General features: G+C 62.5%; 55 protein-coding genes and 1 tRNA gene. 30 read left to right on the top strand and 26 right to left on the bottom strand.

Annotated features, from left to right (window positions below; genetic code table 11):
- Window positions 1–4,608: response regulator (locus tag VHD36_05250; protein ID HVU86703.1), on the top strand; the 4,608-nt coding region annotated here is incomplete at its 5' end.
- 84 nt (window positions 4,609–4,692) lie between these two features.
- Here VHD36_05250 and VHD36_05245 read toward each other — a convergent pair.
- On the bottom strand, window positions 4,693–6,075 hold the full coding sequence (locus tag VHD36_05245) for a Gfo/Idh/MocA family oxidoreductase (GenBank protein HVU86702.1): 1,383 nt from the start codon (window positions 6,073–6,075) through the stop codon (window positions 4,693–4,695).
- A gap of 299 nt (window positions 6,076–6,374) precedes the next feature.
- On the opposite strand from VHD36_05245, the gene VHD36_05240 reads away from it, so the two are divergent.
- From VHD36_05240 to VHD36_05200, 9 genes are all read left to right on the top strand, one after another.
- Window positions 6,375–7,286, top strand: a complete 912-nt coding sequence (locus tag VHD36_05240) for an efflux RND transporter periplasmic adaptor subunit (GenBank protein HVU86701.1) — start codon at window positions 6,375–6,377, stop codon at window positions 7,284–7,286.
- A gap of 158 nt (window positions 7,287–7,444) precedes the next feature.
- Window positions 7,445–7,891, top strand: coding sequence for a J domain-containing protein (locus VHD36_05235; GenBank protein HVU86700.1), 447 nt, complete (start codon window positions 7,445–7,447; stop codon window positions 7,889–7,891).
- A gap of 219 nt (window positions 7,892–8,110) precedes the next feature.
- Window positions 8,111–9,919 carry a PQQ-binding-like beta-propeller repeat protein gene (locus tag VHD36_05230; GenBank protein HVU86699.1) on the top strand — a complete coding sequence of 603 codons (1,809 nt, stop codon included), beginning with the start codon at window positions 8,111–8,113 and terminating at the stop codon, window positions 9,917–9,919.
- Window positions 9,920–10,133: 214 nt separating this feature from the next.
- Window positions 10,134–10,817: an FCD domain-containing protein gene (locus VHD36_05225; GenBank protein HVU86698.1), complete on the top strand. Its 684-nt coding sequence runs from the start codon at window positions 10,134–10,136 to the stop codon at window positions 10,815–10,817.
- On the top strand, window positions 10,814–15,076 hold the full coding sequence (locus VHD36_05220; GenBank protein HVU86697.1) for a DUF1592 domain-containing protein: 4,263 nt from the start codon (window positions 10,814–10,816) through the stop codon (window positions 15,074–15,076). Before VHD36_05225 ends, VHD36_05220 begins: the two co-directional genes overlap by 4 nt.
- Window positions 15,077–15,191: 115 nt before the next feature.
- On the top strand, window positions 15,192–16,496 hold the full coding sequence (locus tag VHD36_05215) for a DUF1552 domain-containing protein (GenBank protein HVU86696.1): 1,305 nt from the start codon (window positions 15,192–15,194) through the stop codon (window positions 16,494–16,496).
- 2 nt (window positions 16,497–16,498) lie between these two features.
- Window positions 16,499–19,435, top strand: coding sequence for a PSD1 and planctomycete cytochrome C domain-containing protein (locus tag VHD36_05210; protein HVU86695.1), 2,937 nt, complete (start codon window positions 16,499–16,501; stop codon window positions 19,433–19,435).
- A gap of 15 nt (window positions 19,436–19,450) precedes the next feature.
- Complete coding sequence (locus tag VHD36_05205) at window positions 19,451–20,896, top strand: DUF1501 domain-containing protein (GenBank protein ID HVU86694.1); 1,446 nt, start codon at window positions 19,451–19,453, stop codon at window positions 20,894–20,896.
- Between the two features lie 104 nt (window positions 20,897–21,000).
- Window positions 21,001–21,516 (top strand): transposase, encoded by a 516-nt coding sequence (locus VHD36_05200; GenBank protein ID HVU86693.1) that lies wholly within the window; start codon window positions 21,001–21,003, stop codon window positions 21,514–21,516.
- An 81-nt stretch (window positions 21,517–21,597) separates the two neighbouring features.
- On the opposite strand, the gene VHD36_05195 is transcribed toward VHD36_05200, so the two are convergent.
- Window positions 21,598–23,007: a hypothetical protein gene (locus tag VHD36_05195; GenBank protein HVU86692.1), complete on the bottom strand. Its 1,410-nt coding sequence runs from the start codon at window positions 23,005–23,007 to the stop codon at window positions 21,598–21,600.
- 197 nt (window positions 23,008–23,204) lie between these two features.
- Here VHD36_05195 and modA point away from each other — a divergent pair, with 197 nt between their 5' ends.
- The 4 genes from modA to VHD36_05175 all read left to right on the top strand — a co-directional run bounded on the left by modA (window position 23,205) and on the right by VHD36_05175 (window position 28,065).
- Window positions 23,205–24,056: a molybdate ABC transporter substrate-binding protein gene (gene modA, locus VHD36_05190; protein ID HVU86691.1), complete on the top strand. Its 852-nt coding sequence runs from the start codon at window positions 23,205–23,207 to the stop codon at window positions 24,054–24,056.
- Window positions 24,057–24,061: 5 nt separating this feature from the next.
- A complete protein-coding gene (modB, locus tag VHD36_05185; GenBank protein HVU86690.1) occupies window positions 24,062–24,724 on the top strand; it encodes a molybdate ABC transporter permease subunit in 663 nt (220 codons plus the stop codon).
- Window positions 24,721–25,809, top strand: a complete 1,089-nt coding sequence (gene modC / locus VHD36_05180) for a molybdenum ABC transporter ATP-binding protein (protein ID HVU86689.1) — start codon at window positions 24,721–24,723, stop codon at window positions 25,807–25,809. Before modB ends, modC begins: the two co-directional genes overlap by 4 nt.
- A 291-nt stretch (window positions 25,810–26,100) precedes the next feature.
- Window positions 26,101–28,065, top strand: a complete 1,965-nt coding sequence (locus VHD36_05175; GenBank protein HVU86688.1) for an ATP-binding protein — start codon at window positions 26,101–26,103, stop codon at window positions 28,063–28,065.
- 24 nt (window positions 28,066–28,089) lie between these two features.
- Here the strand turns inward: VHD36_05175 and VHD36_05170 are convergent, their stop codons facing one another.
- The 4 genes from VHD36_05170 to VHD36_05155 form a co-directional block, all read right to left on the bottom strand.
- Window positions 28,090–28,389, bottom strand: a complete 300-nt coding sequence (locus VHD36_05170) for a hypothetical protein (GenBank protein HVU86687.1) — start codon at window positions 28,387–28,389, stop codon at window positions 28,090–28,092.
- Between the two features lie 189 nt (window positions 28,390–28,578).
- Window positions 28,579–29,844, bottom strand: a complete 1,266-nt coding sequence (locus tag VHD36_05165) for a sialidase family protein (protein ID HVU86686.1) — start codon at window positions 29,842–29,844, stop codon at window positions 28,579–28,581.
- A 54-nt stretch (window positions 29,845–29,898) separates the two neighbouring features.
- Window positions 29,899–31,443 carry a YifB family Mg chelatase-like AAA ATPase gene (locus tag VHD36_05160; protein HVU86685.1) on the bottom strand — a complete coding sequence of 515 codons (1,545 nt, stop codon included), beginning with the start codon at window positions 31,441–31,443 and terminating at the stop codon, window positions 29,899–29,901.
- Window positions 31,444–31,625: 182 nt separating this feature from the next.
- Window positions 31,626–32,456, bottom strand: coding sequence for a hypothetical protein (locus VHD36_05155; protein HVU86684.1), 831 nt, complete (start codon window positions 32,454–32,456; stop codon window positions 31,626–31,628).
- A 582-nt stretch (window positions 32,457–33,038) separates the two neighbouring features.
- Here VHD36_05155 and VHD36_05150 point away from each other — a divergent pair.
- Window positions 33,039–34,457: a tetratricopeptide repeat protein gene (locus VHD36_05150; protein HVU86683.1), complete on the top strand. Its 1,419-nt coding sequence runs from the start codon at window positions 33,039–33,041 to the stop codon at window positions 34,455–34,457.
- Window positions 34,458–34,508: 51 nt separating this feature from the next.
- Here VHD36_05150 and VHD36_05145 read toward each other — a convergent pair whose 3' ends face one another.
- Both VHD36_05145 and rmuC read right to left on the bottom strand, forming a co-directional pair.
- On the bottom strand, window positions 34,509–37,529 hold the full coding sequence (locus VHD36_05145; protein ID HVU86682.1) for a right-handed parallel beta-helix repeat-containing protein: 3,021 nt from the start codon (window positions 37,527–37,529) through the stop codon (window positions 34,509–34,511).
- A 362-nt stretch (window positions 37,530–37,891) separates the two neighbouring features.
- Entirely contained in the window at window positions 37,892–39,427 is a 1,536-nt protein-coding gene (rmuC, locus tag VHD36_05140; protein ID HVU86681.1) for a DNA recombination protein RmuC, read from the bottom strand.
- A gap of 449 nt (window positions 39,428–39,876) precedes the next feature.
- Between rmuC and VHD36_05135 the strand changes: the two genes are divergently transcribed.
- Window positions 39,877–41,019, top strand: coding sequence for an Lpg1974 family pore-forming outer membrane protein (locus tag VHD36_05135; protein HVU86680.1), 1,143 nt, complete (start codon window positions 39,877–39,879; stop codon window positions 41,017–41,019).
- A 35-nt stretch (window positions 41,020–41,054) separates the two neighbouring features.
- On the opposite strand, the gene VHD36_05130 is transcribed toward VHD36_05135, so the two are convergent.
- On the bottom strand, window positions 41,055–42,143 hold the full coding sequence (locus VHD36_05130; protein ID HVU86679.1) for a membrane dipeptidase: 1,089 nt from the start codon (window positions 42,141–42,143) through the stop codon (window positions 41,055–41,057).
- Between the two features lie 128 nt (window positions 42,144–42,271).
- On the opposite strand from VHD36_05130, the gene VHD36_05125 reads away from it, so the two are divergent.
- Complete coding sequence (locus tag VHD36_05125) at window positions 42,272–43,198, top strand: dihydrodipicolinate synthase family protein (protein ID HVU86678.1); 927 nt, start codon at window positions 42,272–42,274, stop codon at window positions 43,196–43,198.
- Here VHD36_05125 and VHD36_05120 read toward each other — a convergent pair.
- From VHD36_05120 to VHD36_05110, 3 genes are all read right to left on the bottom strand, one after another.
- Window positions 43,193–43,672, bottom strand: a complete 480-nt coding sequence (locus VHD36_05120) for a glutathione peroxidase (GenBank protein HVU86677.1) — start codon at window positions 43,670–43,672, stop codon at window positions 43,193–43,195. The two genes, VHD36_05125 and VHD36_05120, sit on opposite strands and share 6 nt — an antisense overlap.
- 57 nt (window positions 43,673–43,729) lie before the next feature.
- On the bottom strand, window positions 43,730–44,332 hold the full coding sequence (locus VHD36_05115; protein HVU86676.1) for a thioredoxin family protein: 603 nt from the start codon (window positions 44,330–44,332) through the stop codon (window positions 43,730–43,732).
- 131 nt (window positions 44,333–44,463) lie between these two features.
- Window positions 44,464–45,156, bottom strand: a complete 693-nt coding sequence (locus VHD36_05110; protein ID HVU86675.1) for a hypothetical protein — start codon at window positions 45,154–45,156, stop codon at window positions 44,464–44,466.
- Between the two features lie 360 nt (window positions 45,157–45,516).
- Between VHD36_05110 and VHD36_05105 the strand changes: the two genes are divergently transcribed.
- The 4 genes from VHD36_05105 to rimI all read left to right on the top strand — a co-directional run bounded on the left by VHD36_05105 (window position 45,517) and on the right by rimI (window position 57,345).
- Window positions 45,517–46,311 (top strand): inositol monophosphatase family protein, encoded by a 795-nt coding sequence (locus VHD36_05105; protein ID HVU86674.1) that lies wholly within the window; start codon window positions 45,517–45,519, stop codon window positions 46,309–46,311.
- A gap of 201 nt (window positions 46,312–46,512) precedes the next feature.
- Window positions 46,513–49,815, top strand: a complete 3,303-nt coding sequence (locus VHD36_05100) for a hypothetical protein (GenBank protein ID HVU86673.1) — start codon at window positions 46,513–46,515, stop codon at window positions 49,813–49,815.
- Window positions 49,815–56,582 (top strand): hypothetical protein, encoded by a 6,768-nt coding sequence (locus VHD36_05095; GenBank protein HVU86672.1) that lies wholly within the window; start codon window positions 49,815–49,817, stop codon window positions 56,580–56,582. The genes VHD36_05100 and VHD36_05095 overlap by 1 nt, the downstream gene beginning before the upstream one ends.
- Window positions 56,583–56,823: 241 nt before the next feature.
- Window positions 56,824–57,345 (top strand): ribosomal protein S18-alanine N-acetyltransferase, encoded by a 522-nt coding sequence (rimI, locus tag VHD36_05090; protein ID HVU86671.1) that lies wholly within the window; start codon window positions 56,824–56,826, stop codon window positions 57,343–57,345.
- A 16-nt stretch (window positions 57,346–57,361) separates the two neighbouring features.
- Here the strand turns inward: rimI and VHD36_05085 are convergent, their stop codons facing one another.
- Entirely contained in the window at window positions 57,362–57,844 is a 483-nt protein-coding gene (locus VHD36_05085; GenBank protein ID HVU86670.1) for a YfcE family phosphodiesterase, read from the bottom strand.
- A gap of 281 nt (window positions 57,845–58,125) precedes the next feature.
- Here VHD36_05085 and VHD36_05080 point away from each other — a divergent pair, with 281 nt between their 5' ends.
- Window positions 58,126–58,911: a lysophospholipid acyltransferase family protein gene (locus VHD36_05080; protein ID HVU86669.1), complete on the top strand. Its 786-nt coding sequence runs from the start codon at window positions 58,126–58,128 to the stop codon at window positions 58,909–58,911.
- An 86-nt stretch (window positions 58,912–58,997) separates the two neighbouring features.
- Entirely contained in the window at window positions 58,998–59,621 is a 624-nt protein-coding gene (locus VHD36_05075) for a DUF1080 domain-containing protein (protein ID HVU86668.1), read from the top strand.
- 39 nt (window positions 59,622–59,660) lie between these two features.
- Here the strand turns inward: VHD36_05075 and VHD36_05070 are convergent, their stop codons facing one another.
- Window positions 59,661–60,848 carry an ATP-grasp domain-containing protein gene (locus VHD36_05070; protein ID HVU86667.1) on the bottom strand — a complete coding sequence of 396 codons (1,188 nt, stop codon included), beginning with the start codon at window positions 60,846–60,848 and terminating at the stop codon, window positions 59,661–59,663.
- A gap of 185 nt (window positions 60,849–61,033) precedes the next feature.
- Between VHD36_05070 and VHD36_05065 the strand changes: the two genes are divergently transcribed.
- Window positions 61,034–62,719 (top strand): TadG family pilus assembly protein, encoded by a 1,686-nt coding sequence (locus tag VHD36_05065; protein HVU86666.1) that lies wholly within the window; start codon window positions 61,034–61,036, stop codon window positions 62,717–62,719.
- A 195-nt stretch (window positions 62,720–62,914) separates the two neighbouring features.
- Here VHD36_05065 and VHD36_05060 read toward each other — a convergent pair whose 3' ends face one another.
- A complete protein-coding gene (locus VHD36_05060; GenBank protein ID HVU86665.1) occupies window positions 62,915–63,331 on the bottom strand; it encodes a CAP domain-containing protein in 417 nt (138 codons plus the stop codon).
- A gap of 635 nt (window positions 63,332–63,966) precedes the next feature.
- Here VHD36_05060 and VHD36_05055 point away from each other — a divergent pair.
- Both VHD36_05055 and VHD36_05050 read left to right on the top strand, forming a co-directional pair.
- Window positions 63,967–68,172: a ThuA domain-containing protein gene (locus tag VHD36_05055; protein ID HVU86664.1), complete on the top strand. Its 4,206-nt coding sequence runs from the start codon at window positions 63,967–63,969 to the stop codon at window positions 68,170–68,172.
- Window positions 68,173–68,328: 156 nt separating this feature from the next.
- Window positions 68,329–68,402: transfer RNA gene (locus VHD36_05050), tRNA-Arg, on the top strand.
- Window positions 68,403–68,590: 188 nt separating this feature from the next.
- Here the strand turns inward: VHD36_05050 and VHD36_05045 are convergent.
- The 4 genes from VHD36_05045 to VHD36_05030 form a co-directional block, all read right to left on the bottom strand.
- A complete protein-coding gene (locus VHD36_05045; GenBank protein ID HVU86663.1) occupies window positions 68,591–69,457 on the bottom strand; it encodes a dockerin type I domain-containing protein in 867 nt (288 codons plus the stop codon).
- Window positions 69,458–70,543: 1,086 nt separating this feature from the next.
- Complete coding sequence (locus VHD36_05040) at window positions 70,544–70,984, bottom strand: DoxX family protein (GenBank protein HVU86662.1); 441 nt, start codon at window positions 70,982–70,984, stop codon at window positions 70,544–70,546.
- Window positions 70,985–71,051: 67 nt separating this feature from the next.
- Complete coding sequence (locus VHD36_05035; GenBank protein HVU86661.1) at window positions 71,052–71,750, bottom strand: pirin family protein; 699 nt, start codon at window positions 71,748–71,750, stop codon at window positions 71,052–71,054.
- A gap of 150 nt (window positions 71,751–71,900) precedes the next feature.
- Window positions 71,901–72,383, bottom strand: coding sequence for a MarR family transcriptional regulator (locus tag VHD36_05030; protein HVU86660.1), 483 nt, complete (start codon window positions 72,381–72,383; stop codon window positions 71,901–71,903).
- Between the two features lie 564 nt (window positions 72,384–72,947).
- Here VHD36_05030 and VHD36_05025 point away from each other — a divergent pair.
- The gene (locus VHD36_05025; protein ID HVU86659.1) at window positions 72,948–75,446 is read left to right on the top strand and encodes a sodium-translocating pyrophosphatase; all 2,499 of its coding nucleotides are present in this window, start codon (window positions 72,948–72,950) and stop codon (window positions 75,444–75,446) included.
- 168 nt (window positions 75,447–75,614) lie between these two features.
- Here the strand turns inward: VHD36_05025 and VHD36_05020 are convergent, their stop codons facing one another.
- The 3 genes from VHD36_05020 to VHD36_05010 form a co-directional block, all read right to left on the bottom strand.
- Window positions 75,615–76,778, bottom strand: a complete 1,164-nt coding sequence (locus tag VHD36_05020; GenBank protein HVU86658.1) for a hypothetical protein — start codon at window positions 76,776–76,778, stop codon at window positions 75,615–75,617.
- 91 nt (window positions 76,779–76,869) lie between these two features.
- Window positions 76,870–77,646 (bottom strand): 3-ketoacyl-ACP reductase, encoded by a 777-nt coding sequence (locus tag VHD36_05015; GenBank protein ID HVU86657.1) that lies wholly within the window; start codon window positions 77,644–77,646, stop codon window positions 76,870–76,872.
- Window positions 77,647–77,715: 69 nt separating this feature from the next.
- Window positions 77,716–78,279 carry a hypothetical protein gene (locus VHD36_05010; protein HVU86656.1) on the bottom strand — a complete coding sequence of 188 codons (564 nt, stop codon included), beginning with the start codon at window positions 78,277–78,279 and terminating at the stop codon, window positions 77,716–77,718.
- 319 nt (window positions 78,280–78,598) lie between these two features.
- Between VHD36_05010 and xylB the strand changes: the two genes are divergently transcribed.
- Window positions 78,599–80,131, top strand: a complete 1,533-nt coding sequence (xylB, locus tag VHD36_05005; protein HVU86655.1) for a xylulokinase — start codon at window positions 78,599–78,601, stop codon at window positions 80,129–80,131.
- Window positions 80,132–80,261: 130 nt separating this feature from the next.
- The gene (locus VHD36_05000) at window positions 80,262–81,218 is read left to right on the top strand and encodes an ornithine cyclodeaminase family protein (GenBank protein HVU86654.1); all 957 of its coding nucleotides are present in this window, start codon (window positions 80,262–80,264) and stop codon (window positions 81,216–81,218) included.
- 143 nt (window positions 81,219–81,361) lie between these two features.
- Here the strand turns inward: VHD36_05000 and VHD36_04995 are convergent, their stop codons facing one another.
- From VHD36_04995 to VHD36_04980, 4 genes are all read right to left on the bottom strand, one after another.
- Window positions 81,362–83,821, bottom strand: a complete 2,460-nt coding sequence (locus VHD36_04995) for an MMPL family transporter (GenBank protein HVU86653.1) — start codon at window positions 83,819–83,821, stop codon at window positions 81,362–81,364.
- Between the two features lie 292 nt (window positions 83,822–84,113).
- Entirely contained in the window at window positions 84,114–84,923 is an 810-nt protein-coding gene (locus VHD36_04990; GenBank protein HVU86652.1) for an SLC13 family permease, read from the bottom strand.
- Window positions 84,916–85,863, bottom strand: a complete 948-nt coding sequence (locus tag VHD36_04985; GenBank protein ID HVU86651.1) for an SLC13 family permease — start codon at window positions 85,861–85,863, stop codon at window positions 84,916–84,918. Before VHD36_04985 ends, VHD36_04990 begins: the two co-directional genes overlap by 8 nt.
- A 135-nt stretch (window positions 85,864–85,998) precedes the next feature.
- Complete coding sequence (locus VHD36_04980) at window positions 85,999–87,411, bottom strand: SH3 domain-containing protein (GenBank protein HVU86650.1); 1,413 nt, start codon at window positions 87,409–87,411, stop codon at window positions 85,999–86,001.
- Between the two features lie 329 nt (window positions 87,412–87,740).
- On the opposite strand from VHD36_04980, the gene VHD36_04975 reads away from it, so the two are divergent.
- Window positions 87,741–89,701: class I tRNA ligase family protein (locus VHD36_04975; protein HVU86649.1), on the top strand; the 1,961-nt coding region annotated here is incomplete at its 3' end.

Raw genomic sequence — 89,701 nt, 5'->3', positions numbered from 1 at the left:
GTGCTAGACGACTGCCAATGGGCCGACGAGCTGACGTACCGGCTGATTCGCCGTTGGCAAACCCAGCGTAGCGACGATGCCATCGCAAGTCATGTCATGCTCGTCGTTGCCTTCCGCACCGAAGAGGTGCCTGAAAATCATCTGCTGCGCCGCGTCGAGCCTGACTTGCACATGCGGTTGTCCCCTTTCGCCGCGCCCGAGATTCGACAGTTGGTCGAATCGATGGCGGGTCCTCTGCCGGAAGAAGTCGTGCAGGCCATTACCCGCCTGGCCGATGGCAGTCCTTTCATGGCTTCGGCCGTGCTGCGCGGGCTGGTCGAATCGGGGGCGCTGGTGCGCGAGCCGGCAGGCTGGCGCGTCGAGTCGCTGGCCGTCGACGACGTGCAATCGTCGAGCGCCGCCGCATCGTTCTTGGCCCGGCGATTGCAGATGCTGCCCGAGGATACGCGCCAACTGCTGGCAACCGGGGCGGTGCTGGGCAAGGAATTCGAGCTGGATATTGCCGCCGATCTCAGCGACCTGACCGCGGCGCAATCGATTGTAGCCTTGGACATCGCGCGCCAACGACGCTTGGTTTGGGTGCGTCCGGACGGCTCACGTTGCGTGTTCGTCCACGACAAAATCCGCACCGCCCTCCTGGAGACAGAAGTCGTTCGTGATCGCCGCACGCTTCATAGCCGGGCTGCCGCGTACCTGCAGCAGCGTTACAACGATCGGTCGGCAGAGATTGCCTACCACTTCGACGAAGCTGGCGATTCCGCTGCGGCATTGCCCTACGCCCTGAAGGCCGCTGGCCAAGCGCGCGCCCAGTACGCCCTGGAAGTCGCCGAGCAGCAGTACGGCATCGCCGCGCGCGGCGCCGTGACCGCCGAGGCAAGCGTTCGCTATCGCGTGGCCGAAGAGTTGGGCAGCGTGCTGATGCTGCGCGGACGGTATGAAGAGGCTGGCTGGCAGTTGGCCGCCGCGGCGACGGTCGCCGAAGGAAGCTTTGCCAAAGCGCAAATCCGCAACAAGCTCGGTGAGTTGGCTTTCATCCGCGGCGATATGGAAGGCGCTATCGAATCGTTCGAGGCGGGCTTGCGTGAACTGGGCCGATTCGTGCCGCGACGTTTCACGGTGCTGGTCGCGCAAGTCTTGTTCGAGGGCGCGGTGCAGCTCTTGCACACCGGCCTGCCGCGCGTGCTGGTGAATCGCCTGCGGCGCCTGCCCGACGAAACCGAGCGGCTGGTGCTCACACTCCTTTCCAATCTGGCCCATGGTTGCTGGTACTGCCGTAGCCTGACGCACGTGATGTGGGCGCACTTGCGCAATATGAATCTGGCGGAGCGCTATCTGCCAACGCCGGAGCTGGCGCAGGCGTACGCCGAGCACGCTCCAGGACTGACCCTGGTTGGTTATTTGAGCCGCGCTCACAATTACGCGCAAAAGTCGCTGGAAATCCGTCGCGGTTTTGGAGACTTGTCCGGGCAGGGGCAATCGTTGCATTACGACGGGGTCGTGGCCTACGCCGATTCGCGGTTTGCCGAGTGCATCGAAAAATGCCGCGAAGCCATTCGCCTGCTGGAACGAACGGGCGATTACTGGCAATGCCACATCGCGCGCTATCAGATCGCGGCTTCACTGTACCGCCTGGGTGATCTGCGCGGGGCGCTCGAAGAAGCCCAGCTCAACTATCGCTCCGGCATCGAACTTGGCGACGAACAGGCCTCCGGCATCAACCTCGACCTGTGGGTCCGCGCTGCCGGGGCCGTGCCCGAAAACGTGCTCGAGGAAGAGCTGGAGCGGCCGCGGCACGACGTGCAAGGCAAAGCCCAGGTGCTCTTTGCTCATGCGCTGCAGGTGCTCAGCTCGGGCCACCTCGACGAAGCCGAAGATCTGCTCGAAGAAGCGATCGATGTGGCTTATACCGCCGGCGTGCGCAACGCCTATACCCTGCCCTTTCTCCCCTGGCTGGCGACGGTCTTGCGGCAGCAAGCGGTCGCGGTGCGCGATCAAACGCCCGGCCGTCGCGAGGCGCTGTTGCGCCGCGCCGAAAAGGCGGCGCGCCGCGCGGTCCGCGCCTGTTGGCTGTGCAAGAACGACTTGCCCCATGCGCTGCGCGAGTTGGGCTTGATCCAGGCCATGCGCGGGTCGATGCGCCGCGCCCTGCGCTCGCTGAACAAGAGTCTCGCCGTGGCGCACAAACAAGGGGCGCGGTTTGAATATGCCCAGTCACTCTTGGCGCGAGGCGAACTCGGCGAGGAAATGAGGATGCTCGACGCCGCCGCCGATAAGGCCGAGGCGCAGCGAATCCTGGCGGACTTGAACGGGTTTTCCACGCCGCAGGGAGACGGCGCCATCGCTCCCCCGCCGACCTTGTCGCTAGCCGACCGTTTCGATGCCGTGCTGGATTGGGGACGCCGGATTGCGTCGGCCTTGTCGCCCGATCGGATACAAGAGGAAGCCCGCGCGGCCGCGCTCCGGTTGCTGCGCGCGGAACATTGCGTGGTGCTGGAAATCGTGGGCGCTGCGGGCAACATCCATTTCGAAGCCGTGGCCGGCAGCGTCCCGGGTGCTTGCAACACGGCGCGGCTGCACGAAGCGCTGCGCGTACGAAGAGCCATCGCCTTCGTCGAGGAGCGCGGCGAGCGCAACGTCGACAGCGCCGTTGCCGGTGGCGAACGCTCGGCCCTGTGCACGCCCCTCTATGTTCGCGGAATGGCCGTTGCCTGTTTGTATGTCACGCACGAGCATGTGCGCGGCCTGTTCGGCCCCGACGAAGAACGGTTGGCCGACTATATCGCCACGATCGCCGGAGCCGCGCTGGAGAACGCCGAAGGCTTTACGCAGTTGCAAGCTCTGAATGCCAGCCTGGAACAGCGCGTCGTCGAGCGCACCGCCGCCGTCGAAGCGCGTTCGCAAGAGTTGGCCCGCTCGAATCTGGAACTGGAACGCGTGGCCAATGAGCTGCTCGAAGCGCAGAGCGAGCTGACGGTCGCCAAGCACGCGGCCGAAGCCGCCAATCAGGCCAAGAGCCGCTTCCTGGCCGCCATGAGCCACGAAATCCGCACGCCCATGAACGGCGTCATCGGCATGACCGAACTGACTCTGAATACGACGCTCAGCTCGCAACAGCGCAATAACCTGACGATCGTCAAGGACTCGGCCCGCGCCCTGTTGACATTGCTCAATGACATTCTTGATTTTTCGAAGATCGAAGCCGGCCGCCTCGACCTGGAATGCATCGCGATTTCGGTGCGCGACGTCGTCGAGGACGCGGCCCGACTGTTGGCCGTGACGGCGTCGCGGAAAGGTCTCGAGCTTACCTGCCACGTGGCCGATAATGTGCCCGAGGCCTTGCTCGGCGATCCCGGCCGCTTGCGCCAGGTGATCATGAACCTGGTGGGAAATGCCATTAAGTTCACCGAGCACGGCGATGTCTTCGTCCACGTGGAAACTACCGAACAGTCGCACGACGCCGTTACGCTGCACGTCGCCGTCCAGGACAGCGGCATCGGCATTCCGGCGGAGAAGCAGGAGTGCATCTTCGAAGCATTTCGTCAGAGCGACAGCTCGATGACGCGCCGTTTCGGCGGCACCGGACTCGGCCTGGCCATCTCGTCGCAGCTAGTGACGCTGATGGGCGGACGTATTTGGGTCGAAAGTGATGGTACCCACGGCAGCACCTTCCACTTCAATGTCACGCTACAAACGGCGGACAAGCCGCGCAGGATTCCGACTTCAGACGTAGCGGCGTGGCGGCCCACCGCCGGCATGCGAGCACTCTTGGCCACTGCCAATCCGCACGCCGCGCTCGCCTATGGCCAGATGCTTTCCGGCTTGGGCCTGGTCGTCGAGACGATCGATCCGGGGCAGCCAATGTCGGGCACAAGCTACCCGTGGCTCGACAGCGCTGACGAGGAAGGTCGCCCCGATGCAATCGTCATCGATATGGCGGCCACCACGGAGACCTCGCTTGCGTGGATTCGCTCGCTGCAAAGCCGTGCCCTGCTGCCGCTGCCGCGGATCCTATTGCTTGCGCCGGCAGGTCATGACGATTTCGCGGAAGAATGTCGGAATGTCGACGTTTGCCAGTGCCTGTCCAAGCCGGTCAAACGTCGCGAATTCGTGTCGGCCCTCCGCGCCGTGCTGGACTCCGACCACGGGCGTTCGGATGACAACCCGTCGAAAACCTTCGACGCGGGCGGCCAGACGCTGCGCGTGCTCATTGCCGACGACAGCCCCGTCAATCAGGAGGTTGCGGCTGGCTTGCTGGAGCTGTTTGGACATACCGTCACCAAAGCCAGCTCAGGCCGTGAGGCGATCGAGGCCTGGGAGCGCGAGGCATACGACGTCATTCTGATGGACGTGGAAATGCACGATATCGACGGGCTCACCGCCACGACCACCATTCGCGAGCGCGAAGCGACAACCGGCCGGCACACACCGATCATCGCGCTCACGGCACACGCGTACAAAGGCTTTGAAGAGCGCTGCCGGCAGGCCGGCATGGACGGCCATATCTCGAAGCCGTTGCAGCCCGACGAGCTGTTTCGCATCCTGGCCGCGGCCAGCACGGCGCGCGAAAGCGCTGCGCAACGCAACCGCGCCCCAACCGCAAGCGTTTAAATCCCGGAGCGCGGCGCAAGAAAAGGACCTGGCCACACGCGGCAGCCAGGTCCGCAAATTGCAATTCGGTCCCCAAGTGCGCGACTAGTACTCGCGCGTTTTGTTCAAACCGGGCTGCGGCACGGGGTACTTGCCGTCCGACCCTGCCTGCAGCGGCGCCGGCGAGTCCATCGTCAGCTTGTCGATGTCGGGCGCGAACTCGTGATCGTGCGCAAGCATCTGATCGTACGTCACGACCTGGCCGGTGTGGCAGGCCACACGTCCCATCGACGTGACCAGGCTCGCCTCGGCACCCCGGCGGCACTCGTTGTACGGCTTGTCCTCGCGAATCGCCTGCATCAAGTGATCCCACTCGAGCTGATAGGGATTCGGCTCGTCCCTCTTGCAGCGCCAGGCGAGATCGTTGCTATCCATCTTCTGGCCGCGATAAATGCGGCACCGCGCCGGCGAATGTCCGGCGGTCGAGATCACGGCCGATCCCTTCGAGCCGTGGGCGTAGCTGGCGAATTCCGGATAGCAGCCTTCGACGGTGCGCCCTTCGAGCATCAGCTTCGAGCCGTCGGCAAAAGTGTACTCGGTCGTGTAGGTGTCGAAGTTCTGATCGACGTAGTCGCCGCGGTAGTGGCGCCCGCCGAAACCCTTGGCTTCAACCGGCCAGGCGTCCTTCATCCAGCAGCATTCGTCGATGTTGTGAATCAGGAAGTCGCTGAAGGCACCGCCGCTGGCCCACAAGAACGCGTGGAATTCCTGGATCTGATACAAGAGCTCGCTGGAGAAGTCAGCCGGCTTTCGTGGCGCGAAAGCGTGGGCCGTGGGACCCGCGGCGCGGTAGGCTCGCATCAGGATGATGTCGCCGATCTCGTCGTTCTTGATGCGGTTGTACAGTTCCTGGCGCGCTTCGCAGTGCCGGCACATCAGGCCGACGCCGACCTTCAGGTTCTTCGCCACCGACTTGTCGGCCAGCTCGAACATCTTGCGCGTCGTGGGGCCGTCGACCGTGGTCGGCTTCTCCATGAAAACGTTCAGGCCCTTGTCGATCGCGTAATTGAAATGAACCCAGCGGAAGCCAGGCGGCGTCGCCATGATCACCACGTCGCCCGGGTTCAGGCAGTCCATGGCTTGCTTGTAGCCGTCGAAGCTGATGAACTTGCGATCGTCCGCGACGTCGATCTTGTCAGGCGTTTCGGCAAATTGGGCCTTGATAGCGTCATAGCTGCCGGCCAGCTTCTTCGGAAAGACGTCAGCCATGGCCACGAGCTTGGTGGGCCCGCTCTTGGTCGACAATGCATTCACTGCCGCGCCTGTGCCACGGCCACCGCAGCCGACCAGCGCCACTTGAATCGTGTTGCTTTCGGCAGCGTACACCTTCGGCACGATCATGCCGGCCAATCCTGTGGCGGCGGCGACGCGCCCCGTGGTCTTCAATAACTCGCGACGTGACAGACCGTTCGAGGGACTTTCGCTCACGGCGAATCTCCTGGTTGTTCGATGTTCGGGCGTGGAAATAATTGCGGGTGACCGGAGTTTGCGTCGGTCAGAACGCCCAGCACAGGCGTGGCAGGTACTAACCTCAATAGCCTAACCGAATTGAAGCCAGGATGCAAAGATTTCGGCGTCGCTGCGCTGGTGTCCAGCCGCCGAGAATCCGAGCCTCCGGAACTCGCGTGGTATTCGATTCTGGGACTGGCTACACTCAATTCCGTGACGACATCTTGAGGCACACTTAGCGGGAGTACTGCTCGGGGCACGCGGCAAGCGGAGATGCCATGAAAGCCTCACGGGTCGATTTGCTCATCCTGCTATGGTTCTCGCTTGTCCTGCCGGCCTGCACGGCGAAGACCGAAGGGCCGGCGCCGGACGCGGCGAAGGTTACGGTTGCCACCGTGCAGTCGCAGGCCGTTACCCTCACACAGCCGTACGTCGCACAGATCCGCTCGCATCACCGGATCGAGGTTCGCGCACCAGTCGCAGGGTATGTCGTCGCGGTCCCCATCAAAGAGGGGCAGACGGTGCAACGCGGAGATTTGTTGTTCCAGCTCAGACCCGTGGCCGAGGGCGCGAAGCCCAGCGCCGAAGGCGACAGAGTGATCTCGGTGACGGCGCGCTTTGACGGCATGGTCGACCGCCTGCGGCACCAGCAGGGAAGCCTGATCAAGCAGGGCGAGCCGATCACGACTTTAGCCGATAACAGCACGATGTGGGTCTATTTCAACGTCCCTGAAGTTCGTTACCTGGAATACAAGTCCGCGGGCCTGGATCAAAGCCCTGATCACTGGAAGATCGAACTCTTGCTGGCCGACGGCAAGAAGTTCAATCAGCCAGGCAAGCTCGGCGCGATCCCCGCCAATTTCAACGTCGAAACCGGCCAGATCCCCTTCCGCGCCGATTTTGCGAATCCCGATAAACTGCTGCGTCACGGTCAGGCCGGCACGATACTGATCAGCCAAGAAGAAGATAATGCGGTCGTGATTCCTCAACGGGCGACCTTCGAGGTTCTTGGGAAGCGATATGTCTACGTCGTCGATAAGGACGACGTCGCCCGCCAGCGAGCGTTTACTTACCAAAACGAAATGGATGACATATTCGTGGTCAAGGAAGGCCTTCGCGTCGGCGAAAGGATCGTTGTCGACGGCGTCCGAGAAATTACCGACGGCGACAAGGTCCAATACGAGCATTAGTGAAAAGCTTCGCAAATCATGCCGGCCGTCCATCGGCCGCCGTCCCTCCTTCGTCGTAATTGCAACGCGCGAGTATTCCGCCTCGCCCTCCCCCTAATACTGTCATTGCCAAGGGAATCGGTCCTCAAATAAAATTGGGCCCGGCGAAGCTCTCGTTTGTGTCCAACCTGCTCAGCGACCTGAACCCGCCCGAAATGCCCCTCGACGCGCCATCCCACACCTGGCCCGATTCCTTGGATGCCATCGCGCTTGCAGCATTTTTGTGCGTGGCAATCGCGCTACCGATCCTCGGATATGTTTTCGCTTACGTGGACTTCCGTCGCTATTTGCGCTCGCTGCGTAGGGTCCTGTCGACGATCGTCTATCGTGATATGGGGACGCCCGAGTGGGCCCGCGCGAAAGTCCCGCGCTGCATTGCCGTGTTCGGTCTGGATTGGCCCTGCTCGGAACAAGAGTTAACGCAGTCTTACCGCCGTAAGATCAAAAAGCTGCACCCGGATCGCGGCGGGGACGAGCGCCGCTTTCGCCTTTTGCAAGGCTATTTCGAAGAGGCGCTGCGCATGGTTCGCGAGCGAGATCCCGTCGCCGCACGCGCGACCGAGTAAGCTCCGCAGGTGGTGGAGTCCGCCCCCTCGGGTGGGAGGCAGGGACACGACGTCGCGGCCGCCAACCTCAGCTTGGCAATTCCCGAATCGTCTCTCCGACGCCAAAAAGTCTGCGTCCTGTCACAAATGCGCCGCCGATTTCGTCCCAAGATCAGCGCCGCTCAAGCGAATAGCTAGAATCGTGATCATCTCATCGGGAGGCAGGTAGGAGGTCGCCACATGTCCTTTGCTTCGCCATCGGTCGCCTCGGGCTCTGCACCCGATTCTGCCCTAGCCGCTAACAGCGTCCGCCGCCCGGTGCAAATGTGGCCCGCGGTGCTGCTGGTCGGGATGTTCTGGATCGTGTACATGATCCCATCGATGCTCGAGGCGCCGATCTTTGCGCAGTTCTTCAGCAGCGTGATCGCCACGGTCGTTCTGACGCTGGCCTTCGTCATCTGGTGGTGCGTGAGCAAGAAAATCACTCGCCCCGAGCGCTGGTGGGGGCTGGCGGCGCTGGTCGGCGGCGCCGTCATAGCGATCGCCGTCTCGCAAAAGACGCTGGGCACCATCGGCGTTTTGATCTTTGGCCTGCCCGCCGCATTTACCATGTGGACTCTATGGTTAGTTGTCGGCAGTGTGGTCTCGCCGCGAGCGCGTACCATCGGTCTGGTCGCGGCGCTGGCTTTCAGTTGGGGTGCCGTTGCGCTACTGCGCATGGACGGTTTGACGGGCGACCTGCAAGCTGCCGTTCATTGGCGCTGGGCGCCCAAGGCCGAGGACCTGTACCTGGCCGAGCGCGCGGCGAAATCGGCCCAGGCGACTGAAGGTGCGGCCTCGCCGGAATCCGTCGAGAGCGTCGTGCTTGCGCCGGGCGATTGGCCGGGCCTGCGCGGACCGACCCACGATGGCGTCGTGACCGGCATTACGGTCGACGCAGACTGGGAACAGCACGCGCCAAAGCTGCTGTGGAAACAGCGCGTGGGCCCGGCCTGGTCGTCCTTCGCCATTCTCGGCCAACGGCTCTACACACAGGAACAGCGCGGCGAGAACGAGGCCGTGGTCTGTCTCGATCTCGACACCGGGCGCGAACTATGGGCCCACGAAGACGTCGCCCGCTTCTGGGATGGTCAGGCGGGCGCTGGCCCACGCGCGACACCGACGTTTGTCGACGGCAAGCTTTACACCCTAGGGGCGACGGGCATTTTGAATTGCCTCGATGCGGCCACCGGCGCCGTCGATTGGTCGCGCAACATCGTTACCGATTCAGCCGCTCCATTGCCGATCTGGGGCTTTTCCAGTTCGCCCCTCGTGATCGACGGCATGGTTGTCGTCTACGCCGGCGCGCCCGAGAAGCAAGGAATCCTGGCCTATCGCGCCGAAAATGGAGATCGCGCGTGGAGTGCCGCGGCCGGGCCGGTGAGCTATGCCTCGGCCCAGTCGATCAACGTCGGCGGTAAGGATCAAATCCTGTTCCTGAGCGACGTCGGTCTCGTTGCGCTCGAGCCAACGACCGGCGACGTGCTCTGGCAGCATGACGCTGCGGCCAACGGCATCTGGCGCGCCGTCCAACCGCGCTTGATCGGCGAATCGGGCGTGCTGGTCGGTTCCGAGGATCTGGGACTCGTGCGGCTCGACCTGACGAATACGAACTCCACCTGGTCCGCGGAGCAACGATATGCCTCGCGCGGCATGAAGCCGGCCTACAACGACTTCGTCGTTTGCGACGGAGTCGTCTACGGCTTCGACGGCAGCGTCTTCTGCGCCGTCGATGCGGAAACCGGCAAGCGACTTTGGCGGGCCGGCCGCGAAGGTCGATACGGTCACGGCCAGCTTCTATTGCTCGCTGACCAGCGCGCGTTGCTGGTGCTCACCGAGACGGGCGACGTGGTGCTGGTCGCCGCGAATCCCGAAAAACACGAAGAACTGGCGCGGATTCACGCCATCGACGGCAAAACCTGGAACCATCCGGCCATCGCGCACGGCCGCCTACTGGTCCGTAACGACGAAGAAATGGCCTGCTTCGAGCTGCCGGTGAAAGGCGAATAGCCGTCAGCCATCTGGGGTGTGCCGTGCCTTTTCGCCGCAGGCGAATAGGCATGCTCTGGGATGAAATTGAAGGAATACGTCGGACAAATCCCTATTTGCCGCGAGGCTTTTCGTGCGCGACCGACGAGTTTGACACGGCCCGTTTATCAGATAATCTAATGGCTGGTTTCCTCGCAGCCCCACACAGGCTGCCCCCGCCTGGAGCCTGCCCTCGATGCTCGAAGCCCTCCCCAAGCGCAAGATCCGTGACGTCGTCGCGGATCACCTGACCAGCTACATCACGAGCGAGCGTCTCAAACCTGGCGACCGGCTGCCAACCGAAACGGCGCTGGCCGAACAGTTGGGCGTGAGCCGCTTGAGCCTGCGCGAGGCCACCAAGGCCCTTGAGTTTCTGGGCATCGTCACGTCGAAGCCGGGTGTGGGGCTAACCGTCGGCACAGTCGATCTCGATCGTGTCACCTCGTACCTGGGGTTTCATCCGGCGCTGCAGGAAGCGCCGGCGCTGCAGCTGATTCAAACCCGCATCTTGATCGAGACCGGCGTGCTGCCGTACGTCATGCGGCGCATGCAGGAAGATCCGGCGGTCTACGAGGGCCTGGCGGAAATCGTCGAGCAATTGCGCCGCGAGCGCGACCTGGCCCGTTGGGTCGAGCTTGATATCGCCTTTCACCGCCGGCTGGTCGAATCGAGCGGCTTGTCCCCGCTTTTACCGTTCAACGATCTGTTGGCCGTTTTTTTCCAGCGGTTTCGTGAAAGCGTCAAGCGGGCCGAGTGGAAAAGCGCCATCGATGGCCATCAACGGCTGATCGAGCTCTTACGTGCCGGCAAGCTCGAAGCCGCCTGCAAGGAAATGGAAGAGCACATCGCCAGTCACCAACGTCGGATGAGCATCGCATGATGAGTTATCGTCCCGCCTTCCGCCAAGAGAACGTCCATCGTTTCTCGGTCGAACCGCACCGGCGCGGCTTTGCGCGCACCGGCTTGATCGTGGCCGTGTGCCTCGCTCTGCTCGGTGCCACCGCCACAGCGCGCGCCGACGATGGCGACTTCGACCGTTTAGCCGGCGAATATCGCGATCAAACCCACGGGATACTAAAGCGCTTTTGCACCGAGTGTCACGCCACGGCCGATCCAGCGGGCGAGCTGGACCTGGAGCGATTCGCCGCCCTGGCGGATGTGCGCCGCCAGCCGCGCGTGTGGCAAAAGGTCGCCGAGATGCTCGACAACGGCGAAATGCCGCCGAAGGACGCCACGCAGCCGACGCCTGACGAGCGCAAACAACTTCGTGGGTGGGTCGAGCGCTATCTGCACGCCGAAGCCCACGCTTCAGCCGGCGATCCGGGACGCGTCGTCATGCGCCGACTGAATAACGTCGAATACACCAACACCGTGCGTGACCTGACGGGCGTACCACTTTCGCCGGCGGAAGAATTTCCGGTTGACGGCGCGGCCGGCGAAGGCTTTACGAACATCGGCGATGCCCTGGTGATGTCGCCGTCGCTCTTGACGAAGTATCTCGACGCCGCCAAGGGGATCGCGTCGCACGCGCTCTTGGTCCCAGATGGCTTTCGCTTTTCGTCCGCCGCGAATAAAGGGGACTGGATCGACGAGCTGCTCGCCGGCATCCGCGGTATCTACGGCAAATATGGTGACAGCGACGGCCGTGTGCCGCTCGAAGCTTATTTCGAGGCCACGATTGCCGAACGCGACGCGCTGCGGAGTGGCGCGAAAACGGTCGTCGCCGTGGCCACCGAGCGCAAACTAAGCCCCAAGTATCTCGGCATCCTGTGGACTCTGTTCACCACGGGCACCGATCCCACCTCGGACGACGACAACACGGCGCAGACCATCGCCAACTATCCGGGCAGCGTGCTGGACACGCTGCGCAAGCGCTGGCAATCGGCCAAATCTGAGGATGTGCCGGCTCTGCTCGCCATGATCCGGCCTTGGCAATCGTCGCTTTGGAAGACGAATACCGTTGGGCACTTCAAGCCGTGGCATGCACCGGTCGATCCGGTGGTGGCCGCGCAAGAGTTGCGTTTAAAAATGCCGCCGGCGGGCGATGCCGAGGAAGTCATCCTCTACGTCTCGGCCAATGACGCTGGCGACGGGCCCATGGGTGATGTTGTCGTTTGGCAGGACGCACGCTTCGAAGGAGGCGGTCGCGCTCCGCTCGCCCTTAAGGATCTGCGCCGGCAAAGCGAATACCTGCTCGCCCGGCGGCAGGAGGTTTTTGACGCCACCGAGCGTTATCTCTCGGCCTGTGTCGCCGCGCAGGAAAAAGGCGACAATGTCGACGTCGCGGCGCTCGCCGCCGAGCGGCAACTCGATCCGCAGGCCCTGGCCGGTTGGCTCAACTATCTGGGGACCGTACCACAGGGAGCGGTCGTCGTCGAAAATCATCTGACAGCGAAGATCGTCAACTCCGGCGGCTACAACTTCGTGCAAGGCTGGGGCACCAACGAAACGCCGAACCTGGTCGCCAATTCTTCGGATCAGGAGGCGCACATTCCCGGTCTCTCCCGACCGCACGCGGTCACGGTGCATCCGTCACCGACGCAGCAAATCGTCGCCGGCTGGCTCAGCCCTTTCGCGGCCACGGTCGAGATCAGCGCGCATGTCATGCGGGCGCACACGGCATGCGGCAATGGCATCACCTGGTCGCTCGATTTGCGGCGCGGCTTTTGGCGCCGCCGCCTGGCCAGCGGTACGAGCGACCAGCAAAAGGAGCCGATCGCCGGTCCGTTCGAGAATGTCAATATTCGCCCAGGCGATCTGGTTTCACTGGCGATCGGTCCGCGCGACGCAAATCACGCCTGCGATTTGACCGAGATCGACTTGACAATCAAGACCACCGACGGTTCGGATCGCACGTGGCAACTCGCGCCCGATATTTCGCCCGACGTGCTGGCCGGCAATCCGCACGCCGACCGCTTCGGCAACAAAGACGTTTGGCACTTCTATACCGAGCCGGCGACGGGCGACGTGCCGTTGGCGCCGCTGATTCCGGCTGATTCGGTGTTGGCCCGCTGGCGCGACGCCAAGGAGCCCGCGCAAAAAGAGCAGCTTTCCGCCGAGGTCGCGAAGCTGCTCGCCGGCCCGCGCCCCGGTCCGGGCGACGAACCCGATAAGTTACTCTATCACCAGGCGACGTCCTTGCTGGGACCGGTAATGGGCATGATTGCCAGCGCCGCCCGAGCGCAGCCGGCCGACGCGCTGGTCGTACCGCCGCCGGCGAGCGAAGCCGGCGCTCCGCGCTGGGGTGTCGATCCCGCATTGTTTGGCAAGAATCCGGACGGTAGCGCGGCGGCTCCCAGCGCGCTGATCGTGCAAGCGCCCTCGCTATTGACCGTGCGGGCGCCTGCCGAACTGGTCGCCGGCTGCGAATTCGTGGTGACCGCAACGCTCGATCCCGCGCTGGGTGCCGAGGGGAGCATTCAACCGCGTGCCGCGACCGCGGCGCCCGAATCGCTCGATACCCTGATCGCCGGCGCGCCGATCGTGACTTGCGAAGCCAGCCAGGCCCGGGCCCGCGTGACGGCGGCGCTGGCCGACATTCGCCGGCTGTTTCCGCCCGCCGTGGCGTATCCCCGTATCGTGCCGGTGGACGAGGTCGTCACCTTGCAATTGTTGCATCGGGATGACGACCCGCTGTGCCGCCTGATGCTCGACGACGCCGAGCACGCACGGCTCGACACGCTGTGGGACGAATTGCGTTTCGTCAGCCAGGATCCTCTGAAGCTGCAGGATGCTTTCGATCAGTTGATGGAATACGCCACGCAAGACAGCGATCCCAAGCTGTTCGAACCGTACCGCCAGCCTATCGCCGATGGCGTGGCAGCGTTCCGCGAGCGGCTGTTGGCCTGCGAACCGAAGCAGCTCGATCAATTGGTCGATTTCGCCGCCTTGGCTTATCGTCGTCCGCTCGTGGCCGAAGAAGCGGAAGAGTTGCGAGGGCTGTATCGCAAACTGCGCAGCGAGGAGCTATCGCACGACGAAGCGTTTCACCTGGTGCTGGCGCGGATTTTTGTGGCCCCGGCGTTCCTGTACCGCGTCGAACAGGCCGGGCCGGGAAGCGAAGCGCAGCCTGTTTCGAACTGGGAAATGGCCAGCCGCTTGAGCTATTTCCTCTGGTCGACCGGTCCCGATGCGGCGCTACGGACTCGCGCGGCGGCTGGTGAATTGCAGGACGTCGATATCTTAGTGGCCGAAGCGCGGCGCATGCTGGCGGACGGCCGGGTACGCAGCCTGGCCACCGAGTTCGCCTGCCATTGGCTGGACGTACACGATTTCGACAAGCTCGACGAAAAAAGCGAGCAGCATTTCCCGGAATTCGCCACGCTGCGCGGCGACATGTACGAGGAAACGGTGCGTTTCTTCGCCGATCTGTTCCAACGGGACGGCTCCCTCCTCGAGGTCCTCGACGCGGATCATACGTTCCTGAATCAAAACCTCGCCCAGTTTTACGGCATTCCCGGCGTCACGGGGCCCGAGTGGCGGCGGGTCGACGGCGTACGTCAATACGGCCGTGGCGGCATCCTCGGCCTGAGCACCACGCTGGCGAAACATTCCGGCGCGTCGCGCACTAGCCCTATCTTGCGCGGCAACTGGCTGTTGGAAATGATCCTGGGCGAGAAGCTGCCGAAGCCGCCAAAGAACGTGCCGCTGCTGCCCGAGGATGAAACGGCCACCGACGGATTAACGGTGCGGCAACTCGTGGAAAAACATCGGAGCGCCGCCCAGTGTGCGGTATGCCATGCCAAGCTTGATCCGTTTGGCTTCGCGCTCGAGGGATACGACGCCATCGGCCGCAAACGGGAGAAAGATCTAGGCGACCGACCGATCGATGCCTCGGCCGACCTGCCGGATGGCACGCGCGTCGACGGCCTGGCCGGCTTGCGCGACTATTTGAAAGCGCAACGCAAGGACCAGTACCTGCGATTCTTTTGCCGCAAGCTGCTAGGCTATGCGTTGGGCCGCGGCGTGCAGCTTTCGGACCAGCCCTTGGTTGACGAGATGCTCTTGCAACTAGCCCAGCGCGATTACCGATTCTCGGCCGCGGTCGAAGTGGTCGTGCGCAGTCAACAGTTCCGCTACCATCGTGCGGCGGGCACCGTCGACATTACCGAGGAAACCGCCACGGGCACCGCACAGTGATTCAAAAACAGTAATTCTCGACATTTGACGAACGCCGTCCTCATTTAGCCGCCGGGCTCGCTCGGCGCACTTCGCCTGGAACAACACGCTCAACAACATACATCAGGTGTCCCCCATGCAAGACTTCCGTCTCACGCGTCGTTCGGTGTTACGCGGTCTCGGCGTGACAATGGCTTTGCCGTGGTTCGAGTCTCTGCCGGCCTGGGCGGAGGATGCCGGTCCGGCCGCGCAGAACCAGGAGCCGCCCGTTCGCCTGGCGGTACTCTTCTGCGGCAATGGCTTTCACTCCAAGGAGTGGTGGGCCAAGGGGGAGGGGCGCGACATGCAGTTGGGCAAGGTGCTCGACCCGCTGTACGACGTTCGCGAAAAAATGCTCTTCATCAATGGCCTGTACAACGAGCAGGCGACGAAGGGGAACATCCACAGCTCGCAGACCGGCAACCTCCTGTCAGGCGCGCCGTTAGCTTCCGGCGGAGAAATCCACTCCGGCACCAGTGTCGACCAGGTCATCGCGCAGCGCAACGCCCGGGCGACCAAGCTGCCGAGCCTGGTGTTGGGCTGCGAGAAGTCGAACTCGTCAGTACACAAGAACTACTCGATGCTCTATAGCTCGCACATCTCGTGGTCGTCGCCGACGACGCCCACGCCGCTCGAGCTGTATCCGGCGCTGGCTTTCGATCGGTTGTTCAAGGACGAGGTCGTGCGCGGTGACGAAAGCGTGCTGGACGCCGTGCTGGCGGACGCCAAAGATCTGCGCCGCACGATCAGCACCTCGGACCAGCGCAAACTCGACGAATACCTCGACAGCGTCCGCGAAGTCGAGCAGCGGATCGAAAGTGCCGGCCAGGCTGGTCAGTTGCAGGGCTGGCGACCCACGCTCGATAAGCCGAACATTCCCCGCCCGGCCGACGGCCTGCCGCAGGATATCGGCGAGCATATGCGGCTGATGTGCGACATCCTGGTGCTCGCCTTCCAGACCGACACGACGCGCGTCACGACGCTGAAACTGAACAACGACCATTCGTCGCTCCGGTTCCCGAACCTGAACGTCGATTACATGATTCATCACTTGCTATCGCACACCGATTCGGATGATTGGTTGAAGGTGAACCGGTTCTTCGTCGAGCAGTTGGCCTACATCGCGCGCAAGCTCGACGGCATCCAGGAAGGCGAGCGCACGGCGCTCGACAACTCGATGATCATGTTCTGCTCGAGCATGATGACCGGGGGACATGACAACTCGCGCCTGCCGGTCGTGATGGTCGGTCGCGGCGGCGGCAAGATTCGCACCGGCCGGACACTCGATTACGCGGGGCAGTCGAATCGCCAGTTGTGCCGGCTGTACATGTCCATGCTCGACAAGGTTGGCCTGCCCACGGATCGTTTCGGAGATGCTACCGAGCCGCTCGCCGAGGTGTAAGCATGCGTGTGCGCCTACGACGGATCACGCTTATTGTGGCATTGTTGCTGGTCGGCGCTGTGGCGCGCGCTGAAGATACTGCCAGGAACGCCGGCCTGCGCCTCTTTGAAGAGAAGATCCATCCCATCCTGGCCGGCACCTGCTTCCGCTGTCATGGCGATCAAAAAGTGGCGGGTGGGCTGCGCGTGAATTCGCGCGCCGCATTGCTCGCCGGCGGCGACTCGGGCGCGGCCATTGTGCCCGGCCGGCCGGAAGAGAGTCTGCTGCTGAAGGCGATCCGGCGCGACGACGATGTTTCGGCCATGCCGCCGGACAAGGAACTACGGGCGGACCAGGTCGCCGATGTCACGTCGTGGATCGCGGCCGGCGCCCCCTGGCCCGAACAGCCGGTCCGCTTTGAAACGAGCAAGCATTGGGCGTTCGAGCCGGTACGCGAACGCGATGTTCCCGCGGTGCAGAATACCACCTGGCCGCGCAATGAAATCGATCGTTTTTTGCTCGCCCGGATGGAAACCACTGGTAAATCGCCGTTGCCGCGGGCCGATCGGCGCACGCTCATTCGGCGGCTGACCTACGATTTGACCGGGTTACCGCCGACCCCGGAAGAGGTAGCCGCGTTCGAGCTGGATAATCGCCCCGACGCATACCAACTCCTGGTCGACCGCCTGCTTGCCGCGCCCGCGCACGGCGAGCAATGGGGGCGTCACTGGCTCGACGTGGTGCGCTACGCAGACACGGCTGGCGAAAACTCCGACCATCCGCTGCCGCACGCCTGGCGCTATCGCAACTGGGTCATCGGCGCGTTCGCCCGCGACCTGTCCTACGACGAGTTCATCCGCGAGCAAATCGCCGGAGATCTGCTGGCGCTCGATGGCCCGGCCGAGGCCTATGCCGATCGCGTGACCGCAACGGGCTATCTGGCCATCGCACGTCGCTTCGGTCACGACATCGAAAAGGACATGCATTTAACACTTGAAGACACGCTCGACACCATGGGCAAGTCGGTGTTGGGGCTGTCGATCGGCTGTTGCCGCTGCCACGATCACAAATACGATCCGCTCACGACGCGCGACTACTACGGCCTGTATGGGATCTTCGCCAGCACCAGATTCGCGTATCCCGGCTGCGAGCCGAAGCAGCTCCCACGCGACCTGGTGCTGCTGGTTTCGCCGGCGGAATATGAGCGGATCGTGCAGGCTTCTGCCGAGAAGATTCCGGAAGCCCGGGCCGAGGTCAAGCGATTGACCGAACAACAAGACGCCCAATCGACGCGATTAAAGGCGTCACTGGCCGCGTCGGCCCACATGCTGTCGGCGCAGGAAATCGACGACGGTCAGTCGGCCGACGTGGCCCAAGGCGCGCAAACGCCGCTGGAAAACGTCGCCGTGCGGCGCGGTGAAGTTATTCAACTGGCCATCTCTCCGCGCGGCAACCATGGCGCCGACAGCACGGGCATCGAGTTCGAAATCATCGAACTGGCAGGTGAACGGCGGCGCTGGTGCGTCGCGGATCTGCTCGACGATTTGTCGGTTTCCAATCCGCACGCCGGACGCGACAGCGATGCACCGACCTGGTGCTTTCTCGACGCTCACGATGCTCCGCAGTTTCTTTCGGAAAGCCTCGCCTCGATCGACGGTCACGCCGAGCTGCGTGGCTGGCGTCGCGGCGACACGCCGTCGGTGTTCGCGAACGTGTCGCATGATCCGGTGAAAGTGTGGACGACTTTGCCGCCGCGCCAGTTTTTCATGCATCCCGGGCCGCAAGGAGCCGTGGCGCTCGCGTGGCTTTCGCCGGTCGATGGCGCCATCGCCATTCGCGGCCGCGTGTCCGACGCCCACCGCGGAGGCGATGGCGTCGGCTGGCAGGTCACGCACTTTGCCGATGCGGGACTAGCGGATGCTTTTGCGGAGCTTGGCGCAACCACCGGCCAACTCGCCACGGCCGTTAAGCAACGTGATGCGCTCGTGGAACGCGACCGCCAGATTCCCCGCGCTTACGCCGTGTGCGAAGGGGAGTCGCAAAATGCGCGCATTCAGAAACGTGGCGAGCCCAAGGACCTTGGCGACGAGGTGCCGCGCAAGTTTCCTGATTTCCTCGGTGGGCAGCACGTCACACAGGGTAGCGGCCGCCGTGACTTGGCCGACTGGCTCACGAATCCGGCCAACCCGCTCACGGCCCGCGTGATGGTCAATCGCCTGTGGCAATGGCACTTTGGGCGCGGTCTTGCGAAAACGCCGAACGATTTCGGCACGCGCGGCGCGCCACCTACGCATCCTGAGCTGCTCGATTACCTGGCTCAACAATTCGTGAAGAGCGGATGGAGCGTGCGCGCGATCGATCGCTTGATGGTCACAAGCGCCGCCTATCAGCAAGCGGCCCTCGGCGCAGCGGACGACTTATACGTGGGCTTCGCGCGTCGAAGGCTCACGGCCGAAGAGCTGCGTGATACGCTATTGGCCGCGACGGGCGAGTTGGATCGCACGCCGGGCGAAGCGCATCCGTTTCCGCCTGAGTCGAGCTGGTCGTTCACGCAACACGGCCCCTTCGCCGCGGAATACGACACGATGAAGCGGAGCGTGTACATGATGCAAAAGCGCAATCGCCGCGCGCGGTTCTTCGCCCTGTTCGACGGCGCCGATCCGAACGCCAGTACTCCGCTGCGCGACGTTACGACGGTACCGACCCAGGCCTTGTTTTTCTTGAACGATCCGTTTTTGCACGAGCGGGCCGCAAAGTTCGCCGCACGCGTGACCGCGACGCCCGGCAATAACGCCGACCGTGTTGACTTCGCGTATCGACAACTGTTCGGGCGTTTGCCGCAAGACGACGAGCGGGCCGAGGCGATCGCGCTAGTAAGCGCTGCCCCAGCCGGTTCAAACGGCTGGGCCGCCCTCTCCCGCGTGCTCTTTTCCAGCAACGAACTGCTCTACGTCGACTGAGACGGGGATCACGCGATGAACCAAAACGCGCGCGGCACACGCAAGGCTGAATCGTCCCATTGTGGCTGCTCGCGCCGCGACCTGCTCCGCTCGTTCGTCGGCGGCTCGCTATTGATGCCGGGCTTGCTGCACGAATTGTTGGCCGAGGATGCCGCGCGCTCGGCTACCGCCGATCCGCTCGCGCCCCGGCCGGCCCATTTTCCGGCCAAGGCGAAGCATGTCATTTTCTTGTTCATGACCGGCGGTGTTTCGCATGTCGACACCTTCGATCCCAAGCCGAAGCTGCACACCGACGTCGGCTGCGAGGTCAAGCTGGACCATCCCGAGATCGAGAACCGCCCGGGCTACGAGCACATTTATCTGAAGCGCCCCCAGTGGGAATTCAGTCCCCACGGCCGGTCAGGCACCGAGGTCAGCACACTGTTCCCGCACATCGCGGAATGTGTGGACGATATCGCGCTCGTGCGTTCGATGCACACCGACCACTCGAACCATTACAACGCCACGCTGGGCATGCACACCGGTTCGTTCGCCTTTGCGAGGCCCAGCATTGGCTCGTGGATCAGCTATGGACTAGGGACCGAGAATCGCAACCTGCCCTCGTTTGTCGCCATCGCGCCGGCCCAGACCTATGCCGGCTCTCAAGTTTATGCCAGCGACTTCCTGCCCGGCGCTCATCAGGGAACTTTGGTCGTGCCGGGCGATGAGCCAGTGGCGAACGTCGCGCGTCGCGTTCCCTTGAACGAACAGGAACAAGAGCTCGCCGCTCTTGCAAAACTGAATCGTCGCCATTTGGCCGCGCGCGGTGACGATGCCGCACTTTCGGCACGGATCAAATCGTTCGAAACCGCCTTCGGCATGCAGGTCGCCGTGCCCGATGCGTTCGATCTTTCGCAAGAAACCGCGGCCACGCACGCCCTCTACGGCCTCGAGCCGGGCAGCACGAAGGGATACGCCTGGCAATGTCTGGTGGCGCGCCGGCTGGTCGAACGAGGCGTGCGCTTTGTCGAGCTGATCGACACCGGATCGAGCGGCAACTGGGATTCGCACGGCGACATGATGGATCACGCCAAATTGGCGAAAAACGTCGACCGGCCCATCGCAGGCCTGCTCAAGGATCTCAAAGCACGTGGTCTACTGGACGAAACGTTAATCGTGTGGACCACGGAGTTCGGCCGCACGCCGTTCAACAACTCGGCCGACGCCAAGGGACGTGAGCATCACAACTGGGCTTTCAGCTCCTGGCTGGCCGGCGCCGGTGTGAAGCCGGGCATCGTCCATGGCGCCACCGACGAATACGGCGTGCGCGTGGCCGAGGATCCCGTACACGTGCATGACTTCCACGCCACGATTCTGCACCTGATGGGGCTCGATCACGAGCGGCTTACCTACCGCCACAGCGGCCGCGACTACCGCCTGACCGACGTCCACGGCCGCGTCGTACGCGAATTGCTGGCGTGAGTGCCAACTCGAGGCCCTGCGGTCGAGAGAATCGTCAACACACTAGCCCGAAGCGCCAGCGAGGGAAGAGCTCGTTTCGGCCATGCAAGAAGGGGCTTCCGGCAATGTCACGAATCGGAGACCCAATTCTACCCGAACCGCTTGCCTATTTCTTGACATGGACCACGTACGGCACGTGGCTTCCGGGTGACGAGCGCGGTTGGGTGAAAAGAGAGCGTGGATTGCAGACGCCCAATGCGTCGCTCCGAAAGTCCTCAAAGGGACGCATGAGCGATTCAATATGCCTTCTTAGCGTCGCACAGCGCCACATCGTTGAAGCGACAGTCGCGGATCATTGCCAGATGCGAGAATGGCTGCTACACGCTGTAAACTGTCGGTCAAATCATGTTCACGTGGTGCTGAGCGCGCCTCTTGCTGCAAAGATGGTCCGGAATGAGCTTAAAGCATGGTGTACGCGCGCTCTCAAAGCGCATGTCGGTGAACAAAGCGATTCGACCTCGCGGCGGCAAAAGTGGTGGTCAGAGCGCGGAAGCTGCCGAGTTATCAATGACGAAGATTCGCTCGAGGCGGCGATTCTCTACGTGCGCGATTTCCAATCAAGGCGCAAGCGATCGTCATAATCTCGCCAAGGATCAATACGATCCCTCGCTGGCGCTTCGGGCTAGTATTCGTACTTGCACGGTCGTTTTGCGGTCGCGCACTCACTCGCCGGGCATTGGCCTGGAACTCGACGGCGGTCGGCGGAAGAGGACGCTCGGGTTCGCGCCGGTTTCGGCGTCGTACGCCTCGCCGTAGGGGAGCGGAAATTCCTTGGTCTTGCTGTAGAGCACATACCCGACATCGGTCGCCTGGTACGAAAACGGGGTGCCGTCGGTCGGGTCGTCGGGCACATCGGCCAAGAATTCAGGAACCAGAGTTACCAGGTCCGCTGGCGACGCGCCACGCCGCAGCCGATAGCGCTCCAGCGCAATGGTTACGAGCAATAATCGACGCGTAAGCTCGGCGCGAGTTATCGCATTTACGACCATATTGGCCACGCCAGGATTCCATATGTCGACCCATTCTTGCCATCGGGGTTGACTGGCATAGCAGCGGGCCGCGATCGAGCGGCTCTCATCGAACATTTGCGGCCAGGGCAGCTCGGTGGCCGCGATGAATTCCGCCCAAAAGTCGAGGCATCGCGCCGTTTCTAATCTCTGCGCGAGATCCGATAAACGGTTTCGGATACTTTTCGGTCCGGGCCCTGCGGCGGACACGCCACCGGTGATCGTGTAGACGCGCTCGCCGAGGAAGGCAGTTTTTAAACTGCGCTGAAAATCGATATCGCTAAGCGCGTGGTGCAAAACGCGCAAATCGGCATCCGAGAAACTGGACAAAGCAAGCTCCCACTTCGCTTCGTGCGCTGCCATGCCGAAAATCGCGGCGCGTATGAGCTGCGATACTTCGAGCGGCTCGTTAGCCAGAGCGCGCTCGAGTTTGATCGCCGCAACCAACGATTGTGCTGCCGCCGGCAGGTCGTCCGAGTGCTGTCGCACATCAGCTTCCAGACAGAGTGCCCGACAGGCCGAGCGCAAAGGCGTCGCGTAGTTCATGACGACATCCACACCGCTCGGCGACGCAACGCCGTCGAAACGCGCCTGGCAACCGAGATCGGCGGCCTTGTGCAACTGTTCGAGAGCGCTGGCGTTTTCGGTTAGAAACTTTTGCGCCAATTCGAGATGGGACCACGCAGCGTCGACGCGGGCCTCGGGACCTTCGCCGATGTATGGGAGTGGCCGCCACTCGGGCTTGCCGGCGCTGGTGTTCAAGATGTTGCCCGCAGTCAGCAAGAGTTGCGTCGTGTCTTCGCCGGCAGCCAGCCTGGGATAAGCCGCGTCCAGGTCGGCAAACGTGACCGGTTCGCCGCGCGCACGAATCTCCGCGTACCGAGCATTGATACCTTGTTGCCAGATCGCCCAGGCGACAATGATCAGGCTGAAGAGCAGAACGCCGAGCGCCACCCACACCATGCCGCGCGGCCAGCGGTAGACCGGCGATGCGCGTTCGGGCTCTGACGCGGGTGCCTGGCGGGCCGGCTGCTGCGGATTCGACGTGTCGCCAGCGGTGGCCATGGCGCCATTCCTTGGGTCGGCGGGCAACGTAGATCATCCCATCATAGCAGGTCGTTTTTCCGTGGGATGTGTCAAGCAGCGACCATGTAGCTCGTGCTCGACGACGAACGCTATCAAGTGGCTACGTCGCCGCGGTGGCGGTATAACGGAGCCTTCCTTCAGTTCCACACGACTAACCAGGCCCGAGTTCGAAAGAGATGACAAGCGCCTTTGCACCCTCATTCGGGCGGCACGCTCGCGGCGCATATTTGCTCCTTGCCCTGCTCTCGGTCGCCGGCTGCGGTCGTTCGTCTCCCTCTACGGCGCCCCCGGGGGACGAAGCAACCAGTTCCCGTCCCGAACCGGCCGTGCGCGTGGCCGCCGCCAGCGACCTGCAATTCGCCTTGCGCGAGGTCGTCGGAAAATACAACGAGACGCATTCCGACAAGCCCGTCGAGGCAGTGTTCGGCTCGAGCGGTAGTCTTTTTGCGCAGCTCTCGAACAAGGCGCCCTTCGACATGTTCCTCTCGGCCGACATGAGCTACCCGCAAAAGCTCGTCGAAGCAGGGTTGGCCGCCGCCGATTCCGAGTTCTTGTACGCGATCGGGCATTTGGTGGTGTGGGTGCCGAAAGATTCCACGCTCGACTTTGAAAAAGATGGCATCAAGGCACTGACCGATCCATCCGTGAAGGTGATCGCGATGGCCAATCCACAGCACGCCCCGTACGGCCGGGTGGCCGAGGCGGCGCTCAAAAATCTCGGCGTCTATGACGAGGTAAAGGATCGACTTGTGCTGGGCGAGAACATCGCGCAAACGGCGCAGTTCGTTCAATCGGGCGCCGCGCATGCGGGCTTGATCGCCTTGTCCCTCGCCCTCGCGCCGGCCATGCAGGAGCGCGGGCGCTACTGGTCGGTGCCCGCCGATGCCTATCCCCGTCTGGAGCAAGGTGGCGTGATCATGAGCGCCGCGCAGGATTTGGCCGCCGCCCGCGACTTTCGTGCCTACCTCATAAGCGACGAGGGCAAGGCGATCCTGCGTCAATTCGGGTTCGAGCTACCGGAGAAATGACCTGAGTGGACGCCAAGGCCGTCACGTTGACGTTAAAACTCGCCGCCTGCACGACCGCGGTACTGGTCGTGATCGGGCTGCCGCTTGCCTGTTGGCTGGCCACCAGCACGCGGCGCTGGCGCTTTGCCGTCGACGCGGCCGTGGCTTTGCCATTGCTCTTGCCGCCAACTGTCTTGGGATACTATCTGTTGGTGGGCATGGGGCCGCACAGCTTCCTCGGCCGTTGGTACGAGAATCTTGCCGGCCGATCACTGCCGTTTTCCTTCCTGGGCATCCTGATCGGATCAGTGATCTACAACCTGCCCTTCGCCGTGCGTCCGTTCACGGCGGCTTTCGCCTCGGTGGACCGGCGCTTGATCGAGGCATCCTGGTGCCTGGGTGTTTCGCGGGCGGCCACGTTTCGTCGCGTCACGATTCCGCTCTGCTGGCCCGGCATTCTGACAGGCGTGGTGCTGGCGTTTGCCCATACGGTGGGCGAGTTCGGCGTCGTGTTGATGGTTGGAGGAAACCTTCCCGGCGTGACGCGGACAATCTCGGTCGCTATCTACGACGATATGCAGGCCTTGAATTACGAGTCGGCCGCACAAAGCGCCGCGGTGCTGCTGATTTTTGCCTTCGCGACCCTGTGCCTGACCTACGCGCTGTCGCGGCGGACGATGCCGGTATGAATCCGCTGCTAGTGGCCGATTTCGAGAAGCGCTTCGCCGCCGGCCCCGCGATCCACGGGCGACTGCAAATTCCGGCGGCAGGTGCGGGCATTACCGTCCTGTTCGGCCCGTCAGGCTGTGGCAAGACGACCATCTTGCGCGCGCTGGCCGGCCTGGAGCGCCCGGACGCAGGCCGCATCGAGTTCGCTGGCGAACTGTGGTTCGATGCGGCAACCGGCGTCTCGCTATCACCGCAGCGCCGCGGCGTTGGATTTCTTTTTCAACATTACGCACTCTTTCCGCATTTGACCGTGGGCCAAAATGTCGCCTACGGACTCGATCGTCGCACCGACGCCGACACTGAAGCGCACGTGGATGCGATTCTGGCGCGGCTGCAAATCGCTGAACTAGCCGCCCGCTATCCGGCGCAACTGTCCGGCGGCCAGCAGCAGCGCGTGGCGTTGGCGCGCGCGCTCGCCTGTCGGCCCAGGCTCTTGCTTTTGGACGAACCGCTTTCGGCGCTCGATGCCCCCGTGCGCGAGCAACTGCGGGGCGAGTTGCGGCGTCTGCTCTTGGAGCTTGCCCGGCCCACGATCATGGTCACGCACGATCGGGTCGAAGCTTTGGCGCTCGCCGACACGGTCGTGGTGATTACCGAAGGGCAAGTGCGCCAAACGGGCCCCGTGCACGAAGTATTCAGTCGCCCGGCCGATCGTGCGATCGCCCGGGTCGTGGGTATCGAGACCGTGGTGCCGGGCACGATCGAGAGCGAAGACGCCGGCCTCGTCACAGTCAAAGTTGCCGACGTGACATTGACGGCATTGGCAACTGCAGGCATGGGGCGCAACGTCTTCGTCTGCCTGCGCGGCGAGGACGTGCTCGTGCAGAAGGAGGCGGCCGCCGGCACTAGCGCCCGCAATCGATTGCCGGCGCGCGTCACTAGCCGGATCGCCGAGGGGCCGATGGTGCGCGTGGGATTGGATTGCGGTTTCTCGTTGACCGCGCTCATCACCCGGCCGGCCTGCGACGAACTGAATCTGCAAGTCGGCGATCGCGTCGTCGCGCTGATCAAAGCGCCGGCGATCCACCTGGTGGGGCACGCGTGACGGCGGGCCTTCGCCTCTCGCTGCCAGACCACCATTCCGAGGGACGTTTGGCACGGCGACGCCGCCGCAGGTCCGTTACGACCTGATTAATCGCTTCGATGTCTAAGGCGGCGTCATACCTGTGGCATGTCGCACTCCGCCGGTGACGTATATCTCCAAGGCCGCAGAAAGTGCCGCCGGCGCCACACTTTTGGCGTCGCATCGCTTGCTCGCCAATTTGTCCATGGGCGATCTCGGGCAACGCGCCAGGTGCGACCCTCCAATTGTCAGCCGCACGGGGAGTGATCGGTAATGCTTCAGGAATCCGTATGCTTGGAAGATCGGGCGCTCATCACGGAGCGCGCGAAGAGAATCCTTGCCGATGAGCTGTTTTCGATCCGGAAGCGCACCGACCGCGTGTTTGCTGTCCTGCTCACCTTGCAATGGATCGCGGCCGTGGCCACGGCAGTATGGATCTCGCCGTACACCTGGGCCGGCGTCGACAGCCGAATTCACCCACACGTGTGGGCGGCATCGCTGCTTGGATTACTGTTCACGTTTTTTCCTCTTGGCCTGATGTGGAAACAGCCCGGCAGCGAGTTAACCCGGCAAGTCGTGGCCGTGTCGCAGATTTCCTGGTCGGCGCTGTTGATCCACCTGACGACCGGACGTATCGAGACGCATTTTCATATCTTCGGGTCATTGGCTTTCCTGACCTGGTACTTGGACCTGCGCGTGCTGGCGACGGCGACGGCGCTGGCGATCGCCGATCACCTGGCGCGCGGCTATTACTGGCCCCAGTCGGTCTTCGGCAGCACATCGGCCAGCAACTGGCGCGCGATCGAGCATGGCGGCTGGATCCTGTTCGAAGACATCTTCCTCGTGATCTGGATCCATTTCGGTTTGCGCACGCTTTGGGGTAGTGCGCTACAACAAGCGCGGTTGCGGCACACGAACCACCTGATCGAAACCAAGGTTCGCGATCGCACCGGCGAGTTGCAGGCCTATGCCAACGAAATGGAAGCTGCGCAACGGACGCTGCAGGAGCAGGCGCGGGTGCTATCTTCCCAGGCCGACGATCTGAAGCGCGCCAATCAAGCGGCCGAGCAAGCAAACCGCGCGAAGAGCGAATTTCTGGCCAACATGAGCCACGAGATTCGCACGCCCATGACCGCCATCCTTGGGTTCGCGGACGTGCTGGGCGAAAGCTTGCGCGAGCCCGAGCAGTTGGACGCCATCACGACCATCAAGCGCAACGGCGCTTATCTGCTGGAATTGGTCAACGACATTCTCGATCTCTCGAAGATCGAGGCCGGCAAGCTGCAATTGGAGCGCATTCGCTGCCAGACGCTATCCGTAATCGCAGACGTAGCCAGCTTGATGCGCGTGCGGGCCGCCTCGAAGGGATTGCCGCTGGACGTCGAGTACGTGGGGCCGATCCCGGAAATGATCGAAACCGATCCGACCCGCTTGCGCCAGATCCTCATCAACCTGATCGGCAACGCGATCAAGTTCACTGAGATCGGCCGCGTACGTTTGATCGTCAAGCTGCGCCGCGCGCCCCAACCGCGGCTGTGCATCGACGTCGTCGATACCGGTTTGGGTATGACCGACGCGCAAGTGGCCCGTCTGTTCAAGCCGTTCACGCAGGCCGATGCCAGCACGACACGCCGCTTTGGCGGCACAGGCTTGGGCCTTTCGATCAGCAAGCGATTTGCCGAGATGCTCGACGGCGATCTGTCGGTCACAAGCAAGCTGGGCTCGGGCAGCACGTTTCGGTTGGAAGTCTCCGCCGGCAATCTCGAGGGAGTACCGATGCTAAGCGGACCCTTCGAAGCCTCCTCTACGCGCGCACGGCCTACGGCCGACCGCGAGGTGCAGCTCGCCGGACACGTTTTGCTGGCCGAAGACGGCCCCGACAACCAGCGGCTGATTTCCTTCGTGCTGAAGCACGCCGGGGCACAGGTCACGGTCGCCGATAATGGTCAAACGGCCGTCGATCTGGCGCTAGCGGCGCTCCGTGAGGGAAAGCCCTTCGATTGCGTGCTGATGGATATGCAGATGCCGATCCTCGACGGTTACGAGGCCACGCGACGACTGAGGGCCGCCGGCTACAAGGCGCCCATCGTGGCCCTCACCGCGCATGCCATGGCGGGCGATGATACCAAATGCCTGGCCGCGGGCTGCAACGACTACACGACCAAGCCCATCCAACGGCAACGGCTGATCAGCCTGATCGCCGAGTACTGCGCGGCTCAGGCCGCTTCTTCGACCTGAAGACTCAAATCTGCCGGACAGCGATCAGCCGCCAGCCGTTTGAAAAAACTCCAAGCCAACGTAGCGGCAGGCCAGCACCGACCCGCTGGCCAGGTGCTTGTACTCCTGCTTCCACCAGTGGGGATCATTGACGTCCACCAGCCGCACGCCCGGAGGGAGTTGTTCGGGCGTGTTGTGAAACGGCGCGACCAGCAACACCCAGATCGAGTCGGGCAGTGGCCACCCCCGGCTCGTCTCGGCCACGCGGTTGCCAGCGGCAAGTTCCGCTTCCAGCAGCACGCGCAATTCGCAGCACAGGTCGTGCAAGTGCGTTGGATCGATCATCCTCAATTCTCGTTCCCGTCCCGCAAAGCGCATCGAAGGCCGCAGTATCCGGGGCGTATCAACCGCACGCACTACGGCTGATCGCACGCGCGACCTCGATCCACCCGCCGCCACCGTTCTTGTTCCGAATCTCCACCTAGCATCTAATAATTCGAGGATGCGCTCAAGGGCCGACCCTTCGCCGGCTAATCATTGCGAACTCTTAACAGAAAGCCGATCGCGACCATCGCTCAGCCACTCGAGATCGAACCGCGCGAGGCACAGATGACTGCCCGCGAAGTCGCTTTTGTCACTGCGACCATAGAAGCAGAGGATCGTGCCGTCAGCCGCTAGCGCAAGATCGCTGTACGCGCTCCAGGAAGGTTCGACCGATCTCGCGACCGGCCATGTCTCGCCTTCGTCGTAGCTCAGGCGCACCGTAAGGTTGCGGCGATCGCGGCTCTTGCCCTCGGCTTCCTTACCGTCGGCCCGCGAAAGATTGTCGGGATTCACGAACAGCAGCCGGTTGCGGCCGCCAGTTTTCTCCGTCGACAGTCGCAGCAGGCTTCCCATGCAGATCGGTTCGACGAGCGCCGCGTCAAAGCGCGGCGTCGACCAGCCGGTCGCGCCGTCGGGCCCAATCGTCACTAAGCGTCGATGCCGCGGCGATTCGTTGCGCGTGTTGAGCATCACCCGTCCGTCGGCAAGCTCGACGGCGGTCGTTTCGTTCGGATTGATCCATTCGTCCGTGTTTGGAACGGCAATCTCGCCCGCTTGCCACGTGCGGCCCAAATCGTCGCTGTAGATCGTAGCGACGACCGAGGGTCGATGGGCATTGCCGCCCGTGGCCGTCGACAGCCAAACAGGCACGAGCAGTCGACCGCTACTCAACTGAATGCCATGATCCGGGCCGGTCGCCAGAACTTTCCACGGATACTTCGGCCGGAATGATTCGAAGAGGTCCGTAATTTCGCGCGGTTCGCTCCAAGTAACGCCTTCGTCATTGCTGCGTGCGACGAAGCAGCGGCAATACTCGAGGCAGAACAAGAGCGTCACGCCGCCGTCGCGGTCGGCGATGAACACGGGATTGTTGTACGTTACGTCGGAGGCCTTGACGCCTTTCAGGGCCAGTGCGACAGGATTCTTCGCCTTCGTGCCCGGCACGTCGGCAACCTTGCGCGGCTCGGACCATGTTTTGCCGTGGTCGGTTGAGCGGCGCAAGAGAATATCGATGTCCCCCCAGTCGCTACGCCCGCGCCGCGCTTCGCACCAGGCGAGCACGGTCCCCTTGGCCGTCACGGCCAGACCAGGGATGTGATAAAGCTGATAGCCGCCTTCGCCGGCGCGAAACAAGTCTTGTTTTTCGATCCATCCGTCGTCGGCCCTGGCCGCCGCAACCCCGCAGCACAGCAGTAGCGTCGGCAATAGCCGGTGCATCAACGCGAAGGCACACGGCCCGGAACAAGGACCTCGCATGAAAACTCTCGTCATGTCACTTCCCACAGAAGCACCCGGCCGTAACGCGCCCCTTCACGTCCACAGATTGCGATCGAGCATCCGATAGTTGATCGCCTCGCTGAGATGCACGGCGCTAATCGCATCGGCGTCGTCGAGGTCGGCGATCGTGCGGGCCACGCGCAGGATCTTGTCGTGGGCACGCGCTGACAGGCCCAATTCGCTCATCGAGGCCTTGAGTAGATTCATGCCCGCCGCGTCGAGCACGCAGTGCGTGCGAATCTGCCGGTGCGACATATGGGCATTGGCGCGCGTCTTGCTGCCCGCGAAGCGCTGCTGCTGCCGCGCGCGGGCGGCAACCACCTGCGAGCGCATGGCCTCGCTCGTCGTCCCTGGAGCGGCCGCGGACAATTCACGAAACGGCACGGCAGGCACCTCCAGGTGAAGATCGATGCGATCTAACAGTGGCCCGCTGATCTTCGCCATGTAGCGCTCGACTTGCGGCACCGTGCAGTGGCACTCGCGGCGAGGATCATTCCGAAATCCGCACGGACAGGGATTCAACGCCGCAATGAGAATGAAGTTCGCCGGAAAACGCGAGCTGTTCAGCGCGCGGCTGATCGTGATCGAGCCGTCTTCCAGTGGTTGACGCAGCACCTCCAAGGTGCGCCGATTGAACTCGGGCAATTCATCGAGAAACAGGACGCCATTGTGCGCCAAGCTGATCTCGCCCGGCGTCGGTGTCGAACCACCGCCAACGAGGCCTGCATCACTCACCGTATGGTGCGGGCTGCGAAAGGGGCGCACCGCCAAGAGCGGTTGCCCGGCCGGCAATAGGCCCATCGCACTGTAAATCCGGCTGGTTTCGATCGATTCGCCGGCCGACAAGTCGGGCAGGATCGTGGGCAGGCGCTTGGCAAGCATTGTCTTACCCGAACCTGGTGGGCCAAGCATCAGCAGATTATGAGCGCCTCCGGCCGCGATCGTTATCGCGCGTTTCGCCATCTCCTGGCCGCGAACGTCGGCAAAATCGACCTCGTAATGGGCAAGCGCACTGAACCATTCGTCGACCCTAGGCGGTGTCGGTTCGATATCGATTTGCCCCGTGAGAAATGCCACGGCCTGGGCCAGGCTGGAAATGGCAATCACCTCCAAATCTTCGACGACCGCGGCTTCAGCGGCGCTGGCACTGGGCACGAGCAAGCCCTGAAGGCCCGATTCGCGGGCGGCGGCCATGGCAATCGACAGCGCGCCGCGCGTGGGACGCGTCGTGCCATCGAGCGCCAACTCGCCCACCACCGCATAGCGGGCGAAGCGCTCATTCGCACCATCCAGTTGCCCGCTACCGGCCAGAATGCCGAGCGTGATCGGCAAATCGAACGACGCGGCCTGCTTGGGCAACTCGGCCGGGGCCAGATTAATGACAATGCGATTCTGCGGCCGCAGATAGCCCGAGTTCACCAGGGCCCGTTCGACGCGATGCGTACTTTCCTTAACGGCCGCCTCGGGCAGCCCGACGAGGACCGTTTTCGGGAGTGCGCCATCCGAGACATCGACCTCGACTTCGACCGGAACCGCTTCGATTCCGACCAACGAAAAGGTTCGCAGTTTTGCGAGCATCCGCCGCGCCGCCCCGACTCGGATTAAAGGGAAAGAATCGCCGGCCCCTCACAAGGCGCCCCTGCCGAGGGAATTCGTATTGTGAGTCGACCGGCGCGGCGTCGCAAGTAGTGAAAAAACAGGAGCGGTCGAAACTTCCGGGACGCCGACCAAAGTTTCACTTCGGCCGGAGTGCTTGCGGATCAGTGGGCATTCGTGTGAGCACGTTGCATTCCACCGGTCTCGACGCGGTCGGTGTTCTGCGAATGCACCTTCACGAGGTCCGTGGGCGTGTTGCGGTTCTTGTAATTGGCGTGCAGGGCGGCGTAATTCTGCCGGCGAAGATCACGCGCGGTAAGAACGTTCGCGCCAGATGCGCCGCTCGTTTGAACGAAAGGCAGCCGGTTCTGATTGAACCCGCCGATGGCCGAGCTTCGAACGCCGGCCCCCGTATTCCATGCGCCGGCGCCTTGGCCCTCGAGTTGCCGTTCCAAGCGTCGGTCGGCTTGCAAGCGGGCCTCGTCCTGGGCCAAACGCCCGTTGTTGCCCGTGGCCATATCGTTGCGAACCGCCATCTTGTCAGTGCGAACTTCCTGCCGCACCGTCGCCAGCGCCGAGGCATTCGATCCGACGACAGGCGTGCTTGGTATGAGCGCACCGGAGTTAACCAGGCCGTGTCCTGTGCCCTGCGTGAAGTTGTGGTGCGGGGTGACAGGCAAGAACTGCGCATTGTTGTTCGGAGCCACCGCCTGCCCACCTGCGGCTCCGCTAAATGGCGGACTACCGTAACGATAGGCATGTTGGAATCCGTTGCCCCCCGTCATGTGTGCGTAGTTCATGGGAACACCGTTCATGCCCTGCGGCATGCCACCGGCGAACGCCTGATTGGCGGTGTGCATGTTGTGATGCACTTGCGCGTGGGACGCACTGGCACCTACCGAAGTCGCTGCTACCAAAGTCACTGCCGCGATCAATGCGGACACATTGTTCATTTTCATCTTCGTGCTCCCCTTCAACTGTGTGACCTCTGGCATCGGGCAGGCTCGCGCGAGCCCCTTGATGTAATTAACCCCACGCGTCGGCAAAAGTCATGGGTTTCATGACGCGCATCGCGGTTACTTCTTCGACAGCATTACAGCGTCGCAAGCCGTCGCGAGCATGAAGCGACGAAATCGGTCGCAATCCTTACAAGCACTTAATCGCCGTCCGGCAAACGACTCGCCGGCTCACCACGCGTGCGCTCTACGCCACCTGGCCATCCGGCGCGTCGTGATGGGGTCGCGGGCCAGTTCTGTTCGCATGGAGTGAAAACCCCGGATCCTCGCGCGATCAGGAGTTGGAAGATCTCGTGCAGGCGCCGGGCGCGTGACGGTCGGACGCCAAGGAAAACTCTCGGCCTGGATAGCAGCAACCGGCCGCCTGTCCGAAACCGCGTCGACATCGCCCATTGACAAACCCTTTGCTGATCGCAGGGGTCGCGGCTCGCTCAGGCTCCGACGTACCCACAGAAATCGACGAGCGGTAGCGTCAAACAGGGCGGAAATGACATTCTCGCCAGGCCCCGCATTTGCTCTAATCCTCAGCCTCATCCCACGCCCTTTCCGGGGTCCCGATCGATGGCTCGTTATCTATCGCACTGCATCGTCGCGTGCATGGTTTTGGTATTTGGCGGTTGCTCGCGCACGTCGCCGCAAACGACCGCCGATGCCGCCGCGCAATCCGCGGAGATCGGAAGTGATCGTCTCGGCCAAGCTGGTGAACAACAGCCGGCCGAGCGCTCTGATCGTGTTAACGAAGCCGACCGGCGTGCCGCCCAGCTGGCGCGCGAAATCGAGGGGCACCGCCGCCGCGGCTACGACGCGCAGGCCGTCGCAGCGCGGCGCGAAATGCTCCAGTTGTTTACCGAGACCTACGGCCAGGAATCGTGGCAGGTGCGCAGCGCGCAACTGGCATTGGGGCGCGAGGAAAGCCTGGCCCGATTCTCGCCTGCGCAGCGCGCGGCCAACGAAGCTGCGGAAAACCGAACGCGCGCCGCCAACGATCTGTGGGCCGAAGGGAAGCGCGACGAGGCCCTAACGGCAATCGTTCAAGCGCGCACTATGGCGACAAAGATCTGGGGCGCTGACACCTATGGCGTTGCCAATCTTTTGGATCAGGAAGCACGCTGGCGGCAGGCCGTAGGAGATGTGGTAGAAGCCGAGAAATTGTTCCGCCAGGCGCTCGCAATCCGCGAACGGGCGTTCACACCCGAGCATCCCGAGACGATCGCGACCGCCAGTGCCCTGGGGCGCGTATTACTGGCCGCGGGTCGCCCGCAGGAAGCGGCGCCGCTTTTGCGTCAGTCCGTTGCCGCTGCCGAGAAGGTGTGGGGCGAGTCGCACGCGGAATACGCCGGTCAACTCAACAATCTGGCCCTGTTCTATCTGGAGACCGGCGATTATCAGCAGGCCGCCGAACACTTCTCGCGTGCCGCCGATGTATGGCGCCAGGCTTTGGGAGATGACCATCCGCTGGTTGGCGAAGCATGCTTGAATCTCGGTCGCGCGTGGTACGCGGCTGGCGATTACGCGCAAGCCGAGGCCCCCCTGCGCGAGGCCCTCGCCAGTTTGGAAAAGAACGCGGGCCCGGCGCATGCGGCGACGAGGCGGGCACGCGTGGCGTTAGGCCTCGCGCGCATGGCCCAGCGCGACTACCAAGAAGCCGAAACGATTCTCCGCGCCGATCTGGCCATCGTTACCGGCCAGTTCGGCGACAAGCATCCGGAAACGGCCGAATCCCTGGTCCGCCTGGCCATCCTGTACGGCAATCAGGGGCGCTATGCGGAGGCTCTGCCGCTGGCCGAGCGAGGCGCCGCGCAGCATCGCGCGGCGGCAGGCGAAAAAAGCGATCTGACGCGAAACGCCGATTCGATCGTGGCGCTGGTTCGCGGCAAGCTGTCGCCATCCGGAGGCAATCGGCCCGGCGGTTCCACCGGTCCGAGGCCGTCTGTCCCCGAGGCCGTGCGGACAAATTTCGAGCAGCCTGCACGACGCTGAATAAGTCGCTCGCTTATCACGGTCGCCGATCAAACGCCGCCGTCCTGCCACTTACGGGAACAGTAATAGCGGAGCGATCAGGAGATCGGCGGCCGGAACCGTAACGGCCGTTACGGTACCGACGCTTCCCGTCGTGCGAATGGTTCCGGTGTTCAAGCCACCATCGGCATAGTTGATTTTGGCCGTATTGGGCGTGACCCCTTGCTGATTCACGAACAGGTACTGCTGCGACGATTCGTTGTGCGTAAGTTCGATGGCGAGCAGCGAAACGTTCGGCCCCGGCGGGACGCCGATGTTCGGCGTCAGCGCCTGAACGCCCGCGTTGCCGCCATTTTCCATGAGCATGTTGTCGCGAATGATCACGCCCATCGTTGCCGATCCGGTCGGGCCCGGGTTCGATATGTTGTTGTCCGTCAGGCTGATGCCGAACTGTTGGTTGCCATCGATCTCGTTGCCCGTGATTTGCAAACCCATCCGGGCGTCGTTGTTTACGGTGGCGGCAATGCCGCTGATATTGGTCGCGCGTGGCGTTCCGCCCAAGGAATTCGGCGTCAAGCCGTTGGCATCGATGACATTGTTCGAGATAAAGCCGGAGAGACTGCCGTGTTCGAGATCGATCGACAAGCCTGCGTCGTTGCCGAAGATCGGTGATCCTTGATTGGGGCTGTTCGGGCTGACGTTGTTCGTGATGTGGTTGTTGGTAAACGTCACGCGCATCGAACCGATACCGAATTCCTTGATGCGCACGCCGGAGAAGAAGTTGTTTGCGAAGATGTTGTTGTCAAATGTCGCATCGACGACGGCCGTGACCGGACCGGGGCTGGTATTGAAGAAGCCCGTGGTCAAACAGAATCCTTCTGCCCTGCTGTTGATAATCTGGTTGTTCGTAACGAGGACGTTCTGCACGATGGAATTCGTGACCTCGTAATCCAACCAAACACCTTCGCCGGCGGGCGAGTTGTTGGCAGGGTAAGTCCCCTGGCCATCGACGATGTTATTGGTAATGATGAACGACGTAACGCTATCTCCCGAGAACAGACCGTGAATACCGGAAGCCTCAGAGATAGGTATCTCGCCGGTGCCGGCGTTGCCGACGATACTATTGTTGGCAATGATGCCACCCATGACAGCGTCAGACGTGTATAGGCGGATGCCTGCGCCGCCGGCCGTGGTGCGTCCCACGCCGATTCCCTCCGGGAAACCGTTGAAGCTTATGTTCGGGTTATTGTGGATGTTGAAGTCGGCCGTAGCTCCGGTGATCGACGAAATCTGGATGCCGTCGCCCTGCTGATGCGAGATCTGCGGATTGTCGTGGATATTCGCGTTAACCACGGTACCGGTGCCGGCGGCGTTGATATAGATGCCTTCGGTGTTGTACTGAATCGTGTTGTTCTTGATCTCGGCGTCCATCTCGCCTGACGTCTGGGCAATTTGCACGCCGCCCCAGTTGCCGCGGCCGTTTGAGCCCAGCGTGTTGTCGTCGACCGTCGCCGTGCCGTGGGCGTTATCGAAGAAGATGCCATTGCGGACGTTGCTGTCGACGGTATTTCCGGCGACGTCAAAGGTCGCTGTTCCGCCGACTAAGTGGATACCGTCCTGAGCGTTTTGCTGGATCGAGTTGTTGAAGATGTCGATCGTGCCGGCGGCGTTATTGAGCTGAATCCCATCGATCAAACCGCCGAAGACGGTGTTCTGCTCGAGAATCGTATTCGTGAAATTATTGCCGAGGATGCCGACGTCGGCCGTGCTGATCGTGATGCCGCCCACGCGGTCGTTGTTGGCCAGCGTGATGCCGGCGCCATTCGGATTCGAGATATCCGGTCCGGACTGACTAATCGCTTTGAGCAGGAACGGCCCGACCTCGGTCGTCTGGATGACGTAGCTGTTCCCGCTGCCGAGCAACATCTGGTTGTTCTTCAGCACGATGCCCGTGTCGTAACCGGCCGTCGTGCCGTTGCCGCGGTGCACGTAGATAATGTCGTTGACGGCCGAGGCGGCTTGCGCCGCGGATAGCGTATTAAACGGATGCTCAGCGGTGCCGTTACCCCCTGCCGCGGCCGCATTGTCGACGTGGATCACGTTGTAAGCCGTGCCGGTATTGGGATTCGTAGCGATCTCGGGCTGCTGATTAAAGCGCACGATGTGATCGTTACGGCGGGTCGGCTCCAACAGGCGTGTGCCGAGCCGGGTGTTGCCCGGCGAGCCACGCAAGCCGAAGGCCACGCGGACGAATCCGGTGGTGCCGAACACTTCGTCATGGTTGACTTCCATGTTGACGGCCAAACCCGGCAGCGGCTGAACGCCGAAGCCGGTCGAGAAACCACCGAAGCCTTGAACGGCCGGTGAGTGGAACCAATAGCCGCCCAGATCGATATAGCCATTCAGCGGGCCGAGAATCGCCGGCCGCACGCTGAACTTGGTGTCGGCCCCTTGCAAGGCGGTGTCGATGCCGTTCACGTACAGCAGGTAATTCTGCTGGAACTGATTGAGCACGTGGGCGGTGTTGCCGATCGGGAAGTAGCCGTTGAAGCGGAAATCGCAAACTGGATTGAACAATTCCGCACTGACGCCCAACTGGTTGTAGCGGAAGCCGTAATTCTGATAAGCGTCGCCGTCGTAATCGTACCAGCCGCTGATGCCGGCGATTGAATTCAAGAAATCGACGTATTGCCGCCGGCCGATGCCTATGTTGCTGAAGAAGTTTCCGTAGTTGGTGCTGACGTGCGCTCGGCCGTCGACGAACCACGTTCCGTCCATCATGTCGGTCGTGATCGGAAATAATCCGCCGGCCGAGAAGTACTGCCCCTGGAAACCGAGGCCGCGGTCGGCGCCGACGTAGCCGAGCCAGAACGGTTGCAGCCCCGGCATGCTCAAAGGCGCCATGAAACTCGACGTGGGAGCGCCCGTATCGGTGACGATTGTTTGCCCGCGCGCCGCAGTCGTGAAAACCGAGCACAGCGCCATGGCCAGTGAAAACACGACCAGGCGTAGCAATGCCGGGCGCGCATCGTGGCCGCGATGTTCTTCGGCGGTTTGCGGCCCGGCCGTGGCAGGCCGGGGGCGCAGCAACATGGTGACAAGCTGGATTGCCTTCACACTCGGACCCCCCCTCGAACCAATGGACGGTCCACTGACCGTCACAATCGTCAGATGCGGTATGGTCCATCGTCATGGCATAAGTTGCCGGTTGAGACTTTCCGTTATAATCCGCAAACTCAGCGCGAAACTGGCCGGGGAATCAGCGATCGAAGAAACTGCACAAACTTTGCGGGCGCCTTTCGCCCGCCGCCAGCGCCCCCGAGATTACCGCGGCGCATGAAAACGCCGGGGGTTGGATGAATGCCCGCAGTGCTAGCTGCGCAGGGGTACCATGCTTTTTAGCGAAGCGCATAAGCATGCCCCGGCCATCCCTCGCCGCAATTGAGTTACCGCGGCTAGCGGCGCTCTTCGGCAGCCGGCAGCGGTCTTTTGCCACTGCTGCTGGCGACATCAGAAGTGGCGTGTGCCGCATCGACCCTGTCGGCCCGGGGCAGGGAGAGAATGACCGAATCGTCATCGCCGCACAGCTCGGGGGCCTGCGGCGATCGGGTGGCGACTTCGATGGGAGCCAGCACGTCCAAATCGTCGGCGCCCGCGGCTGCTTGCAGGTCGCGAAACTTGCGCGTCGTCACCAGCACGCGCGTTTCCAAGGAGCCGATCGCTTCATTATAGGACTTGGCCGCGGCGCCAAGATTCTTGCCCAGCTTCGTCAGATGCCCCGCCATATCCGACACGCGCTTGTAAAGCTCGGCGCCCAGTTGGCTGATCTGCCGCGCATTGTCGGCCAGCCGCTCCTGCCGCCAACCGTAGAACACGGCGCGCAGCAGTGATATCAAGGTCGTGGGCGTAGCAATGATCACACGCTGCTCGACGCCCACCTCGATCAGGGCCGGATCGTGCTCGAGCGCAGCACTAAAGAACGCCTCGCCCGGCAGGAACAGCACGACAAACTCGGGGGCATGGTCAAATTGCTCGAAGTACGACTTCTTGCCCAGATCGTTCAGATGCTGACGCACCTGTCGTGCGTGATCCTGCAAGCGTGTCTTGCGCAAGTCGTCGTCCGCGGCGTCGACAGCTTCCAAATAGGCCGCTAGCGGCGTCTTCGAATCGACGACAATCGACTTTCCGCCCGGCAGGCGCACGACAAGGTCGGGACGCAAGCGTCCTGTTTCTCCCTCGGTCGACTGCTGCTCGTAAAAATCGCAATGGTCGAGCATGCCGGCGATTTCCACCACGCGGCGCAGTTGAATCTCACCCCAGCGGCCACGCACGACCGGCGCCCGCAGTGCTTTGACCAGGTTCGCCGTCTCGCTGCGCAGGTCCTTTTGCGAGTCGAAGAGCGATTTCACCTGCTCGGTCAGCCCCTGATACGCCCCCTCGCGTGCCTTTTCCAACTCCTGGATTTTGCCGTCGACTTTATCGAGCGATTCGCGGACCGGTTTCACCAGCTCGACGATTGCTTGCTGGCGCTTCTCGAGGTCTCCCTTCGCCGACTCCTGAAATTTTTCCAGGCTGGTGCGCGCGAGGTCGAGAAACGACTGGTTGTTGCTCCGCAGTGCCTCGGCCGATAGCGCCTTGAACGATTCGGTCAGCTTGCGCTGGGCATCGTCCACCAGCGCCAACTTCTCACGCGTCTGACGGCGTTCTTCCTCAAGCAGTGTCGTGAGCTGCGTACACTTGTTTTGCCATTGACCGACCAGCCCGCGCGTTGCGTTCAATTCTTGTTCGCGCTCGGCGGCCGTCCGGCGCAGCTCGTCGATCGACTGTTCGCGCTGTCGCGCTCGTTCAGTAAGCGAGGCGATTTCGGCATCGGCCGCGCCGCGCGCCAGTAGCTGCGCATGGCTCGTGCGCAAGCGGGCGACAAACCAGGCGACTGCCGCCCCCAAGATCAGGCCGACGAACAAGAGCGCCAGCGAAAGAATGCTCTCCATAACCATCCGTGCCGAGAGGAATGCTCCGTCAAACGCCGCGGACGACTCCGCGGCACCGTACCGATCGCGACTCCCGTCGCGGTCACCCCGAGCGCTACGGACCTTACAAGCCGCAAATCTTGCCGGCCAGTCGCCCGCGCCTCGTGCGGTTCAAGCTAAGGGATTCGGCGAGAAAATGCCAGCGCCCTGCTGCGCAGTGGTTTCGACGTGCTGAAAAACCCGCGAACGTGCAGGGCGACTTTGCATTCGTTCTGCCCTTTTATTGCGCGTCCGACGAAAGGATCGCATTTGCCGAACTCGGAAAGGATGACGGACGTGAGGGCCGTGCGGTGCGAGTCCGTACGTCGCAACCTTGCAAAGGCAATGGCCGATTCCCCGATGGAATGGATTCAGTCCCCCGTGTGGCGCCATACCGCCACGCGCAATCGCTCACGGAGGAGCCTCGGTCAATGCAGTCTCGCGCCGCGCGCTTTTGTTTTTTGGCAGTCGTGTCGTGCCTGTTTCCCACAGCGACAGGACGTGCGCAGGACGCACCCGAGAGCGACATTCAGCGGCGTTTGACCGAGCTGGAGCAGCAGGTTGCTAGCATGCAGCGACCTGCCCAGGCCCGGCTGACGTCGACCTACGACGTGCCCGCGCTGCCCCCGGACGCGCAAGGTGAAGAACAGACTGCCGGCGGCTGTTTGCCCGGCTGGAAGCTCCCCGCGTGGAATTGCCGGCCGGCTCTGGTGGGCCAGGATTTTCTCAACACCGGCTGCCGGCAATGCGGCGTGGTCTTCGGCAGCGAGCTGTTGTTCTTACACCCGACGGCCACCAACGGCGACCTGCCCGGCGCATCGGCCAGTGTCCTCGCGCAAGTGGGAATACTCCCCCCCACGGCGATCGTTAATTTCAACGTCCACAATAGTTTCCAATTCGATACCGCCCCGCGGTTCTGGCTTGGGTACGTCACGCGATCCGGGCTGGGCTTCCGCGTTCAATACTGGGAATTCCGCCACAGCTCGGACACCGAGTTCCTTGACCCGATTGGATTGACAACGTTCGGCGGCGCCATGCGCTTCCGCACGTTCGACTGGGAAGCGACCCAGCAGGTCGATTACCGCCGTTGGCGCATGTTGTTCTTCGGCGGCTTTCGCTACGGCGAGATTCGCCAGTCCGAAACGTTCAACATCCTGGGAACGCTGGCGAATTATCAGCTAAGCCAGGCCTTCAACGGCATCGGTCTGACCGGCGGCGTCAACCTGAATCGTTCGCTTTTCAATTCCAAGCAGTTTAGCTGGTACACGAACACGCGCGGCTCGATCCTCTTCGGCGACCGTAGCTACAACTTCCAGGCCGGAACGGACATCGTCATTCCGACGTTTGCGGGCGCCAATTTCAAGCTTAGCGGCGACACGCTCGGCATCCTCGAAATTGCCACCGGCCCGCAATGGCAAAAGCCGCTGAAGCGCGGTGGGCAATTCTTCGTGCGCGGCGGCTTCGAAGGACAATTGTGGCTGAACGCCGGCACGATCGACAACACACCCGTTGATACGTCGCTCGGCAACATCGGCTTCGGGGGTTTTAGCGTCGCGACGGGCATCGTGCGATAGAGTCGTGCCAGCATCGGCGCGCCTCTGCTCTTCTGCTATGCGGGCAGCCAGCGGCGGAAGAACCGCAACCAGTTGCCGTGAAAGATCCCGTTGATATCGCTGTCGGAAAATCCACGCTCGGTCAGGAGCGGCGCGAGCTTTTGCAAATCCGCGATCGTTCGCAGGTCGCCGGGCGTTTGCTCGGTGCCGAACCCGCCATCCAGGTCGCTACCGATCGCGGCGTGTTCGGCATTGCCCGCCAGCTGGCAAATATGGTCGATTTGATCGGCCAGCGCCGCCGTCGTCAGCCGTTCAGGGCGCGTGACGCCGATTTTCCAGCCCGGCGTGAGCATCCAGGCGTCGCACACCACGCCGATCACCGCGCCGCGCTCGATGATTAGCCGCAATTGCTCGTCGGAAAACTGACGATCGCCCGGCACCAGGGCGCGGCAATTGTTGTGGCTGGCCATCACCGGGCCGGCAAAGTGGTCCAGTGCCTGGAAGAAGCTCTGATCCGACAGGTGCGTCACATCGAGGATCATGCCGACCCGCTCGAATTCTTTCAGCATGGCGATGCCGCGCGGCGTAAGCGGACCATTGTCGCCGGTGCCCACGGAATAATGGCTTGGCCCATAGTGCGAGAGCATGACGCTCCGCAAGCCGGCGGCGAACCACTCGTCGACCTGCGCCGGATCGACGATCGGGTCGGCCCCTTCCATGGCCAGGATATTGCCGATCGGCAATCGGGCCGTGGGATCGGCTTCCCACCGCTTCCAATGCGCGTCGAGCTCGCGCCGCGTGCCGATCATTTGCATTTCGCCCTGCGCTTCGAGCAACCGATAATAGGCGAGTTGCCCCTGCGCGATCGCGTAGGCGATCGATTGCGTGCCGTAATCGAGATCGATGCGCCGATGCCCGGCCGCCGGCTGCACGTGACGCTTGGCCCGGGCCAAAAGCGTGCCCAGGCAGACGGCCACGCGTCCGCTGCGCATCTCGGGCAGGCTGGTCGTGGCATGGCCGCGGCCGCCGGCGGGATCCATGCCTTGCTCTCGGGCGTTGATCTCGTCGACCGTTTCCGTCTGATCGCGGTTATAAGCCAGCGCGTTCCAGGCAAGATCGAGGTGGGAGTCGAAAATGAGTCGCATGCGGCGTCAGGAACCCTCGGTGTTGGTTGTTTGTAGGGTTGGCGATTGCGGCTATTGTGAAGGATCGTCAACCGGATTTGAATGGCCTGCGCGCGGTTACCACGCGATTTCACCACAAGCGAGGAAGCATGAGTGACACCGCGAAATTGTCCGGCGTGCTGCCCGTCGTGCAGACGCCCTATTTCGAGGACGAGTCGATCGATTTTGACACCCTGCACCGTGAAATCGACTGGCTGCTAACGGCCGGGGCCAGCGGCGTCGTCATGGCCATGGTTTCGGAAACTTTGCGGCTCTCGACAATCGAGCGCCGGCAAATGGCCGAGCACGTCTGCCAGGCCGCGGCCGGACGCGGGGCGGCCGTCATCAGCGTTGGGGCCGAAAGCCGGCACGCGGCAACTGCGCTTGCCCGGCATGCCGAGCAGTGCGGCGCCACGGCGCTTATGGCGATTCCGCCAATTGCCACGGCCGCGCTCACCGATGAGCTGCTCGAGTACTACCGCGCCTTGCTGCGCGCCGTGCAGATTCCCGTCATCGTGCAGGATGCCAGTGGCTATGTCGGTCGCCCATTGCCCATCGTCACACAGGCCCAGTTATTCGACGAATTCGGGCCCGAGCGGGTGATGTTCAAGCCCGAGGCCGCGCCGCTGGGCCCCAATCTGACGGCGCTACGCGAAGCCACGCACGGCCGGGCGCGCGTCTTTGAGGGAAGCGGCGGTGTGGCCCTGGTCGACAGCTATCACCGCGGCATCGTGGGCACCATGCCGGGCGCGGAATTGATCCGCGCCATGGTCGCGCTCTGGCAAGCCCTGGTGCGCGGTAAGGAATCGAACATTTATCGGCTGTCGCTGCCGATCGGCGCGCTCGTGCAGTTGCAAACCGGCCTCGACGGGTTCTTGGCCGTGGAGAAATACCTGCTCGTCAAGCAAGGGATTTTCAAGAACACGGTCGTCCGTGGACCCGTCGCCTTTCGCCTTGATGAGGAAACGCGCCGCGAGGTCGATCGGCTTTTCGAATTGGTCTGCGAGGCGGTGAGCGAAACGGCGACCGCCTCATAGCAGGGCAGCCACGTCGTGCTCGACGCGCTCAGGTGTCGCGAACATCGAATACCGCCGCACGACATTGCCGGCCCGATCGATCAGGAACTTGCCGAAGTTCCACTTGATGCTTTGGGTGCCCAGCAGGCCACGCTTCGCTCTTTTCAGGTATTGATAAAGTGGATGGGCCTGCGGACCGTTGACTTTCACTTTGGCGAACATCGGGAACGTCACGTCGTAGGTGCTTGAGCAAAAGCCCTGAATCTCGGCCTCGCTGCCTGGTTCCTGATGCAAGAACTGGTCACAGGGAAAACCGAGCACCGCGAACCCCTGATCCTTATGGCGGCGATAGAGCGCTTCGAGCCCGGCGTATTGCGGCGTAAAACTGCAGCGACTGGCAACATTGACGATCAGCAGCACCTGGCCACGGTAGCCCGTCAGCGATTCTGCCTGGCCATCGATCGTGGTGAGAGGAATGTCGTAAATTGTGCTCATGACGGATGTCACACACCGCGTTTGACCTGTCAAACGTCCCGGCCCGAAAGACGGCAACTACTTACTGCGCTGCCGCGCGTAGCGAATGCCACAACCGCGGGCGAACGTCTCGCCGGTCGCCGCCTTGGTGCCGGCGAGCGCGGCCCGCACCGCATCGGCGACGTAGTTGACCTTGGCCGACGCCGCGTCGTTATTGTCGTCGAGCGAACCCATGTAGACGATCTTGCGATCCGGCGACAGCACGAAAAAATCGGGCGTGGCGCTCGCACCATAAGCGCGGCCGATGTTCTGAGTTTCGTCGGCCAGGTACAGGTACGGGAACCCACGCTCCTGGGCGCGCTCGGTCATCTTCGCCAACGAGTCCTCGGCACCGCGGTTCACGTTGATGGCCACCACGGCCACATCCTGAGGATTTTGTTTCGCGAGTGCCATGATGCGGTCTTCGTAATCGCGGGCGACCGGACAACTATTACAAGTAAAGACAACGACCACGGTCTTCTTGTCCTTTAAATCTGCCAGGGAATGCGATTTTCCATCCGTGCCGGGCAAGTCAGTCCAGGCCGGGGCGGAATCGCCGATGTTCAACACGCCATTGAATTCACCAGCCGAGGCAGCAGTGGCGACGAGGCAGGCTATTATCGTGCTCAAGGTGCGAAGCATCGAAAAACTCCCAAATTCGGTCGTGGCCGGGGCTAAGGCCGCTGCGAACAACGATAGGGCGCGCCGCAGCAATGGTCAATCGGCCCAAGTCGGCCAAGACGAAATCCAGGCCGGCAGGTACCGCTTCGTACTCAGGTCGTGAGCGGCAGCGGTGCCGACAAAAAGCGGTCGCACATCGACGAAACCAGCGAGCCTTCAGTGGCGTCCGCGACGAACAGCCCGCGAGCACGAGCCCGCAGAATGACGCCCTTCTCCAGAGAGCTTGCGAACAGCTCGTGTGACACGACCCACGCGTCGCATTCCTTGGACAGCTCTTCCTGTTCTACATCCGACGGATGCACTATCTCGACGTACGTAGGGCCTGCGAGCACGCACCGAAAGCAAACCGTATGATCTCGCGCCTTCTCAATGCTCCAGGGTGTCTCGCACGGCGTGCGACTGCACATCGTTAGCGCAGGGCGCGACGCGAGCAAGTTTGTTTGCACCGACACTTGCAAATCAACTCCGACCGCGCTCTGTCCTGCAAACTCCTCTTCCAGCGCGCGCCAATAAACTTGCAACCGCACAGGCCGCGCGGGCGTCTGCGCGTACGTGACGACCAGATCAGGCCCGCGCACGAACGAATCGGCGATGACCAACTCTTCGGATTCCAGAGCGCCGAGGAATCGAACCGCCAACAACTGCGTAGAAGCAAGCGGCGCGCCGCGCCATTGCAGTGCGTGCAGCCCCAACCCCGGACGCGCAAGATCGATGGCCGCCGCGAGGCCACTGAGCGAGAGATGGGCGATTGCCCCTTCGAGACGCCAAACTTCAGATCGTGTCACGTTGGCGTGAAAATAAAAAAACCCCGCCGCTCGCTGCGAGGCGGAACGGCGGGGCCGGAACAGAGAAGAGGCCGTCGAATACGAACGCTATTATAATGAATTCACACGATGAACCGCACTGGCCTGACGACTGACGTGCCTTCGATCGAACGTCCTCATCTCAGCCGCCCTGATATTACCAACTTGGCGCCGGCTGTCCACACTTTTGTTTGAAATTTATTCGTCGGCTAAAGATGTGACCGTTGCGGGGGGAAGGATGTGGGCACCCCGGACCAACCCAGCCCCGCCGCCGGTTGGTCTGCAAAGAGCCCCCACCTATAATCCGACCGTATCCACGGACAGGATTTTTGGACCCACAAAATGGCCTTAATTGCTGAGTTCGGAAAGATCTGCGAGCGCGCCGCCCGCGCTGGCGGGCAGGTGTTACGGGAACACGCCGGTCGAGTCGAAGCCCGAGAAAAGAAACCAGCCGACCTCGTCACCGAGGCCGATGTCGCCTCGCAGCGCACGATCCGCGACACAATCCTGGCCGAGTTTCCCGGCCACGGGTTTCTCGGTGAAGAGAATGAATCGATCCCGCCAGGCCCCGACGGCTTGCGATGGATCGTTGATCCCCTGGACGGCACGACCAATTTCGTACACGGCATTCCCGAATATGCCGTTTCGATCGGTCTTGAGCAGAATGGCAAGCTCGTCGTGGGGGTCGTATACGCTCCGGTTTACGACGCTTGTTACCTGGCGGCGGCGGGCGAGGGAGCCTTTTTGAATCGCGAGCCGCTCAAAGCCAGCCGCACGACGGATCTCTCGCAAGCCGTTGTCGCTACGAGCTTTCCACCGCGGGCGAACAGGAATGCGACCGAAGTCCAACGATTCCTGGAGGTTCTTCCCAGGTGCCGGGCCACCCGGCGCACGGGCTCGTCGGCTTTGAATCTGTGCTCTGTCGCGGCTGGGCGTTTCGACGCGTTCTGGTCCTACGACACCAAACCGTGGGACGTAGCCGCCGGAGCGCTCATCGTCCGCGAGGCCGGGGGAATCCTGACTGGGCCCGGCGGGGGCGATTTCAACGTCCTGGAGGCCAGCTTCGTTGCGGCCGCAACCCGGCAATTGCATCGCGAGCTTTGCCAGGTGCTAGCCACGGCAGGGCCAGGGAAATAGTCCCTCCTTTTTGCGGCCGGACAGGTCTTTACCCCAAAAGGAGTTACGCCTAGCGATTCTTTGCTTCAAGCTGCTCCCGCGGCTAGGTACACTAAACCAGATACGAACAGCAGTCTTCGACATAATCCCTTCTGGTCGTGGCCGGCGGTAACGGGCAGTTACTGACTTCAGTCGGCTGCGCTGCTGTAGGAAAGCTTCGTCTTGCTAATCCCTTGGATCCGAACCATTGCGCTCGGGGGCTGCTTGCTGGCCGCGGGGCTTGCTCAGCAATCCTCGGCCGCGCAACCGCAGGATACGCCGCGCCGGGCGGCCGCCAGCGAAACTGCCCCCCAAGCGGCCGAAGGGGGCGTCAAGGAAGCTCAGCCCCCCGTCCTCTTTCTGCGAAATAAAGATGGTGGGCTTCTCCAAGCGGTCCTCGGCTTCACCCTGGAGGACTTCGAACGCTTCATGAACCAGCGGGCCCAGTTAGGGCTCGGCCAGCAACCGCCCCGCTATCAGCTCGACCGGCTTGTCGCACGCGGCCAGGCCGGTGACCGGCACGCCGATCTGTCGATCGAGCTGACTCTCGGCGTCAACCAACCCGGCTGGGCACGTATTCCCCTGCGTCTGGGCGAAGCGGTCCTGCGTGCCAAGCCGCGCTACCAGGGCCCCGGCGAGTCGCGCGTCGAATTCGATCAGGCCGCCAAGGAGCACGTTCTTTGGCTGCGTGGCGATGGAGACGAACCGCATCGCCTGACGCTCGAAATAGCCGTACCGCTGATGAAATTGGCCGAACGGACGGAATTGAAGCTGGGATTACCGCGAGCGGCCGTATCCGAGTTGACTCTTATCGTGCCTGAGGCCAATGCGGCTGCCACGGTGCGCGACGGCGGCGGGATCCTCGACAGGACTACGGCGACGAAGAACGGCACCGAGTTCAAAGTGCTGGGCATGGAGCGCGATTTCGCCATCGCATGGCACAAGGAGAACGCGGCCGCCGAGGCCGTTACTCCGCTTGACGCGTCCGGCATCCTGACCACGCGCATAGATCCGGCAGGAATTCACACGGACGTTCAGTTAACGGTGCGCACCTTTGGCAGCAAGCTCGACACGTTCCGCCTGCGGATTCCTACCGGCGTCCAACTGACCGGAGCCGGTCAAAATAGTTATCAAATCGAAGCGGTTCCTGCCGGCGAGGATGGCACGCAGTTGTTCGAGGTCCGCCTGCGAGACAAGGCGTCGACTCCCGCCGTCCTACGCTTTTCTCTCGATCAGCCGCTCGATGAGAAATCCGGCGAGCGAGATTTCCAATTAACGGGCGTCGAATTAGTGGGGGCCGCACGGCAGTCGGGCTTCGTCGTGGTGCGGGTTGCCGACGGTTGGCAAACGAATTGGAAGGAGCTTCGCCACGCCCGACAGGTCGACGAAGTGCCCACGGAACTCGACCGTGACGGCGTCCTGGCGTCGTTCGAATACTTTGGCGTCCCCTTCTCGATGACCGGCCAACTGACACCGCTGAAGACTCATCTGTCGGTCGAACCACGGTACAACGTGGATGTGGATAGTCGCCAGGTGCGGCTCGAAGCGCGTTTGCTTTACCAGGTGCGCGGCGCCAAGGCTTTTGCTATGGAAGTCGCGTTGTCGGGCTGGGATCTTGACGACATCACGCCACGCAGCTCATTCGACGTCGATCGTGTCGCGGTCGAGGCCGATAAGCCGCTGCGGATTCCCTTGCTACAGCCGACGACTGGCGAAATCGAGCTCATCCTGCGCTGCCATCGTGACCTTTCTGCCGACGCGACCCGGGTTGCCTTCGAATTGCCGCGTGCAAGCGCCGACGCGATCGCGCCGGCTCAGATCAGCGTCACTCCGTCGGCGGACGTCTCGCTCACGGTTCGCGAAGGCGACCTTGTCGGCCTGACGCGGGTGCGCGGCCAAATCCCGCCCGCGGCGCCGGATAGCGAAAATGCCACGTTGACCTTTCGTGGACAAACGGACGAGCTGCGCTTCGCCGCCGATCTGCAAGTCGAATCTCGATCGGTGGTAGCTGATGTCACCAGCCGTCTCACGATTGACGAAAAGGAATTCGCGGTCGAAGAAGTGATCAACTACGCGATCACCAACGATCCGCTTGAAGAGCTGCTGTTCGACGTGCCCAGCTGGCTAGCCACGGTGGATCGCATCGCGTGGGAATTGGACGGACAGCCGGTGACTCCGACGCGCGACGATCGCGAAGCAAGCGTCGAACGTACAGTTCGGTTTCGACTGTTGCTGCCCGAGAAGCGACAAGGCGATTGTCACGTCGCCGTGCGCTATCCGCTGCACGTCGAACCTGTCGCCGCCGGCCGGGAATTGCCCATCGACGTGCCGCTGGTCATGCCGGCCGTGACGGAGCTTCGCGCGAACGAATTGTCAGTGATAGCGCCCGCACACATGAGGGTCGAACAACGCGAGAATGGGTGGAATGTCGAGCCGCAGACACGCGACAAGCAGCAGCCCGTTGCCTTGCGGCTGACAAGCCCTCTGCCGAATACCGAAGTACATCTTGTCGTATCCCTTGAAACGACACCTGCCGTCGCGCCCCTCATCGTGAAGCGTGCTTGGATCCAGACGCGTCTGGCTGAAGGAGAGCGCTGGGACCGCGCCGTATTCGAACTCGCCGGGGGCGGACCTCAGGTAACGATGCAATTGCCCGCAGGCGCCATCGCCTCCGAGGCCCAATTGGTCCTGGACGGCAGCGTAGTCCGGCCGCAGCTTGCGACGCGCGATTCGTTGAACATTGACCTTGGCACGACGGACGGCGACCACGTGCTGGATGTCAGTTATCGCTTTGGCACGCGTTCCGTTGAGACGGGCAGGCTTCAGCTCCAGCCGCCGAGCCTGCAGGGAGGCCCCTGGGTACGACAGAGCTACTGGCAGATCGTCCTGCCGCGCGACGAGCATTTGATCGCCTGGCCCGCGGATTTGAGCGGCGCGTTCCAGTGGCAGTTTGACAGAGGACTGTGGACGCGTCGCCCGCTCGTGGAACAAGAGGATCTGGAAAGCTGGACCCATACGACCGCCGGTCCCCCTCTTCCCGAGCAAACGAACCGCTACGTGCTTGCCGCGGTTGGGCCCGTTACGAGCCTCGACATTCGCGTGGCGAGCCGGACGGCCCTCATCGCCTGCGGCGCCGGAGGCGTGCTCCTGATCGGTCTGTTGCTTTTGAATTTCTCGATCCTCCGAAAGCCTGTCCTGTTGTTCGTCGGCGGAGTACTGCTGATGGGCGTGGCCATGCTCTACCCCGATCTGGCACTGGTGCTGGCGCAGTTTGCCGCGGTCGGAGCCTGTCTGGTCCTTTTGGCGGCCGCCCTCGAGCGATATCTGCACGCCCGGCGACGGGCTCCCCTGGTCATTCGTACCAGCCCCAGTTCCATACACGAGCCTGGCTCGACGAGGACGCATCTTCGCGTGCAGGCATCGTCGAGCAGCGGCGAGCCCATTCCGCGCGTTCCTCAAACGACCGCTCCGTCAGGGGAATCGTGATGCGTCACGGACCAGCGTCAATTCTCTGGGCCGTGGTGTCGCTATCGGCTGCTAGCGCCATTGGCGCGCAGCCCGGCGAATCTTCACCGCGGGAACAGCCGCCCGCTGCGGCGGCGGGGACGCTACGGTTTCGCCGGGTTTATGCACCGGCCGAGCGCGTGCAAGACTGGCCGCGTGGTACCGCGCGCTACGTGCCTGTCGACGGTCCGGAATTCGAGCGCCTGGTCAAAGCCGCACAGGAGGAAAGCGGCGACCGTCCGGCCCCCGCCTGCCTGGAGCAGGCCGATTACACGGCACAATTCGATGGCATCGACCGCCTGCAAGGGACGTTCGCGTGGGAAGTTGAACGGACGGTTTCGTCCGCGGCGCCCGTGAATCTTTCGCCGTTGAACCTCGCGCTGGGCAAGACCCGCTGGAGCGACTCGCCGCAACCTGTCGAACTCGGCTTGGATGAAGACGGTGAGGCGACGCTCATCGCCGACCGCGCCGGCACCGTGACGGGAACGTGGTCGCTGCGAGGTCGTCATGACAATGATGGGCAACTTGCCTTTCGTTTCGAGTTGCCGCGTGCGGCACTCTCCACGCTCCTGTTGACCGTGCCTCCCGGCGTCGTTCCGACGGCGGGCTCGGGCGTCGCATCGCTCGTCGAAGAACAAGCCGACCGGCATGTCTATCGGCTCCTGCTCGGCGGCGCGAGTGAACTATCGCTACGGCTTCCGCTCCAGGCGGCCGCGGTTCCCGGCCAACCCAAGGTCCTGATGCGCGAGTCGGCGGTCTACAACCTGTCGCCGCGTGGAGTGGATCTGGCGGCCGTTTGGAAGCTAGACGTTCACTCCACACCGGTCCATCAGCTGGAAGTGGTTCTCGATCCTGGCTTGCAACTGGTTTTGGCTCGACTGGGAGAAAGCGAGGTCCCCTTCACGACGCTGGCCGCCAATGGTCAAGAATCGTCGCGCATCTTATTGAACCTGCCCGACGCCCTGTCTGGTTCGGATCGTCCACTGCGACTGTCAGCGATCGGGCCTTTGCCGGCGGGGAAATCGGCGCCGCTGCCACGGATACGCGCCGCCGACTGCACCTGGCAGGAAGGGACCTGCACGGTGCTGGTGCATGAGCCGCTGGTGGCGCAACGTCTTGCCACGCGCGACTGCCGGCAGACGAAATACTCGTCGCTGCCTGAGCCTAATCGCGGCGAGTCGTTCGAGATCCAGTGGTTCTCAGCAACGAGCACGGTAGAACTCGACCTGGCGCGCGAGAAGCCTCGGACGCGGCTTTCGACAGGACTGCTCCTGGAACTTGATGATGATCTGGCCAAAGCGCAGCTCGTGGCCATGGCCCAAGGCGTGCGCGGGCGATGTTTGTCGCTCGTGGCCGACGTTGGCTCCGCATGGCTGATCGACGCGGTGGACGCCGAGCCCCGCGACGCTCTCGATGGTTGGCACGTCAATACGGAAGAGGAGGTGCCAGAGCTTACGATTCGCTTTTCGCGTCCGCTGCCGACCGACTCTCCCGTCAAGCTCATGATCCGCGCACATCGCGCCGCATCGAACCGGGAAACGTGGCCGGCCGGCGAGTTGGAGGTCGTGCGATTTCGCAATGTCGACATCGACGAGCAGTGGTTATCGCTGCAGCCCGCTCCGGGAAGGGCTATCGCACTGGCGGAGGTCGAAAATCTGGTTCGTATCACTGGTGATGTCCCCCTGACAGCGCTGCAAAACATCTTCCAGGAAGCTCCGAAGCACCCCGTGTACCGCTTCGATCCGCTGGCGAGTCGCTTCAGCGCGAAGATCGTCGACGAGCGTCCAGCCTTCGCCGCTAAGATCGCGATAACCGCGCAAGTGAACGAGGCGGGTGTCAGCGAATCGTGCTCGCTCCGTTGCCAGCCCGACGATGATCCCGTGTCGCGCGTACTGGTGCGATTCAGCGCGTCTCGTCCGGAGCCGCCGCGATTCGAACTCGCGGGTGAGGGTCAAGCGGCGCTCGTGGCCCGTCGGGTGGTAAGCGCCGTCCCAGAGGTGTCTGACGAGGGCGAAACCTGGGAGATTCTTCTCGCGCGACCGCAATCGGCCGGGTTCGAAATCCATTGCGAACGTGTGACTCCCTTCGCCGATCAAATTGCGGTGGGGCTCGTCAATCTGCCAGATGCAGTCACGCAGCAGGCGCAAGTCACCGTGGATGCCGCGGCCGACGTCAGCATTTCCGTCGAAGCATCGGGCCTGACGCCACTGGCCGTGTCGGATGATCCCGGCATGCCCGGCACGAGAGGCGTGTTTCAGTACAACCGCGCGGAACCTGCGGACAAGATCGTCGTCACCCGCCAGCACGGCTCTCTCGGCCTCAAGACCGCAGGCATCGTTTGGCATCGACGCACCGAGTCGCACTACGACGTGGCGGGCAATTCCTGGCACACGAGCACCTTCCGTTTGCAGAACTCGGGTCAGAGCTCCGTCACAGTCACCGTTCCCGAGCGCTGCGAGATCACGCTATTCTGGCGGGACGGTCGGTCGGAATCGGCCAGTGGAGCGCAGGTCCGCGTCGACTTACCCTCCGACGCCAACCACGTCACGCTCAGCGTCGAATATCGTGGACCGGCAATGGCGGGTCTGAAAAACATGCCGTTAACGGCACCCGTGGCGACGATCGATATGCCTGTCGTCTCCAGTGATTGGGTCCTCTGGCTTCCGACGGGATTCGCCTTGGGAGAAGTCGCCGCGGGGAGCGCCAAACCGGCGGTCACCGGCCTCTCCTGGAGTGAGCGACTATTCGGTCCGCTGGGCCGAAGCAAAACGACCCTGCGTTTTGCGCCCTTTTCCTCCAAGAACTGGAGCGCTCTCGGATCGCGTCTCGCGGGCGATGACGCGGCCGCTTCCTATGCCATGCGCTTCGAAGAGTTGGCAAGATCGCAAGCACAAGCGCTCGTCGCCCCGACTTGGGCGAGCTTGCTCGCCGCTGCGGCGGAATCGTCGCAGCAATCGGGCGCTGTACTGCGGATCGATGCCGCAGCACTGGCAGCAAAGGGTATTGGTCCGCGATCGCAACTCGTGCCATCGGCCGCGGATCTCGCCGGCAGGCCAGCCAGCAGTCTGCTGGCGCAAAACGACGTCGCCCTATTGTTTTCGCCCGACGCCGTCTTACTGACCAGCCGCGAAGCCGCATCGCTCCATCGCGACGAGCTGCGCTGGATCGAGCCTGATCAGCTAGGGATGCTCGACAGCGGGCCGCTGCTTTCAACAATCGTCACCCGAACGATTGAGGACGAAGAGTACCCGAGCGCCACGATCTGGGCACAACAGGGACAAGAACCTACTCGGGCTATCGAGGATACCCAACCACTCGCCGGTGATCTGGGCGCGGCAATTCCATACATCATTCACGCCGAGGGAAGTTCACCGCCCGTGGCGCAGATCATTTATCCAGCAAGCCGCAGCGCGGGCCGCGCCGTGGCGTGCGTCTTGGCGCTGGCGATTTGCCTTCATTTCGTGCGACGCTGGAACGTTCTCGCGGCCTGGCTGAGCATCGCGGCGGCTGCCGCGCTGCTTTTTCCCGAAGGTTGGGCACCGTTGGCCACAGGCAGCTTGTGGGGGATTGCCGCGGCGATCGCCTGGCGATGGCTAGCGCCGCCACCACGGCGCGAGGTCAGCTCGAGCCCGAGTAAAGCCAGCACCCGACCGTTGGCGACCGCCCTGCCCCTGCTGCTGGCGATCGTGACTCTCGCCGGACTTGGCCTGCTGCCATCTCGCGCCGCAGGGCAACAGGAATCCAAGACGGCGCCTCGTGAGGATAGTACCGACGATGTTTATCGTGTCTTTATTCCGGTCGATGATCAGGAGCAGCCAACAGACGGCAAGTACCAGGTGCCGGAGCACCTTTACGACGAATTGCAACGCCTCGTCGCCCGCGCGACGGGTAAGAGCGGGGGGTGGCTGATTCGCGCGGCCAGATACCAATTATCGCTCGCCCGTGACGGCCTCAATGAGGGCTACATAGCCACCGACGTTCGCGTACAGTACGACGTACTTGCGTTAGGCAGCGACGTTGTATTTCGACTGCCGCTGCTGGGCGTACGGCCTGGCCCAGTGGCTTCGCGCGAGGGGCGCGAAATCGAATTGGAGTGGGACATCGATGAGGACGGATTCTATTGCCGTTTCGATGAGCCGGGCATGTACCAGCTGAACCTTTCCCTGCGCATGCAGCGCGGCGACGCGACCGCCGGCGCGCTCGATATGGCAATACCGCCTGTGCCGCATGCGACCGTGATTGTTCAACTTCCCGCAAATCTTTCCTCGGTCGACGTTCCGTCGGCCCTGGGAGTCTCCGCACTCTCGGAGGATGGCCGAACCTTCGTCGCGGAGCTCGGCGCGACCGACCGCTTGACCGTGCGTTGGGCACGCACGCGCCAGCCGCGCACCACGAACGTCGCCGGTGATGCCGAAACCTGGCTATGGCTGCAAGTGCAGCCGGCCTCGGTCATCATGCACGCGCGGCTCGATCTCAAAGGGTTGAAGGCCCCTCTGTCCGAACTATGGCTTTCGGTAGATCCGCGACTGCGGGCCCTACCGGTTGTCGACCGCTCCGGGACCGTCGCCAGTGTGCAGCCAGTCGCCGGCGACCCGCAAACCGTGCGCGTCGAGTTAGCGCGCCCCGTCACGGATCACGCGACGGTGCCCGTTTCGTTCCTGCTGGTTGGCAGTTCAGGCATCGGTCAGTTGTCTCTACCGCGCATCGAGCCGCAGGGGTTGCACGTTGGCAAACGGGTGCTGGCCATCTCGGTCGAGCCTGCCCTGGAATTCAGCGTACCGCCGCCGGAAGCCAAGTCCGTCATGAATGTCGGCGAATTCCTGGCGCATTGGGGCGGAGCTCCCACACCGCCGCAATCGGTGATTCAACTCGATCCCGACGAACCATGGACGCTCTCCACACGGCCGCGTAACTCCTCGGTCTTGGCCCAACAGCGGCTCTCGCTGAGCGTCGGTCAGGGCCGGGCGCTTGTGCGCTTCGTCGCCGAGATATCCGGCGGCGACGTTCCGCCAAACGTTTCCGGCTATACCCTGCAACACCTTGTCCGCGCCCCTGCCGACCTGGAAGTGGAGAGGGTTTCGCTCGTGCAGGAGGGTATCGATCGCGTCAGCCGCTGGACACGTGACGAATTGGGTATGATCTCGGTCTTTCTCTCGGGGCCGGTGACGGGTCGCCAGCTACTCTCGATCGAGGGCTGGCTGCCAGCGCCGCTCGACGGGTCGTGGCCGCTGCCGCGGATCAAGCTCGAATCCGCAACGCAGTGGGAAACCATGATCACCCTCCAGCGCCAGCCAACGGTGCAAATCGCGCTGGCAGATCAGCAGGGGCTATTCGCAGCAAATCACCTGCGACCTGACGAATCGCCATTGCCGGGGCCGACGTTCGCAGTACTGCGCGCCAGCCAGAATGATTACAGCGCCACGATTCGCATTTCGCCGAATACCCCACGCGCGCGGGCCACGTTGTTGACAACGCTTGACCGCGATAGCGCCGGCGCGCGCGGAGCGCTCGATTATCATGCGGTCGTCGAAGATGGTATTGTCGATTCCATCGCGATCGATTTGCCGGCGGCTTGGGCCGGTCCCTTCGAAATTGCACCTCCTGCCGCCCTCGAAGTGGTCAACGGCGCCGACAGCATTCGTCGCCTCGTGATTCGACCAAAGACGCCGGCGACGGGTGATCTCCAGTTTACGCTGCGCTGCCGGCTCGAGTTGGAAAAAGATCGACCGCTCGCTATCCCGACGCTGTCCGGTGATGCGGATGATCAAGTCTTCGTGATGCTGCCGACGAAGTGGGGAACCGAGCGATTGCATTGGAAAACTCGCGCAATGCAAGCAGATCGGCTGCCCGAGGATCTGGCAAGAAGCGCTCCGCCCGGTGGAGCGCAGGTGTTTCGCGTGGTCGAGGCGGATGCCGCGGCCTGGCCAGCGGTCGGAGACCCGGTCTCAGGAACGGCACAGTCGATGGCCGAAATCCAGTGGTTCTACAACGCGGGGAGCAATAATCACGGCGTAGCAAGATTCACCCTCGATGACCCAGGCGAGCGGATTTGTCATCTCCGCTGGCCCGACGCAATGCACATTCTCGAACTGCGCGTCGCTGGCCGTCTGCGGACTCCTGCCACTTCGAACCGCACCTGCACCATCAAGCTTCCCGCCAGCGACCAGCGGCACACGGTCGAGGTTATCTTCGCGAGCGAATTGCCTGCCACGACAGGTGGCGGCAGCGTCGTATTGACGGCGCCCTTTTTGGACGGGATCGACTTCGCGGAAACGACTTGGCACATTTACGACACCGGGGCCCAGGGCTCGGCGACGATCGAGGAAAGCTCAGACTTGCCCCCTCTGACCACAGTCGAGCGCGAGTTCGCCCCTGGATTCGAGGCACCCACCGCGGCCGCTGATAGCATGGCAACGCGTTTTGCCTTCGCCGGCAACGCACCGCAGATCACCGTCCAATTCCCGTCCGCTGGAAAGTCGGCAATTCTAGGGCGCTGGTTGGCCGCGCTAATTCTAGTCCTCGCTGCGATCGTCGCGGCTCGCGCGCCTTATTCGCGGCTTGCCGCGCCAACGGCGCCGGGATTTGTCATCGCGGGGATCGCGGCGGGGCTGGCGGCCAGCATCTGGCTAACTCCCGCCTGGATCGGAGCCCTGATAGCCCTCACGAGCGTGAGCGCCGGCTATTGGCCGATGCTTGCGAAAAGTTTGCCGCAGCGTCCGGAGTTGTCGGCCGGCGAGCCATCGGCGTAAGCCACGTTCGACAGCCAAACAGTGGCATCGGCATACTGAACAGGTGTTCCGCGGGGGACGCGTCTTTTCCGCATGGGGGCCGACTCGCCCATCGCGCGCCTCCTCTCGGCGCATCACTCGTCTAGGCACACGGATGACCATTTGTTAGTTTACGCCCCTCATTGGAATTGAGCCGCGGGTGCGAGCTGCTTGAAAGCTTCATCGCGCGGCATCGGGCCGACAAGGAAGGAGGCCGTCGAGAATGAGTTCGGATCAACGGCAAGAGCTCCGCGCTCACATCCGGTGGATGATTCGCCGCGATATGCCGGAAGTGCTCGCGATCGAGAGACAGAGCTTCGAGTTTCCCTGGTCGGAGGACGATTTTCTGCGCCAGTTGCGGCAGCGCAATTGCATCGGCATGGTGGCCGATTGCGATGATCAGGTCGTAGGCTTCATGATCTACGAACTGCACAAAACGCGCCTGCACGTGCTGAATTTCGCCGTGGCCGAGCAGTATCGCCGCCAGGGCGTGGGCCGGCAAATGGTCGCGAAGCTGACCGGCAAATTGTCGCAGCAGCGGCGCAGCCGGCTGTTGCTCGAAGTTCGCGAGACGAATCTCGACGCACAGCTGTTCTTCCGCGCCTTAAACTTCCGAGCCGTCTCCGTCTTGCGTGGCTTCTACGAGGACACGCCCGAGGATGCCTATGTCATGCAGTACCGCTACCGCATGGCCGAAGTACCGGACGTAGTCCCGTTCAGCCAGATCACTCGCCGCGCCGGGTAAACGAGACTCGCGCGGCTCACAAGGTCACACTGGTCACGTCGAGCGTCGCCAGATCGACGATGGCCAAGGAGTGTGGCGTTGCGCGATAAAGTGCGCCTGGATTGAGAACGACGGTCTTTTTTTCCCGCCGCAGATCGCGCTTGTGAGTATGGCCCGAGCAGACCAGGTCCCACGCGCCACTACGGATCGTTTCGCGTAGCCGCTGGGTGTCATGACCGTGCAGAAAGGCGATCCGGCAGCCACTGAGTGACAATTGGCCGAACATTCCATGATTGGTCTGGCCGGCTGCGGCGATCGCCTCCTCGATTTCGTCGGCCCCTTCGTCCACGTTGCCCAGCACGAAATGCGTGGGCCAGGCGGCAAACAAGGGCACGATCTCCGGCGAACCGATATCTCCGCAATGGATGACGGCGGCGGGCGCGAAACCCTCGAGCATCCGCACCGCTTCTCGCGTGTAATCGACATGTCCGTGCGTGTCGCTCACAACTCCCAACAGCATGGACATCCCTCCTTTCGCGTTTTCCGAGCGTTTTCCTCAAGATTCCCGGCAGCCGGGCGTGGCCGATCCCGCCGAATTCGATGGTTCTTGCGCCGCTGCCCTCGGCAAGTTATAGTTTGTGAGACGGTCGCGGACCGGCGGGGGAACATTCGCGAGGCCGGCCGCCCGCTCTTCGGCTCTCGCGCCGCGGGAACAGGGCTTCCCTGTGACCGCGAGTCGATCAACGAATTTCATAGAAGGTCAAGGTGCGCCCGCAATCAGGTCGCGCATCGCCATAATCGATGATGTCAGCAACGGCGACAAACTGGCTGGCCATTTTCGTGATCGCCGCAGTGGCGATTGCGCTCGTGGCCTGGTGCATCACCGTCTACAAGCGCACGCGCTATACGCTCGCGCAATTCCCCTGGTTTTACCCGTTCAATTATGTCATGGCGCGCGTTCTCTGGCGGGCCAGAGTCACGGGCACGCTCGACATTCCTGCGGGCCAGGGGGCGGTGATCGTCTGCAATCACCTCGGTCCGATCGATCCCTCGTTCGTCGCGTTGGCCACCAACCGCATCGTGCATTGGATGGTGGCCAAGGAGTATACCAGTCACCCGGCGATGTCGTGGTTCTTCAAAACCATGCAGGCAATTCCCGTGAATCGCCGCGGCGTTGATACCGCGGCCACGAAACTGGCGATTCGCTACGCCTCGCAAGGCGACCTGGTGGGCCTGTTTCCCGAAGGGCGCATCAACGATACGGACCGTCTGCTTTTGCCCGGCCGTCCCGGGGCGGCGCTGATTGCGCTGCGGGCCCGCGTGCCGGTCGTGCCCTGCTACCTCACGGGTGCGCCGAACGACGGCACCTCGATGGGAGCATTTTTCTTGCCCGCGAAGGCCCGACTGCGGATCGGAAAGCCAATCGATATTTCGGAATTCTACGGCCGCGAAAACGACAAAGAGGTGCTCGCCGAATTGACGCGACGCTTCCTCATCGAGATGGCGCGGCTGGCCGGAGTCGAGAATTACCAGCCCGAGTTGGCCGGCCGCCGCTGGCGTACGGCCGCCGAGTTGGAAAGCGTGTAAGTGGCCCAGCGCAAGTCTTTGGGTTACGATTGTGGGCCAATCCGTCGATTATCCAGAATTTCGCCAAAAGCGCCCGGAGTGACACCATGTTTGCCCGCCGCCAGTTTATCCTCATTGCGATCGTCGTTTTGTTTGCCGCCGCAGCGCCGGCCCTGGCCGAAGAAGGTTTCAAGCCCCTGTTCGACGGCCGCACGCTCCGCGGCTGGAAAGGCGACGAAAAACTGTGGAGCGTTGCCGACGGCGCCATCGTCGGCACCACCGACGATGCAACCTTACAGCACAACTCCTTTCTCGCCACCGAGAAGACCTATAAGAATTTCGTCCTCAAGGTCAAATTCAAGCTCCGCAACGGCAACTCCGGCATTCAATACCGCAGCAAGTCGTTTCCCGATCACGTCGTGAAGGGATACCAGGCCGACATCGCGGAAAAAATGTTCATGGGCATCCTCTATGAGGAGGGAGGGCGCGGCATCCTGGCCAACGTCGAGGCGGACGAAGTCTCCAAGCACGTGAAGAAAGACGATTGGAACGAGTACGTCATCACCGCCGATGGCCCGCACATCACGCAGGTCCTCAACGGCTTCACCACAGTCGATTACACCGAAAAGAGTGAAGAAGGGGCCACCGACGGAATCATCGCCCTGCAACTACACGTCGGCCCGAAAATGCGCGTGTGGTTCAAGGACATTGAAGTCCGCGAGCTGCCGTAAGGGTGCCGCAGCATCGTCATCGGATCGCGCAATTCTGTCTTACGACAGTACTGCCGGCGCCGTGTGACAGAGCGCGAGCCGCTCCCGCCAGAAGAGCGCTCGCTCGGCGAGATGGTCCATGGCGACCTCGCGCGTTTCGGCCCCCGCAAAGATGGTCATTACCGGTTGGCCGGTTTTGACGGTCGTGCCAGGGCGCGGAATATCGGCCACGGCCGGCAACGTGGCGCCTCGGTTGGCAGCAAGGGCATCGGCCGTGAATGCGTCGCTGATCATCGCATCACCATCGGCATACAGGATTTGCTTTGCCTGCCATCTCGTGGTGCCGCGATGGAGGGCCTCTGCACCAGGGAGTTGGCCGTCTCGGCACGCCACGACGTGCTCCCCGACGGCTGAAAATCCAAGGCTTCGTTCCAGGACTTCCACCGACGCCGTGTAGCGAGGATTCACCTCGACGGGCCAGACATCGTGGCCGTCGTCGATGAAATCCACGCCGAATAGCCCGCGAAGCCGAAACTCTTCGGCCAGTACCTGCCCCAAATGCGCAAGCGCCTGATCGCGCCGGGCATCGGCCGGCAGCGGACCAATGGAGCCGGCGTAGCGAAAGCCCGGCGAACCGTCATCATTAGCCAGCAGGATCTGTTCGGTCGTTCCTACCAGCCGCGCGTGCCGCGCGGCGGCCAAATAGATTGCCGCGCAGGCCCGCCCCTCGATGTACTGCTGGAAATAATGGCCGTCGTCCTGCGGGCGTGGCTCGATCGCCGCGCTCGTCCAGAAACCAATGCCTCCCCCGCCGCTCGATCGCAGAGGTTTTCGCAACCATCGACCATGGAACTCCAGTCGGTGTGGCGCGCGTTGCAAGTCAGGCACCATGAGTCCGGCCGCGACCAAAGCGTGCCGGACGCTCCAAGGATCGCGTACCCGCCGTAGCACGTCTCCTGGATTGCCATACAACGCGCGGTGGGCCGATATCTGCTCGACCAGATCGGGGCGATTCTCCAGGCCGCCGGTATACATCCAGGGCCCATCGGTCGCGTTTCGGGCCGCGGCAACCAGGCCCGCCGGGTAATCGCGCGCAACGCTCACGGGGCAGCGGGCCGCTAGATCGGCATCGGCGAAAAGATCGATCGACACAGGCGACAAGCCGCCGGCGAGGGCTGAAAAGGCCGCGGCACGGCTGCTGGCTCCCAAGATGAGGAGTGAGGACGACATCATGATGCGAAAAATCATCCTCGATCGGCGCCTGAGCGACAAGTGAGCGCGCGGATCGCGCAGACGGGTCGGCAAATGGCCAATTTGGCCGCCATCCCTGACAAAGTTGACATATGTTTTAGTTGCCAAAGCTAGAACCAATCGACGTCGATCACCGACGCCTAAACACATCTAGATTCGACTCAAGAGAAGGCAGGTGGATCATGCGCAGCTTGCAGCGGGCCGCGGTGCGCTGGACTCAGAAATTTCGGATGCGACGCCCCGGGACGATCACGATTCTTGCCGCCATTTTCATGGTGGCCATGTTGGGCATGGTGGCCTTCAGCGTCGATGTCGGCTACATCGCAAAGACCCAGGCCGAACTGCAGCGGGCGTGCGACGCTTCGGCCTTGGCCGCCGCCAAGGCCTTGGTCAACGGCAACGACGCTGCCCTCTCGGCCGCCCAAGACTATCTCGCACTGAACACCGTGGCGAACCGGACGGTCGATTCCGGCAACATGACTGTCGAATACGGCAGTTGGAACGCATCGAGCAATTCCTTCACGGTTTCCAGCAATACGCCGTCGGCCATTCGTGTCACGCTACTCGATAACAACGAGCCGTTGTTCTTCGGCCGCGTGCTCAACAAGAACTCGGTCAATCTCAGCGCGCAGGCCGTGGCCATGCACCAGCCGCGCGACATCATGTTGGTGCTCGATTTCTCAGCATCGATGTGCTACGACAGCCAGTTCTACAACATGAACCTGTTGGGCTTGCCGTATATACAAAGCTGCTTGCAGCAGATTTATACCGATCTCGGCAGCCCCGTCTACGGCACCCTGCAATTCACGCCGCAGTACGCCACGATCCAGGGCATGACGCCGACCAACGGCAACATGGCCCAGATCAACACCACGATTCAGAGCAATGGCGTGCAGGTCACTTCGACAAAGTCCATTACGCAAGTCAAGTTGCAATTCACCGACGGCAGCACGCAGACGTTCTCGTCCAGCGGCACCAGCGGCACCTTCAAGGGCACCGGTTCGAACGCCAACAAGACGGTCAGCATCGCCTGGGTCAAATCAGGAACCAACGATAGCGGCAACCCGTCGGGCGCGGGCGAACGATTCCAGGGGGACGCCACGACATTGCAAAAAGTTTTCGGCCTGACGAACGTTTCGTACCCCTACTCGGGTGACAGTTGGGCTAATTACTTCAGCTATGTTCAGTCGGACAGTTACGTAAAAAACGCCGGCTACGCGAACATGTACGGCTACATGACGTGGCTAAACTACTTGCAAGCCAGCCGGTATACCCATCAGCAAACGCCGAACCTCTGCAACGTGCATGAGCAGCCGGTTAGCGCCCTGAAGGATTCGGTGGCCAACTTCATGGCCTACATCGCGGCCGCTAACGAAGACGACCGCATCGGCCTGTCGATCTATACCTATTCGGATAACACGGCCGTGCTGGAAAGTCCGCTCACGGCTCAGTACAGTTCGCTGTCGACCATCGTGGCGGCACGCCAGGCAGGCCACTACATCGGCGGCACCAACATCTACAACGGCATGCAGACCGCGCGTTTGCAACTGCAGAACAACTCACGCACCAACGCCTTCAAGATGATGGTGCTGATGACCGACGGCGTGGCAAACCTGCCCGGCTCAACCACGAATGCCAAGAACCTGGTCGTGCAGGAAGCCTACGCCGCCGCTCAGGCCAATATTCCTGTCGTCACGATCAGCATGGGCGCCTTGGCCGATACGGCGCTGATGAGTCAGGTGGCCTCGATCACCAATGGTGTGTACTTCGACATTCCCGGCGGTCAGACGGCCGCGCAATACTCCACGCAGCTCAACGCCGTGTGGAAGCAAGTGGCCGACAATCGCCCGTTGAAGATCGTGCAGTAGTCGATTCACCCGAGCCGGCGCACCCTGCGTGCGGTGTCGCCGGCATCGCCCGCGCTTCGCGCGCTCGGGCGAGCACAGGTCGGCCGGAGCGAGCCTGTCGTGGGCCCGCTCGCTCCGGCCGCGCGTGATTGGTCGAGCCGCGCTTACGCGGCTCTTTTCTTTGCGCTCCCAAATATCTGGGTGAGACGCCGATGATCAGCGCAAGAATTGCTGGCACCAGAACACGGTGCCATCGCTAGCCGTATAGGCCGCGACGCCGATCTTCCGATACGACGAATTGAGAATATTTGCCCGATGTCCCGAGGAATTCATCCACGACCGCACGGCTTCGGTGCTCGACTGCTGCCCCATCGCGATATTCTCCCCCACCGCGGCGCTCGTATGCTGCAAAGTGTGCGAGCGACTCATCCAGGCCGTGTGCTTGCGGGCTGAGCGAACGAGCTTGCCGTCAACCTGCAAAGGAGGCAGGCCGTGACGCTTGCGCTCGGCATTCGTCTTGGCGACGATCCGCTCCTCTACCGGGTGCATCAGCACCACGCCTGGCGTGGTCAGTAGCTTGTCGGTCGGCGCCATGTTCCACATCAGTGCCAACAACAACATCTCGTTGTACATCTAGGGTCCTCCCTGTCGAAAATGCGGGAAACTTCGCCGCTCCCGAAGTTCCTCAGCAGGAGGGATTCCCTCCCGGGCTAAGCAACGACGGCGAAGCACACCACTATGAGGACAGCCGCGCCACCGGCCCACTTTGGCCGATGTACAAGCACGCCCATCCAAGACCGCGCGCAAACCGTTGCGCACAAGCGCAACCGTCACGACAGAAGCGGTCCTTATTCCTGGCTATTTCTGTTCCTAATCGATTCCGTTCACGGTCCGCTTTCCGGTGCCCCATCATTCACCCTATGGGGTATTCACCGGAACGGACTCCTGCTTTCTCATGTCGTTGGTCGAGATTACTAAACCAATCCGCGGCGCCAACCACCCAATGTCGCCACAAGCGAAAGTTTTTCGACCCCCCAGCGGATTTTGTCGCGATTCTTTTTAGTTCAAGAAATAATCATGACTTCCGGCGCGGGCCGTTGGCCCTAAGTCGAGAAACCGCGTCGGCAAAAATCGCGATTCTGGCCGCTTGGCATGCCTTTTTTTTCGTCGAACATCTTTTCGCGACCCGAATTGGGCCAGCGGCGGCGCGGGCGTGATGGGGGCGACATGAACAACTGCCTCGCACGGGATCAGTTAGAATATTCCTCATGGAGAAACTTGCTGACTTTTTCGTCACTTTGCGACCGCGACTCTTGGCGCCCGTGATGGCGCTGATGTTCACAGGTGTTTGGTCCGCCACGTCAGGCGCCGTCGAGCCGTGGGTCGATCCCACGTTGAAAGTGCAGGATGGCCTGGTCGTGTGGTTGGACCTCTCCGCGCAAAACCGTGCCCGAGAGCAAGCCGGCGTGAAACCAGTCGCCGACGGCGACGGTATCGACGTTCTCCGCGATGGCTCGGGGCGCGCGAATCATTTGATCCAGGATCAACCTGCCGCGCGACCGAAATATCGGGCTATCGACAAACTCGCCACCGCGTCGTTCGACGGCGTGACGACATATCTTGCCCACGATCGCCTCGGGAGCTTTTTCGATGGGCTCACCGTATTCCTCGTGGCGGCGCCGTATTCGAGCGACGGTGGCTTTCCCGGCCTGTTGGCCACCAACGGCGCAGGCGTCAACGATTACGTCTCGGGCATCACAATCGACCTAGGACCCGTGGCAACCGACGGATTCGACGCCGTCAACGTCGAAGGCGCCGGCTTCGGCGGCGCGCGGGACTTGAAAGCCGCGCGCACGCCGCTCTTGCAGATCACCCACCTGTGCGTCACGTCGGCCGTCGGCACCGCTGGCACGAAGCTGTACGTCGATGGTCAGCCAGCCGGTCAGCGCGATCGCACGGCCGGCCGTATTGCGATGGACCAGCTCACGCTCGGCGCGCGCTATTATGGCAACGGCGAGGCGCCGCACACGCAAGGTTTCTTCACGGGCGAGATCGCCGAGGTGCTGGTCTACGACCGCGTTCTCGCCGATCAGGAACGAGCAGAAGTCGGCAAGTACCTGACGGCCAAATATGGGGTTGGCCGCGCCGTCGATGCACCGCCCGCGCAGGCCGGCTTCAAACCGCTCGCGCAAGTCGCGAATCCACCGGCGGTGCAGATGCTCGTGCCAGGCTTCGCGGTGCGCGAGCTGCCGGTCGACCTGCCCAACGTCAACAATGTGCTCTACCGCGGTGATGGCGCGCTGGTCACCTTGGGTTATGACGGCAATATCCATTTGCTCACCGACACCGATGGCGATGGGTTGGAAGATCATACAAAGCTGTTCTGGGAAAACCGCGGCCGCATTCGCGCGCCGGTCGGCATGGATCTGACGCCCGCGAAATACCCAGCGGGACGCGGCGTATTTCTCGCATCGAAAGCCAGGTGCCTGCTTGTCGTCGACACCGATGCCGACGATCGAGCCGATCGCGAGATCACGGTTGCCGACGGCTGGACCGAAACGGCACACGGAGTCGACGCCTTGGGCATGGCATTCGACCGTCGCGATGGCAGCCTGTGGATGGGACTCGGCTGCCAGGATTTCACGAACGCCTATGTCGTCGCCGCCGACGGCAAGGCCGCCTACGACGTTCTCTCGGAACGTGGCGCGATCCTGCACGTGTCGCCCGATTTTCAGAAGCGCGACGTCTTCGCCACGGGGATTCGCTTTCCCGTGGCCATCCGCCTGAATCGCCTGAACGACTTGTTTTGCACTGATCAAGAAGGCGCTACCTGGCTGGCCAACGGCAATCCCTTCGACGAGCTGTTGCACGTCGAGCGCGGCCGCCATTACGGTTTTCCGCCGCGGCACCCACGGCATTTGCCCAGTGTCATCGACGAGCCGAGCGTGATGGATTACGCGCCGCAGCATCAATCGACGTGCGGGCTGAACTTTAATGAACCGACGAGCGGCGGCCCCGCTTTCGGCCCCACCTGGTGGGAATCCGACGCGCTGGTGACCGGCTATTCGCGCGGCAAGCTCTATCGCACCAAGCTCATCAAGACGGCCTCCGGCTACGTAGCGCAGAACCAACAAATCGGCGCCATGCAGAAGCTGCCGGCCGACGCTTGCGTCTCGCCGACCGGTGCGCTGGTTGTAGCGGCGCACAGCGGTGGACCCGATTGGGGAAGCGGCCCGAGCGGCAAGGGCAAACTGTTTCAGATTCGCTACGTCGATCGCGACATGCCACAACCCGTGCAGATTTGGCCGCAAACCGAGCGCGAAGTGTGGATCGCCTTCGATCGCGAGGTCCCGCCCGCCCAGGCGCGGGAGCTGACCTCAAAAACGTCCATCGACTTCGGCCCCTTTGTTACGCCCGGCGACCGATTCGAATCACTGCGCCCCGGCTATGCGGTGGTGGCCATGCAGCGGCGCGCGGGACGCCACGATTTGCCGGTCTTGGGCTTACAGCTAACGGCCGACCGGCGGAACATCCTGCTTTCCACAGCGCCTCACGCCGAGTCCGGTAGCTACGCGGTCACGCTCCCCGGCCTTGGAGGCGCGCGCGACGAAACCGCGAAGCCCGGCGACATTCCGCAAATCCACGATGTCGATTTGGCATATAATCTCTCAGGCGTCGACGCGCGTTATGAATCCGCCAGCGCCAATCGCACCTGGCGGGGATGGCTACCGCATTGCGATCTCGCCGTATCGCGCACCTTGACGTGCAAGAGCGCGATCCATGATGACCTGTGGCGATTTTGCCGGCAGCCGGGAACCTTGCTACTAAGCGCACAACTTGATTTGCGCGACATGCTCCGTCCGGCCGTGCAACCTGGCGCCAAGCTCGATCACGAGTGGCCGGCGGAAATGGTGATGCTCGTTTGCTCTTCCTCGGCCCGCTTCGACGGCACGCTCGACAGTCTTTCCATCTCGTCGAAGCGCGATGCGAATAGCCGCTTCACGGCGCGCGTTGCCGTGCCGCCCGATCATCCGGGCGCCACGCATAAGATCGAGCTTCGCTTGCACGTCGACGCGAGCGACACGGCCCCGGATTTTCTGATGAGCTGGGCCACGAACGAGGATCCGCGTGAGCGGGCCTTGCCACTCAGGAGAATTCTTCTCCCCTGGGCACGGCACCAGCGCGAGCCGGCAGCGCTCGTCGACAATCGCGACCTGCCCGAGCTGCGCGACGGTCACTGGCTGCGCGGCCGGCAGATCTTCTTCAGCGATGAGGCGGCGTGCAGCAAGTGCCACCAGGTGCGCGGCGAAGGAGGCTCGATCGGACCTGATCTTTCGAATCTCGTCGCGCGAGATTACGCGTCCGTACTGCGCGACATTACCGAACCCAGCTTTGCGATCAACCCCGACTTCGTGGCGCACGCGATTGTGCTCGGCGACGGGCGGCTGCTGACCGGAACGATTCGCTCGCAAGGCGATTCGGTGATCGTCGGCAGCCAGGACGGCAAGGAGACGACGATTTCCCGGACCGAGATCGAGGACGTACAGCCTTCGCCAACTTCGATCATGCCGCAGGACATTCCGCGCAAGCTGGGGCCCGAGAAGCTGCGCGACCTGCTGACGTTTTTGCTCGTGCCCGGTCCGCACATGCCCGACTATGGAAAGGGAACGCCGCCGGCGGCGCGAACGATGGCCGAAGTCCGCGCGGTACTTGCGGATGCTCCCGTCGAGGCTGCCAACGCACGACCGCTTGACATCGTACTGGTATCCGGCCCCAAGGATCACGGGCCCGGCGAGCACGACTACCCTGCGTGGCAGAAAGTGTGGCGCGAGCTTTTGTCGCTGGCCGATCAAACGCACGTGACCACGGCCGACCATTGGCCCTCGCCCGACCAACTGGCCGTGGCCGACGTCATGGTCTTCTATCAACAAGGACGGTTTACTCCCGAACGGGCCAAAGACCTCGATGCGTATCTGGCGCGCGGTGGTGGGCTGGTCTACATCCATTACGCGGTCGACGGCGGCGACGATGCGCCGGGGTTTGCCGAGCGCATCGGGCTGGCCTGGCGCGGCGGCATGTCGCGCTTTCGCCACGGCGAATTATCGATCGATTTAAGGCCGGGCGCCGATCACCCGATCGCGCGCAACTTGCACCATCTGAACTTGCACGACGAGAGCTATTGGAACCTGGTGGGCGAGCAAGCGCGCTTGCGGCTACTGGGTAGCGGCGTCGAAGAGGGGCAATCCCAGCCGCTATTCTGGACCGTGGAGCAAGGCAAAGGACGCGTGTTCGTGTCGATACCGGGACATTTTGCCTGGTCGTTCGACGATCCGCTGTTTCGCACGGTCTTGCTGCGCGGCATCGCCTGGGCGGCGCACGAACCGGTCGACCGCTTCAATGAGCTGGTCACTGCGGGTGCGCGCTTGCAATCGCCGGCGAGCGGAAAATCGGCGGTGGCGCCAAAAGCGCCGTGAACGTTCGATAAGGTGCCACTTAAACGTGCCCGCGTCGGCATGCGGGGTCTGATTGCAGCTTCGCAGTGCGAATCCTAGAATGGCGGATCGCCGGTCGGCGACTGGCAGCCACCGGGACTGCCATCATGCACGTCCCCGGCCACGATCGCAGCACACGTCCCCGTAGCTCAATTGGATAGAGCGTCGGCCTCCGGAGCCGAAGGTTAGAGGTTCGAGCCCTCTCGGGGATACTTTTGGTGTTCCCTTTGCGTGCGGTACCCAACTCGCCCCAGCGATCCGGACTGCCGCCCTGCGCTCGGCAGACATTAAGTCTGCCGTGCTCGGTTGCCGGTTCGAGCCCTCTCGGGGATACTCTTGGCGTTCCCTCTTGTTTGCAGCGCCTACCAGTTTGCCTGCAATTCGGACTGCGCTCCGCCGCTCAGCCGCCAGTCCAAGACATCCTTACCTCGCGCGGCATTGCAACAGCAAACACGGCCAACAGGCCAACACCCAGCAAAACCAGCGTCGCCGGTTCGGGCACGGCAGCGGCCCGTGCCGCGCCGCCCGTGCTTTGTAGCCAGTTCGAGCTAATCAGCGCGATATCCTGACTGTTGACGATGCCATCGTGATTGGCGTCGCCGGCGACATTCGGCCCAGCCTGCAACCACGAGGAACTGACCAGGGCGATATCCTGGCTGTTAACGATTCCGTCGTTGTTGACGTCGCCAGCCAGAACAATTGTCGGCGCCGTTGTCAGCGTATCGATACGTGCCGACACCTGGCTCGACGAAGTGCCCGACGCCGAGTAGGCGAGCGTATAGCTGGCCGCGGCGGGAACGTTATCCCATTCAACGAGGTAGTAATAATCGCCGCCAGTGCCGAAAGGGCTGCTGGCCGACCCTTCATTGGTTTCCGTAATGTGCGCCGGCAGCAGAGCATCGCCGCTCAGGCCCGCGAAGCTCACGCCAAAGAGCGCCTGGTCGAGCGGCGATCCAAGCACTTCGGCCTGAAACACGATGGTCGTCGTGGCGCCTGCCGAGAGCGTCGGGTTCGGGATCGTGGCCTGTAGGTTCAGTATGCCGCTGAACGAGTAGACGTGAGAACCCGGCGGTGGCCCGATGATGAACGCGCCATCGGTCGCGGCCGTTGTGTCGAGCCAATTGGGCGTGCCGTAGGCGTTGTTGACACTCGTGGCCGGATTGGGGCCGGTCGGGCTGGTAAACCCATCCCACTCCTGATACGTGGTGTTCGCCTGACCAAAAAACGACGGATTTACGAGCGTTGCCGCCCGGGCGTCGCTGCTCACAACGATGCTCGCCAGTCCGCAGAGAGCGACAAGCAGGTTGCGACCGGCTCTTTTCAGGTTTTTTCTGGAACGGCAATGCATAGATCCATCTCCCCAGAGTAAAGGTCCAACGATGCAAAAGCGGGCTGGCGCCGTGGCGCAATCATCCAGCCCAGGCCAGGCTGGCGGCGGCAAGCCGACGGCTCGTCGGCGGCGGGTACAGGTGGCGATTTCGCCGAGGGGGTGAGGACCAGCGCGCTACGGCAAGCACGCGTGCAGGAATCGTGTGGCGCCGGCACAACGATCAAACCTTGGAATGCCCAAGACTTCGGGCGCCAGCGATTCTGTTCACCCACCAGCGATTGGCTGGTCGCGAGAGTGGCGAGCTGGCGAGGGGCGAGCGAGCTACCTCTAGAGAGCCGAGACCAGCTATTGATACTGGGTCTCAACTAGCCACATTCTAGCCACGGGGGCATCGGCGTCAATGCGATCAACGATGATTTCTCCTCGTTGTCGCCCGAATACGCACGTGGCGACTGAGCAGGCCCACACGGCACGGTACATCCTTCGTGCCCAATGGGTATACTTCGTCTTCCGTTTGCAGGGCCCGCAAGCATCCGGATCATTTGCGCGAACGACCGCGACATCTTTGCGTGCTCGCCAGTCGCGCTGATCGAGACTAGACTCGAAAGCTTGGGGGCGTGGTGTATCGACTGCCGCGTTCTCCGCCGTTCCAGGCCTGATGCTCTCTTGCCGCCTCTATCCCCGCCAAAACCATTCATGCCCGATAAGACCCGTTCTCCAAGAATCCAGCGCCGTCTCGTGCTGGATTCGGTCCCTTATACGGTCACGATCAAGCCCCATTCGGCGGGATTTCGCGCACGCTGGTTTTGCGGTGGGTGCAGTAGCCACAATGCCGATCTTCTGATCGCCGCCGCTGCCGAGGCAGCCTCGGCAGCGGCGGAAGAGAATCTCAGGGCGCATCATGCGGCGGTTCATGTGAAACCGCCGCGACGGTATTGAAGCTTCGCGGTCAACCGCGCCGGCGCGCATTGCTCGAAGCAGCAGCCGGCCAACCAGGCCGGCTTCCGCGCGCGTATGTCGGAATTACGCCGCGCGGGTGCCCGTAGCCTTGCGTCGCGCCAAAACCGCGTCCAGGCTGCCCGCACCCGAGCCGTTGGCCATGATGAACAGCATCGCGCCGCTCATCGACAGGTTCTTCATGAAGTGAATCATGTAGTCCTGTTGCTCGGCCTCGGGCGCTTTCCAAAAGGCGTGAAAGTAGTACGTGGCCAACCCCAAGAAGACCAATAGCAGCGCCGCGCCGAAACGCGCCTGATACCCAGATGCCACCGAGACACTGCCCACGATCAGAAACACGATCGCGCCCACCAGTAATAGTTGGGGCGAGGGCACGCCGACTTTTCCCATCAACTCGGCGACAGCGTTGAAGTTGGGAATCTTGTTACCGACCGCGCTCATAAAGAAGATCGTGCACAACAAGACACGACCAGCGATGCTGACGATGGGTAGCAAAGGATTGGACATGAGAATCTCGCTTCTGGTGCTGTAGGTAGTTAGCCGAAAAACCGTCGCGATGGTCCGCGTCGTTACGTCACGCCAGATCGAACAGCAACACCTCGCTCGCCCCCTGGCTGGCCAGCGAGATTTGTCGTTCGTTACTCACGGCCACGCCGTCACCGGCCGCAAGGGACGCGCCGCCGACGTTGACGCCTCCGCGCAGCACTTGCAGCCAGGCGTGCCTTCCGGCTGGAATTTCGCGCGACAGTTGCTGCCCCGCTTCGAGCTGGGCGAGGTACAGCCGCGCGTCCTGACGGATGTGCAACGATCCGTCCGCGGCGTCGGGCGACGCCACCAGGAGCCACTGTCCCGGCCGCATCGCATCGGCGAACGACTTCTGCTCATAACCCGGCGTCAGGCCCGTCCGCTCGGGCAAAAGCCAGATCTGATACAGGTGTACCAGCTCGGTCGCCGAGGGGTTGAACTCGCTGTGGCGGATGCCGGTGCCGGCGGCCATGCGCTGCAATTCGCCGGGGCGCAACACTTCGCCGTTCCCGAGGCTGTCTCGATGCTCAAGCGCGCCCGACAGCACGTAGGTGACGATTTCCATGTCGCGATGACCGTGCATACCGAACCCCTGCCCCGGCGCCACGGTGTCTTCGTTCATCACGCGCAAGGCACGGAACTGCGTATGCGCAGGATCGTAGTAGTCGCCGAAGGAAAACGTGTGGAACGTATTCAGCCAGCCGTGATCGAAATGCCCTCGCTCGTTCGCTCGTCTTACCTGAAACATGATGGATGGACCTCCTTTTTTGCCCGCTGCCCTTGCACGGTCTCGTGGCAAGCTGTCGAATTCGGCCGATAGTTGATATATCAAGTATTAGCCTAAGCCGATCCTCTTCGCACTCCCCAATGACACGTCCGACGAAATCAGGCACGTTCGCTACTCGGGCTCGCCCGCGATCGACGTACGAACCTTTTCCAGCAAGTCACCCAATTGGCGTAGCTCCCCCGCCGCTACGCCGCGCAGCAGTCGCTTGTGCAGATCCAACAGCGGTTGATCGATGCTGGCCAGCAGCTTGGCGGCCTTGGCAGTCAACGACACATAAATCACGCGCCGGTCTTCGGCGCAGCGCTGCCGGCTGACCAGGCCCGCCTCTTCCAATCGATCGATCAGGCCGGTGATCCCGGGCACGACGGTGATCGTGCGGCTGGCAATCTCCAGAATCGGTAGCGGCTGCCCTTCGCCGCGCAGGATGCGCAGGACATTGTATTGTGATGGCGTCAGTCCGAAGTCGCGGAACAACCGCGTAAAGCGATGCTGTAATTGGTCGCTCGTGCGCACGATGCCGAGCGCCACCTCCTGCTCGACCGCGTCGAAGGGGCGCTTCTTTTTCAGCTCGCGTTGCAATCGCGCGGTGGTCATGGCTCTGCTTCCTTATCGGCTTCACCTTCCATATGTTTTATATATCAACTATATTCGCGTCAAGTGATTTTACGCAAGACGCCGGGAAAGGGTTCAGGAAGGTAGCAAACAGGACAAAACGCTGCCCTTACCGGGCCCCTGGGAACTCTGGTAACGGCGCACCGTCGATCCGGGTGGATTGAACCTCATCGTCCCCAAACGGGCTGGCCCCCGATACGCTGAAATCGCGCGGTTCGTGGCCTGCCGGAAGCGTCCAAACCGGCCCCGCGAATCACACCTTCCCTCTTTGGGGACCTATAGTTACACTACTGCCCATACAAGGGGGTCTTTGGGCGGGCAGTCTTTTTGCCTGCCAGGGGATGGTACCGCTGTCCGGGCATTTCATCCGGGGCCAGCGGGGCCAGTCGATCAGACCCTTTTGAAGCGCGGTTGCCTGGTGCATCTCGAGCGCGGCCGCGGGTCCTAAAGAAATCGTTAACGGTGTCGCCGTGTTGAGTTGCGGCGGCCCGACGAGCACTAAATCACCGCATAAGTAAGAGTCAAACACCGTACCGGAGACAAGCCGTGAGATCGTTGCGCACCCTGCCCACGACTGCGATGCGTCTGGCACTCGCCTCGTTCGTGTTGGTTCTCTTAAGCTCGACTGTCCTGGCGAGCGAAGCCGACCTCGCCATCCCGGATTTGAATGCCGGCACGTTCAAAATTGCCGGAAACGACATCACGGCTTGGAATCTGTTGTTTTACGGCTCGTTCGTCATCGTCGGGACGTTAGGCATCAGCTTGTACTTGCGGCGCGAGATCAAGAACTTGCCGGCTCACCAGTCGATGCTCGACGTGGCCGAAATCATCTTCCAGACCTGCAAGACCTACCTGGTCCAGCAGGGCAAGTTCCTGATGATGCTCTTCGCCATCATCGCCGTGGCGATGATGTATTACTTCGTCGGCCTGCAGCATAAGAGCGTCGGCACGGGCCTGATGGTGCTGGCTTTTGCCTTGGTAGGTATCACCGGTTCGTACTGGGTGGCCTGGTACGGCATCCGCGTCAATACGTACGCCAACGCCCGCACCGCCTTCGCGTCGCTCCGCGGCGAACCGTGGGACGTGGTCAATATTCCGTTGCGAGCCGGTATGTCGATCGGTTTGTTCCTCATCTCGCTCGAACTCGTGATGATGGTCATCATCCTTTTGTTCGTCCCCCGCGAGATCGTGGGCATCTGCTTTTTGGGCTTCGCCATCGGCGAATCACTGGGCGCTTCGGCCTTGCGTATCGCCGGCGGTATTTTCACCAAGATCGCCGACATCGGCTCGGACCTGATGAAGATCGTCTTCAACGTCAAGGAAGACGATCCCCGTAACCCGGGCGTGATCGCCGACTGCACGGGCGACAACGCCGGCGACTCGGTCGGCCCGACGGCCGACGGTTTCGAAACGTACGGCGTGACGGGCGTGGCCTTGATTTCGTTCATTACGCTGGCCCTCGATCCGGCCACGCAGTCGGACCTGCAGGCCAAGCTGATCGTGTGGATTTTCGCCATGCGGTTCTTGATGGATTTCATGTCCGGTATCTCGTACCTGGTGAATCAGAAAATTTCCGAAGCCCAATACCGCGGCAAGAAGGAATTCGACTTCGAAGTTCCGCTCACCCGCTTGATCTGGATCGCGGCGATCCTCTGCATTTCGACCTCGTTCTTCATGAGCTGGCTCTTGATCGGCGACCTGGTCGTCGGCGAAAAGGCCATGCCGAATCTATGGTGGCAACTGGCCTCGATCATCAGTTGCGGAACGCTGGCCGCGGTGTTGATCCCGGAATTCACCAAGGTCTTCACCAGCTCGCACTCGAAGCACGTACACGAAATCGTCACCGCTTCGAAGGAAGGCGGCTCGTCGCTGACGATCCTCTCCGGCATGGTCGCCGGGTACTTCAGCGCCTTCTGGATGGGCCTGCTGATCGCCGGCCTGATGGGCACGGCCTACTTCGTCAGCCAGCAAGGCTTGGACAGCATCATGCAAGTAAAGCTGTACGGCGAATCGCTGCCAGCGATCGGTGTCGGCTCGATTTTCGCCTTCGGCCTCGTGGCCTTCGGCTTCTTGTGCATGGGCCCGGTAACGATCGCCGTCGATAGCTATGGCCCCGTGACCGACAACGCCCAAAGCGTTTTCGAACTGTCGCAGATCGAGTCGATTCCCGGCATCAAGGACAAGATCAAGGGCGAATTCGGCTTCACCCCCGATTTCGAAGCGGGCAAGCATTATCTCGAGGCCAACGACTCGGCCGGTAATACGTTCAAGGCCACGGCCAAACCGGTGCTCATCGGCACCGCCGTCGTGGGCGCCACGACGATGATCTTTTCGATCATCCTCATGCTCGGGCACGCCAAACTGCTTCAGATCAGCCTGACCGACGCTCCGGTGCTGCTGGGCTTCATCTGCGGCGGTACGGTGATCTTCTGGTTCTCGGGCGCCTCGATGCAGGCCGTTACGACGGGTGCCTACCGAGCCGTCGAGTTCATCAAGAAGAACCTCGACCTCAATAAGACCGAGGCCGATATCAACGATTCGAAGACTGTCGTGCGTATCTGCACCCAGTACGCCCAGGCCGGCATGTGGAACATCTTCATCGCCCTCATGTCGCTGACGCTGGCCTTTGCCTTCTTCAACCCGAACTTCTTCGTCGCCTACCTGATCGCCATCGCTGCGTTCGGCTTGTTTCAGGCCATTTCGATGGCCAACACCGGCGGTGCCTGGGATAACGCCAAGAAGTACGTCGAAGTCGATATGCGGGAGAAGGGGACCGATCTGCACGCCGCCACCGTCGTCGGCGATACGGTGGGCGATCCGTTCAAGGACACCACCTCGGTCGCCCTGAATCCGATCATCAAGTTCTCGACTCTGTTCGGCTTGCTGGCGGTGGAAATCGCCGTCGAGATGAAGCAAGCGGCGATCGAGAAGTCGACCACCGACTACACCGGCGTCGTCGGAGCGGTCATGCTCGCCATCGGGCTGGTCTTTGTTTGGCGTTCGTTCTACGCCATGCGAATTCCGCAGAAGTCGGCTGCCCACTAAGGACGCCCAGGCTGTTTACGGTGTCACAACAGCGGCCAGGCTCAACGGGAGTCTGGCCGCTTTTTTTTGCGCGAATACTGCAGAGATTTCCCCGTGGGGTGCCCTGCGTCACCCGCGGTACGGAACCGCGCAACGTCCAGCTTGGCCCTCGTGGTGCCGCAGGGCACCCTACGTATCGTCCGGAAAAACCAGCTTCAGCGATTGCAGCACCAGGAAGATTCCCAGTACGCCGAGGATTAGATACGGCGCGTAGCCGAAAAATGGCATACCCGTAATGCTGGCCAGCGCGGCCGCGGCGAGCAGCACGACCAGGGAAGCCAACAGCAGGCCGCATCCCACGGAGGTCATGGTCCCCTTGAACGTGCCGTGCTCGGAGTGCTCTTCGTCGTGCAGTTCGATCGTGCGTCCCTTGGCGAGGCTCCGTGCAATCGCCTCGGAAAGCTCCACGTCGCGGCACGCGTCGGGCCAGGTGGGTGCGGAGGGTCGACCGGCAATTGCGTTTTGAAATTCTGCAATTGCCGCAGACGCCGGATCCCAGGCCGGGAACGATTCCTGCACTGTCCGGCCTGCGGAAATGATCTCCAGCGTGGTCGCCTCGCCCGCCGCGGGCAAGACGAGCGTTGCCTTCCCTTTGTCGCCGCGCGCGAGAATCGTCGCGCCCGGTGCGTGATCGGCCGGACTGACGCTCCAGCGAGCCAGCACGCCGCGCGGACCAGTCAGTTGCACGCCCAGATTGGCATAGTCCGCCTCTTCCTTTCCACCCGGCGCCAAGGCCGACACGCTTGTCAGCTCGCCCGCCACCATGCGTAGCAGTTCCACATCGCCCGCAAATTGCCGCACGACCAGGGACCGGTCGCGATCGGCTAGTGCACGTTCCATGACAATTTGCTCGACCGTCCCAATGGGGGACGCCGCACCATCGCCGACGATTCTGGCCAACCGTTTCAGCCCTTCATGCCAGCGATAAGGGATGTACGGCAGCATGACGCAGCCGGTTTCAGCACGGATCATATCGAGTTCGTAGCAGATGAGCATCGAATCATCGACCGGATGCGTGAGGATGAGCGGCACGCCCGCCTGCACGAGCTTGCGCAACTGTTCGGCCCGTAGCTCGGGATCTGTGCCGCGGCTGACGATCACCGCGTCGGCCATGTCACTGGCCAACAGCGCTTCCCAAAATTCGACGAACTGCACGCGCGGCGCCAAGGCTCGCAACTGATCCTCGGCCCCCGCAACGTCGCACGCGCTCGCCAGCACGTGCTCGCGACTGGCGGCCACGCCCTGGGCAAGCTCCAGGGCGTCAGCGTCCATTCCCAGCAGGGCAAATTTCATCGGAAGTTCCTGGGCCAGTCGATGACGAAGTCTCGTCACGCGAAGGGGCAAAGACACGTGCTGCTCGACAACGGCTACCGACAATTGTCCGTCACAGCCGTCGGATATGGAAGCCGCCGTCGACATTGATGCGCTCACCCGTGCTGTAGGGCAGTGCGTCGCTGACAAGGACGCCCACGGCGCGGGCGACGTCTTCGGGCTCCCCCCAGCGCCGCTGCGGCACCAGCCCTGCGGCCATTTGCTTGTCGTATTTCTCGCGGACCGGCGCTGTCATGTCGGTGGCAATCAGACCAGGGCAGATTTCGAAGACCTGAATCTGCTCTGACGCCAACCGCTCGGCCAAGAGCCAGGTCATGGCGGCCATACCGGCCTTCGCGATGCAATAATCGGCCCGGTCGGTGCTCATGGCGTACGCCGAGATCGACGAGATGTTGATGATCTTTCCGCCGGTCGTCACGCGAGCGCGAATGAGCTCGATCATGCGTCGCGCCGCCAATTGCGCAAGGAAAAACGGGCCCTTCAGGTTCGTGCCCAGTACGTGATCCCAGTTCTCTTCGGTTGCTTCCAGCAAATCATTTCGGCCGGGAGAGGTGATTCCGGCATTGTTGACGAGCACATCCAGTCGGCCCCCGAACTCAAGGGCCCGAGCGATGAGCGATTCTCGATCCTCGCTACGCGCGACGTCCCCCTGCACGCCGATCGCATGCCCGCCCGCGCGATGGATCGCGGCCACGACCTCATCGGCCGCATCCTGCCGCCGCAAGTAGTTGACCAGCACGACGTGCCCGAGCCGGGCCAGTTCCAGGGCAATCGCACGACCAATTCCGCGCGAACCGCCGGTGACAAGCGAGACAGGTGTGGCGGTCATCGTGCCAATGCGAGATAGATATGCGTCGTCGTTGCTTCGGTCTTCAATTTACACACGTAATGGGCGCCGCTACAAGTCGCCACGTTTGTGCGAGAGGGCAAATGTCAATTGCCGGTGAATCTCTTCCGCTTCGTGCAAGAATAACGTCCGATAAACGCCGTGGACGGCTGCCGAGTACACCGCCAGCAAAGCCAGGGCGCCAGCTAAGTACAGTAAAACACGATACGCACCGATGAAAGCAGAGGCGACGCAGAATAGTGTCAACAGTCCAATCGCTAATGCGACGACGAACCCTCCAGCGCTTCGCGCCGGCTCGATTGTCGCGGTCACGCACGCGCCCGCGGACGTGCTCTCGATCACGCCGCGTACATTTATGCGGGGGACGGAAAAGGATCCCGAAACCGGCAGGACCAGACACAGGTCAAATCCGCTTAAGGCGACCTGTCCCTGAAATGTGCAAAATGGTCCCGCCGCAGCAGGCGCGAGCGCGGCCAGCAGCGAGCCCCGCCAACTCGGCTTTTGCACATGCGAACGCAAGCACTCGGCGACCGCCTCTGGCGAGCTCGGCACATCAACGCGTATCGTCTCGCTCAGTTTGAGCGAACGCAACCAGCTGACGCCTTGAGCTTTCATGACGTGGATTCCGACACTACCTTCGATCATTGCATAATGATACGTCGCCAGCGAGTACCCATGGAGTGCGAGATCGAACCCGCTCTCGGCTACCCGCGAGTTTTCGGCGCTGTGGTTACGTACCGCCCCGCCAGGCGCTCACATGCATTCAGTCTCCAAGTGCCCGGTTGTCGCTCGCCGCTTGCCCGGGTTAGAATCTCGCCACAGCGCTCGATTGCGCCCTAATCGATACTCACTTCCCAGGTCGCGGTCCGGGTCCAATCGGCCACCAAGCGCGGAACGACTACTGACTACTGACTACTGACTACTGACTTCGCCCATGAGTCATTTTCTCGGCCTCGATGTTGGCACTTCAGGAACCAAGGCGCTCGTCATCGACGAGTCGGGCACGATCCTGGCCAGCGCCATGGAGACGTACCCCTGCTATCACCCTCGCCCTGCCTGGAGCGAGCAGGACCCGAACGACTGGTGGCAAGCCACGACCGCGGCCATTCAATCGGTGATGAAGAAAGCCAAGCTCCGTCCGGCCGACGTTGCGGCCATTGGCCTTTCGGGCCAGATGCACGGCTCGGTCTTTCTCGATAAGCGCGACCGCGTGATCCGCCGCGCGCTGTTGTGGAACGATCAGCGGACGGCGGCCGAATGCGCCGAAATCGAAAACCGTGCCGGCGGTCGCCGCAAGTTAATCAAGATGGTCGCCAACCCGGCACTGACCGGCTTCACGGCACCGAAGATTCTGTGGCTACGAAATCAGGAACCGCGCCATTTCGACAAGCTGCACAAGGTACTGCTGCCCAAAGACGAGATCCGCCGCCGCCTGACTGGTGAGTACGCCACCGAAGTAAGCGACGCCAGCGGCACGCTTTTGTTGGACGTCGCCAAGCGCCGCTGGTCGAGTGCGCTACTCTCGAAGCTGGAACTCGACGAAAGCCTGCTGCCACGCTGCTACGAATCGGAAGAAGTCACGGGCAAGCTCACGCCGCAGGCGGCCGAGGAACTCGGCTTGTCGACCGATTGCCTGGTCGTTGGCGGAGCCGGTGACTGCGCCGCCGGCGCGGTCGGCAACGGTATCGTGGCCAAGGGAATCGTCTCGACGTCGATCGGCACCTCGGGCGTGATGTTCGCCCACAGCGACACGGTCGAGATCGATCCGGAGGGACGCATCCACACGTTTTGCCACGCCGTTCGCGGCAAATGGCACGTCATGGGCGTGACGCTGGCTGCCGGCGGCTCGCTGCAATGGTTTCAGAACGAGCTGTGCCACATGAACGGCGCGGCCGGCGATGCCCCGACGGCCGACTCGTACGAGATCTTGAACCAGGAGGCCGAAAGTGCCCCGGCCGGAAGTGACGGCTTGTTCTTTTTGCCGTATCTATCGGGCGAACGCACCCCGCACGCCGATCCGCACGCCCGCGGGTGTTTCATTGGGCTATCACTGGCCCATCGGCGCGGCCACCTGCTGCGCTCGATCATGGAAGGGGTCGCCTACTCGCTGCGCGACTGCCTGGATATCATCCGCGGCTTGGAAATTCCGGTGCGCGAGATTCGGGCCTCGGGCGGCGGTTCGAAAAGCGCCCTGTGGCGGCAGATTCAGGCCGACGTCTTCGGCCAGAAAGTCGCCACGATCAACGCCGAAGAAGGACCGGCTTACGGTGTCGCGCTGTTGGCGGCCGTCGGCGCCGGAGCATTCAAGAACATCCGCGAAGCATGCGCCGCCACGATCCGCGTGGTCGATAGCACAGCGCCGCAGCGCGGGAGTGTGAAAACCTACGATCGGGCGTTTCCCGAATATCAACAGTTGTATCGTTCGCTGCGCGACGATTTCCGTCGCATCGCCGATTTGCAAGAATAACGGCGTCGGACGAGCAGTCGTTCGTTACGCGGCCGTATAATGCTCGCGGCACGCGGAGAGGCGTAGTGCCGCCGAGCGGTCGAGGATTCGCGGGTCAGGCCGGGCAAGGTTTTCGCGCAGGAGGTCGATCATGGGCGTCCTCTACCTTACCGAAGCGGATGTCACGGCGCTGATCGACATGCCGCACTCGATCGCGATCGTCGAGGAGGCGTTTCGCCACCTGGTAACGGCCGAAGCCGAAAATGTTCCGCGGGTGCGCGCTCGCGCGCCCGGCATCATCCTGCACAGCATGATCGCCTCGGCCGGATACCTGGGCTATGTCGGCTGGAAGTGCTACACCACCACGCGCAACGCCGCCCGTTTTCACGTCGGCCTGTACGATCAGGCCACCGGCGCGCTTGTAGCGCTGATCGAAGCGGATCAACTGGGCCGGCTGCGCACCGGCGCCACGACCGGTGTCGCCCTGCGATCGATGGCCCCGTCCGATGCGCATGAGCTGGGCCTGTTCGGCGTCGGCAGGCAGGCGGAAACGCAGCTTTTGGCCGCGGCCGCGGTGCTGCCGCTGCGCCGCGCGTTCGTTTACAGCCGATCTGAAGAGCGGCGGGAACGATTTGCCGAGAAGATGCAAGCGCAGCTCGACGCAGAAATCATCGCCGTCGACCGCCCGCACGAGGCCGCCGAAGATTTACCGATCGTGATCACGGCCACCAGCAGCTCGACGCCTGTCTTCGATGGCGCAGCGCTCGCCGAGGGAACGGTCGTCTGCGCCGTAGGCGCCAACGCCCTGTCGCGCGCCGAGATCGACGCCACCACCGTGCGCCGCGCCGATACGATCGTCTGCGACAGCGTCGCGGCCTGCCGGCACGAGGCGGGCGATTTTGTCGACGCCGTCGAGAAAGGCATCTTCGATTGGTCGCGGGCCGTCGATCTGGCCCAGGTCGTCGTCGGGCGTGCCGTCGGCCGCACGCGCAACGGTGGCGTGGCGATCTTCAAATCCGTCGGCCTGGCGATCGAAGACGTCGCCATGGCGGCCCGGCTGGTGCAACTGGCCAAAGAACAGGGACGTGGAACGACCCTGCCCATTTGAGCAGGCAGTAGTCGGTAGTTCGGTAGCCAGTGATCGGGACTCGATGGAAGTCAGCCGTTGAATTTACTGGCTACCGGCCACTGATCACCGACGACTCTTCACTGCCCGCTGCCTACTGCCCTCTGCCGGCTAAATGCTGCGCTCTAATTACTGCTGACCGGGCGCCGCGTCGGTTCGATGCGCGGCGATTCATCCAACGGGCGAAGGCTCTTCGGGGCGGGCGGCGTCTGCCGTGGCGGCTCCTCGGCCGCCGTGGGCTTTTTTTTCCGCGCACCGCGGGCAAACAGCGTGCCCAGCGGACCAGCGAGAATCGCGGGAAGAATCAGCAAGTTCGCCAGCAACGTCGCGGTCAAAAGCGCGATCGTCATGCAGCCGAAACGCTGGGTCGGCGTGAAGGGGCTCAAGGCGAACACGCTCAAGCCCAGACCGATGACGCCCCAACTCTGGTACATCGCGCGGCCGCAATGGTGATAGGCAGCCTTCACCGCTTCACGCTGCGTGGCGCCCGCGGCAATCGCCCGGCGGTACTGCAGCATGAAATGGACGATATCGTCGACCGACACGCCCAGGGCCACGCTCGGTGTCATCACGGTCCCGATATCGATGACGATGCCCAGCCAGCCCATCAGACCGAAGACCACGATCGGCGGAAACACACTGGGCACGGCGAGAATGATGCCCGATGTGAACGAACGCATGGCCACCACGATAGCCACGAAAATCAAGATCAAGTCGGTGATGAATCCGGTCACCAGGCCATCGAGCAACGAGTTTTGGGCCTTGTAGACCAGCGGCACCAGACCCGTGTAAGTAGCTTCCAGACCGGCGGCGGAATCCGGCCCCAGCTTGGCACGCATGTCGTCGAGCACCGGCTCGACCTTGGCCTTGATGTCGGCGACGAACTTCGCGTAGTCGACGTTCTTCAGAGCGCTGACGCGGGCGCTGACGCGCCACATCTCGCGGCCATCCTTCTCGCGCAAGTAGTCGCTATTCAGATACTCGTCGCGATGCTCTTCGAGCTTCTTATTGCGAACGTCGGCGGCAAGCTTCTTTTCGTCGCGCACACCGGCGACTGAACCGACAATGTCGCGCAGGCCGCGGCGCTTCTTCGGCTTGGGCACGTCCGGCTGATCGATCTGCCCCAGGTTGGCCGAGAACGTAGCTGCCGACAGGCTCTTACCCACCTCGGGAATCGTCTCGACCTCTTTCTGAACCCGTTGCACCAGCTCCATCCGTTCGAGGAAATTCAGCCGAGCGGTGAGCGGATCGATATTGATCACGACTTCCATTGGGATCAGGTTGCCGAGATGTTCTTCCAGCCATTCATAGTCGGTCACGACCTTGGCCTTGGGCGAGAAGAGCCGCATCAGTTGCACGCTCGTCTCCATCCGGTACATACCGAGCGCACAAAAGCCGATCACGGCCAGACCGGCGGCGGTCATGATCCCGTTGTGCCCAATGATCCAGTCGCCGACCTTGCCCCAGTTGCCAAAAAACGCTGGATCAATCGCGGGGCCTTGCGCTTCGCCGCTCGCCTCATCCGTCAGCGGCCAGCGCTCGAAGGCGGCCGGCATGAAGAAGAAGAGGAAGAGCAAGCTGAACACCACGCCCACGGCCGAGTAAAAGCCGAACAACTGAATCGGCACCAGCTCGCTATAGCACAACGTCAACAGACCCACGGCCGTGGTGCCGGTTGCGAGGCTCAAGGGTAGCCAGGCGTGCTTGATGGCCCGCATCGGCGCGCCTTCGAGCCCACCTTCGTGGATCGAATCGCGGTAATAATTCGCCAGGTGGATGGCGCCGGAAATTGCCGCCACGTAGACCAGCGATGGCATCGTGAGCACGATGGCGTTCATCTCGCCGCCCGAGTACCAGACGAAAGCCAGACTGGCCATCGCACTGTACACGCCGGCGCTGAGCACGATGGCGACCAGCTTCACGCTGCGCAAGCACCACCAGGAAATCGCCAGGCCGATGAAGCCCGCCAGCGACGCCAGCCGCACCAGGCTCTGCTCGCCGGCCAGGTCGATGGCCACGTTGTCCGAAGGGGGTCCGCCCATGTGCAGGGCATCGTGCTTGATGTTGCACTCTTTTTCGGCGGTGTTGTAGATCTTGCCGATTGTTTTGCGCAGGCTCTTCTTTCCCTCGGGCGAGAGGGTCAGCACCAGGCACGTCTGCTTGCCGTCCTGACCGATGAGCGAGCCGCGCAGCCGCTCGACCGCCTCGGAATGCGTGATGTTGATGGGCGGCTTGGTGAGGGTGTCGATAATCGCGGGGCCGGAGAGGGCCTTGGTAAAGTAGCGCGCTTCGGCGGGCACCTCGTCGCCCTCCTCAGGCACGAGCTTGCGCGACAAAAGCGCCAAGCGCTCATCATCCAGCGTACAGCCGTCCCAACTGACCAGGACGAATTCTTCGCCCTGAAAATGCTTGCGGAACTCTTGATAGACCTGCGTCTCTTCGTACTGATCCGGCAACCATTGCTCGACGCGATTCTGATTGCTGTTCAGCGCGCGCCGCGCGCCGGCAAACGAGATCGGCAGCAGGAACACGGCGATCAGCAAGATCGCAGGGCTATGGCGAGCGTAGAAATCGCGTTTAGTCATTCGCCGGCAACCGGATCGCGTTCAAAGAAGTGCTTCCATGCGTGGTGCGCCCGCAGCAGCCTCTCGCAGGGCGCCACCACAGCGGTCCGCATTTTCGAGATACCAATGCGAGATTCGAGCCGTCCTCGGCGGTGCCATCAAAGCGCGCAGCCTGGTAGCACCACGAATCCTTCGAGGGTACCTGGAAACGCCGCATGCGTCCAGCCCGATGCGGCCCGTTGCACGCAAGTGCCAGCATACGATTTGCCACGAATTCCGCGACGATTCGCCGCGATGATCGCACTCACGCCCGCTAAAACGGCCAGATGAAAGGACTAAGCGCCACGGTCACGATCATGATCAAAATATCCAGCGGCACGCCAATCTTTACGTAATCGTTAAACCTGTAACCGCCCGGTCCATAAACCATCAAGTTGGTTTGATAACCGATGGGCGTCGCAAAGCCGGCCGAGGCCGCCATCATCGTCGCGATGACGAACGGCATGAAGTTCACGTTCAAATTCGAGGCCGTTGCCAGCCCCAAGGGAAACATGAGCGCCGCGGCAGCGTTATTCGTGATCAATTCGGTCAACAACAACGTGACCAGATAAAACATCGCCAGCGCGATGAATGGTTTACCCTGCGCCACGCCGATCATCCCGTCGGCTAGCGCCTTGGCGGCGCCGGTGTTTTCCAGGGCTTCGCCAAAGGCGAATGAAGCAGCGATCGCCAGCAGAATGGGCCAGTCGATCGTGCGCCGCGCGATGGCCGCCGTGCAGCAGCGCGTGACGAGCATCGCCGCCGCGGCCACCAGCGCCGCCTGCAGCATGCTCAACATCCCGGTCGCTGCCAGCGTCACCATCGCCGCCATGATGCCCAGGGCCAGAAACGCCCGCTCGTGCCGCAACGGGTTCGAGTTCTCCAATTGGCTGACCAGGAAGAAATCGCGGCTGTTCCGCTGCTGATCGACAAACGACGGATGGGCTTCTACCAGGAGCGTGTCGCCCGGCCAGAGAACAACGTCACCGATCTTTTTGTTGATGCGCTCACCGTTGCGCGCCACGGCAACCACTACGGCGTTGTAAACCGTGCGGAAATTGCCGTCGCGGATGGTCTTACCCACCAGGGGGCAGGTGTTCGACACCACGGCTTCGATCAAGCAGCGCACATCGCGAGGTGACTCGAGCTTGAAGACCTGGTCCGTGGCCGGCACGAGCCCGCGCGTCTTCTGCAAGTCGACGACCGATTCCACGATGCCCACGAACACCAGCCGATCGTTCTCGCGCAATCGCTCCTGAGGCGAAACGGCCGGCAGCACCAGGCCATCGCGGTCGATTTCGGCCAGGTACACGCCCGGCATCCTCGATCGATTTGCCAACGAGCGGACTATCGGCGGCTACCAGCATTTCGGCCGTGTAGCTGCGTGGATCGTCGCTGTGGCTGATCGCGGGCCGGCGGTCGGGCAACAACCATTTGGCGGTTAGCATAATGAACGCACAGCCGGCGATCGCCGCCGGAATGCCCACCTTGCTGACCTCGAACATCGCCAGACCTGTGCCCTGCGATTTGATGTACAGGCCGTCGACAACCAGGTTGGTGCTGGTGCCAATCAAGGAGCACGTACCGCCGAGAATCGCGGCATAGCTCAGCGGGATCATCAGCTTCGAAGCCGCGATCTGCTGCCGTTTGGCCCAATCGTTCACGACCGGAATCAACATTGCCACGAGCGGTGTATTGTTGACAAACGCGCTAATGGCCGTGACCGGGATCAAGAGTCGCGCGATCGCGGCGGCCGTTGTCTTGGGCCGGCCGAGCACGCGCATGGCGATCAGATCGATGGCCCCGGTCTCGCGCATGCCGGCGCTGACGACGTACAATACGGCGACCGTGACCAGGCCCTCGTTCGACAGCCCGTGTACCATTTGGGCCGGCGTCAGAATGCCGGCCATCATGAGCACGATCAGTCCGCCGATCAGCGCAAGATCAGGGCCGACGGCCGTAAAGATCAGCGACGCCAGCACGCCGCCCAGCACGAACAACGTGAATCCCGCCTGCCAATTCATGCCGTTCTGCTATTGCTCCGCCAAAAGCGCAGGAAAAGGAACGAGAGCGTGCGGCGACTCCCCGCGCGCCGCCGGCTGCCCAGCAATATAGTGGCTCACGAGTTCGCGCCAACCGGCCGCCGGCACGGCGCCGGGCTATCGCAACGTGCGCCCTTCGTCGATCAAGGCCACGCGTTTCGCCGTCAGATGACTGGTCTGGGCGTCGGTCATGTAGCCCAGCGTTCCCTGCACGCCTACTTCGCGCCCGATGAAAGGACGCAAATTCACGCCCGGGGCCGCCGTGACGAATTGCTTCACCTTGCCGTCCTTGTCGACCAGGGCATAGCCGGCCACGCCCGACTGCGCCGGATAGACCTGGGTCAGCTTGCCGACCCCGTCGAAACGTTCGTCCATGGGCACACCCAACGACCCGCCGAGCGAGGCATGAATAGCGTCCTGGTTGCGCAAATCGGTGGCCCGCTGGGCCATGGCGATCTTGTCGGCCCGCTGCTTAATGTCGTCGAAGCGCGAGATCTTGCGCTGCACCAGACGCACGCGGCCGCGATCGAGCGCCGTATCACTGCGCGAAAGCAACACGTCGCTGCGCTCGCGCAGCGGTGCCAGGTTCCAACTTGCCGGCTCCTTGGCCACCTCGGCGGAAAGCTGGAAATCGAGTTCTTCGAGCTCCTTCATCAAGCCGGCGTCCCCTTGCGGCAAAGGCGCGCGTCGCGACGCCTGGCTCGGCCGGCGCCGTTCGGCCACTGGCTCGTCGCGATCCTCATCGCGCACGCGATGCGATGTCGTGCGGTGCGAGACCTTCGATCGCTCGACGTCGCGGTCGTCGTCGAGGCGCTCGTTCGCGTCGCCGTTGTACTTGATGGCGAGTGCCTGCGGTCCTCGCCGCGGCTCATCAGAGTCATCCTCGTCGGCGTCGCGGCGTCGATCGTGTCGCGCCGCGCTGCGCTCGTCTAACTCTTGTTCGTGCTGCTTCGCATGCCGGGCAATAAGCAGATTGTTGTGTGCGTCGCGCTTGCGGACCTCGCGCTCAGGCCGCTGGCTGGAGACGAACTGGCCCGAAACCCAGCGGAACTCGCCCGCGGGGGGCGAAATCTTGTACCACGTCTGCGCGGCCGGCCCGGTGCCGATCCGCTTGGCCTCGAGCACCTCGACCAGTTCGTTTTCGTCGAGCCGTACCTGAATCACGTCGCGAATGTCGCTGAAGGCGCTGCCGACACGGGCGACGACGCGTTCCCCCTTGACCCGGGCCATTTTTCCTTCGCCCGGCTCGACGTATTCCGCCGACACCCAGCTAAAGCATTCGGCCGGCGGGCGAATCGCGTACCAGCCACCCGGGTCGTGTCGATAAACCTCGACGCGGTCGCCGCGCTGCAAGCGGAGCACGGGATAGTAATTCTGTCCCGGCCCGCTGCGCACATAGACATCGTCGGTATTGACGAAGGCGTGATAGGGAAAGTCGACATCGGCGTCGTCGCTGTCGAACTCTTCGGCCCAACCAGGGCCAACGAGCGCGAGGCAAACAATCCCCGATAAAAGGTGTCGCAGTGGCATCGAAAGCCTCCTCGCCGGCCAATCGGGGCGAGTTGCCTACGGAATCGTGGTTGAAACAAACCGGGTAGAAGGGGCCGAACTTGTAGCCGAATCGACGCGTCGTCTCAAGAGCAGTCGCTAGTGAACGCAATAAGCTGAGACGCGCGATGCTCGGACGGTGCCGCGGCAGCTCGGCCGCCTGCCGTCAGCGGCAAATCGCGACGGTGACGGGGTTTGCCGCCGCGCAAGCCAACAATTAGAATCAGCCCTCCGATGGCCACGGACGCCCGCCGCGGCAGCCACTTCCCGGCACTTTTTTCCGCCGCCAGTGCGGCACAAAGATACTCGCCATGCCCCGATATAACCCTGCCACGCTCGAACCGAAATGGCAGCAATACTGGCAAGCTAACCGAACCTTCGCCGCGCCCCGCATGCCGGCCGGGCCGAAGATCTACGTGCTCGACATGTTCCCCTACCCCAGCGGCGACGGCCTGCACGTCGGCCACCCCGAAGGGTACACCGCTACCGATATCGTTTGCCGCTACCACCGCATGCGCGGACGCAGCGTGTTGCACCCCATGGGCTGGGACGCCTTTGGCTTGCCCGCCGAGCAGCATGCCATTCGCACCGGCACGCCGCCACGTACGACGACCGAAAAGAACATAGGAACCTTCCGTCGCCAGTTGCAAATGCTGGGCTTCAGCTACGACTGGGATCGCGAGCTCAGCACGACCGACACCGATTATTTCCGCTGGACGCAGTGGATTTTCTTGAAGCTCTTCAACTGCTGGTTCGACGCCGACCAGCAACGGGCTCGGCCGATCGACGACCTGCCGATTCCATCGGACGTCGAAGCCGGTGGCGAAATCGCCGTGCGGCGCTACCGCGACGAACACCGTTTGGCATACCAGCTCGAAGCGCCGGTGAACTGGTGTCCGAACCTGGGCACAGTCTTGTCGAACGAAGAGGTCAAAGACGGAGTGAGCGAGCGCGGCGGCCATCCGGTGGTCCGCATTCCCTTGCGGCAATGGATGCTGCGCATTACCGCCTACGCCGAGCGATTGGAAAAAGATCTGGAGCAAGTCGACTGGCCCGAAGGAATCAAGGCCCTGCAGCGCAACTGGATCGGCCGTAGCGCGGGCGCCGAAGTCGATTTCTGGATCGCCGACGCCACGACGGCAACTGCCGCGGCCCCGGCCGCTTTCACGGCCTGGCAATCAGAGCGCAAGACGTCGGGCTTCCCGCGCAAGCCCGGTGACGAAGTGCTGCGCATCTACACGACGCGACCCGATACGCTCTTCGGCGCCACTTACATGGTAATTGCGCCCGAGCACCCGCAGGTCGAGCGATTAACCTCCACGGCGCAGCGCGAGGCGGTACAAGCCTATCGAGAGCAGGCCGCGCGGAAGAGCGATCTCGATCGCACCGATCTGGCCAAGACGAAGACCGGCGTTTTCACCGGGTCATTCGCCATCAATCCTGTGAACGACAAGCCGGTGCCGATTTGGGTGGCCGACTATGTCCTGATGGGCTACGGCACTGGCGCCATCATGGCGGTGCCGGGACACGACACGCGCGATTTCGAATTTGCCAGGCAGTTCGACATTCCGGTCGTCGCCGTCGTCGATCCAGGCAAGGCCAAGGAGGTCGATCGCGCAGCGGTGCTGGCCGGCGATGCACCGTTCACCGAAGAAGGCACCGCGATCAACTCCGGCTCCTACGACGGCCTGCCGACGGCGGAGTTCAAGCAAAAGATCACGGCCGATTTGGCCGCCCAGGGTGTCGGCCGCGCGGCAGTGAACTACAAACTGCGCGATTGGCTCTTCAGTCGGCAGCATTTCTGGGGCGAACCGTTTCCGATCTTGCACGAGCTAGGGCCCGACGGACAGCCGAACGGGCAGATTCGTGCTCTTGCCGAGAAAGACCTGCCGCTCGACCTGCCCGAGATGAAGCATTTCAAGCCGCATGGTCGACCGGAGCCGCCGCTGGAAGAGGCGCCGGAGGATTGGCTATACCCGGTCATCGACGGTGTGAAGTACAAGCGCGAAACGAACACCATGCCGCAATGGGCCGGCTCGTGCTGGTACTACTTGCGCTTCATCGATCCCAAAAATAGCCAGGCGCTCGTTGACCCGGCGCTCGAAAAAGCGTGGATGCCGGTCGACTTGTACGTCGGCGGTGCCGAGCATGCCGTGTTGCACCTGTTGTACTCGCGCTTCTGGCACAAGGTGCTGTACGACTTGAAGCTCGTGAGTACGCCGGAACCATTTACCAAGCTCGTTAACCAAGGAATGATCCTGGGCGAGGTGGA

The organism is Pirellulales bacterium, from assembly GCA_035546535.1.
Taxonomy (GTDB): Bacteria; Planctomycetota; Planctomycetia; order Pirellulales; family JACPPG01; genus JACPPG01.
This window is presented reverse-complemented; position numbering and strand designations above follow the sequence as displayed.

Coding starts and splice junctions, on each gene's coding strand:
- VHD36_05240 (HVU86701.1), top strand. CDS start 6,375: ATGAAAGCCTCACGGGTCGATTTGCTCATCCTGCTATGGTTCTCGCTT.
- VHD36_05230 (HVU86699.1), top strand. CDS start 8,111: ATGTCCTTTGCTTCGCCATCGGTCGCCTCGGGCTCTGCACCCGATTCT.
- VHD36_05225 (HVU86698.1), top strand. CDS start 10,134: ATGCTCGAAGCCCTCCCCAAGCGCAAGATCCGTGACGTCGTCGCGGAT.
- VHD36_05220 (HVU86697.1), top strand. CDS start 10,814: ATGATGAGTTATCGTCCCGCCTTCCGCCAAGAGAACGTCCATCGTTTC.
- VHD36_05215 (HVU86696.1), top strand. CDS start 15,192: ATGCAAGACTTCCGTCTCACGCGTCGTTCGGTGTTACGCGGTCTCGGC.
- VHD36_05210 (HVU86695.1), top strand. CDS start 16,499: ATGCGTGTGCGCCTACGACGGATCACGCTTATTGTGGCATTGTTGCTG.
- VHD36_05205 (HVU86694.1), top strand. CDS start 19,451: ATGAACCAAAACGCGCGCGGCACACGCAAGGCTGAATCGTCCCATTGT.
- VHD36_05200 (HVU86693.1), top strand. CDS start 21,001: ATGTCACGAATCGGAGACCCAATTCTACCCGAACCGCTTGCCTATTTC.
- VHD36_05195 (HVU86692.1), bottom strand. CDS start 23,007: ATGGCCACCGCTGGCGACACGTCGAATCCGCAGCAGCCGGCCCGCCAG.
- modA (HVU86691.1), top strand. CDS start 23,205: ATGACAAGCGCCTTTGCACCCTCATTCGGGCGGCACGCTCGCGGCGCA.
- modC (HVU86689.1), top strand. CDS start 24,721: ATGAATCCGCTGCTAGTGGCCGATTTCGAGAAGCGCTTCGCCGCCGGC.
- VHD36_05175 (HVU86688.1), top strand. CDS start 26,101: ATGCTTCAGGAATCCGTATGCTTGGAAGATCGGGCGCTCATCACGGAG.
- VHD36_05170 (HVU86687.1), bottom strand. CDS start 28,389: ATGATCGATCCAACGCACTTGCACGACCTGTGCTGCGAATTGCGCGTG.
- VHD36_05165 (HVU86686.1), bottom strand. CDS start 29,844: ATGCGAGGTCCTTGTTCCGGGCCGTGTGCCTTCGCGTTGATGCACCGG.
- VHD36_05160 (HVU86685.1), bottom strand. CDS start 31,443: ATGCTCGCAAAACTGCGAACCTTTTCGTTGGTCGGAATCGAAGCGGTT.
- VHD36_05155 (HVU86684.1), bottom strand. CDS start 32,456: ATGCCAGAGGTCACACAGTTGAAGGGGAGCACGAAGATGAAAATGAAC.
- VHD36_05150 (HVU86683.1), top strand. CDS start 33,039: ATGGCTCGTTATCTATCGCACTGCATCGTCGCGTGCATGGTTTTGGTA.
- VHD36_05145 (HVU86682.1), bottom strand. CDS start 37,529: ATGTTGCTGCGCCCCCGGCCTGCCACGGCCGGGCCGCAAACCGCCGAA.
- rmuC (HVU86681.1), bottom strand. CDS start 39,427: ATGGAGAGCATTCTTTCGCTGGCGCTCTTGTTCGTCGGCCTGATCTTG.
- VHD36_05135 (HVU86680.1), top strand. CDS start 39,877: ATGCAGTCTCGCGCCGCGCGCTTTTGTTTTTTGGCAGTCGTGTCGTGC.
- VHD36_05130 (HVU86679.1), bottom strand. CDS start 42,143: ATGCGACTCATTTTCGACTCCCACCTCGATCTTGCCTGGAACGCGCTG.
- VHD36_05125 (HVU86678.1), top strand. CDS start 42,272: ATGAGTGACACCGCGAAATTGTCCGGCGTGCTGCCCGTCGTGCAGACG.
- VHD36_05120 (HVU86677.1), bottom strand. CDS start 43,672: ATGAGCACAATTTACGACATTCCTCTCACCACGATCGATGGCCAGGCA.
- VHD36_05115 (HVU86676.1), bottom strand. CDS start 44,332: ATGCTTCGCACCTTGAGCACGATAATAGCCTGCCTCGTCGCCACTGCT.
- VHD36_05105 (HVU86674.1), top strand. CDS start 45,517: ATGGCCTTAATTGCTGAGTTCGGAAAGATCTGCGAGCGCGCCGCCCGC.
- VHD36_05095 (HVU86672.1), top strand. CDS start 49,815: ATGCGTCACGGACCAGCGTCAATTCTCTGGGCCGTGGTGTCGCTATCG.
- rimI (HVU86671.1), top strand. CDS start 56,824: ATGAGTTCGGATCAACGGCAAGAGCTCCGCGCTCACATCCGGTGGATG.
- VHD36_05085 (HVU86670.1), bottom strand. CDS start 57,844: ATGCTGTTGGGAGTTGTGAGCGACACGCACGGACATGTCGATTACACG.
- VHD36_05080 (HVU86669.1), top strand. CDS start 58,126: ATGATGTCAGCAACGGCGACAAACTGGCTGGCCATTTTCGTGATCGCC.
- VHD36_05075 (HVU86668.1), top strand. CDS start 58,998: ATGTTTGCCCGCCGCCAGTTTATCCTCATTGCGATCGTCGTTTTGTTT.
- VHD36_05070 (HVU86667.1), bottom strand. CDS start 60,848: ATGATTTTTCGCATCATGATGTCGTCCTCACTCCTCATCTTGGGAGCC.
- VHD36_05065 (HVU86666.1), top strand. CDS start 61,034: ATGCGCAGCTTGCAGCGGGCCGCGGTGCGCTGGACTCAGAAATTTCGG.
- VHD36_05060 (HVU86665.1), bottom strand. CDS start 63,331: ATGTACAACGAGATGTTGTTGTTGGCACTGATGTGGAACATGGCGCCG.
- VHD36_05055 (HVU86664.1), top strand. CDS start 63,967: ATGGAGAAACTTGCTGACTTTTTCGTCACTTTGCGACCGCGACTCTTG.
- VHD36_05040 (HVU86662.1), bottom strand. CDS start 70,984: ATGTCCAATCCTTTGCTACCCATCGTCAGCATCGCTGGTCGTGTCTTG.
- VHD36_05035 (HVU86661.1), bottom strand. CDS start 71,750: ATGTTTCAGGTAAGACGAGCGAACGAGCGAGGGCATTTCGATCACGGC.
- VHD36_05030 (HVU86660.1), bottom strand. CDS start 72,383: ATGACCACCGCGCGATTGCAACGCGAGCTGAAAAAGAAGCGCCCCTTC.
- VHD36_05020 (HVU86658.1), bottom strand. CDS start 76,778: ATGAAATTTGCCCTGCTGGGAATGGACGCTGACGCCCTGGAGCTTGCC.
- VHD36_05015 (HVU86657.1), bottom strand. CDS start 77,646: ATGACCGCCACACCTGTCTCGCTTGTCACCGGCGGTTCGCGCGGAATT.
- VHD36_05010 (HVU86656.1), bottom strand. CDS start 78,279: ATGAAAGCTCAAGGCGTCAGCTGGTTGCGTTCGCTCAAACTGAGCGAG.
- xylB (HVU86655.1), top strand. CDS start 78,599: ATGAGTCATTTTCTCGGCCTCGATGTTGGCACTTCAGGAACCAAGGCG.
- VHD36_05000 (HVU86654.1), top strand. CDS start 80,262: ATGGGCGTCCTCTACCTTACCGAAGCGGATGTCACGGCGCTGATCGAC.
- VHD36_04995 (HVU86653.1), bottom strand. CDS start 83,821: ATGACTAAACGCGATTTCTACGCTCGCCATAGCCCTGCGATCTTGCTG.
- VHD36_04985 (HVU86651.1), bottom strand. CDS start 85,863: ATGAATTGGCAGGCGGGATTCACGTTGTTCGTGCTGGGCGGCGTGCTG.
- VHD36_04980 (HVU86650.1), bottom strand. CDS start 87,411: ATGCCACTGCGACACCTTTTATCGGGGATTGTTTGCCTCGCGCTCGTT.